Origin of the sequence: Ramlibacter sp. Leaf400, from assembly GCF_001424545.1 — a bacterium.
Taxonomy (GTDB): Bacteria; Pseudomonadota; Gammaproteobacteria; order Burkholderiales; family Burkholderiaceae_C; genus Ramlibacter.
The window spans coordinates 56,082-167,423 of record NZ_LMQL01000012.1 but is presented as its reverse complement, the minus strand read 5'-3'; the positions used below and the strand labels follow the sequence as shown (position 1 = coordinate 167,423).

Genomic DNA, 111,342 nt, shown 5'->3' with positions numbered 1-111,342 from the left:
CGGGTGAGCTCTTCCGCCGTGTAGAACTCCAGTCGCGCCACGATGCCGAAGCGGTCGCGCAGCGGGTTGGTGAGCATGCCGGCGCGGGTGGTCGCGCCCACCAGGGTGAAGGGCTGCAGGTCCAGCTTGATCGAGCGGGCGGCCGGGCCCTCGCCGATCATGATGTCGATCTGGTAGTCCTCCAGCGCCGGGTACAGGATCTCCTCGACCACCGGCGACAGGCGATGGATCTCGTCGATGAAGAGCACGTCGTTCTTCTCGAGGTTGGTCAGCAGCGCCGCCAGGTCCTTGGGCTTTTCCAGCACCGGGCCGGAGGTCTGGCGCAGGTTGACGCCCAGTTCGTGCGCGATGATGTGCGACAGCGTGGTCTTGCCCAGGCCCGGCGGGCCGAACAGCAGCACGTGGTCGAGCGCCTCGCCGCGCTTCCTGGCCGCGCCGATGAAGATCTCCAGCTGCTCGCGCGTCTTGGCCTGGCCGACGTACTCGGCCAGCAGCTTGGGGCGCAGGGCCCGCTCGATCGCCTCCTCGTTGGGCGACGCGGGCGCGGCGGACACCACGCGCTGCGGGGGCGGCAGGCCGAAGTCGTCGGTCTTGATCGTCATCGGCCGGTCACCGCGCCAGGGCCTTGAGCGCCAGCTTGATGCCTTCGCTCACACCCACGTCCTGCGGCAGCGCCTTGAGCGAGGCCTGCGCTTCCTTGTCGCTGTAGCCCAGGGCGACCAGCGCCTGCAGGATGTCGGCCTGTGAATCGCTGGCGGGGGCACCGCCGGCGGGAGTGCCCAGGTCGGCGCCGACCTTGCCCTTGAGTTCGAGCAGCAGGCGCTCAGCGGTCTTCTTGCCGATGCCCGGCACCTTGACCAGGCGGCTGGCGTCCTGCGCCGTGACGGCCTGCGCGATGTCGGCCACGCTCATGCCACTGAGCACCGACAAGGCGGTGCGCGGACCCACGCCCGAGATGCGGATCAGCTGGCGGAAGGCCTCGCGCTCGGAGGCGCTGCCGAACCCGAACAGGACCTGCGCGTCCTCGCGCACCACGAAGTGCGTGAGCAGCGACACCGGCTCGCCCACGCCCGGCAGGTTGTAGAAGGTGCTCATCGGAACGTCGACCTCGTAGCCGACGCCGTGGCAGTCCACCAGCACCTGCGGCGGGTTCTTGTCGGCCAGCGTTCCGTTCAATCTGCCTATCATTCCGGTCCCGGCCCTCGCGGGCCCTCCTTGAGCTCCACGGATTATCAGCTTGATCCTGCGCCACGCCTTCTCCCCGCCCAGCAACACCCGCCTGGCCCACCTGTGCGGCCCCACCGACGAACACCTGCGCACCATCGAGACCGCCCTGCAGGTGAAGATCGCCCGGCGGCAGGAACACTTCAAGGTGGAGGGATCCAAGGCCAAGACGCAGCGCGCGATGGAGGTGCTGCAGGCGCTCTACGAGATCGCGCAGCGTCCCATCTCGCCCGAGAAGGTGCAGCTGATGGTGGCCGGCGACCAGGCCATGGATGAGGACGAGGAAGGCGCGCCGGTGCTGCACACGCGGCGCAGCGACCTGAAGGCGCGCACGCCCAACCAGAGCGTGTACCTGGACAACATCGCGCACCACGACATCACCTTCGGCATCGGCCCGGCCGGCACCGGCAAGACCTACCTGGCGGTGGCCTGCGCGGTCGACGCCCTGGAGCGCAGCGGCGTGCAGCGCATCGTGCTGACCCGCCCCGCGGTGGAGGCCGGCGAGAAGCTGGGCTTCCTGCCGGGCGACCTGACGCAGAAGGTCGACCCGTACCTGCGGCCGCTGTACGACGCGCTGTACGACCTGATGGGGTTCGATCGCGTCACCAAGGCCTTCGAGCGCAACGCGCTGGAGATCGCGCCGCTGGCCTTCATGCGCGGGCGCACGCTGAACAACGCCTTCGTGATCCTGGACGAGGCGCAGAACACCACGCCCGAGCAGATGAAGATGTTCCTCACCCGCATCGGCTTCGGCAGCAAGTGCGTGGTGACGGGCGACGTGAGCCAGATCGATCTGCCCAAGGGCTCGCTGTCCGGCCTGGTGGAGGCCGAGCGCATCCTCAGGCGGGTCAAGGGCATCGCCCACTCGCGGTTCACCAGCGCCGACGTGGTGCGGCACCCGCTGGTGGCGCGCATCGTGGATGCGTACGACGCCGCCGGCAAGCGCGATGCGGCCCGCTGAGCTGCAGCTGGACCTGCAGTTCGGCGACTTCGCCCGGCGCGCCGAGCACCGCGCCCTGCTGCCGTCCGCCAAGGTGCGGCGCTGGATGGCGATGGCGCTGCGGGCGCCGGCCGAGATCACGGTGCGCATCGTCGGCGAGGACGAGGGGCGCGCGCTCAACCGCGAGTACCGCGGCAAGGACTACGCCACCAACGTGCTCACCTTCGACTACACGCGCGAACCGGTGGTCAGCGCCGACCTGGTGCTGTGCGCGCCGGTGGTCGAGCGCGAGGCGCGTGAGCAGGGCAAGCCGCTGGCCGACCACTACGCCCACCTGCTGGTGCACGGCACGCTGCACGCGCAGGGGTACGACCACGAGACGGATGAGCGGGAGGCGCTGGAGATGGAGGCGCTGGAGGTGCTGCTGATGGGGGCGCTGGGTTTTCCCAACCCCTATTGAATCCGCAGGGGGATGGTCACCGGGCCGTCGTTGACCAGGTGGACCTTCATGTCGGCGCCGAACTCGCCGGTCTGCACCACGGGATGTTCCGCTCGCGCACGCGCCACGAAATAGTCATAGAGCCGCCGCCCTTCCTCGGGCGGCGCCGCATTGCCGAAGCCCGGCCGGTTGCCGCCCGAGGTGTCCGCCGCCAGCGTGAACTGGCTGACCACCAGCAAGCCGCCCCCGATGTCCTGCACGCTGCGGTTCATCTTGCCCTGCTCGTCGGCAAAGATGCGCAGCTTCAGCACCTTGGCCAGCAGCCTGTCGGCCTGCCCCTCGGCATCGCCCCTCTCGGCGCACACCAGCAGCAGCAGGCCGGCACCGATCTCGCCGAGGGTCCGGCCGTCCACCACCACCCTCGCCTCGCTCACGCGTTGCACCAGTCCGATCAAATCAGGTCCTCCTCGTCCTCGAAATGCGCTTCCACGTCGCTGGGCAGCAGCTGGATGGTGGCGCGCAGGCCCGGGACGGCGCTCATCAGCGCCTGTTCGACCGATGCGCGCACGGCCGCCGCCCGCCGCAGCGTCCAGTGCGCCGGCATGTGCATGTGCAGGTCGACGAAGCGCCGGCTGCCCGAGCGGCGCGTGGTGATGTGGTCGAAGCGGATGGTCGGGTGCTCGAATTCCTTGAGCACCTTCTCGATCTCCAGCAGCACGCCGCGCTCCACGCGCTTGTCCATCAGGCCCTGGGACGATCGCCACACCAGCCGGCCGCCCTCTCGCAGGATGTTCAGCGCCACCGCCACGGCGATGGCCGGGTCCAGCCACAGCCAGCCGGTCAGAGCGACCAGGCCCACGCCGATCACCACGCCGGCGGACGTCCAGACATCCGTGAGCAGGTGGCGCGCATCGCCCTCGAGCGCCATCGACCGGTGCCGTGCCGCCGACTTCAGCATCGCCCACGCCAGGGCACCGATCACGGCCGAGCTCAAAACGGACAGCGCCAGGCCGATGCCGAGCTGGTCGAGCGGCTGCGGGTCGAAGAAGCGCGGGATCGCCGCCCACAGGATGGCCACCGAGGCCACCATGATCGCCAGCCCCTCGAACGCGGACGAGAAGTACTCCGCCTTGTGGTGGCCGTACGGGTGCTCGGCGTCGGCCGGTTGCTGCGCCACGCGCACCATCAGCAGCGCGAAGGCGGCGCTGGCCAGGTTGACCAGGGACTCCATCGCGTCCGACAGCAGGCCCACCGAGCCGGTGAACCACCAGGCCAGCGTCTTGAGCGCGATGGTGAGCACCGCGACCACCACCGAGACGCGCAGCCACGTCTGCGGCGGAATGGCGCTGGCGCGATCGGCAAGGCTCATGCGTGCGATTGTCCTGCAGGGCGCGTGCCAGAATCGTCGGCGATGAAGCTGGATACGAGTCGGTGGTTGGGGCGGATCGTTGCGGGCCTGCTGGCGGCGACGGCGGTCGTGCCGGCGCTGGCCCAGGTCGCTCCGACGGCGGCCGAGGCCGCGCGCTACACCGGCCTGCACGCTGCGGCGCACCGGGGCGATACCGACGCCATCCGCAAGCTCGCCGCCGGCGGCGCGGATCTCCAGGCGCGGGACGCGCACGGCCGCACGGCGCTGCACGTGGCCACCTTCGCCAGGCAGCGCGAGGCGATCCGCGCGCTCGCCCAGGCCGGCGCCGACCTGAACGGGGTGGAGAACGACCGCTACGACGCGGTCACGATCGCCTCGGTGGCCGACGACGAGGACACGCTGCGCCTGCTGCTCTCGCTCGGCGCCACCGCCAGGCAGGTGACCAGCCGCTACGACGGCACGGCCCTGATCGCCGCCGCCCACCTCGGCCACGACGGCGTGGTGCGGCAGCTGATCCAGGCCGGCGCTCCGCTGGACCATGTGAACAACCTGCACTGGACGGCGGTGATCGAGTCCATCGTCCTGGGCGACGGCGGGCCGCGCCACCAGGCCACGCTCCGGGCCCTGATCGACGCGCGCGCCAACCTGCAGCTGGCGGACCGGCAGGGCCAGACGCCGCTGCAACTGGCGCGCTCTCGCGGCTATGCCTCGATGGTGAAGATGCTGGAGGCGGCCGGCGCGCGCTGACGCGTCAGGCCAGCGTCACCCGCGCGAACTTGCGCTTGCCGACCTGCACCACGTAGGTGCCGGCGGCCAGCTTCAGGCCCTTGTCGCTGATGGTCGCCGCATCGATGCGAACGCCGCCGCCGTCGACCAGGCGGTTGGCTTCGCTGGTCGAAGGCGCCAGGCCCGCCTGCTTGAGCAGCAGGGCGATGCCCAGCGGCGCGCCGGACAAGGCCACCTCCGGGATGTCGTCGGGGATGCCGCCCTTGCTGCGGTTGACGAAGTCCTGCTCGGCGCCGTCGGCCGCGGCCGCGTCGTGGAAGCGGGCGGTAATTTCCTTGGCCAGCATCACCTTGGCGTCGCGCGGGTTGCGGCCCTGCCGGACTTCGTTCTGCAGCGCGGCGATCTCCGCCTCGGACCGGAAGCTCAGCAGCGTGAACCAGCGCCACATCAGCGTGTCGGAAATCGACATCACCTTGGCGAACATGGTGTTGGCGTCTTCGGTGATGCCGATGTAGTTGTTCTTGCTCTTGCTCATCTTCTCGACGCCGTCGAGGCCCTCGAGCAGGGGCATGGTCAGGATGCACTGCGGCTCCTGCCCGTATTCCTGCTGCAGGTGGCGGCCCATCAGCAGGTTGAACTTCTGGTCGGTGCCGCCGAGCTCCAGGTCGCTCTTCAGCGCCACGGAGTCGTAGCCCTGCATCAGCGGGTAGAGGAACTCGTGGATCGAGATGGAGTTGCCGGCCTTGAAGCGGTCGTGGAAGTCGTTGCGCTCCATCATCCGCGCCACCGTGTACCTGGCGGCCAGCTCGATCATCCCGCGCGCGCCCAACGGGTCGCTCCACTCGCTGTTGTAGCGAAGCTCGGTGCGCGACGGGTCCAGGATCTTGTAGGCCTGGGCACGGTAGGTCTCGGCGTTCGCCTGGATCTGCTCGCGCGTGAGCGGCGGGCGGGTGGTGTTGCGGCCGGACGGGTCGCCGATCATCGAAGTGAAGTCACCGATGAGGAAGATGACCGTGTGGCCCAGATCCTGCAACTGGCGCATCTTGTTGAGCACGACGGTGTGACCTACGTGGATGTCCGGCGCGGTCGGGTCAAGGCCCAACTTGATACGGAGTGGCACGCCCGTGGCTTCGGCGCGCGCAAGCTTGCGCTGCCATTCCTCACGCGGGATGAGCTCATCGCAACCCCGCAGCGACACCGCCATGGCTTCCTGCACGCGTTCGGTGACGGGGTGGGTATTTGTTACAAGCTGTTGATTCATCTAGGTTTTTTACTAATCCGACCGGATGTCACCGTTCTATACTGGCGCCCCGATCGAGTGGCCGGCTGATTCTAAAGAGACGCCCGCAAGAGGCATCGCGGCCATCGACGAGGGGGGCAACACTGCCGGCGTCGCCGGCACGCTCAGCCAAGAGGATCTGAGGTTGAAAAGAAACGCTTTGACGATCGCGGCAGACCGGGCGCTGTCCATCGCGGCCGGTGTGCTGGAGCACCACCCGCGCAAATTGACCGCCCTTCTGGCCGCCCTGCTCCTGGGCGGCGGCGGTGGCGCTTTCGCCGTCGCTTCCTTCGGCCCTGACGCCTCCGCACTGCCGGTGCGCGAAGTGCTGGAAGCGGTGGAGCCCGCCGCGGCGATCACCGAACAGGCCGAGGCGCTCGACGCCCATGTCTTCAACCTGTACCGCTCCGACGTGGTGCGGCCCACCGACACGGTGGAATCGCTGCTGGCCCGCCTGGGCGTCAGCGATGCAGCGGCGGCCGCCTACCTGCGGCAGGACGCCGCGGTGCGCACCCAGCTGCTCGGACGTCCCGGCCGCGCCGTGCGCGCCGAAGCCACCGCCGAACATGGCCTGGCCGGGCTGACCGCCCGCTGGGTGTCCGACGATTCGGGCAACTTCAAGCGCCTGGTGGTGCAACGCGGCGCCGACGGCCGCTTCGCCACCCGCATGGAGACCGCCCCGCTGGCCGCCGCCGTGCGCCTGGGCAGCGGCACCATCCGCTCTTCCCTGTTCGCGGCGGTCGACGAATCGCACATCCCGGACGAGATCGCCATCCAGGTGGCCGACATCTTCTCGGCCGACATCGATTTCCATCGCGGCCTGCGCAAGGGCGACCGCTTCAGCGTGGTCTACGAAGCGCTGGAGGCCGACGGCGAGCCGCTGCGCACCGGGCGAGTGCTGTCGGTCGAGTTCGTCAACAACGGCAAGACCCTGCACGCCGTCTGGTTCCAGGAGCCGGGCGCCAAGGGCGGCTACTACTCGCTGGACGGCAAGAGCCTGACCAGCTCCTACCTGGCTTCGCCGATGGAGTTCTCGCGCGTCACCAGCGGGTTCGCGATGCGGTTCCATCCCATCCTGCAGCGCTGGCGCGCGCACCTGGGCGTGGACTACGGCGCGCCCAGCGGCACGCCGGTGCGCACCGTCGGGGACGGTTCGGTCGAATTCGCCGGCTGGCAGAACGGCTTCGGCAACGTCGTCATGGTCAAGCACAACGCCAACGACCTGACCGTCTACGCCCACCTGAGCCGCATCGACGTGCGGCCGCACCAGAACGTCTCGCAGGGCCAGCGCATCGGCGCGGTCGGTGCGACGGGCTGGGCCACAGGCCCGCACCTGCACTTCGAGTTCCGCTCCAACGGCGTGCACCAGGACCCGGTCCAGGTCGCCAAGCGCCACCAGGGCGTGACGCTGACGGCCGCCGCCCGCCCGAACTTCGAGCGCCTGGCGCGTTCGATGCGCGCGCAGCTCACGGCCGCGTCGTCCACCGTCGCCAGCGCCGAGTAGGCCCCCGCGGGGCCCTGCCGTGTCCGAGATCTACATCGGCCTGATGTCGGGCACCTCGCTCGACGGGGTCGATGGCGTGCTGGCGGACTTCTCGGGCGGGCTGCGCGCGCTGGCGCATGCGAGCGCGCCGTTCGATCCCGGGCTCAAGGCGGAACTGCTGGCGCTCAATCGATCGGGCGCCGACGAGATCCACCGCGGGGAGCTGGCGGCCAATGCGCTGATGAAGGTCTATGCCGCCGTCGTGGCCGAGCTGCTCTCGGCCAGCGGCGTGGCTGCAGGCAGCGTTCGCGCGATCGGCGCCCACGGCCAGACCGTTCGCCATCGGCCGCAGGAGTTCGACGGCACCGGCTACACCGTGCAGCTGTGCCAGCCGGCCCTGCTGGCCGAACTCACCGGCATCGACGTGGTCGCGGACTTCCGCACGCGTGACGTCGCGGCCGGCGGCCAGGGGGCGCCGCTCGCACCGTTCTTCCACCGCGCCCTCTTCGGCCGCGCGGGCGAGGCGATCGGCGTGCTCAACATCGGCGGCATCTCCAACCTCACGCTGCTGCGGGCCGACGGCACGATGCTCGGCTTCGACTGCGGCCCCGGCAACGGCCTGATGGACGGCTGGATCCAGCGCCATCGGGGCCAGCCTTACGACGCGGAGGGCGCCTGGGCGGCCGGCGCGACCCCGCACGCAGGCTTGCTGCAGGCGCTGCTGGCCGAGCCCTTCTTCGCCAAGGCGCCGCCCAAGAGCACGGGCCGTGACCTGTTCAACGAAGCCTGGCTGCAGCAGCGGCTGGCCGGGTTCCCGACCCTCTCGCCTCAGCAGGTGCAGGCCACGCTGGCCGAGCTGACGGCGAGCGCCTGCAGCGCCGATGTGCTCCGGCACGAAGCACGGCTGGGCCGGCTGATCGTCTGCGGTGGCGGCGCGCTCAACATGCACCTGATGGGTCGGCTGCAGGCCCAACTGCCGGCAACGCAGGTGGTGTCCAGCGCCGATGCCGGCCTGCCGCCGCTGCAGGTCGAGGCCACGGCCTTCGCCTGGCTGGCCCGCAAGACCGTGCTGCGCGAGAAGCTGGAGCTCCAAAGCACCACGGGCGCCCGAGGCGCCCGTGTGCTGGGGGGAATCTGGCCCGCCTGAGCGTCAGACGCTGAAGCTGGAACCGCAGCCGCACGTGGTGCTGGCGTTCGGGTTCTTGATGACGAACTGGGCGCCCTGCAGGTCTTCCTTGTAGTCGATCTCGGCACCGACGAGGTACTGGTAGCTCATCGCGTCGATCAGCAGGGACACGCCGTTCTTGCTCATCACCGTGTCGTCGTCGTTGGCGATCTCGTCGAACGTGAAGCCGTACTGGAAGCCCGAGCAGCCTCCACCCTGCACGAACACGCGCAGCTTGAGGTCGGGGTTGCCTTCCTCGGCGATGAGGTCGGCCACCTTGGCCGCGGCGCTGTCGGTGAAGACCAGCGGGGCGGGCATTTCAGTCTGGACGGTTTCGGCTACTGCGCTCATGGATGTTCCTCGGAAGAGCGAATGGTAGGGCAATTCGCTCGGGAATTCAGGCTACTGGTTGTTTGCCGCCAGCTTCAGTAAGGGCTTTTCCTCACTGATGACCAGGGGTTTCAACTGACCGGAGATGACGGCGCCCTGGTGCATCTCCAGGGCCCGGTAGGACACATCTCCTTCGATATGCGCCTTGGGCTGCAGTTCCAGCAGTTCGGTGGCGAAGATCGGGCCGCGCACGGTCCCGTTGACGATAACGTGGTCGGCGTGGATCTCGCCCTGCACCACGGCCGCCTCGGAGATCACCAGCATGCTGGGCTCCTCGGTCATGGCGCGGATGTCGCCCACCACCTCGCCGTCGATCCGCAGGCCTTCGGTGAACTTCAGGTTGCCTTCCACACGGCTGCCGTGCGCGATCAGGCTCTTGATGGGGGGCTGGGCCTTCTTGCCGAACATGGTGGACTCCTCGGACTGTCGTTGTTGTGTTTCAGGCGCCGCCGAGCTTGATGCTCTGCACGGCCCGGGTGGCGGAACCTTCCACCACCTTGGCGGACACGTTTTTTACCACGGCCTGCTCAGGCAGGTTGGCCATGCCTTCCAGACGGCGGTATTGGCGGAACCGAAGGTCGTGGGGGCTGTCCGGCAGGTCCATGGTCCAGGGCTTGCCGTCGAGCAAACCGGCGACGGTGAGGTGCAGGCGCCCCCGGAATTCCGGTGCGTGCTTGGCCGGCTGGATGACCAGCACCTGCCAGCGCAGCTGGCCGCCCAGCACCTCGGCCTGCAGGCCCCGGATGGCCAGCGTCTCGGCACCGCTGGCGGGCATGAGCTTTTCGAAGAAGCCGAGGTCGTCGCGCAGCGCGCGGTTCTCGGCCTCGAGCATGCGCATGTGGGCCGCGAGCCGCTCCTGGGTGGAGCGCTCGGCCGTCATCATGCTTCCGGATGTGTTGACCAGCGACTGGGCCTTGTCGCGCTCGATGCGCAGCCTGGCCACCTCTTCGCGCAGCTCGGCCAGTTCCTGGTGGACGCCGCCGATGTCCAGGCCCGCGAGGTCCTTGCCCTTCTCGAAGGCCCACAGCGAGATGGCGGCGCAGAAGCCCAGCCCGACGGCGGCGCCGGCCCAGCGCAGGGGCCAGGGCATGGCACTTCGCACAGCGACCTGGGGGGCACTGATCGTCAGCCGGCGGCGCAACAACTTCCAACGCATGAGCTAGGAACAAGGATGCCCTGAAACGACAAAGCCGCAACAAGCGAACTTGTGCGGCTTTGTAACGGGTGGCAGGCGCTTAGCGCTTGCTGAACTGCTTGCGGCGGCGAGCGGAGTGCAGGCCGACCTTCTTGCGTTCCACTTCGCGGGCGTCGCGCGTCACGAAGCCGGCGGCCGACAGTTGCGGCTTGAGGGCCGCGTCGTAGTCGATCAGCGCGCGGGTGATGCCGTGGCGCACCGCGCCGGCCTGGCCGGACTCACCGCCGCCATGCACGTTGACCTGGATGTCGAACGTCTCGGCGTGGTTGGTCAGCATCAGGGGCTGGCGGGCGATCATGATCGAGGTCTGGCGGCCGAAGAACTGTGCGATGTCCTTGCCGTTGACCGTGATCTTGCCGCTGCCCTTCTTGAGGAAGACACGGGCCACGCTGCTCTTGCGGCGGCCGGTGCCGTTGTTCCATTCACCAATCATCTAGGGCTCCTCAGATTTCCAGCGGCTGGGGTTGCTGGGCGGTGTGCGGATGCTCGGTGCCGCCGTAGACCTTCAGCTTCTTGATCATGGCGTAGCCCAGGGGCCCCTTGGGCAGCATGCCCTTGACGGCCTTCTCGAGCGCGCGGCCAGGATGCCTGGACTGCATGTCGCGGAAGTTGGTGGAATAGATGCCGCCCGGGAAGCCCGAGTGGCGGTAGTACATCTTGTCCAGTTCCTTGGAACCGGTGACGCGCAGCTTGCTGGCGTTGATGACGACGATGTAGTCGCCCGTGTCGACGTGAGGCGTGTAGATGGCCTTGTGCTTGCCGCGCAAACGGAGGGCTGCTTCGCTGGCAACCCGACCGAGCACCTTGTCGGTGGCGTCAATCACAAACCACTCGTGCTTCACGTCAGCGGGTTTGGCGCTGAACGTTTTCATGGATAGCTTTCGAGGATGGTTCGAGGGCCCTTTTCCACGGTCGGTGTTCCTCTGCCGGGAACCTCTTAGGTGGTGTACTGGAGGGGGCGAGTTGCCTGCCCCGTCGCACCCGGACGGATCCGCGCGCGACTTCCAATTTCCGTCGCGGGGCCACTGTGCGCTGCGGAAAGCCTGAGATTCTACGATAAATCAAGGACTTACCGCAAGGCTGGGTGGGCCGGGGGTACGATTGCGGGCATGTTCAGTTACCGCCATGCCTTCCATGCCGGCAACCACGCCGACGTGTTCAAGCACGTGGCGCTGGTCGCGATCCTGCGGCACCTGACGCAGAAGGAAACGGCCCTGTGGGTGATCGACACCCACGCCGGCGCCGGCCTGTACCGCCTGGACGGCGACCACGCCGGCACCTCGGGCGAGGCCGGCCACGGCATCTTCAAGCTCGCCGAGACGCTGGGCACGCACGACACCATCGACGGCCAGCCGCTGGCGCCGGCCATCGCCGACTACCTGGAGCACGTGCGCGCCTTCAACCGCAAGGGCGAGATGCGCGTCTACCCCGGCTCGCCCTTCCTCGCCCAGCGGCTGCTGCGCACCGAGACCCGCGACAAGCTCAAGCTGTTCGAGCTGCACCCCAGCGACAGCAAGGCGCTGGCCGGCCACGTGGCCCAGCTGGACGCCGGCCGCCAGGTCACCATGGACCGGGCCGACGGTTTCGAGGCGCTCAAGGCGCTCTTGCCGCCGCCGTCGCGCCGCGCTCTGGTGCTGATGGACCCGAGCTACGAGATCAAGAGCGACTACGGCAAGGTGGTTGCGGCGCTCAAGGACAGCCTGCACCGCTTTGCCACCGGCACCTATGCCGTCTGGTACCCGATCATCCCGCGGCCCGAGGCGCACGACCTGCCGCGCCGCCTCAAGACGCTGGCCAACCAGGCGCACAAGCCCTGGCTGAACGCCAGCCTGGCCATCGGCCAGGACGACCAGCCGCCCACGCCGGGCGAGGTGCACCGGCCGGGGCTGCTGGCCAGCGGCCTGTTCGTGATCAACCCGCCGCACACGCTCAAGCCCGCGCTGCAGGAAGCGCTGCCGCAACTTCTGCATGTCCTGGGCCGTGGGCGCGGCAAGGGTCAGGTGCTGGAAGCGGGCGGCTGAAAGCGCCACCCTGCCGGCGGGATCACCCGCCGGAGTCGACCACCGTGAGCGAGACCGCCTTGGTCCCGCGGCTGAGCAGGCCGATGGCGCGGGCCGCGGCGTGGCTCAGGTCGATGATGCGCCCGGCCGCATAAGGCCCCCGGTCGTTGATGCGCACCGTGACCTCGCGTCCGTTCACCAGGCTGCGCACCTTCACCCGCGTGCCGAAAGGCAGCGTGGGATGCGCGGCCGTCAGCGCGTTCATGTCGAAGCGCTCGCCGTTGGCGGTGCGGCGACCGTGGAACGGCAGGCCGTACCAGGACGCGATGCCGCGTTGCAGCGGCTGCGTTTCTCCCGACGGCGTGGCCGCTTCCGTCGCCGGCTCCTGCAGCAGCTCCTGGTCCGAATCGTCCGGCGCCTGCGGCAGCGGGATCGCGCAGCCCGAGAGCGAAGCGCCGACCAGCACCGCGGCCGCGAGCTGGTGCGACAGGCGCATCACAACCCGAGACGCCGGGCGATCTCGAGCGTCGCGGCGGCCTGGTTCATCGTGTAGAAGTGCAGGCCCGGCACGCCCTCGGCCCGTAGGCGCTCGCACAGCCCGGTGACCACGTCCAGGCCGAACGCCTTGATCGACTCGGTGTCGTCGCCGAAGCCCTGCAGCCGCAGCCGGATCCAGCGCGGGATCTCCGCGCCGCAGGCATCGGAGAACCGCAGCAGCTGGGTGGAGCTGGTGATCGGCATGATGCCCGGCACCACCGGCACCTGGACCCCACGCCCGCGCAGTTCATCCACGTAGCGCAGGTAGGCGTCGGCGTTGAAGAAGTACTGCGTGATGCCCGAGTCCGCGCCCGCCTCCACCTTGGCGATGAAGGCGGCCAGGTCCGAATCCGCCGACCTGGACTGCGGATGCACCTCGGGATAGGCCGCCACCTCCAGCTGGAACTGCCGCCCCGTCTCGCTGCGGATGAAGGCCACCAGGTCGCTCGCGTAGCGGAACTCGCCGCCCAGGCCGTAGCCGCTGGGCAGGTCGCCGCGCAGCGCGACGATGCGCTGAACGCCCGCGGCCGCGTAAGCCGCCAGCCGCTCGCGGATGGTCTCGTGCGACTGGCCGATGCACGACAGGTGCGGGGCCGCCGGGCAGCCCTCGGCCATGATCTCCTTGACCGCGGCCAGCGTGCCTTCCTGCGTCGAGCCGCCGGCGCCGAAGGTGACCGAGCAGAACTCGGGCTTCAGCGCATACAGCTTCTGCCGGGCGGCACGCAGCTTGACCGCGCCCTCCTCGGTCTTGGGCGGGAAGAACTCCAGGCTGATCGGAAGCTTGTCTTTTTTCATGCTCCCCTCCTTGCATGTACGAAGAATTCGCGGTTGCCGTCGCCGCCGGCGATCGGGCTGTCGAACCAGCCCGCCACCGACAGCCCGCAGGCCGCGCAGGCGTCGCGGACGCGCCGCTCCACCTGATCAAATAGCGCCGCATCGCGCACGATGCCACCCTTGCCCAGCTGGCCCGGCTGCAGCTCGAACTGCGGCTTGGCCAACATGAGCAACTGACCGACCGGCGCCAGCAACGGCACCAGGGCCGGCAGCACCAGCGTCGACGAGATGAACGACAGGTCGCCCACGATGAGGTCGAATCCCGTCTCGACGCCGGCCTGTCTCAGCGAGGCCGCATCCAGTTCACGGGCATTCACCTTCTCGAGGCACACCACCCGCGGATCGGACCGCAGCCGCTCGTGCAGCTGGCCGTGGCCGACGTCGACGCCGACCACCTGCGCCGCGCCGCGCTGCAGCAGGCAGTCGGTGAAGCCGCCGGTGGACTGGCCCACGTCGAGGCAACGCCACCCACGCGGGTCCAGGCCCGCCGCCTGCAACGCGCCTGCCAGCTTGAGCCCGCCGCGCGAGACGTAGCGCGCCTCGGCGTCGTCGAGCAGTTCCAGCTCGGCCGCCTGGGGCACTTCGTCGCCGTTCTTGGCCACGTCATGCCAGCCCCGCGCGTCGCGCCAGCGCAAGCCGGACGCGATCAGCCGCTGGGCCTGAGAGCGCGAAGCGGCGAGGCCGCGTTCGACGAGAAGCTGGTCTGCGCGCATGGCGTCGGTCCAACCACGGAAACCGTCATTCCCGCGCAGGCGGGAATCCAGGGCCTCCAGATGCGGAAGCTCTGGGTCCCCGCCTTCGCGGGGACGACGAATCCTCAATAGCGGTACGTGTCGGCCTTGTACGGACCGGCCTTGTCCACGCCGATGTACGCAGCCTGCGAGTCGGACAGCTCGGTGAGCTGCGCGCCCAGCTTGGACAGCTGCAGCCGCGCCACCTTCTCGTCCAGGTGCTTGGGCAGCACGTAGACCTTGCCCGTCTCGTAGGCCTTGGGCTTGGTGAACAGCTCGATCTGCGCCAGCGTCTGGTTGGCGAACGACGAGGACATCACGTAGCTCGGGTGGCCGGTGCCGCAGCCCAGGTTCACCAGGCGGCCCTTGGCCAGCAGGATGATCCGCTTGCCGTCCTCGAAGATCACGTGGTCGACCTGGGGCTTGATCTCTTCCCACTTGCACTTCTTCTCGATCGACGCGACGTCGATCTCGTTGTCGAAGTGGCCGATGTTGCAGACGATGGCCTGGTTCTTCATCTTCGCCATGTGGGCGTAAGTGATGACGTCCTTGTTGCCGGTGGCCGTCACGAAGATGTCGGCCTTGTCGGCGGCGTAGTCCATCGTGACCACGCGGTAGCCTTCCATCGCGGCCTGCAGGGCGTTGATCGGGTCGATCTCGGTCACCCACACCTGGGCCGACAGCGCGCGCAGCGCCTGCGCGCTGCCCTTGCCCACGTCGCCGTAGCCGCACACCAGGGCCACCTTGCCGGCCACCATCACGTCGGTGGCGCGCTTGATGCCGTCCACCAGCGATTCGCGGCAGCCGTACAGGTTGTCGAACTTGCTCTTGGTGACCGAGTCGTTGACGTTGATCGCGCGGAACTTCAGCAGGCCCTTGTTGGCCATGTCCTGCAGGCGGTGCACGCCGGTGGTGGTTTCCTCGGTGACGCCGATGATTTCCCTGGCCTTGCGGCTGTACCAGGTCGGGTCTTCCTTGAGCTTCTTGCGGATGGACGCGTACAGCACGCGCTCTTCCTCGCTGGAGTGCGTGTCGATCAGCGACAGGTCCTGCTCGCAGCGCTGGCCCAGGTGCATCAGCAGCGTGGCATCGCCGCCGTCGTCCAGGATCATGTTGGGGCCTTCGTTCTCGCCCTTGGCGGCGAACTCGAAGATGCGGTGCGTGTAGTCCCAGTAATCTTCCAGCGACTCGCCCTTGATGGCGAACACCGGCGTGCCGGCGGCGGCGATGGCCGCTGCGGCGTGGTCCTGGGTGGAGAAGATGTTGCACGAGGCCCAGCGCACCTGCGCGCCCAGCGCCTGCAGCGTCTCGATGAGCACCGCGGTCTGGATGGTCATGTGCAGCGAACCGGTGATGCGCGCGCCCTTGAGCGGCTGGCTCTTGGCGAACTCGTCGCGGATTGCCATCAGGCCGGGCATCTCGGTCTCGGCGATCCTGATTTCCTTGCGGCCCCAGTCGGCCAGCGACAGGTCGGCGATGGCGCAATCGTGCGCCGGGGTGGGCTTGAGAACGGCGTTCATGGAAGGCTCCAAAAGCTGTGTTTCGGGTCAACCACTGGCCTCTAGGGACTCACCTCACAGGACAGTGGGTGAGCGTCGTTGCTGTAGGTTCCGAGCCTCACACCGCATGGGTGCTGCAACGCTCCTCGGATGGCCACGATTATAAGGGCGGCCCCCCATGCCCCCACGGCCGCGCCGGCCTGCGGTACAAACCTCCATGTCCTCTGCTTCCCCCTTCTCGTCGCCCATCGAACCCATGCTGGCGAAGATCGCCGACGAGCTTCCCACCGGCGAGGGCTACCTGTTCGAGCCCAAGTGGGACGGCTTCCGTGCCCTGGTCTTCCGCAGTGCCGAAGGCGTGCTGATCCAGAGCCGCGACCTCAAGCCGCTCAACCGCTATTTCCCCGAACTCGAGAAGGTGTTGGCGGAACAGTTGCCCCGCGGCTGCATCCTCGACGGCGAGATCGTGGTGGTCGGCACCGCCGGGCTGGACTTCGATGCGCTGCAGCAGCGCATCCACCCGGCCGCCTCGCGCATCGGCAGGCTGGCCAAGGAGACGCCGGCGGCCTTCGTGGCCTTCGACCTGATCGCGGCGGGCGGCAAGCCGATCGGCGAGCTGCCCCAGCAGGAGCGGCGCGCGCGCCTGGAGCGGCTGCTCGGCCAGGCCAAGGCGCCGCTGTACCTCACGCCCGTCACCGCCGACCGCGCGCAGGCGCAGGACTGGCTGGAACGCTTCGAGGGCGCGGGCCTGGACGGCGTGATCGCCAAGCCGGCGAAAGCGCCCTACCAGCCCGGCAAGCGCGCGATGCTCAAGATCAAGCACGCGCGCACCGCCGACTGCGTGGTGGCGGGCTTCCGCTGGTACAAGGACACGAAGGAAGCCGTCGGTTCCCTGCTGCTGGGCCTGTACGACGACGCCGGCGCGCTGCAGCACGTGGGCATCACTTCCTCCTTCACCATGGACAAGCGGCGGCAACTGCTGGAGGAACTGGCGCCGCTGCGCGAGAACGCGCTGGCCGACCACCCCTGGCGCGACTGGGCCCAGGCCAGCGTGGGCGACGCCGACCGCATGCCCGGCGCCAGGTCGCGCTGGAGCGGCGGCAAGGACCTGAGCTGGGAGCCGCTGCGGCCCGAGCGCGTCTGCGAGGTGAAGTACGACCACTTGCAGGGCCGGCGCTTCCGCCACGCCACCACCTTCCTGCGCTGGCGGGACGACAAGCCGCCGCAGGACTGCCGCTACGACCAGCTCGAGGTCACCTCGCCGTTCGAGTTGGCCCAGGTGTTCCAGGCCGCGTAAGGCACCCGCGATGAAGACCGTCGCCAGCCTGTTCAAGGCCTACGACATCCGCGGCAGCGTGCCGGTGCCGCTGGACGAATCGCTGGCGCTCACCCTGGGGCGGGTCTTCGGCACGGCGGCGCGCGCGCAGGGCGAACGGGTGGTGGCGGTGGGGCGCGACGGCCGTCTCAGCGGTCCGGACCTGTCGGCCGCCCTCATCCGCGGCCTGGCGCAGGCCGGCGTCGACGTCATCGACCTGGGCATGGTCACCACGCCGATGCTGTACTTCGCCACCGCCACGCTGGCCGGCAGCGGCATCCAGGTGACGGCCAGCCACAACCCGCGCGACGACAACGGCTTCAAGCTGGTGCTGGCCGGCCGCGGCCTGCACGAGCAGGACCTGCAGCAGCTGCGCCAGGCGATCGAGGCCGACGAGTGGACCCAGGCCGACGCGACCGGCCATGTGCACCCGGTCGACGTCACGGACGACTACGTCCGGCGCATCGCCGGCGACGTGCGCCTGGCCCGGCCGCTGAAGGTGGCGCTCGATTGCGGCAGCGGCGTGGCCGGTGCCTCCTCGCCGCAGGTGCTGCGCGCCCTGGGCTGCGAGGTCGTCGAGCTCTACACCGAGGTGGACGGCGAATTCCCGCACCACCATCCCGACCCGGCCAAGCCGGAGAACCTGCGCGACCTGATCGCCGCCGTGCGCGAGACCGGCGCCGACCTCGGCCTCGCGCTCGACGGCGACGGCGACCGGCTCGGCGTGGTCACGCCCGGCGGCCAGATCATCTGGCCGGATCGCCAGATGATCCTGTTCGCGCGCGACGTGCTGTCGCGCCAGCCCGGCGCGACCATCGTCTTCGACGTCAAGTCCACGCAGCGCCTGCCCGAGGCCATCGCCGCGGCGGGCGGCCGGCCGGTCATGGACCGCAGCGGCTACGCCCGGCTGAAGGCCCGCATGCTGGCGCTGGGCGCGCCGCTGGCCGGCGAGATGAGCGGCCACGTGTTCTTCCAGGAGCGCTGGTACGGCTTCGACGACGCCACCTACACCGCCGCCAGGCTGCTGGAGATCCTGTCGCGGCATGCGGACCCGGGCGCGGTGCTCGAGGCGCTGCCCACCAGCTTCGCGACACCGGAGCTGCACGTGCCCTGCGCCGAAGGCGAAGCGCACCGCGTCGCAACCGAGCTGGCGGCGCGGGTCGCCGCTGCGCCGCCCCAGGGCACGCAGGTCTGCACCCTCGACGGCCTGCGGCTGGATTGGCCCGACGGCTTCGGCCTGGTGCGGGCCTCCAACACCGTGCCGGTGCTCACCCTGCGCTTCGAAGGCCACACGCCCGAGGCGCTGCGCCGCATCGAAGGCGAGATGATGGCGCTGCTGCGACGGGTCAAGCCGGACGCTGCGGTGGCGGCCGGGGAGCATTGACCACGCGCTGCGAGCGCTCGCGCAGGAACCCTGCGTCGGCCCTCATTTCGGCTTGGCCTTGCGCGTCGACGACGGCGCCCGCGGCGGTTCGCCCGCCTGCTTGCGGTAGTGCGGCGGCCAGGGCGCATCGCCCTGCCCCTCGCTCTCCTGCCGGGCCGAGAGTTCCAGCAGCGCGTCCAGCGAGCCCACGGCTTCGTCGATGCCCGCGTGCGGATCGCCGATCTCCTCCAGCCGGGCCGGCACGGTCTTGAGCGTGAAGTCGGCCGGGTCGCAGGCCCGCAGCTCGTCCCAGGTCACCGGCGTGGACACGCGCGCGTCGGGCCGCGGCCGCACCGAATAGGCCGAGGCCACGGTGCGGTCCTTGGCGTTCTGGTTGTAGTCCACGAAGACGCCGTGCCGCTGCTCCTTCCACCACGCGCTGGTGGCCAGCGCCGGGACTCGGCGCTCGACCTCGCGCGCCAGCGCCAATGCGGCGCGGCGCACGGGATCGAAGCCCCAGCGGGGCTCGATGCGCACCAGCACGTGCACGCCGCGCGAACCCGAGGTCTTGGGCCAGCCGACGAGCCCGTGCTCCTGCAGCACGTCGCGCGCGACCTCGGCCACCTCGCGGATCTGCGGCCACTCGACGCCCGGCACCGGGTCGAGGTCCACGCGCAGTTCGTCGGGATGCTCCAGGTCGCCGGCGCGCACCGGATGCGGGTGCAGCTCCAGGCACCCCAGGTTGGCCATCCACGCCAACGTGGCCGCCTCGCGCGGCACCACCTCCTCGGCGGTGCGGCCGGAGGGAAAGTGGATCGTGCTCACCTCGACCCACTCGGGCCGGTTGGCCGGCGCGCGCTTCTGGAAGAAGGATTCGCCGCCCACGCCGTCCGGGTAGCGCTTGAGCACGCAGGGCCGTCCCCCGGCGCCGCGCAGCGCGCCCTCGGCGACGGCCACGTAGTAGGTCACCAGGTCCAGCTTGGTGAGCCGGGCCTCGGGGAACAGCAGCTTGTCCGGGTTGCTGACCGCGACCTCGCGGCCGCCGACGGGGAGCACGGTGCTGCGGGATGCGGGCGCCATCGGGCCAGACTACCCCGTTGGGCGACAATACGGGCCTGGCTGAAACGCTTTGCAGCTCATCGGCCTCGCATCGAAAGTCCCAACTCCCCGTGTCCGCCTCGCCCTTTGCCGCCGAAACCCGGCGCCGCCGAACCTTCGCCATCATTTCCCACCCCGACGCGGGCAAGACCACGCTGACGGAAAAGCTGCTGCTGTTCTCCGGCGCGATCCAGATCGCGGGCGCCGTGAAGGGCCGCAAGGCGTCGCGACACGCCACCAGCGACTGGATGGAGATCGAGAAGCAGCGCGGCATCTCGGTCGCCTCCTCGGTGATGCAGATGCTGTACCGCGACCACGTGATCAACCTGCTGGACACGCCGGGCCACAAGGACTTCTCGGAAGACACCTACCGGGTGCTCACCGCCGTCGATTCGGCGCTGATGGTGATCGACGCGGCCAACGGCGTGGAGGCGCAGACCCGGCGGCTGATCGAGGTCTGCCGCCAGCGCAACACGCCCATCATCACCTTCGTCAACAAGATGGACCGCGAGGTGCGCGAGCCCCTGGACATCCTGGACGAGGTCGAGCGCGAACTCGGAATGCCCTGCGTGCCCATGACCTGGCCGGTCGGCAAGGGCAAGAGCTTCGGCGGCATCATGAACCTGCGCACCCAGGCCATGACGGTGTTCGAGTCGGGCAGCGAGCGCCGCCCGCAGGACTTCGAGACCATCCCGCTGTCGGACGCCGACACGCTGCGCGGCCGCTTCGGCGGCGAGTACGAAGCGGCCGCCGAGAGCATGGAACTGGCCGCGGGCGCGTCGCCCGAGTGGGACCACCAGGCCTTCCTCCAGGCCAGGCAGACGCCGGTGTTCTTCGGCTCGGGCGTCAACAACTTCGGCGTGATGGAAGTGCTGGAGGCGCTGGTGGACATCGCGCCGCCGCCGCAGGCCCGCAAGAGTTCGCTGATCGTCAACCGGCAGCCGGTCGAGAAGGTGGTGGAGCCGGACGAGCCCTCGTTCGCCGGCGTGGTGTTCAAGGTGCAGGCCAACATGGACGCCAACCACCGCGACCGCATCGCCTTCGTGCGCATGGCCTCGGGCCGGTACACGCCGGGCATGAAGCTCAAGGTGCAGCGCACCGCCAAGGAGCTGCGGCCGACCTCGGTGGTCACCTTCCTGTCGCAGCGGCGCGAGGCGGTGGACGAGGCCTATGCCGGCGACATCATCGGCTTCACCACGCACGGCGGCGTGCAGCTGGGCGACACCATCACCGACGGCGCCAACCTGCAGTTCACCGGCCTGCCCTTCTTCGCGCCCGAGCTGTTCATGACGGTGCTGCTGAGGAACCCGCTGCGCACCAAGCAGCTGCAGCAGGGCCTGGCCCAGCTGGGCGAGGAAGGCGCGATCCAGGTGTTCCGGCCCCAGGCGGGCGGCGCGATGCTGCTGGGCGCGGTCGGCCAGCTGCAGTTCGACGTGGTGCAGCACCGCCTGAAGACCGAGTACGACGCCGACATCAGGCTGGAAGGCTGCCAGTACACCGGCGCCCGCTGGATCAGCGCCGAGACGCCGGCCGAGCTGCGCGCCTTCACCGACGCCTACCCGCAGCGGATGGCGCTGGATGCCGCGGACGCCCTGGCATTTCTTTGCACTTCGCCGTACGACGTGCGGCTGGCCCAGGAACGATTCCCCAAGATCCGCTTCCACCTGTTGCGGGAACACGCCGGGCTCGCGCTCCAGCACTGATCGCCGCTCAAGCCCAGCAATAATCGGCCGCTCCATCGTGGAGTCGAGCCGTGTTACATGTCGCCGCGCTGCGCCGGGCAGCAGCCCTCCTGACCGCCGCGTCGTTGACGCTCCTGCTGGCCGCCTGCGGCGGCGGCGGGGGTGGCACCACCGGTGACACCGCCACCGCCCTGGTCTCCAGCGGCCTCTTCCCCGAATCGTCCACGCTCGCCGGCCAGTGCACGGTGGACGGCCAGCAGCGCTGGCTGCGCAGCTACATGCACGAGGCCTACCTCTGGGCCAACGAGATCCAGGAGGCCGACACGCAGCAGCACGGCTCGCTGCCCGGCTACTTCGACGCGCTGCTGGTGCGCACGCCCGACGCCACCGGCCGGCCCCGCGACCGCTTCAGCATGACGATGAGCAGCGCCGCCGCCGACGTGATGCAGAACGTGTCGGACGCGGCGGCCGCGGCGGCGATGGCCTCGTCGGCCAACCCCGTGCCGCTGGTGCGCACGGTGCGCAGCGGCAACGGCCGCAAGGTCGGCTACGTGCTGTTCAACGAGCACAGCCGCGGCGCGCAGGATGCGCTGATCACCGCCTTCACCAGCCTGCGCAACAGCGCCATCCAGGACCTGGTGCTGGACCTGCGCTACAACGCCGGCGGCTTCATCTACGTCGCGCAGACGGCTGCGGCCATGGTGGCCGGCCCGGCCGTCGACGGCCAGCTGTTCGAGAGCGTGCGCTTCAACGACCGTCGCTCCTCGGAGAGCGCGACCGAGACCTTCCTCTTCAGCACGCGGGTGCAGCGCGAAGAGTCCACGTACGCCCTGGGCCATCCCCTGCCCCAGCTGTCGCTGCCGCGGCTGTACGTGCTGACGTCGCAGCTGACCTGCTCGGCCAGCGAGTCCATCGTCAACAGCCTGCGCGGCGTCGGCGTGCAGGTGATCCTGGTGGGCGACCGCACCTGCGGCAAGCCCTACGGCTTCTACCGCAAGGACAATTGCGGCCAGGCGTACTTCCCGATCGAGTTCCAGGTCTACAACGCCGCCGGCTTCGGCGACTACCAGGACGGTTTCCCGGTGCAGTGCCGCGTGGCCGAGAACCCGCGCACCTCGCTGGGCAGCACCAGCGAGCCTCTGCTGGCCGCGGCGCTGAACCACATCGACACCGGCAACTGCCCCACCGGCACGGCGACGGCCTTCGCCGCCTCGGTGCTGCAACAATCCGGGGGCGCGTCCCTGCTCGACCGGCCGGAGGCCCCTCCGGCGGATTCCCCGATGTACCAGCCCGGCTGGAACGGGCGCCGCCTGCAACCTTGACCCAGCACATCCCGCCCCTTCGCTCCTGGCCCGAGGACGCCCGCCGCGGCGTCCTCGGCGTTTTCACCGACATCGACGACACGCTCACGACCGAGGGCGCGATCACGGCCGACGCCCTGGCCGCGCTCGGCGCGCTCAAGTCCGCGGGCCTGCACGTGATCCCCATCACCGGCCGTCCCGTGGGCTGGAGCGAGCCATTCGCGCAGGCCTGGCCGGTGGACGCCATCGTCGCGGAGAACGGGGCGGTGGCGCTGGTGCGCGTGGCCGGCGGCCGGCTGCGCAAGCTGTACCAGCAGCCCTCGGCCGAGCGCGCGGAGAACTTCGCTCGCATGCAGCGCGTGCTGGCGCGCATCGAGCGTGAGGTGCCCGGCGCCCGTCGCGCGCAGGACAGCGCGGGGCGTGAAACCGACATCGCGATCGACCACAGCGAGTTCACCCAGCTGCCGCAGGAGCGCATCGACGAGGTCGTGGCGCTGATGCGCAGCGAAGGGATGAATGCGACCGTCAGCTCGATCCACATCAACGGCTGGTATGGGGCGCACCACAAGCTGTCGGGGGCGCGCTGGATCGCGCGGACGCTGCTGGACCTGGACCTGGATGCGCAGATCGGGCGCTGGGTCTATGTGGGCGACTCGACGAACGACGTGCTGATGTTCGAGCACTTTCCGCACAGCGTGGGGGTGGCGAACATCCGGCGGTTCGCGGGGCAGCTGTCGCATGAGCCGGCGTATGTGACGGAGGGAGAGCGGGGGGCGGGGTTTTCGGAGGTGGCGCGGGCGGTGTTGTCGTTGCGCTGAGGCTGCTTTCTGCTCATTGCTGTCCGTGGCCTGCGGCAGGGGTCCCCGGCGGGGCCCAGGGAGTCTCGCACTGCGCTCTCCACCGCCAGCGCCCCCACCCCAACCCTCCCCGGAGGGTGAGGGAGGAATAGCCGCTGCTCGTTGTCCGCGTGCCTCGGTCCGGGCCCCTTGTCTTTCCCCTCCCCCTCCGGGGGAGGGCAGGGTGGGGGCGCTCCGAGGACGAAGCAAGCAGCGCGGTCCGGGTTCGATCGTGTCCGCACCTGCACACCGTTCCCACGCGGCAGGCACCGCCTGCCGCGCACCCCGAAGCGCCCAGCAAGCCCCTACCTCACTGCGTCCTCCGCCGACAATGCTCTCGGCAGGCCTGCGCAAACGCCTCCAGCGTCCTCGCGTAGAACGCATTGGAGTCATGCCGCCACTCCGGATGCCACTGCACCCCGAACGCGAAGGCCGAAGCGTGCGTGACCCGCACTCCTTCGATCAAACCATCGGGCGCATGGGCCTCCGCCACCAGCCCTTCGCCCAGCCGCCGGATGCCCTGCCCATGCAGCGAATTCACCTGCGCCCGAGTGCCCCCCGCCCACTGCGCGAAAGCGCTGCCGGGCGCCAGCAGCACCTCGTGGCGCTCGGCGAACTGCTCCTCCAGGCTGTCGGATTCCGGCTCGCGGTGGTCCATCAGCCCCTGCTCGGCGTGCACCCGCTGGTACAGCGTGCCACCGAGCGCGACGTTCATCTCCTGCAGGCCGCGGCAGACGCCGAACAGCGGGGTGCCGTCGGCCAGCGCGGCACGCACCAGGGCCATGGTGAGCGCATCGCGGCGCGGATCCAGCAGGTCGGTGTCGAGCGCGAGGGCACCGAAGTGCGTGGCCTCGACGTTGGAAGGCGAACCGGTGAGCAACACGCCATCCACCAGCGGCAGCAGGTTGCCGACATCGCCCGCCCCGGCCATCGGGAACAGCACCGGCTGCAGCCCGAGCTCGCAAACGGCCGCGGCATAGCGGTCCGCCAGAACGGTGTAGCCGCCGGGGTCGGACAGGTCGAGGTGGCGATGGCAGGCCGGCAGCCAGACGAGCGGCTTGTGCGCGGGCATGGGCGGATTGTCGCTCCGCCCCCCGCTGCCCGGCCGCAGCGGGGCCGCGTTCGGGCGTCAGACGACGCTGATGATCCCCGGCCCGCCACCGGCTCGCGGCCAGAACTCAGTTGGGCTTGGCCAGGCCCAGCTTCTCCACCAGGGCCTTCTCGATCGCGAAGGTGTCCTGCGCGAACTTGGTGTACTGCGTGGAGCTCATGTACATGGGCAGCATGTCGTAGCGTGCCAGCGCCTGGGTGTAGCTCGGGTCTTCCATCGCCTTCTTGAAGGCGTCGTGCAACTTCGCCACCACCTCGGGCGGCGTGCCGCGCGGCGCACCCAGGCCGAAGGGCGAGTTCTGCACGATGTCCAGGCCCAGTTCCTTGAGCGTGGGCGCATCGGCGAACTTCTCCAGCCGCTTCTCGCCCCAGGTGTTGAGCACGCGCAGCTTGCCCGACTGCACCAGCGGGGCGAAGCCGGTCGAGTCGGCCGCCGCCATGACATGGCCCCCGACGATGGCCTGGGCAAGGTCGGCGCTGCCCTTGTACGGAACGTGGTTGAGCTGGATGCCCAGCTTCTGCGCGATCAGCTCGGTGGTCAGGTGCGGGCTGGTCAGCGTGCCGGTCGAGCCGTAGCTCAGCTTGCCCGGGTTGGCCTTGGCATAGGTGACGAAGTCGTTCCAGTTCTTGATGGGGCTGTCGGTCGGCACCACGATGCCGAAGGCATAACCGGTCACGTTGATGACGTAGGCGATGTCCTTGACCGGGTCCCAGGTGATCTTGGTGGTGTAGGGCAGGCGGAACACGCCCAGCGGGATCTGGGCCAGCAGGTAGCCGTCGGCCGGCGAGGTCTGCAGCTGCTGGGCGGGCAGCGTGCCGCCGGCCCCGGGCTTGTTCTCCACGACGATGGGCTGGCCCAGCAGCTTGCCGGCGTTGTCGGCCAGCTGGCGCATCGTGATGTCGGTCGGGCCGCCGGCCGGGAAGGCGACCAGCAGGCGGATCGGCTTGCTCGGGAAGCCGCCCGCGCCTTGGGCGAAGGCAGGCAGCGCGGGCGTGGCCGCCGCCGCGGCGGCGAATTGGATGAGTTGTCGGCGGCGCATCGGGTCTCCTTGGATCGAATCGCAAAGCGGTCGATTTGAAGCCAACCGGCGAAGCGCCGCATCGGGATTCACCCCCTGCGTGTCGCCAACGCGTCGGGAACAGAACACAGAGGCACGGAGGCACAGAGAAAAGAGGAGGAGGAAGAAGAAATTTTCCTGAGAACCTCTGTGTTCCTCTGTGCCTCCGTGCCTCTGTGTTCTGTTTCTCGCGACCTCAGCCGGCCTGCGCGAAGCCCTGCAGCACGTTGACTGCATTGACGCCGACCTCGGCGACCGCATACCCGCCTTCGAAGACGAACAGCGTGGGCAGGCCAGCCGCGGCCAGCGCCTCGCCCATGCGCAGGTAGTCGTCGCTGCGCAGCGCGAAGCCGGAGATCGGGTCGGCCTCGAAGGTGTCCAGGCCGAGCGAGACCACCAGGGCCTGCGCGCCGAAGCCGGTGATGGCCTGCAGCGCCTGGCCCAGCGCCTCCCGCCAGCGCGGCCAGCCGGTGCCGCGCGGCAGCGGAAGGTTGAGGTTGAAGCCTGCGCCCGCACCCGCGCCGCGCTCGTCGGCGTAGCCCAGGTAGTACGGGTACTCGGTGTGCGGATCGCCGTGCACGCTGGCGAAGAACACGTCGGGCCGCTCGTAGAAGATGGCCTGAGTGCCGTTGCCGTGGTGGTAGTCGACGTCCAGGATGGCCACGCGGGCCAGGCCGCCGTCGCGCAGCGCCTGGGCGGCGAGGGCCGCGTTGTTGAGGAAGCAGTAGCCGCCGAAGAAGTCGGCGCCCGCGTGGTGGCCGGGCGGGCGCGTCAGCGCGAACGCGGCGCGATCGCCCTGCAGCAGGCGCTGCGCGCCGGCGACCGCGCAGGCCGCGCCCTGGCGCGCCGCGGTCCAGGTGCCGGCGGTGATCGGCGAGCCGGCATCGAAGGAGAACAGGCCCATGCGGGCCGGGAAGCTGGCCGGCAGCACGTCGCTGCGGAAGGTGCGGATCGGCCAGTACGAGGGCAGCGCGTCGCGCTGCGCGTTCTTCGGGTCGAGCGCCACCCATTCGTCCCAGGCGGTGGAGAGGAACTGGAGGTAGCGCGGCGCATGCACGCGCTCGAGCGTCGCGAGCGCAATGTCGGGCGCCTGGGCGAGCGCGCCCAGGTTCCGCCGCTGCAGTTCCTCGAGCACGAAGTCCGCGCGCGCCGGCACCTCGAAGCATGGCACCAGCTCGCCGCGGAACATCTCGTGCCGGCCGTGGTGGAGGGCGTGGTGCTGGTTGAAGAAGACGTGCATAGGGGAATTCTCGTCATTCCGGCGCACCCCTCGGTCGAGCCCGCGCACTTTCCGGCATTTCGCCGCGCCCGCGGCGGGCGCTATTTCACGATGCGCTGGACTTGTTCGGGCGACAGCTGGAACGGCTTGGCGCCCCAGAACAGGATGTTGAGGTCGTCGCCGTAACCCTGGCCGAACCCTTTCCAGAATTGCCGGACCTGGATGCCGTCTTCCACGGCGAAGACCTTGCCCTTGTGCTGGAAAACGATGCCGATGTACGAGAAGACCAGGCGTGCTACCGGCACCTGGAGCGGGCCGACCTCCAGGTCCCATTCGTAACCCGGTCGGTAGTGATTGACGCGCATGTGCAGAACGTCGATCTCTTCGCCCCGGTTGTGCGCCCAGGCCGTCTCGATCGCTGCCCGGACCCTTTCCGGCGTGAGCACTTCGTCCTTGTAGGGCCACTTCTGTCCTTTGGCGAAGCTTTCAGGCAGCACCGCCGCGGCGGTGCGGTTGGCATCCGCCTTCGCGGCGAGTTCCTCGATGCGGGCCGGCAGCCGGGCGGCATCGGCCTTGGACATCTTCATCCTGAGCGTGCCGACGGCCGAGCGTTCGACGATGGGCGTGACCACGAACTCGAGTTCGCCGGTGGCGGCGAGCAAGGCCTTGCCCAGCGTCCGGATCAGGTCGGGGTTGCGCCCGTTCTCCGGCAGGACCGAGACACACAGGTAGGCGGAGTCGCCCGGGAGAGCCTGCAGGCCGAACTGATAGCGCTGATCGCCCGCTTCGACGAAGAGCATATTGCCCGTCGCCACGTCCTTGATGGCCTTGTCGAGGAACACGTGGGCGTAGATGCAGTCCCTGGCCGGGTTCAGCGTCTGCGGCCACTCGCCGGTCAGCGGCAGCGCATTGCTGTCGGAGAACCTGATCTGCCCCATGTACTCCTCGTGCAGCGGGCCGGCAGACATTGCCGCCCAACGCGGATCGAACTCGCGCGCGATTGCCGTTCGCGCGTCGATGAATGCCTGGGACTCGATCGGGATCTTCCGCGACAGCCAGCGCAGCAGGTTCTTCAGGTGGCGCAGCCTGTCGAAGGCCCAGCTCCGGGACGAGGCTTCGCTGCTCTTGAACAACTGCAGGCTGTTCTGGATGGCGTCCTGGATGGCTTTGGCCGTTTGTTCCTCGAAAGCCCTGGCGAACGCCTGCGGGAGCTTCGCCAGCAGTTCGTACGTCTTTGCGTTCAAACCATGCTCGTCCTGCGGCGGCCAGCGCTTTTGCGCGCCGAGCGTGGCGCTGACTTCGGCGTAATCGAAGTCCTCGAGCTTCGCCATCATCCTCTCGACTTGCGTATCGTCCAGCGACATGCCGCTGGAGCCCGTCATGCTTTCCAGAACGTCCCGGTACTTCGCCCCGAGCTCCCTCAGGTAGAGCGTGTATTCCGTGTCGTCGAACCTGGGGTGCCGGCCTGCCTTCGGCGCCTCGAACAGCGGCTCCTTCGCGTCTGGATTCCGGGCCTTGTCGATGTCCCCCGCTTTCCCGGCGATGAATGTGTCCAGGTCCTTCAGCTCCCTGGCCGAGAGGCCGTGGTCGGTGAGTGCCGTCTTGTACTGCGTCACGCCGGCCGCTTGGAGTCCGGCGACAAACTCCCGGTAGCGGCGGTAGGCCAGCATGCGCGCTTCGATCTCCTGGAACTGCCGGTCCCGGTGTGTGAACCGCGTGCTCCAGTCGACCGTGCTCAACTCGTTCAGGCTGGCTGCGAGGCGGTCGGCCTCTTCGCCGAAGATCGATTGCATCAGTTCCGGCGAGACGATCTTCCAGATCCACCGGCCGCCGCCGTCCGGTTTCTGGAACTTCCCGGCTGCGGCAACGAGCGGCGGAAACTGCTTCACGATGTCCCAGAACGCGTTGTCCATCGTCCAGCGCTGGTAGTCGTTCGGCGTTTCCCAGAAGCGCTGGAAGCCGCCGAGCTCGTGGTTGCTTTTCAAGTGATCGGCGAGGCTCGCGAGTTCCGCGGAGTATTCCTCCCGGGTCAGCTGCTTGTTGGCCATGTGCTGCGTCCCCTCTACTCGACGAAGACCCACCGGCCGTCTTCGAAATTGAACCTGCCGCGCAGCCGCGGCATGCCGGGATGCTGGGCGACGGACCGGAATGCAGCGAGCGTGGCCGCCTGCCGGTCGGACTCCGTCGCGAAACCACTCCCGCCGCCCGGGACGTCATGGGTCTGGAACGCATTGCCCAGGGGGATGTAGATGCCGGTCCGGCGCCGGATGACGCCGCTCAGCTGGTGGAGCAGCGCCCGCAGGGTGCTGCCGACCGCCGTCTGGGTGAAGCGACGGGCAGGACTGTCGGGAAAGCTGCCGCTTGCTTCGACGATACGGCCGGATCCTGGACACTTGAAATGGACCGTCAAGCCGCCCGGCTTCTGTTCGGTGCCATCGATCAACGAGCGGATGTCGCTGAAATTCGCGAAAGGCATGCATCTCTCCTGGAGGGGGCCGCGCCGGCAGGCCCACCATGACGGGATGGATCGCAAACTCCTGCGGCCGCTCCGGGATACGACGTCATGGCGTGGCGCCTGCATGCGCCGAGGCGGGTCAATCTATCGCCGGGACCGGTGTTTCCACACTGTCTTTCGGCTGCTCCGGTGGGCCGGGACCACGAGCTCGCCGAGCATGCCGGGCAGCGAGCGCAGCGCATCCGCTTCGGCTAAACCCGCTCCAGCACCGGCTGCAGCGCCCGCCCCGTGTGCGTCATCAAGCGCACCACCTCCTCCGGTGGCGCCGCGGCCACGACGCGGCCGCCTTCACCGCCGCCCTCGGGGCCGAGGTCGATGATCCAGTCGGCCTCGGCGATCACGTCGAGGTCGTGCTCGATCACCACCACGCTGTGCCCGCCGTCCACCAGCCGGTGCAGCACGCGGATCAGCTTCTCCACGTCGGCCATGTGCAGGCCCACGGTCGGCTCGTCCAGCACATACAGCGTGTGTGGCGGCTTCTGCCCGCGCCGGGTGACGTCGTCGCGCACCTTGGACAGCTCGGTCACCAGCTTGATGCGCTGCGCCTCGCCACCGGACAAGGTGGGCGAAGGCTGGCCCAGCGTGAGGTAGCCCAGGCCCACGTCCTTGAGCAGCTGCAGCGGATGGCTGATGTTGGGCATGGAGGCGAAGAACTCCACCGCCTCGTCCACCTCCATCTGCAGCACGTCGCCGATGCTCTTGCCGCGCCAGGTGACGGCCAGCGTCTCGGGGTTGAATCGGGCACCGTGGCAGGACTCGCACGGCACCTTCACGTCGGGCAGGAAGCTCATCGCGATGGTGCGCACGCCCTGGCCTTCGCAGGTCGGGCAGCGGCCCTCGCCAGTGTTGAAGGAGAAGCGCCCCGGGCCGTAGCCGCGCGCCTTGGCCTCCAGCGTGTCGGCGAACAGCCGGCGGATGGTGTCCCAGAAGCCTATGTAGGTGGCCGGGCACGAGCGCGGCGTCTTGCCGATCGGCGTCTGGTCGACTTCGAGCACGCGGTCGATGGCCTGGTAGCCGTCGAGCGCGGTGCAGCCGCTCCACACCGCGTGCCTGCCGCGGTCGTCGGCATCGCGGCCGGCCTTGGTGCTGCGCTGCTGCACCGCCGCCTGAACGTTGTGCAGCATCACGTCGCGCGCCAGCGTCGACTTGCCCGAGCCGGACACGCCGGTCACGGCGACCAGGCGCTTGAGGGGGATGTCGACGTCGACCTTCTGCAGGTTGTGGAGGTCGGCGCCGCGCAGTCGCAGTTGCCCGTTGGGCTGCGGAGCGCCCCCACCCCCGCCCTCCCCCGGAGGGGGAGGGAGTGAAACGCGCGCCGCGGCCTTGCTCCCCTTCGCTCCGGCGGTCTTGCTCCCTCCCCCTCCGGGGGAGGGTTGGGGTGGGGGCGCTCCCCCGTCAACCCCCCGCCGCGGCTTCACCGGATGCCGCATCGCATGCAGCAGGTACCGCCCCGTCAGCGACTCCTCGTTCGCCGTCACATCCGCCGCCGTCCCCTGTGCGATGACCCGACCCCCGCGCTTTCCCGCGCTCGGCCCGATGTCGATGATGTGGTCGGCGCGGCGGATCGTGTCCTCGTCGTGCTCCACCACCACCAGCGTGTTGCCCTTGCCGCCCAGCTTGTGCAGCGCGTTCAGCAGGATCTGGTTGTCGCGCGCATGCAGTCCGATCGTGGGCTCGTCCAGCACGTAGCAGACGCCCTGCAGGTTGGAGCCCAGCTGCGCCGCCAGGCGGATGCGCTGCGCCTCGCCGCCCGAGAGCGTGGGCGCGCCGCGGTCCAGCGTGAGGTAGCCGAGGCCCACCTCCTCCAGGAACTCCAGGCGGCTGCGGATTTCCGGGATCAGGTCGCGCGCGATGCCCTGTTCGCGATCGCTCAGCACGCCCTGGACCTGCAGGCCCTCGACCCAGCGGCGCACGTCCACCACCGACAGCGCGGCGATCTCGTCGATGCCCACCTTGTCGAAGCGCACCGCGCGCGCCTGCGCGTTCAGCCGCGCACCGCGGCAGTGGGGGCAGGCCTCCTCGGTCAGGTCCTCGACCTCCGGCTCGGCGAAAGTCTGCTCGCGGCCCTTGTTGTCTTCCGCCTGCACCGTGTCGTCGAACACCTTGCGCTGCTCGCGCGTGAGCCTGACGCCGGTGCCCACGCACTCGGGGCACCAGCCGTGCTTGCTGTTGTAGGAGAACAGGCGCGGGTCCAGCTCCGCGTAGCTGGTGCTGCACACCGGGCAGGCGCGCCGGGTGGAGAACACCTCCACCTTGCCGATGTCGTGGTGCCTGCCCACGCCCAGTTCCATCGCTTCGCGCAGGCCGGTGAGCGGCGCCAGCACGTGCAGCACGCCCTTGCCGTGCTCCAGCGCCTCGGCCAGCTTCTCGCGCAGCAGCGCCTCGTTGGCGGGCGTGATGTCCAGGTCGCACACCGGCAGCTCGATGGTGTGTTCCTTGAAGCGGTCGATGCGCGGAAAGCCCGTGGTGGGCAGGAAGTTGCCGTCCACGCGCAGGTGCGAGTACTTGCGGTTGCGCGCCCAGTCGGCCAGCTCGGTGTAGACGCCCTTGCGGTTCACCACCAGCGGCGCCAGGAGGCCGATGTGCTGGCCGCGGTAGCGCTTCATCAGCTGCGCCGCGATGCTGTCGGGGTTCTGGGGGCGCACCTCGGCGCCGTCGTTCACGCAGTGCTGCACGCCCAGCTTGACGTACAGCAGGCGCAGGAAGTGCCAGACCTCGGTGGTGGTGCCCACGGTGGACTTGCGTCCGCCGCGCGAGAGCCGCTGCTCGATGGCCACCGTCGGCGGGATGCCGTAGACCGCGTCGACCTCGGGCCGGCCGGCCGGCTGCACGATGCTGCGCGCATAGGCGTTGAGCGATTCCAGGTAGCGGCGCTGGCCCTCGTTGAACAGGATGTCGAAGGCCAGCGTGGACTTGCCCGATCCCGACACGCCGGTGATCACGCTGAAGCGGTTGTGCGGGATGTCGACGGAGAGGTTCTTGAGGTTGTGCTCGTGGGCGTTGACGATCTGGATCGCGCCCACCCCCTTCGACGCAGGCCTGGGCTGGGGCCGCGACAGCGAGGGCAGCGCCTCGGACACCAGGCCCACCGTCCCGTCGTACTCCCGCAGGGCCTTGGCCGTGTGCGACGTCGGATGCTGCTTCACCTCCTCCGGCGGCCCTTCGGCCACCAGCAGCCCGCCGGCATCGCCGCCTTCGGGGCCCAGGTCGATCAGCCAGTCGGCCGCGCGGATCACGTCCAGGTTGTGCTCGATCACCACCAGCGAATGCCCCGCCTCCAGCAGCTTGCGCAGCGCGCGCATCAGCTTGGCGATGTCGTCGAAGTGCAGGCCGGTGGTCGGCTCGTCGAACATGAACAGCGTGCCCCGGGTGGCCAGGCCCTGGCGCGATGCGCTCGAGGTCTTGGCCGCGGCCGCCAGGAAGCCGGCGAGCTTGAGGCGCTGCGACTCGCCGCCGGACAGCGTGGGCACGGGCTGGCCGAGCTTCACGTACTCCAGGCCCACGTCGACGATGGGCTGCAGCGCGCGGATCACCTCGCGGTCGCTGGCGAACAGCGCGGCCGCCTCGCTCACGGTGAGCTCCAGCACGTCGGCCACGTTGAGCACGCGCGGCCTGACCGCGCCGATCGCCTGCCGCTCGATGGTCACCTCCAGGATCTCGGGCCGGTAGCGCTTGCCGTCGCAGTCGGGGCAGCGCAGGTACACGTCGGAGAGGAACTGCATCTCCACGTGCTCGAAGCCCGAGCCGCCGCAGGTGGGGCAGCGGCCGTCGCCGCTGTTGAAGCTGAACTTGGCGCCGGTGTAGCCGCGCTGGCGCGACAGGCCGCTGGCCGCGAAGATCTCGCGCACCGCGTCCCAGGCCCCGACGTAGCTCACCGGATTGGAGCGTGCGGTCTTGCCGATGGGCGACTGGTCGACGAACACCACGTCGCCCAGGTGGTCGGCGCCCAGCAGGCGCTCGTGGTGGCCCGGCGTCTCGGTCGCGCGGCCGAAGTGGCGCAGCAGCGCGGGCGCCAGGATGTCCTGCACCAGCGTGGACTTGCCCGAGCCCGACACGCCGGTCACGCACACCAGCCGCTGCAGCGGGAACTCCACCGACAGGTTCTGGAGGTTGTGCTCGCAGGCGCCTTCCATGACCAGGCGCGGCGTGGCCGGCGTCACGGCGCGCTTGAAGCCCATGCCCACCGTCTTGCGGCCGCCCAGGTAGGCGCCGGTCAGCGTGTCGGCGTGGCGCAGTTCGTCGGGGGTGCCGTCGAACACGATGCTGCCGCCGCGCTCGCCCGGGCCCGGGCCCATGTCGATCATGCGGTCGGCCGCGACCATCACGGCCGGGTCGTGTTCCACCACCACCAGCGTGTTGCCGGCGTCGCGTAGCCGCTTCATCGCCTCGGTGATGCGGTGCATGTCGCGCGGGTGCAGGCCGATGCTGGGCTCGTCCAGCACGAACAGCGTGTTGACCAGCGAGGTCCCCAGCGCGGTCGTGAGGTTGATGCGCTGCACCTCGCCCCCGGAGAGCGTGCGGCTCTGGCGGTCCAGCGTCAGGTAGCCGATGCCGACGTCGACGAGGTAGCGCAGGCGGGTGTTGATCTCTTCGTAGAGGAGCTTGAGGGCCTGGGTCTCCCCCGCCTTTGCTCCCTCCCCCGCCGGGGCGGGGTTGGGGTGGGGGCCCGCGCCAGGCGCAAGGCGGGCGAAGAACTTCTTCAACCGATCGATCGGCATCAGCATCAGGTCGTGCAGCGACAGCCCCGGCAACGCCTCCAGCTGCTCGCGCGACCACTCCACGCCCACCGGCATGAAGCGCTTCGAGGGCTCCAGCACCGCGTCGGCGTCGTCCTTGCCGCCCAGGCGCCACAAAAGGCTCTCCAGCCGCAGGCGCGCGCCGCCGCAGGTCTCGCACGGCGTGTAGCTGCGGTACTTCGACAAGAGCACGCGGATGTGCATCTTGTACGCCTTGCTCTCCAGGTAGGCGAAGAAGCGCTTCACGCCATACCACTGCTTGTTCCAGTTGCCTTCCCGGTAGCTGGGCGTGCCGTCGATCACCCACTGCTTCTGTTCGGCCGTCAGCTTGTACCAGGGCGTGTCGCGCGGGATGCCGGCCGATTCGGCATGGCGCATCAGGTCGTCCTGGCACTCCTGCCAGGCGGGCGTCTGCATCGGCTTGATGGCGCCGGCGCGCAGCGTGAGCTTGTCGTTGGGGATCACCAGGCCCCAGTCGACCCCGATCACCCGGCCGAAGCCGCGGCAGACCTCGCACGCGCCCACCGGCGAGTTGAACGAGAACATCGAGGGAATGGGGTCGGCGTAGCGGATGTCGCTGTCGGGGCAGTGCAGGCCGGTGGAGAACTTCCACACGTCGTGCCCGTCCTCCGCGGTGGCCGCGTACACCGACAGCCTGCCGGCGCCGCGCTTCAACGCCACCTCGATCGCCTCGATCGCGCGCACCTTCTCCACGCCCTGCAGGCGGAAGCGGTCGGCGACGACATCGAGCACCTTGCGCGGCCCGGTGGGCGTGGCCACCTCGCGCTCGGCCTGCACGCGGGTGAAGCCGCTGGCCGCCAGCCATTGCTCCACTTCCTCGGCCGTGGTGCTGGCCGGCAGTTCCACCGGGAAGGTGACGACCAGGCGCGGGTCGCCTTCCTTCGTGCGCGCCATCAGCTCGGCGTAGATGGTCTCCGGCGAGTCGTGCCGCACGCGGCGCGCGCTCTTGCGGTCGAACAGCTCGGCAGCCCGCGCGAACAGCAGCTTGAGGTGGTCGTTCAGCTCCGTCATCGTGCCCACGGTGGAGCGCGACGACCGCACCGGGTTGGTCTGGTCGATGGCGATGGCCGGCGGCACGCCTTCCACGCGGTCGACCGCCGGCTTGTCCATGCGGTCCAGGAACTGGCGCGCATAGGCCGAGAAGGTCTCGACGTAGCGCCGCTGCCCCTCGGCGTAGAGCGTGTCGAAGACCAGGCTGGACTTGCCCGAGCCGCTGGGGCCGGTGACGACCGTCAGCTCACCCGTGCGCAGGTCGAGGTCGAGGTTCTTGAGGTTGTGCTGCCTGGCGCCGCGGATGCGGATCTGTCCCTGGGTCATACGGCCGTTCTTTTCATTGGAGGCCGAAGATTCTAGGGACTCGCCCCTGCCGCCGGAGGCGCAGGGGCATTGCCTTCCAGCGGGCGCCGGGGGCCCGCGCGCCGTGCGCTATTTCACGGGCGCGGACGCGGGCGTGCCCGCCGGTGCGGGGGCCTGCACGTTGCTGTCGCTTCCGTGCTTCTCGCCGCCCATGTCGATGTGTTCACCGCCCTTGCTGATGACGAAAAGCGCGATGGCGGCGAAGGCCACGAAGGCCAGTGCGATCTTCCACATGGTCAGTCTCCTTGAAGGCTTTCGACAGAAGGCCCGCGCGGGCAGGCCTTCCAGCGACGGCCCTGCCGTCAGTCCTGGGCGTAGATGTCCACGTCCTTCGTTTCGCGCACGAAGAGTACGCCGATCACGAAGGTCGCGGCCGCGATCACGATCGGGTACCACAGGCCGTTGTACATGTTGCCCGTGGCCGCCACGATGGCGAAGGCGGTGGTGGGCAGCAGGCCACCGAACCAGCCGTTGCCGATGTGGTAGGGCAAGCTCATCGACGTGTAGCGGATGCGCGTGGGGAACAGCTCCACCAGCATGGCCGCGATCGGGCCGTACACCATGGTCACCAGCAGCACCAGGTAGGTCAGCAGCACCACCACCATGAACTTGTCCACCTTGGCCGGGTCGGCCTTGGTCGGGTAGCCGGCGGCCTTGAGCGTGTCGGCCACGTCCTTCTTGAAGGCGGCCATGGCCTTGGTGCTGTTCTCGTCGAACTTGGCGTTGGCCACCGTGGCCACGGGCGCGACGATGACCTTCTCGCCGATCTTCACGCTGGCCGGCTGGCCGGACGTGCCCGCCACGTTCTCGTAGCTCACCGAGCTTTGCGCCAGGTAGCGCTTGGCGATGTCGCAGGAGCTGCGGAAGTCGATCTCGCGGGCGATGGGGCTGCCCTGGAACGAGCAGTCCTTGGGATCGGCGCTCACCACCACCTGGGTCCTGGCCTGCGCGGCGGCGAGGTCGGGGTTGGCGGCCTTGGTCAGCGCGCCGAACACCGGGAAGTAGGTGAGCGCGGCCAGCAGGCAGCCGGCCATGATGATGGGCTTGCGGCCGATGCGGTCGGACAGCGCGCCGAAGATGACGAAGAACGGCGTGCCGATCAGCAGGGCCACGGCCACCAGGATGTTGGCGGTGGCGTTGTCCACCTTGAGCGCCTGCGTCAGGAAGAACAGCGCGTAGAACTGGCCCGAGTACCACACCACCGCCTGGCCGGCCGTCAGGCCCACCAGCGCCAGGATGACGATCTTCAGGTTCTTCCACTCGCCGAAGGACTCGGCCAGCGGCGCCTTGGAGGTCTTGCCCTCGGCCTTCATCTTCTGGAAGGCCGGCGACTCGTTCATGGCCAGCCGGATCCACACCGAGATCGCGAGCAGGATGATCGAGAGGATGAAGGGGACGCGCCAGCCCCAGTCCGCGAACGCCTGCTCGCCCACCATCGTGCGCGTGCCCAGGATCACCATCAGCGACAGGAACAGGCCCAGCGTCGCGGTCGTCTGGATCCAGGCCGTGTACGCGCCGCGCTTGCCGTGCGGCGCATGCTCGGCCACGTAGGTGGCGGCGCCGCCGTACTCGCCGCCCAGCGCCAGGCCCTGCAGCAGCCGCAGCGCGATCAGGATCACCGGCGCGGCCACGCCGATGCTGGCGTAGGTGGGCAGGATGCCGACGATGAAGGTCGACATGCCCATGATCAGGATGGTGACCAGGAAGGTGTACTTGCGCCCGATCATGTCGCCCAGGCGGCCGAAGAAGATGGCGCCGAACGGCCGCACCAGGAAGCCCGCCGCAAAGGCCAGCAGCGCGAAGATGAAGGCCGAGGTCGGGTCGAGCCCCGCGAAGAACTGGCGCGCGATGATCGCGGCCAGCGAGCCGTAGAGGTAGAAGTCGTACCACTCGAACACGGTGCCGAGCGAGGAGGCGAAGATCACCTTCTTCTCTTCCTTCGTCATCGGCCGCGGAAGGGTTCCGGCGGTGGCGGTTGCGGATGCCATGGCTTGTCTCCAGGGTTCGTGCCCGGGATCGGGCAGGTGCGAGATTCTTGGAGACCGCTCTGACCTGGCGCTTGCGCCAAACCAACGGACGCTTTCGCGAAACCAACGCAGGCTTGCGTGGAACTGAATGGGGGCTGACGGATTAAGGTGAAACCCGGAGGGTGGGTTTCATGATGCGGTGAACGAGCGAGACGGTCGGTTAAGGCGTCGCGCGCGTAGCGGAAGGAACGCGGTTGCTCGCGCCTTCCACGCCATAGCTGCGCAGCAGCACATTGCCCGCTTCGCTCCAGCCATCTGCCTGCCGATTGCCGTTGGCGTCGTAGCTGAAGGTGGTGCCCATGCCGGCGTTGCCGAAGGCCGTGATGCGACCCACGGCGTCGTACCCGACGGTGAAGGTGGTCATGCCCCAGGCGATGCTGCCGCTGTTCGGGTCCGTGTCCCCGGGCCGGCCCAGGCCTTGGCTGATGGCGGTGATACGCCCTGCCGCATCCCAGGTGTAGCCGGCGATCTCGCTGGCCGTCGTCCGGCCTGCCGTGTCGTAGCTGCGCTGGGCCTGCACCGGGGTGCCGAAGGCCCAGGTCCACCCCGTGGGCTGGCCCGCCGCGTTCCAGGTGATGCCGGTCACCAGCGGCGCGCCGTTCCAGNGCTGGGCCTGCACCGGGGTGCCGAAGGCCCAGGTCCACCCCGTGGGCTGGCCCGCCGCGTTCCAGGTGATGCCGGTCACCAGCGGCGCGCCGTTCCAGCACAGCCCGGTGCATGCAATCGAAACGTAGAGATCACCGGATGCTGATTCCCATCATGTCAGCCCGACGAAACCAGACTTCGGCCAGTTTTCGATCACGGCCCACACCTATGCCGTGATAGAGGCAGCGTCCGACCTCGGCCAAGGCAGCGTCATCGCCATTGAGCGCAGCAGCGACAAAATGCCGATATGCCGCTTTCTCGTTCTTCCGAGTCCCCTGGCCCGTCTCGTGACTGACAGCAAGGTCAAAGTGGGCAGGAGCGATGTCCGCTTCTGCGGCAAGCTTGAGTAACCTCACCGCTGCACGCACATCTTTAGAGCAGACCGTATTGCCCGTCAGCAGCCACGTTGCGAGCGCGTAAGTTGCGCGTCGATCTCCCGCGACGTGCGCTGTTTCCAGCAGGCCTTTGGCTTGCGCCAAATCGGGCTTCTTCCGGGTCGCGAGCCTCAACGCCTGCTCGTAGAGTTTGTTTTCTGAGTTCTCTCTGCTTTTCATAGATGGCTGCATCACGGTCATTGGCAAGCTTCCGGCGCCACCGTCGGTTCGGGCATAACCAGCGGGCATAGAGGACATATAAGCGGCAGGAATCCAGGAACGATTGGCCAAGGTCCCTTGTAGCCTGGAGGGCGTTTGCTCGGAGGACGACGCCTTTGGTCGCCCTTTTCGCCGCCAGCATCTCGTTTGCGACGAGCTTCTGCTTCTTGATGCTTTTGCTCTGTGCTAGGCCGAGCTTTTTTTGTGTGCTCCGCCTGCAATCCCTCAGGGTCGATCCAGTTCAGGGGATTGTTATCGACATAGCGGTACTGATTCCATCCACCAGCCAATCCAATCGGGTCAGGCTGGGTATATCCGCCGCCGCTCGGGTCATAACTCCTGAAGTAGTTGTAGTGCAGTCCCGACTCCGCATCCGCGTACTGCCCCGGATAGCGTAAGTTGTACGTGATCGGCGGGATGTTGGTCGTCCCCGCACCTTCGCCGTCGCGAGCAAACCGATTGGCCGCTAGCGTCGGCCCTTCATCCCCAAAGGCGCTATACGCCCACTGCCACACCGCCTGCCCCTGCTCATTGGTCAGCCGCCTCGGCGTGTTCAGGTGATCCGCGTGCACGGCGAACTTGCTGCCATTCACGATCACCGCAATCGGCATCGGTCCATTCGGCGTCGGCAACCAGATGTGCTGCGTAGCGCCCGTGCTGCTCGGCCCGCCCATCCCTTGCTCAGCCAGCAGTGATCCGTCTTCACCATAGACGAACGCCCAGCCAAGCTGCTCGCCCACCTGCGTCTGCGGCGCCCACAGCCGCCCGAAGAACGCCAGGAACTGATCCCACAGGCTTTGCTCGCCCTGCTCCTGCAACGGCGGGTACGCCGGCTCCGTCTTGAAGACCCGCTGCCCGAGTGCGTTGTGCGCGTATCGGGTCACCGGGGCGTTCTCGCCCGTGGCCGGCGCGCTGGAGATCAGCCGGCCTTCCGCGTCGTACGCGTAGCGACGGCGCCCGTCGAAGGTGAGCGCGCCGTTGGCGTCATAGGTGTGGCTGAAGGAAACCGTGGCCGTTCCTCCGGGGCCGCTGGCCGCATGCGTAGCGCCCAGTACGCGGTTGCTGGCCGACTCCAGGGCATAGCTGCGCAGCAGCACATTGCCCGCTTCGCTCCAGCCATCCGCCTGCCGATTGCCGTTGGCGTCGTAGCTGAAGGTGGTGCCCATGCCGGCGTTGCCGAAGGCCGTGATGCGGCCCACGGCGTCGTACCCGGCGGTGAAGGTGGTCGTGCCCCAGGCGATGCTGCCCCTGTTCGGGTCCGTGTCCCCGGGCCGGCCCAGGCCTTGGCTGATGGCGGTGATGCGCCCTGCCGCATCCCAGGTGTAGCCGGCGATCTCGCTGGCCGTCGTCCGGCCTGCCGTGTCGTAGCTGCGCTGGGCCTGCACCGGGGTGCCGAAGGCCCAGGTCCACCCCGTGGGCTGGCCCGCCGCGTTCCAGGTGATGCCGGTCACCAGCGGCGCGCCGTTCCAGCNTCATCGCCGGCCAAGGAGCGATATGGCCGTCGTCCGGCCTGCCGTGTCGTAGCTGCGCTGGGCCTGCACCGGGGTGCCGAAGGCCCAGGTCCACCCCGTGGGCTGGCCCGCCGCGTTCCAGGTGATGCCGGTCACCAGCGGCGCGCCGTTCCAGTCCAGCCCGGTGAGCTGGCCGGCGGCGTTGTACAGGTGCTTGAGCTGTCCGCCGCCGGGGTAGACCAGCGTGTCCGGCAGGCCCTGCGCGTTGTATGTGTAGCCCACCGCCTGGGTGCTGCCGTTGGCCAGGCTCTGCACCTTCCGGGTGACTCGGCCGCGCAGGTCATGCTGCCAGCGCGTGGTGCCGCTGGCATCCTGGGCTTCGCTCAGGTGGCCCTTGCTGGCATTGGGCGCCCCAGGCGCGTTGTAGTCCGCTCCCGGCAGGTCGTGGCGCAGGACCGTGGTGCGCCCGTCGGCGAAGGCCAGCTGGGTCGGGCGCCCCAGCAGGTCGCGGCTGATGGTGGTGGCCTGCCCCAGGGCATCGGTGACCTGGCTGGGCCGGCCCGCCGCGTCGAACTGGGTGGTGCGGGTACCGATGTCCGCGCTGGCCTCCTGCGAGGCATCGCCGAAGGCGTTGCGGGCATAGCTCGTCGCCACGCCCTTGAAGCCGGTGGCCGTGGTGACGGCGTCGCGCGCGTCATAGGCCAGCGTGGCGACGGCGTTGGCTGCGTCGGTGATGGCGGTCAGGCGCTTCAGGCCATCCAGGCCGTAGCGGGTAGCCTGGCTGAGCGAGTTGATTTCGCTGGTGACTTGCCCATTGGCATCGTGGCCGTACGTGGTCGTCTGGTTCGTGCCCAGCGTCTCGGCCACGACCTGGTTGCCGCCGTTGAGGGTGCGGGCCAATTGCCAGATGACGGCGCCGCCGCTGTCCCGCAGCTGCTCGCTGGTGCGGTTGCCCAGGGCATCGAGCCCGTAGGTCGCGTCGCCGCCGCGGTTGTCCTGCCAGCCCACCAGCCGGTGGGCAGCGTCGTAGCGGTAGGTGACCTGGTGGCCGCTGGGGAAGGCGGCCGTGGCCAGCTGGCCCGAAGGCGTATAGGCCAGGGTGGTCGTCGCGCCGTCGCGCACGAGGGTCAGCACCCGGCCGCGGCCATCGTAGGTGTACGAGGTGACCTGCCCCGTGGGGGCGGTCTCGACCAGAACCCGCCCGCCCGCGTCGCGGGTCCAGGTGGTGACGTGGCCCAGGGGGTTGGTCGCCTGGACGACGTTGCCGGTGCTGTCGTGGGCGTAGGTGGTGACGTCACCGGCGGGCCCCGTCTCGGTGGCCACCAGTCCGGAGGCCGTGTAGGTCCAGGACCAGGTGCGGCTCGAGCCGGTGGCGGTGTCGCTGAGCTGCCGGCTCAGGAGCCGGCCGGCCGTGTCGTAGCTGTTGGTGGTGGTCCGGGTGCCGAGCGTCTCCGTCAGCGGCAGGCGCAAGGTCGGGTGCCAGGTGTACTGCGTGGTGCGCGCTTCGGCCCGGCCCGACGCCTCGGTGACGGCAGTCGGCAGGCGCCGCGTCACGTCCCAGGTGAACATGCGCGTGATGCCCAGGAAATCGGACTGGCTGGCCAGCAGGCTTTGGCCATCGAACACCTGGGTGGCGATGTCGTTGCCGTCCGCCGCCGGTGCGTTGGCGGCCGTCGTGGCCAGGCCGATGGCCGCGCCGCTGAGCGGCTGGTACTGGTAGGTGCGCGTGAACCCCAGGGCGTCGGTGACGGTGGTGGCGTCGCTGGCGTAGAGCACCGTGCTGCGCTCCACCGCACCGGCCAGCTCGCTCTGGACCGCCCGGCCCTGGTCGTCGTACGCCACGTTCGCCCAGCGCTGGCCGGATTCGTCGATGACGCCGGTGATGGCATCGGGCCAGCGGGCGTCCTCATGGACGTAGCCGATGGACTTGCCGTCCGGGTAGGTGACCGAGGCGAGACGGCCTTCGGCGTCGTAGGCATAGCTGACCGTCGCGCCGGCCAGGGTGGCGGTGGCCAGGCGGTTCTGCGCGTCGTGGGTGAAGGTGAGCTTGCGACCGAAGTGGTTGGTCACCTGCTTGAGCAGGCCGTTGGTGTAGGCGTAGGTGGAGGTCCAGCCTTCGCGCGAGCGGATCGAGAGGACGCGGCCGTGCACGGGGTGGAACGTCCAGACGCTGTCGTCCGCGGCTTTCCTGTAGGTGTAGCGATCGAAAGTTTCCTGCAGCTCGTCCTGGCTGCCCACGGCACTCCACGTGCCGGTGCCGGGCACCTTGGCGAAGTTGCTCACCTGCCCGTCGCCGAACTGGATGGTGCTCGCCGTGCCATCGCCGGAAGGGACGATGCGGTGCGCATGGGCGTGGGCCCACGCGTTGCCCACGGCGGCAAGGGGTGCGTGATTCCAGCGACTGGCGTAGTGGCGGGTCAAGGTCAGCGGATGCACGCCGTGGTCTTCCAGGTCCATCTGGCGGAAAACCTTGGCGCCCGACGTGAGGGCAATGGGGCGGGTGGTGAATTTCCCGACCTCGCAGGTCTGGGCCGGGATCACGGGTTCGGCGGGGGGTGAAGCCGCTGCACAGTCCCCCGCCCGGGTCCCGTAGTCCCAGTAGTAGAACTGGTTCACATAGACGGCGTTCTGCTGCCTGAAATAGCAGACGAGGTGGCTGTCCTCGATCAGCACGAGAGGCAGGAACTGGGCCGCGTAGAAACTACCCCCCGCCTCGATCGCGGCCGTGACGCCGCGCATTGCCCTGCGGCATGCCTCCGCCTTGCTGTCGACGAAAGGCTCCTGGTAGAAGATGCTGAAGTGCGAGCGCGTGGCGTACTTGGTGCATGCCACCGCGTGCACGCTTCCCGCCCCTAGGCCCAGAAGTACGGCGGCGGTCCAGGACCGCACTGCAAATGTGATTCGGCGCACGCCATCCCCCCGTGGAGAAAAGCGCGCAGTTTCTCCGCACGGATGAGGTTGCGGCAATCCTGTCAGGTTTGACAGGGGGGTGCGGTGGGCCCTACCCCCGGGCGCGGCGCACAGCCGTCATCGCCGGCGCGGCGGCGGCGTTCCAGGCGTGCTGGAACCACTCGTCCCCCTGCAGGTACCCCCGCAGCATCGGCAGCGCATCGAACCCCCAGAACAGCTTGTCGTCCACCGCGAAGGTCGGCACGCCGAACAGGCCGGCGGCGATGGCGTCCTCGGTCGCCTGCTTGAGCGCGCCCTTCACTTCATCGGACGCGGGGTCGCGCTTCGGCGCGAGCTGCTGGCGCAAGGCTTCGAGCCGCGCCGGGTCGGCCGCATCGGCGCCACCGCGCCAGACGTGCCGGAACAGCGCCTCGCACACGTACCGGTTGGGGCCGCAGGCCAGCGCCAGGCGCAGCAGGCCGAGCGGATTGAAGGGATGCGCCGACGGCATCTGCATCGGGATGCCGTGCGCCTGGGCCTGCCACAGCACCTGGCGGTAGGTCCACTCGCGCTTGCCGGGGATCTCGGCCGGACCCAGCTGTCCGTGGTGCTTGAGCAGGCCGGCGAACAGCACCGGGCGGTACTCGACCTCGTAGCCCAGGTCCTGCAGCGCGTGCGGCAGGTGCTCGAAGGCGAGGTAGGCGTAGGGCGAGATGAAATCCAGCCAGAAGGTGATGCGCTTCACAGGGGCTCCTCGCCGGCGCGGACGGCCAGGCGTTGCCAGACCGTTCGCTTGCCGGTGTCGTCCAGGCCGCCCCAGGCGGCGATCTCGTCCAGCGTGCGCAGGCAGCCTTCGCACAGGCCGGTGGCCTCGCTCACGCGGCACACGGCGTTGCAGGGCGAAGGCACGGGCTCGCCCGCGGGCAGTGCCGACAGCTCCCGCAGCTGCTGCCGGACACGGGTGCGGGCGGGCATCACTCGCGCGGCTCCTGCACCACGTCCGCCACCGGCGCGCCGGTCAGGCGCTCCAGGTCCTGCGGCCGCAGCTTGAACACGCCGTGCGGATGCCCGGCCGCGGCCCACACCTCGTCGAAGCGGAACAGCTCGCGGTCGATCAGCGTCACCGGCGGATGGGCGTGGCCGACCGGCGAGACGCCGCCGATGGAGTAGCCGGTCTTCGTCTTCACGAACTCGGCGTCGGCGCGGCCGGTCTTGCCGACCAGGGCGTCCACCTTCTTCTCGTCCACGCGCCGGTCGCCCGAGGCCACCACGAGCACGGCGGCACCGTCGGACTTGCGGCGGAAGATGATGCTCTTGGCGATCTGGCCCACGGCGATGCCCAGCGCATCGGCGGCCTGCTGCGCGGTGCGCGCGGCGTCGTCCAGCATCACCGGCGGATGCGGGTGGCCGTGCTCCTGCAGCACGCGCGCGACGCGCTGCACGCCTTCGGGGAGGGATGTCAGTTCAGCTCCACACATATCGAGAGTTTCCGTCATTCCCGCGGAGGCGGGAATCCAGTGCGCCCTGCAGGCGGCACGGGAGGCGCGCTGCGCTGGGTCCCCGCCTTCGCGGGGACGACGGCGTTCACCCCGCCCGCTTGTTCAGGATGGCCGTCGACGCGCGCGAGTTCGGCTTGCGCTGCAGGAAGTCGCTGATGTACTTGCCCGCGTCGATCAGCTTGTCCAGGTCGATGCCCGTCTCGATGTCCATGCCGTGCAGCATGTAGACCACGTCCTCGGTGGCCACGTTGCCGGTGGCGCCCTTGGCGTAGGGGCAGCCGCCCAGCCCGGCCGAGGAGGTGTCGTAGTTCCAGATGCCCATCTCCAGGCAGGCCAGCGTGTTGCCCAGCGCCTGGCCGTAGGTGTCGTGGAAGTGGCCGGACACGTTGTCGATGTCGTAGTGCTTCAGCGCCGCTTCCATCGCGGCCTGCACCTTGCGCGGCGTGCCCACGCCGATGGTGTCGGCCACGCCGACGTGCTGCACGCCGATGTCCTTCATCAGCCGCGCGACCAGTTCCACCCGCTCGGGCTTGACGTCGCCCTCGTAGGGGCAGCCGACGGTGGTGGAGATGGCGCCGCGCACGTGGATGCCGCGGGCCCGCGCCGCTGCCACCACCGGCGCGAAGCGCTCGATGCTCTCGGCGATGGAGCAGTTGATGTTCTTCTGGCTGAAGGCCTCGCTGGCCGCGCCGAACACCACGATCTCGTCGGGCTTGCTGTCGACCGCCGCCTCGAAGCCCTTCATGTTGGGCGTGAGCACCGAGTAGCGCACGTCGGGCCGGCGCTGGATGCCGGCCATCACCTCGGCGGCATCGGCCATCTGCGGCACCCACTTGGGCGACACGAAGCTGGTGACCTCGATCTCCTTGACGCCAGCGTCCTGCAGCCGGTGCACCAGCCCGATCTTCACTTCGGCGGGCACGTGGCCCTTCTCGTTCTGCAGGCCGTCGCGCGGGCCCACGTCGACGATCTTCACCCGGGATGGCAGCTTCATGGCATGTCTCCTGTGTTCGCTTCAGTATCCCCGCACCGGATCGACCACGCCGGCGACGGGTTCTCCCCGGCCCAGGGCCCGGATCTTGCCGGCGATCTGCGCGATGCTTTCCTCGCGCAGCGTGCGCGCCGAGTTGTGCGGCGTGAGCGTGATCCTGGGGTGCCGCAGGAAGGGGTGGTCCGGCGGCGGCGGTTCCTCGCGCAGCACGTCCAGGGTGGCGCCGGCCAGGTGGCCCTCGTCCAGCAGGGCCAGCAGGTCCGGCTCGACCAGGTGCGCGCCGCGCGCGACGTTGATGAGGTAGCCGCCGGGCATCAGCCGGCCGAGCGAGCGCCGGTCCAGGATGCCCTCGGTGTCCGGCGTCAGCGGCAGCAGGCACACCAGCACGCGGGAGGCCGACAGGAAATCGTCGAACTGCCCGCGCCCCGCGAAGCAGCGCACGCCTTCCAGCGGTCGCGGCGTGCGGCTCCAGCCGTTGACGGGAAACTCGAACTGGCGCACCGCCTGCGCCACGCGCGCGCCCAGCACGCCCAGACCCATGAGGCCCACAGGGTAATCGCCGCGCGCCCGCGGCCGGCGGTAGCCCCAGCGGCCCTGCTTGGCCTCGTGCTCGAAGATGTCGAACTCGCGGACGTGGCGGATCAGCGCATGGCACACGTACTCGGCCATCTGCACCGACATGCCGGCGTCGTCCAGCCGCACCACGCGCAGGCCGGCCGGCAGGTTCAGCTTCATCAGTGCGTCCACGCCGGCGCCGATGTTGAAGAGCGCCTTCAGGCCGGGCTGCTCGTCCAGCAGCTGCTGGGGCGGATGCCAGACCACCGCGTAATCGGCCGGCGGCGCGCCGGGGCTCCACTCGGCCACCTCGGCCTCGGGCAGGGCCGACCGCAGCGCGTCGATCCAGGGCGCAGGCTTGGTGGCTTGGGAGTGGAAGTAGATGCGCATTTAGGTCGTCTTGGAACAGAACACAGAGGCACAGAGGCACAGAGGCACAGAGGAAATGCGGAGATTTTCCTTTTTTCCTTTTTCCTCCTCTTGCCTCTGTGCCTCTGTGCCTCTGTGTTGAGTTCTGCCTCTATGTGAGTTCTGCCTCTATGTGAGTTCTCACCCCTTCAACTTCAGCAGCTCCGCCCCTTCCGCCACCTGGTCGCCCGGTGCGTAGAGCACCTCGGCCACCGTGCCGTCGGCAGGCGCCGCGATGGTGTGTTCCATCTTCATCGCTTCCATCACCGCCAGCGCCTGTCCCTTCTTGACCGAATCGCCAGCCTTGACCGCGAACGAGACCACCTTGCCCGGCATGGGCGCGGTGAGGCGGCCGCCTTCGACGGCGCCCTCGCCCGCATGGGCGAGCAGGTCGACCGCGACGATCTGCGTCGCGCCCTGCGGGGTGAAAACGTGGTCGGTCTCGCCCAGCGCATGCACGTGCGTGCGCACGCGGCGGCCGGCGAACTGCACCTCCAGCGCGTCGCCGTCGCGGCGCCAGTCCAGCGGGCCGCTCGCGCCATCGACGGTGAACTGCAGGCCGCCGCCGTGCTGGTAGGTCAGCTCGGCCTCCTGGTGGCGGCCGCCGAACTCGAAGGCGAAGCGGCGGGTGGCGGCGCCGTGCGAACGGAAGCCGTCGCGCCGGCTGAAGGGATCGGCGCCTTCCAGCGCCTGTTCGCGCTCCAGCGCGTGCGCCACGGCCGCGGCAGCGGCGGTCGGCAGGCCGACCGGTTCCTGGTTGAACAGCACGGCCTGCTCGCGCGGGATCAGCGCCGTGTCCAGGTCGGCCTGCGAGAACGAGCGGCTGCGCACCACGTAGCGCAGGAACTGCACGTTGGTCGCCAGGCCCACGATGCGGGTGGCGGCCAGCGCCTCGTCGAGCCGGGCCAGCGCCTGCTCGCGCGTGTCGCCGTGCACGATGAGCTTGGCGATCATGGAGTCGTAGAAGGGCGTGATCTCGTCGCCCTCGCGCACGCCGTCGTCCACGCGCACCCGCGCGGTCACGAATTCCGAGCACCTGGGCTTGCGGTACACGCGCAGCCGGCCGGTGGCGGGCAGGAAGTTGTTGTCGGGGTTTTCGGCGCAGATGCGCGCCTCGATCGCATGGCCGCGGATGCGCAGCTCGTCCTGCCGCAGCGGCAGCGGCTCGCCGGCCGCCACGCGCAGCTGCCACTCCACCAGGTCCAGGCCGGTGATGGCTTCGGTGACCGGGTGCTCGACCTGCAGGCGGGTGTTCATCTCCATGAAGAAGAAATTCATCTCGCCGCCACCCCGCTGCTCGACGATGAACTCCACGGTGCCGGCACCGACGTAGTTCACCGCGCGCGCGGCGGCCACGGCGGCCTCGCCCATCTGCTGGCGCATCTGCGGCGTCATGCCGGGCGCGGGCGCTTCCTCCAGCACCTTCTGGTGGCGCCGCTGCACCGAGCAGTCGCGCTCGAACAGGTAGACGTAGTTGCCCTGCGTGTCGCCGAACACCTGGATCTCGATGTGCCGCGGCCGCTGCACGTACTTCTCGATCAGCACCGCGTCGTCGCCGAAGCTGTTGCGGGCCTCGCGCTGGCAGGAAGCCAGGGCCGCCTCGAAGTCCTCGGGCTTGTCCACCGCGCGCATGCCCTTGCCGCCGCCGCCGGCGCTGGCCTTGATCAGCACCGGGTAGCCGATCCGGTCGGCCTGCTGCTTGAGGAACGCGGGGTCCTGGTCGGCGCCGTGGTAGCCGGGCACCAGCGGCACCCGGGCCTGTTCCATCAGCCGCTTGGACTCGGCCTTCAGGCCCATGGCCTGGATGGCGGAAGCAGGCGGGCCGATGAAGACCAGCCCGGCCTCGGCGCAGGCGCGCGCGAAGTCCTCGTTCTCGCTCAGGAAGCCGTAGCCGGGGTGGATGGCCTGCGCGCCCGTCGCGCGCGCGGCTTCGATGATGCGTTCCCAGCGCAGGTAGCTCTCCTTGGGCGAGCTGCCGCCGATGGGCACGGACTCGTCGCAGGCGGCCACGTGCTTGGCCAGGGCGTCGGCCTCCGAGTAGACGGCCACGGTGCGGATGCCCATGCGGTGGGCAGTGGCCGCCACCCGGCAGGCGATTTCGCCGCGATTGGCGATCAGGATCTTGTTGAACATGTCTTCAGCGCTCCCGGAGCATTCGGCGCCCCGCAAAAAAATCCTGCACCTCGCGGATCACCCGCTTGAGGAACTTCACCAGCACCACCAGCAGCACCAGGGCCACGACGACGCTGACGACCAGCACCGCGGTGAAGATCGCCGGGTGGGTGGCGGACAGCCACAAGAGGAAGACGACCAGCCCGTCCTCGAACAGCGACACGGCCACGTTGGAGAACGGCTCGGGCGAGGTGTTGACCGCCGCGCGCGTGGTCATCTTGGTGGCGTGGCTGGTGGCCGCCAGGCTGCCGCCCACCAGCGCCGCGATCCACGTCATGGCCGTGCCGTCGGCGCCCAGCGCGCCCGCTGCCAGCGCCGCGCCCGCCGGGATGCGCACCAGCGTGTGGACCGCATCCCACATCGAATCGACGTACGGGATCTTGTCGGCGAAGAACTCGACGAACAGCATGAACCCGCTCGCCCCCAGCACGCCGGGGTGCTGCAGCACCTGCAGGCCGGCGGGCAGTTCGACCCAGCCCATGTAGCCGGCCAGGCCGGTGAGGAACAGCGTGGCGTACAGCCGGAAGCCGCTGGCGAAGCCGAGCGCGGCGGCCAGGGCCAGGAACTGAGGGGGATCGATGAGGGCGGGGATGTTGTCCATGTCGGGGCTCCTGCCTTACACACTCCCCCTCCGGGGCAGGGCTGGGGTGGGGGCACGCCCGCGGCCAGGGCGGGCACCGGAGCACCCCCATCCCGGCCTTCCCCCAGAGGGGGAAGGAGCAAAACCAAGTCCCTGCTTCACGCGCCTCCCTGCGGCAACAGCCAGTTCGGCTTGCGCTTCTCCAGGAACGACTTCACGCCCTCGCGGCCTTCGTCGCTGGCGCGGATGTCGGCGATGCCCTCGATCGTGCGGCGCACCAGGCCGGCGCTGATGGAGTGGCCGGCGACGTCGTGCACCAGCTGCTTGCAGGCCTTGACCGCTTCCGGCCCGGCGTTCACCAGCGCCTGCACGATCTCGGTCATCTTGGCGTCCAGTTGCGCGGCGGGCACCACCTCGTGCACGTAGCCGATGCGGTGCGCCTCGACCGCGGAGAAGCGCTCGGCCGTGAGGAACCAGCGGTGCGCCGCGCGCGCGCCCATCGCGCGGATGACGTACGGGCTGATGGTCGCCGGAATCAGCCCCAGCCTCACCTCGCTCAGGCAGAACTGCACCGTGTCGACGGCCACCGCCACGTCGCACGCGGCCACCAGGCCCATGCCGCCCGCGTACGTGTCGCCATGCACGCGCGCCACCGTGGGCTGGGGCAGCTTGTAGAGCACCTCCAGCATGCGGGCCAGGCCGGTCGCGTCCTCGAGGTTCTCCTCGCGCGTGTAGTCGGCCATGCGCTTCATCCAGTTGAGGTCGGCGCCCGCGCAGAAGGCCGGGCCGTTGCCGGCCAGGACCACGCAGCGCACCTCGGGCCGCTTGCCGAGTTCGAGCAATACCGCCGTCAGCTCGGTGATGACCTCGTCGTTGAACGCGTTGCGCACGTCGGGGCGGTTCAGCGTGACGGTCGTCACGCCGCCGGCGGTGTTCAGGAGCAGGTGTTTCATCGTTCGGGTTCTCCGCTTGGGCTGCAGGCGCACGTTACCGCGCGGCCCACGGTTCAGTAGCGCTTGGCCACTTCCTCCAGCATCACCTCGGTGGCGCCGCCACCGATGGCCAGCACGCGGGCGTCGCGCCACAGCCTCTCGATGGCCGTTTCGCGGATGTAGCCCATGCCGCCGTGGAACTGCTGGCAGGTCTGCACGACCTCGTTGACGAGTTCGCCGGTGAGCGCCTTGAGCATGGACACCTCCTGCACGATCTCGTGCCCCTGCGTGACGCGCCAGGCGCAGTGGTACATGAACTGCCGGGCCGCGCGGGTCCTGGCGTCCATCATCGACAGCCGCTGGCGGATCGTCTGCTGGTCCCACAGCGGGCCGCCGAAGGCCTGGCGCTGGCGCACGAAGTCCAGCGTGAGCTCCAGCGCGCGCGTGCAGTGGCCCACCGCCATCGCCGCCAATGCGATGCGCTCGGTCTGGAAGTTCTTCATCACCGAGTAGAAGCCCTTGCCCTCCTCGCCCAGCAGGTGCGCGGCGGGGACGCGCACGTTGTCCAGAACGAGTTCGGCGGTGTCGCTGGACAGCCAGCCGGTCTTCTTCAGCGCGCGGCCGACCGAGAAGCCCGGCGTGCCCTTCTCGACGATGAACATCGAGACCTCGCGCTTGCCCGGACCGGTCTTGGCGGCGATGAAGTAGAGGTCGGCGTGCACGCCGTTGGTGATGAACATCTTGGTGCCGTTGAGCACCCAGTGGTCGCCGTCGCGCCTGGCGGTCGTGCGGATGCCGGCCACGTCGGAACCCGCGCCCGGCTCGGTGATGCCCACCGCCGTGATCGTCTCGCCCGCGATCACCTTGCGCAGGTACCTGTCCTTCTGCGCCGGCGAGCCGGCGTGGTGCAGGTGGGGGCTGGCCATGTCGGTGTGGACCAGCACGGTGATGATGAAGCCGGCGTAGGTCGACTGCGACAGGGCCTCGGCGAACACCAGGTTGGTGAGCGCGTCGGCCTCGGCGCCGCCCCACTCGCTTTCGTACATCAGGCCGAACAGGCCGGCCTGTCCCATGCGGCGCAGCACCTCGCGCGGCACGAAGCCCTGCTCCTCCCACCTGTCGGCCTGCGGCTCGACCTCGCGGGCGATGAAGCGCGCGACCTGGTCGCGCAGGGTCTGGTGTTCGGGGGTGTCGTAGATGGTGGTCAGCATCGCTTGTCTCCAGATCGTCGTCCCCGCGGAGGCGGGGACCCAGGGCTTCCAGAAGGCGGATGCCCTGGATTCCCGCCTCCGCGGGAATGACGGCCTTGGGTTTCCTACATCCGGAACACCCCGAACTTCGGTTCGCCGATCGGCGCGTTCAGCGTGGCCGACAGGCCCAGCGCCAGCACGCGGCGGGTGTCGGCCGGGTCGATCACGCCGTCGTCCCACAGCCGCGCGCTCGAGTAGTACGGGTGCGACTGGTGCGCGAACTGGTCCAGCAGCGGCTGCTTGAACGCGGCCTCTTCCTCGGCCGACCAGCTGCCGCCCTTGCCTTCGATGCCGTCGCGCTTGACGGTGGCCAGCACGCTGGCGGCCTGCTCGCCACCCATCACCGAGATCCGGGCGTTGGGCCACATCCAGAGGAAGCGCGGCGAGTACGCGCGGCCGCACATGCCGTAGTTGCCCGCGCCGAAGCTGCCGCCGATGATGATGGTGAACTTGGGCACGCTGGCCGTGGCCACCGCCGTCACCATCTTGGCGCCATGGCGCGCGATGCCCTCGGTCTCGTACTTGCGGCCCACCATGAAGCCGCTGATGTTCTGCAGGAAGATGAGCGGCACCTTGCGCTGGCAGCACAGCTCGATGAAGTGCGCGCCCTTCTGCGCCGACTCGCTGTACAGGATGCCGTTGTTGCCGATGATGCCCACCGGCATGCCCTCGATGTGGGCGAAGCCGCACACCAGGGTGGTGGTGGAGCCGCCGGGCGTGCCGCCCCAGCGCGCCTTGAACTCGTGGAACTCGGAGCCGTCGACGATGCGCGCGATGACCTCGCGCACGTCGTAGGGCTTGCGCACCTCGGTCGGGATGACGCCGTACAGCTCGCGCGGGTCGTACCTGGGCGGGCGCGGCTCGCGCAGTTCCACCGGCGGCACCTTGGTGCGGTTGAGGCTGGCCACGGCCTGGCGCGCCAGCGCCAGCGCGTGCATGTCGTTCTGCGCCAGGTGGTCGGCCACGCCCGAAAGGCGCGTGTGCACGTCGCCGCCGCCCAGGTCCTCGGCGCTCACCACCTCGCCGGTGGCGGCCTTCACCAGCGGCGGGCCGCCCAGGAAGATGGTGCCCTGGTTCTTCACGATGATGGTCTCGTCGCTCATCGCCGGAACGTAGGCGCCGCCCGCCGTGCAAGAGCCCATCACCACCGCGATCTGCGCGATGCCCTGGGCCGACATGTTGGCCTGGTTGTAGAAGATGCGGCCGAAGTGGTCGCGGTCGGGGAACACGTCGTCCTGGTTGGGCAGGTTGGCGCCGCCGGAGTCCACCAGGTAGATGCAGGGCAGGCGGTTCTGCAGCGCCACTTCCTGCGCCCGCAGGTGCTTCTTCACCGTCATCGGGTAGTAGGTGCCGCCCTTCACCGTGGCGTCGTTGCACACGATCATCACGTCGCGCCCGCTCACCCGGCCGATGCCGGCGATGACGCCGGCGCAGGGCGCGGCACCGTGGTACATGCCGTGCGCGGCCAGCGGCGACAGCTCCAGGAAAGGCGTGCCCGGGTCCAGCAGCATCTGCACGCGGTCGCGCGGCAGCAGCTTGCCGCGCGCCGTGTGCTTGGCACGCGCCGCCTCGCCGCCGCCGGCCGCCGCCTTGGCGACCTGGGCCTGGAGGTCGGCGACCAGGCCACGCATCACTTCGGCGTTGGCCTGGAACTCCGCGGAGCGGGGATTGAGTTGGCTTTCCAGAATGGGCATGTCTCGTCTTCCTTGTTCCCGCCGGGGTCGCGCGCGGACAGCACGCAGGGGCTGCGCCGAGGGTAACGCCAGCCCGCGCAGCGTACGGCAGGACGGGGCGGCGCGGCCTGCCCGCCAGGTTGCAAATCCTGCCAGCCGCCCACACACTGCCGGGATGCCGAAGAGTTCCACGCCCCGCTCACCCGCAGCCGCCACGCCGATGGCCTTCGCCCGAGCCATCGTGGGCGCCTACCGGGCGCGCGGGATGGCGCCCGACACGGTCCTGCAGCTGGCACAGATCACGCCAGCACAACTGGCCCAGGCCGGCGGTCGGATCACGGCCCGGCAGATGGAGGCGCTGTCGGCGGCGGCGATGCAGGAGCTCGACGACGAGGGCCTGGGCGCCTTCGGCCGGCGGCTGCCCTGGGGCAGCTACGGGATGCTGGCGCGCGCGTCGCTGGGCGCGCCCGACCTGGGCGTGGCATTGATGCGCTGGTGCCGGCACCACGGCCTGCTGACCGACGACGTCCGGCTGTCGCTCACCACTTCCGGCGCCAGCGCCTCCATCACGGTGGAGGAACTGCGCCCCCTGCCGGCCGATGTCCGCGAGCTGTGCCTGGCCTTCGTGCTGCGCAACATCCACGGGCTGGCGTGCTGGTACGCGGACTCGCGAATCCCGCTGCAGGCCGCGCTGTTCCCCTTCGCCGCCCCCGCTCATGCGGACGCCTACGCCCACATGTTCCCGGCCGGCACGCTGGCGTTCGGCGGATCGCCGCATGCGGCGCTGCGCTTCGACGCGCAGTACCTGAAGCTGCCCCTGCGCCGCGACGAGAAAGCGCTGACCCAGATGCTGCGCCAGCGGGCCCTCAGCCTCACCGTCCTGCAGTACCGGCGCGACCGGCTGCTGGTGCCGCAGGTGCGCCAGGCGCTGGCCGCCCACCCCGATCGCACGCACAGCGCGGAAGCGCTCGCGCGGCTGCTGAACGTCTCGGCCCGCACCCTGCACCGCCAGCTGAAGGAGGAAGGGGCCAGCCTGCAGCAGCTCAAGGACGAGGTGCGGCTCGAACGCGCGCGCGACCTGCTCCTGCGCACCGGCAAGCCGCTCAAGCAGGTCGCGGCGGCGGTGGGCTTTCGCAACGAGAAGAGCTTCGCGCGGGCGTTCAAGGCGCGGGTGGGCGCCACGCCCGGAGAATTCCGCTCGCAGGGCTGAAAACACGCGGCGTCGCCGCAACGGTCGCGTTGCTCGCCGGCCTCGGCACCGCAGTGTTGTGCAACCGGACATGACTCGTTCGGGCCAGTGCGCAACCGTTGTTACGCGTGCGCACACCTGGGTTGTTTTCCCACTCCGACGATCAGTTCTCGAACGCACAAAAGGGAGCTGTATGCAGGGAGAAAGTGGAGAAGGTCGCTCCACCGCCGGGGTGCGCGCGGCTGGCACGGCCGTGCTGATGCTGGCGTTGCTGGCCGCGTGCGGCGGCGGTGGTGGCGGTGGGGGGAGCGCGGGCAGTGGCGGCGCCGGCGGGGCCGGCGCCGCCTCTAGCCTGGGTGCGAGCGATGCCTTGTCGGGCGGCAGCGTGACCGGCCCATCCGGCGGCGTGAGCGCGCCGCTTGCGGCGCAGCTGCAGCCGGGCGACTTCACGATCAACACGACCACGGCCGGCGACCAGGGCCGCGCGGCCGTGGCGTCCCTGCCCGGCGGCGGCTTCGTCGCGGTGTGGTCCACGTCGACCGGCGGCGCCAGCGACGTGCGCCTGCAACGCTTCGGTGCGGACGGCCAGGCGATGGGCGCGGAGCAGGTGGTTGCCGCGGCCGGCAGTTCGGCCGGCGTCACCGCGATGGCGGACGGCGGCTTCCTGGTCAGCTGGTCGGCCAGCCCGTTCATGTACGAGGCCAACGGCCATGCGCAGCGCTTCGATGCGCATGGCGCGCCGGTGGGCGGGCCGGTGCAGCTAGTGGCCACTTTCTTCAAGTACGTCTCGCGGCCCCTGGGCCTGCCCGACGGCAGCTACGTGCTGGCCGCGGACACGACCATGAGCCGCTTCGGCCCCGAACACGGCGTGGTGACGCGCTACGCCGCCGACGGCACCGTGATGGGCACGCCGGTGCGCCTGGCCAGCCAGCTCACGCCGCAGACCGGCGCGTTCGATCCCAACTGGGCCGGCGGAACGAGCGCCGCGCGCTGGCCCGACGGCCGCTTCGCCGTCGCGTGGATCGCTTCGGGCACCGGCGTCGCGCAGGTGCGGCTCACTCGCTTCGATGCGCAGGCCAGCGAGGTCGCCACCGAGTCCGTGGCGAGCGGCACGGTGCTGCAGCATCCGGCCGTGGCGGTGCTCGCGGGCGGCGGCTTCGCGCTGTCGTGGGTGTCGGGCGCGCACGACGCGACCAAGACGCTGTGGCTGGAAGCTTTCGGCGCCGACGGCGTTTCGCTCGGCCGGCAGGCGGTCGCTTCCGACCTGCAGGCGGCGGCCGTGATGCCGCGCCTGGCGGCGCTGGACACCGGCGGCTTCGTGCTCGGCTGGAAGTCGGTGAACTACGACGCGACGGCCATGAACCGCACGGTGAGCGTGCAGCGATTCGCCGCGGGCGGGCAGGCGAGCGGTGGCGCCGAGGCGATCTCCGCGGTCAGCGCGCCACTGGACGCGGTGACGTTCGACGTCGACAGCCTGGACGTGCTGGGTGGCACCGGAGGCTCCTTCCTGGTCGTGCACGGCGCCTACGCGGCGGCCACGGGCTGGGACGTGCGAGCGAGCACGCGCCGCTGAAGCGGTGCGCGGCCGCCGGGGCCCTGGCGGCCGCTCAGGAGGGTTGGAGGTTAGCGAGCGGGCGGGCGACGCCTGCGGGCCGTGGACCGCTCTGCAGGTAGCCACCGGCCCACTCCGCCGGCCAGCACGCCATGAAGGCAGTGAACCACCAGCGGCGGCTGCCCACGGCGTGGTGCGCCTGGACCAGCAGGCCCATCGCTCGGGTGCGCCGGCCGGCCGCCAGCGCGTCGCGCGCCAGGCTCAGGCGGAACTGCGCGATCAGCGCGAGCGCACTGCGGCGGCGCGCGGCGTCGAAGCCGGGCGCGGTCACCCGTTGGCGCATGCGATCGACCCAGGGTGGCAGCCCCCGCGCATCGTCGCGGCGCGTCAGGCTGCCGTGTACGTGCGTGCGGTAGCCCACCAGGGGCACGGTGGCCAGCGCGATCGGCGTTCGCTCGGAGAGGCGGAACCACAGCTCCAGGTCCTCGCCGAAGCTCTCGCCGGGGCGAAAGCACGGCTGCATTTCGCGCAGCAACGATCGGCGTACGGCGACCGAGCCGGTGAACAGCGAGGCGCCCCGCATCCAGCGGGCCGCGAGGTCGTCGATGCGCTCCACGGGGGCCGGGCCTGCGGGCAGCTCCCAGCACACTGGCGGGACGCCGCCTTCGTCGCGGAACTCGACATAGCGGGTCGCGACGCAGTGGACTTCCGGGTGCAGCTGCTGAAGTGCTTCCAGTGCGGCGAGGAAGCGCGGGTGCTGCCAGTCGTCCGCGTCCAGGAACACCACCCACTCGCCACGTGCCTGCTCGATCGCCGTGTTGCGCGCGACCGAGACGCCGGCGTTGGCCTGGCGCAGTAGGCGCACGCGCGGGTCGCGAAAGGACTCGACGATGTCCGCGCCGCCGTCGGTGGAGCCGTCGTCCACCACCACGACCTCGAAGTCGGCGAACGTCTGCGCCATGACCGACTGCAGCGCGCCGCGGATGTAGGCGGCCTTGTTGTAGAGGGGGATCAGGACCGAGAAGCGCGGGCTTGGTCCGCGGGGAAGCGGTGCGGCAGCCGAGCCGGCCGGGGCTGGCGGCCGATCGGGATCGGCGGGGTCGGCGAGTTCGTTGGCGATGCTGCTGCTGTCGAATCCCATGCAGGCCATTGTGTTCAACGGCCGAGCAGCAGGGCATGGCCCGGCGGGGTCAAACGGCCCTGGGCACGTCCTACGCGCGAACGGGCATTGGGCTCGCGCGCGTTGGCGGCAGATGCCCGAAATGAAAAGCGCCGGCAAAAGCCGGCGCTTCGGTCAGTGAGGCGCGCCGGCGCGGGGCCGGCGGCGGGGGTCAGGCGCCGGCTTCGGCCGGCACCGAGGTGCGGATGGTGCGGGGCTGCTGCTGGACGCTGCCCGCGCCCTGGCCGCCCACGCGCAGGTTGTTGCCCTCGACAAAAACGCGGGTGCCCGGCGCCACCGACTCGTTGCGGCGGATGGTGCGGACGCTGCCGTCTTCCATGCGCACCTGGACGTCGTAGGCGACGGTGGCACGCACGTGCTTCTCGGCCTCGTGGCCGGCCAGGCCGCCGCCGACGGCGCCGACCACGGTCATGGCCTTCTTGCCGTTGCCGCCGCCCACCTGGTTGCCCAGCAGGCCGCCGACCACGGCGCCGCCGATGGCGCCCAGGCCGGTGCCCTGGCCCTTCTCTTTCACTTCCGACACGGCCTGCACGGTGCCGCAGCTGGTGCAGATGGCCGCGCGGGTGGTCTCGATGGGCGTGACGCTGCGCGAAGGCGCGGGCGCCTGCGCAACCTGCGGCGCCGGTTCGGCCTGCTGGTGGGCCGAGCCGGTGGCCTGCTGCACCACCGGGCGGGCCGGGGCGGGCGCGGGCTTGGCGACGACGCGGGCCGGGGCCGGCTTGGCGGCCGGCGCCTCGGCAGCGGCTTGTTGGGCCGGCTGGAACTGGGCCTGGGCGGGCTGCGGCTGGGCCTGCATCTGGGCGCCGGCCACCTGGGTGGGCGCCGTCTGGGCGGACACCGCCACCGGAGCGGGCTTCTCGTCGACCGAGCGCATCACCAGCGCGCCGGCCAGGCCGGCGGTGGCCAGGGCGAGCGTGCCGATGACGACCCACATCGCGCGCGGCACGGCGGCAAGGCCCGACGGTGCAGGCTGCGTGGAACCGGGGGATTGCGAAGACAGGACAGCAGACATGGAAGGACTCGCTTGTTGGTTGCTGGTACGGTTTATAACGGTCGAGCTCTTCCAGGGACGACTACCTCCCTGTTGCACTTGTTTCGGTTCGTGTCCCCTCTGCCGCGGCGAAGCCTTAGCATGGCAATGCGCCCGCCCTGCATTCCGGCCGGATGGGCCCGACGAAGCGAGCCATGGCAGTACCCCCTCGACGCACTTCCTGTTGCATGACGTTGCGGCCCGTTCACGTCAACTTGACGTGCCGCACACGCCCCGCGCCCTCCTGCAGAGGTACGAAGTGAAGCGGCCGACGATCCCCGCGGACCTGCTGCCCGCCGCGCCGGGCGGCAACCTCTTCGCCGACGCGGGCCTGATGGCCACCGCCATCGCCCAGGCCAGCGACGACGCGATCTTCGCCAAGGACCTGGACTGCCGCTACCAGTTCGCCAACCCGGCCACGCTGGCCGCCCTGGGCCGCACGGCGGACCAGGTGATGGGCCGCACCGACGCCGAATTCCTGGACGACCCGGCGCTGGCGCGCAGGCTGATGCGCAATGACCGCACGGTGATCGCCACCGGCCAGGTCGTCGAATCCGAGCAGGCCCTGCCCCAGCCGGACGGCAGCACGCGCCACTGGTGGTCGCGCAAGATGCCGCTGCGAGACGCCGCCGGCCAGGTGGTGGGCGTGCTGGGCATCTCGCGCGACATCACCGAGCGCCGGCGCGCCGAGGCGCGCATCGAGGCCGACCACCTCAAGCTGGAGATGGGCATCAAGGCCGCCGGCCTGGTGATGGCGGAGATCGACTACCGCACCAACCTCAACCACATCTCGGCCGAACTGGCGCGCCTGCTGGAGCTGGGCGAGAGCGAGATGACGGTCCCGCGCCAGGCCATCTTCGACCGCATCCATCCGGAGGACCGCGAGCGCTACCTGAAGGCCATCGGCGAGGTGCTGCAGCCCACCAGCAGCGGCCACCTGGCGATCGACGTGCGGGCCCTGCTGCCCAGCGGCACGGTGCGCTGGATGCACATCCGGCTGCAGATCGTTTTCGAGAACGTGGACGGCAAGCTGCAGCCGGTGCGCGGCATCTGCGCGGCCCGCGACGTGACGGCGGCCATGGTCGCCGAGCGCCAGCTGCGCAACGCGCAGCGCCTGACCGAATCGGTGATCGAGGGCGCGGGCGCGCTGGTCTGCGCCAAGGACCTGAAGGGCCGCTACATCCTGTCCAACGAGTCCTGGCGGGTGCAGCACGGCATCGACCGCGAGGGCTCGATCGGCGTGACCGACACGCAGCTGTTCGGGGCCGAGACGGCCGCCACCCTGCGCGCCAACGACGCGCTGGTGCTGGAGCGTGGCAGCCACGTGGTGGTGCAGGAAAAGCTGCTGGTCGGCGGCCGCCACATCACCTACCGCTCCAGCAAGTTCCCGCTCTACGACGAGAGCGGCAGGATCTACGCGGTGTGCGGCGTCTCCACCGACATCACCGACGTGGTGGAGGCCGATCGCCGCAAGGACGCCTTCATCGCCACGCTGGCGCACGAGTTGCGCAACCCGCTGGCGCCGATCCGCAACGGCCTGGAGATCCTGCGCCGGCTGGAGGACATGCCGCCGGCGGCGCGGCGCACGCGCGACATGATGGAGCGCCAGCTGGTGCACCTGGTGCGGCTGGTGGACGACCTGCTGGACGTCTCGCGCATCTCGCGCGACAAGCTGGACCTGCGGCTGGAGCCGATCACGCTCGATCAGGTGGTGGCCCACGCGCTGGAGGCCAGCCAGCCCGGCGTGGACGCGGCCGGCCACTCGCTGGAGGTGCGCATGCCGGCCGGCCCGGTGCCGCTGCGGGGCGACCTCACCCGGCTGGCGCAGGTGATCAGCAACCTGGTCAACAACGCCGCCAAGTACACGCCGCGCGGCGGCCGCATCGTGCTGGCGGGACGCGTGGAAGACGGCCACCTGCTGCTGGAGGTGACCGACAACGGCTCCGGCATCTCGGCCGGGATGCTGCCGCAGGTGTTCGACCTGTTCGCCCAGGGCGAGGACACGATGAGCAACGCGCAGGGTGGCCTGGGCATCGGGCTGTGGCTGGTGAAGAAGCTGGTCGAGATGCACCACGGCAGCGTGCAGGCGAGCAGCGATGGCCCCGGGCGGGGCAGCACGTTCAGCGTGCGGTTGCCGCTGCCGCTGCCGCAGCCGAAGCCGCAGCCGCCCCGATAACCGTCATTCCCGCGAAGGCGGGAATCCAGAGCTCCCGCTTTTCTGCACCGAGGGAAGCCCTGGATCCCCGCCTCCGCGGGGATGACGACTGATTCGCCTCCGCGGCGATGACGGTCAATCGTTCAGCGCGCGTACTTCTCGCGCAGCTTCAGCTTCCAGAACTTTCCGGTAGACGTCCGCGGCACCGCGTCGATCCACTCGTAGCGGTCGGGCAGCTGCCATTTGGCGAAGCCCTTGCCCAGCAGGTGTGCGTCGAGGTCCTGCGCGGCCAGCGACTGGCCCGGCTTCTTCACCACGCACGCGAGGGGCCGCTCGCCCCACTTCGCATCGGGGATGGCGATGACGGCGGCCTCGGCCACGGCGGGGTGGCCCATGACGGCGTTCTCCAGGTCGACCGAGCTGATCCATTCGCCGCCGGACTTGATCAGGTCCTTGGTGCGGTCGGTGATGCGCACGAAGCCCAGCGGGTCGACCGACGCCACGTCGCCGGTGCGCAGCCAGCCGTCGCCGGTGAACTTCCCGGCCTCGACCGGCACCGCGTGGTAGCTGCCGGTGATGAAGGGTCCCCGCACCTGGATCTCGCCCACGCTGCGGCCGTCCCAGGGCTGGTCGGCGCCGTCCTCGCCGCGCACCCGCAGGTCCACCAGCGGCACCGGCACGCCGGCCAGCGCCGCGCGCCGGTAGCGCTCGTCGTCGTCGGCATCGCGCAGTTCCGCCCGCGGGTAGGAGATGGTGCAGACCGGCGAGGTCTCGGTCATGCCCCAGCCCTGCAGGATCCAGATGCCGTGCCGGTCGAACGCACGGATCAGTGCTTCCGGCACGGCCGCTCCGCCCACCAGCGAACGCATGCCGCGCGGCAAGGTCCAGCGCCCATGGTTGGGCGAGCCTTCCGCCAGGGAGGCCTCGTAGGCCTGGATCAGGCCCATCCAGATCGTGGGCACGCCCAGCGACAGCGTGGGCGGTTCCTGCCGGATGAGGTCGAGCAGGTCGTCGGGGTGCAGGTGCGGCCCCGGGAAGACCATCTTCACGCCCATCATCACCGCGCCGTAGGGCATGCCCCAGCTGTTGGCGTGGAACATGGGCGTGACCGGCAGCACGACGTCGGTGCCGCGCAGGCCCCAGAAGTCGCCCAGGCTCGCCACCAGCGTGTGCAGCACGGTGGAGCGGTGCGAATAGGCCACGCCCTTGGGCCGCCCCGTGGTGCCCGACGTGTAGCACATCGCCACCGGGTCGTCCTCGTCGTGCGGGGCGTACTCGAAGCCGTCCGGATCGGCATCGGCGAGCAGCGCCTCGTAGTCGTCCAGGCCGTCCGGCACCGTCTGGCCGGAGAACGGGAACACGAACACGCGCTCGAAGCTGTGCAGCTGCGCGAACTGCCGGTAGAGCGGCAGCAGCACGTCGTCCACGACCAGGAAACGGTCCTGCGCATGGCCGGCGATCCAGCCGATCTCGTCGGCCGACAGCCGCAGGTTGAGCGTGTGCATCACGCCGCCCGCCGCCGGGATGCCGAAGTAGCACTCCAGGTGGGCATGGTGGTTCCAGCACAGCGTGGCCACGCGCTCGCCCTTCTTGAGGCCCAGCCGCTGCAGCGCGCTCGCCAGGGCCCGCGTGCGGCGGTGGAACTCGCCGTAGGTGTGCCGGCGCAGCGACTTGTCGGGCAGGCGCGAGACGATCTCGTTGCCGGCGAACAGCCGGCCGGCGCGCTCCAGCAGGTGGTTGAGCGAGAGCGGGACGTCCATCATCGTGGTCTGCATGCGCTGGCCTCCGGGGTTGGCGGCCACTGTAAGTCGCGCGCCTGCGCAACGGCAACCGGGGTGTCCCCGGCGGGCGGGTTGCCAGCCGCGGCCGACGTTCGCCGGCCCCTCACGCCGACAGGGCCGTCCGATCGGGAGGACCATGGTGGCGTCGTCACGAAGGAGTGCCCATGGGGAAATCCGCCGCCCAGACCTCGCCGCGCACCCACCGCGTCCAGCGCGCCGCCGGGCCGCGCGCCCGCCGCCCGGAGACTGCCACCCCCGCCGGCGTCGAACGCGAGATCAAGCTGGGCGTGGCGCCGGACGCCTGGCCCGAACTTCGCCGCGCGGTCGAGGGCGGCGAGACGCGCGAGCAGCCGCTGCGGGCGGTCTATTTCGACACCGCGGAGGGCGCGCTCGACAAGGCCCGGATCGCGCTGCGGGTGCGGCTGGAGGACGACGGCTGGGTGCAGACGCTCAAGGCGGCGGGCGACGGGCCGCTGCATCGCATCGAGGAGAACGTACCCCTCACCGGCCCCGATGACGACACCCCGCCCCTGCCCGGCCACGACGACGAGGCCTACCCCGCCCCGGACCTGGGCCGGCACGCCGCGCACGAGCCCCTGCTGCGCAAGGCGCTGGGCCTGGACGCGGACGACCCGTTCCCGCCGCTGCAGCCCGCCTTCGAAGTGCGCGTGCGCCGCCTGGCGCGCGAGGTGTCGCTGGGCGGCTCGCTGATGGAGATCGCGCTGGACGACGGCGAGCTGCGGGCCGCGGGCCGCACCCAGCCGATCCGCGAACTCGAGATCGAGCTGCTGCAGGGCCGCATGGAAGACCTGCTGCAGCTGGCGCGCCGCTGGTGCGCGGCCCACGACCTGTGGCTGCACCCCGCCAGCAAGGCCGCGCGCGGCGCCCGGCTGGCGCGCGGCGAGCCCTACGGCCCCGCCTCCAAGGCCACGCCCCCCGCGCCCACCCGGGCCAACCACCTGGGCGAGATGACGGCGGCCGTGCTGGGCTCCTGCCTGGCGCAGGTGATGGCCAATGCGGGCGAGATCGCGGCCGGCAGCCAGGCCGACGAGCACGTGCACCAGCTGCGCGTGGGCCTGCGCCGGTTGCGCACGGCGCTGCGCGAGCTGCCGCCGCTGGCCGGCGACGCCGACCGCTACGAAGCGCTGCTGGCCGGCGTGTTCCGCGCGCTCGGCGCTCGCCGCGACCGAACCCACGTGCTGCGCAGCATCCAGCCGCTGGTGGAGGCGGCCGGCGGGCCGGCCGTGCGCGTGCCGCCCGACTTCACCGACGCCGGCCGCCCGCCGGGCGACGTGGTGCGCGATCCCGCATTCCAGGACACGCTGCTGGCGCTGCTGGCCCGGGCCGAGCGCGTGCGGGTCGAAGCCGACGGCAAGGTGCGCAGGACCGTGCGGCCGCTGCTGGCGCGGCTGTACCGGCAGGTGGTGCGCGCCGGCCGCGATTACGACCACCTGGCGCACGCCGACCGCCACAAGGCGCGCAAGCGGCTCAAGCGGCTGCGCTACCTGGGCGAGTTTGCGGGCCCGGCCTTCCCGCAGCGCAGGCTGCGCGCCTTCCTCGAGGACGTGGAGCCGGTGCAGGACGCGCTCGGCCGCTACAACGACCTGGTGATGGCGCGCGGCCTCTACGAGCAGCTGGCGGGCACGGACCCCGGCGCCCGCTTCGCCGTCGGCTGGCTGGCGCGGCGCGAGAGCGTGGAGGCCAAGGCCTGCCGCAAGCAGCTGCGCAAGCTGGGCGACGCGCAGCCCTTCTGGAAGGATTGAGCGCCCTCTCCGTCATTCCCGCGGAGGCGGGAATCCAGGGGGCGGAACAGAACACAGAGGCACAGAGGCACAGAGAACATCAGAGCTATCTGTATGAGTTCCTCCTCTTTCCCTCTGTGCCTCTGTGCCTCCGTGTCCTGTTCTCAATGCAAGCTCCCCGCGTCCGCGGGATGACGGGAACGTCAGTTCGCCTGGGCCGACGCCGCCGGGTCCGGCACCGGGTGGACCGAGCCGTCGCCATGCTCGCCGCCGCCCAGCACGCCCAGGCCCCAGTCGGCGGCCCAGGCCTTGAACACCTCGACGCCGCGCACGCTGTGGCCGTGCGCGTCCAGCCGCGGCGAGTACACGGCCAGTCCCATGCGGCCCGGCACGACCGCCATCACGCCGCCGCTCACGCCGCTCTTGGCGGGCAGGCCCACGTGGTAGGCCCAGGTGCCCGAGGTGTCGTACATGCCGCAGGTGAACATCAGCGTGAGCACGTCGCGCACGTGGCGCCGCTGAATCGCGCACCGTCCGGTGACGGGCTGCACGCCGCCGTTGGCCAGCGTGGCGGCCATCAAGGCCAGCTCGCGGGTGTCGAGCATCACGGCGCACTGCCAGGCGTAGAGCCGGATCGCGCCATCGATGTCGTCGCCGATCACCTCGAAGTGGCGCAGCAGGTGGGCGATGGCGCGGTTGCGGTGCGCACCCTCCAGCTCGCGGCCCTTCACCGCGTCGTGCACCAGCGCCGCGCGGCCCAGGTACTCGCCGAACATGCCCATCATCCGCTGCTGCGACTCCCGGGGCGCCGCGTGGTGCAGCAGGGCCGAGATCGCGATGGCGCCCGAATTGATCATCGGGTTGTACGGCAGGTGGTCCTCTTCCAGCTCGGTGAGCGAGTTGAACGCTTCGCCGGTGGGCTCCACCGCCACCTTGCGGTGCACCGCCTCGCGGCCCAGCTGGTCCAAGGCCATGCCGTAGAGGAAAGGCTTGGAGATCGACTGCAGCGAGAAGGGATGGCGGTCGTCGCCCGCGGACCACACCTGTCCGTCAGTGGTCGCCACGGCGATCGCGAAGGTGTCGGGGCCGGTGCGGTCCATGCCGGGGAGGGACGACTGCACCTTGCCCTCGCGCAGTTCGCGGAAGCGCTCGAGCAGGTCGCGCAAGTAGGGAGCGGGGTCCTGGGGTGCGTTCATGGGGACGAGGCTAGGCGGACGCCGGCGCGCCCCATGTAGGCGGGCCGCCGCAGGCCGCGTCGGGGCCTGGCTCATCGGTCGCGCTGCAATTGGTTACGACGGCGCCTCGCGAGAGCCCCGCAGGCCTAGGATGGGCTGCACATGAACCACCGCATCCTCCTCGCCGGATGGCTGGCCGCAGCCTCGCTCGCGGCCCAGGCGCAGTCGTACGAACGGCTGGCGCCCAGCCGGCCGAGCACGCCGAGCACCGCGTCGACCGGCGTCGAGCTCGGCCCGGACGGCGTTGCGCGCAGCGCGCAGCCAGTGCCCGCGGCGCCGGCGCGGGGGCCCGGCATGCTGGGAGCCGGTGCCTTCAACAGCACCACCGGCCTGGAGAACGCCGTGAACAGCGGCACCCCGCCGGCGTGGGACCGCAAGTCCGCCGGGCGCAAGGTTTGCCCGCCGGGGATGGAGAACCGCAACAACATCTGCGCGGCTCCACTGGGCTCCCTGATCTCCCCCTGAACCTCGCGCGTCCTGCGCAGCGCGACTTCTTTCGCGCCCGCGTGGCGTGCCCGCCGTGACGACCGCCGGCAGTGTCCGGATCCGCGTCGACTCACCCGCCAACTCATCCGCCAGCCGCTACAGTTTTGTCCAGCGGCTGGCCTGCGCACTGGCGCCACGGAGCCGCCCCCAGCAGTTCCATGTCGACCGCCGCCCGGCCCACCCCTTCAGGCCTCCTTCCCCACGACGCCGCCGTCGCTTCCCCGCTCGCCCAGCGCAGCACGCGCGCCCTCGCCCGCCAGGCCTTGCCCTGGCTGCGCGGCTTCGGCCGGCCGATCGGCAAGGTGGTCGCGCTGGCCCTGATCCTGGCCGTGGTGGGCGCGGCGGCGCCGCTGGCGGTGATGGGCCTGGTCGATGCGCTGGGCCGCTACGCCGCGTCGGCGCCGATCGGCGGGCTGCGCACCATCCTGCTGGCGCTGGGCGCGGTGGCGCTGACCGAGCTGGCCCAGGTCTACCTCTCGCGACTGCTGGAAACACGCAGCTGGCGGGTGCGGCTGGACCTGGACTTCGCCCTGCGCGGACGGGTCACCGCCCGCCTGCACGAGCTGCCGCTGGCCTGGCACCAGCAGCACACCGTCGGGGCCACCGTGAACCGGGTGAACGCCTCGCTCAACGGCTTCGTCAACGCGGTCGCGGAACTCGCCTTCAAGGCGCTCCCCGCCGCCTGCTTCCTGGGCCTGGCGCTCGCCGCGCTTCTCAACCTGGACTGGCGCCTGGCGCTGGCGGTGTGCGTGTTCGCGCCCCTGCCCGCCCTGGTCGGCATGCGCGCCGTGCCCGAGCAGACCCAGCGCGACCGCGCCCTGGTGGCGCACTGGTCGGCCATCTTCGGCCGCTGGACCGAGGTGCTCGGCGGCATCCGCACGGTCAAGGGCTTCGCCATGGAGCAGGCCGAGGAGCGCCGCTTCCTCGACGCCGTCGACGCGGGCAATGCGCTGCAGAAGCGCGGCGCCGGGCGCGACGCGCAGACCGCGGCGCTGCAGGGCCTGTCGGCCGCGGGCGCCCGCCTCTCGGTGGCCGCCATCGGCGTGTGGCTGGTGCTGCAGGGCCACGGCACGGTGGGCACGCTGGTGGCCGCGCTGCAGTACGTCAGCAGCCTGTTCGGCCCCATCCAGAGCCTGACGAACGTGTATGCCACGGTGCGCCGCGGGCGGGTCTCGATGGAGGGCGTGTGCGAGATCCTCGAGGCGCCCGATCCGCTGGCGGACGTGCCCGATGCCCGCGACCTGGTCGTGGCGCGCGGCGCGGTGACGTTCGACCGGGTCTCGTTCGACTACGGCGACGGCCGCCCGGTGCTGCGCGACATCACGCTGTCGATCGCGCCGGGCGAGACGGTGGCGCTGGTCGGCCCCAGCGGCTGCGGCAAGAGCACGCTGGTGTCGCTGCTCGAACGTCTGCACGCGCCCACCCAGGGCCGCATCCTGGTCGACGGCGTCGACGTGCGCGAGTGCACCCTGCGCTCGCTGCGCACGCAGGTCGGCACCGTGATGCAGGACGTGCACCTGTTCCACGACACCATGCTGGCCAACATCACCTACGGCAGCCCCGGCGCCACGCGCGAGCAGGCCGAGGCGGCCGCGCGCGCCGCCAACGCGCACGAGTTCATCGAGCGCCTGCCCCACGGCTACGACACCCTGGTCGGCGAACGCGGCGCGGGCCTGTCCGGCGGCCAGAAGCAGCGCATCGCCATCGCCCGCGCCCTGCTCAAGGATCCGCCCATCCTGGTGCTGGACGAGGCCACCAGCGCGCTGGACAACGAGAGCGAGGCGCTGGTGCAGGCGGCCCTGCAGCGCCTGACGCGCGGCCGCACCACGCTGGTGGTCGCGCACCGGCTGTCCACCGTGATCGATGCCGACCGCATCGTCGTGATGCGGGCCGGGCAGGTCGAGGCGGTGGGCACGCATGCGCAGCTGCTGGCGCAGGGCGGCTACTACGCGCGCCTGTTCATGCGCCATGCGCGCGGACACGGCGACACGCAGGAGACGGCCGGCGGCCCGCGCGGCACCTGGTCGCACGGCGTGCGCCGGCGCGGGCTGCGCCGCTAGACGCGCCGGCGCTAGAGGTCGCTCGCGGCGTCGACCACCGCGGCCAGCGAGGCCAGTTCTTCCCGGTGCTTCTGCGCCAGCCGGCGCAGGCAGCGGCGGCCGGCGACGGTGAGGTGCACCTCCACCAGCCGGCCGTCGCGCGCGCTGGCGCGCCGCTCGACCAGGCCGGACTGCTCGCAGCGCGTCACCAGCGCCACCACGCCATGCGGCTGGGCCTGCAGCCGATCGGCCAGCTCGCCGATGCTGGCCCAGTCGCGGCCGGCAAACCCCTGGGTGTGCAGCAGCAGCTGGTAATGCAGCATGGTGACGCCCTCCTCGCGGCAGGCGTCCTCGCTGAACCGCAGGAAGCGGCGCAGCTGCCAGCGGAAGCTGGACAACCGCTCGTAATGCTCCTTCTCCGGGACCTCTGGCTCCCGTGGCGTGCCCTTCGTTGCCTGCTTCCCCATGGCCGGAATCTACACCGGGTAACGGATGCGGCGCGCCGGGAACCGACGGCCCGGATTTACATCACAGAATGATCCATTCATGTCACGCCATGATGTAATCGCGCGCAGACCACCTGAACAAGGAGACAAGCAAATGCAGTGGCGCATCCGCAACCAGAAAGACTTCGCCGCCGGCCTCATCTACATCCTGATGGGCGCCGGCTTCAGCATCGGCGCGCTGTCCTACCGGCTGGGCGACCCGGCGCGGATGGGCCCGGGCTTCTTCCCGTTCTGGATCGGCGTCCTGCTGGCGCTGGTCGGCCTCGTCACGGCGGGCACCAGCCTCAGGCGCACGGCGCCGGTCGATCCGCTCAAGCGGCCGGAACTCGGCGCCATGGCCTGGGTGCTGGGCGGCGTCGTCCTGTTCGGCCTGCTGCTGCAGCCGCTGGGCCTGGTGCTGGCGCTGGTGGCGCTGGTCCTGGTGTCCAGCCGGGCCAGCCACGAGTTCACCTGGCGCGGCGCGCTGGTCAGCACCCTCGTGCTGGTCGCGTTCAGCATCGGCGTGTTCGTCTACGGCATCCAGCTGCAGATCGGCCTGTGGCCGGCGTGGCTGGACTGAGGAGGGGCCGCACATGGAACTGTTCTCCCACCTCGCCCTCGGTTTCGAGACGGCGCTGAGCCTGCAGAACCTGACCTATGCGTTCATCGGCTGCCTGCTGGGCACGCTGATCGGCGTGCTGCCGGGCCTGGGCCCGTCCACCACCATCGCCATGCTGCTGCCGATCACCTACACCCTGCCCCCGGTGTCGGCGCTGATCATGCTGTCGGGCATCTACTACGGCGCGCAGTACGGCGGCTCCACCACCGCCATCCTGGTCAACCTGCCGGGCGAATCGTCCTCGGTGGTCACCGCCATCGACGGCTACCAGATGGCACGCAAGGGCCGCGCCGGCGCGGCGCTGGCCACCGCCGGCATCAGCTCCTTCCTGGCCGGCTGCGTGGCCACCCTGGTGCTGGCCGCCTTCGCCGTGCCGATGTCGGAGCTGGCGTTCAAGTTCGGGCCGGCCGAGTACTTCTCGCTGATGGTGCTGGGCCTGGTGGGCGCGGTGGTGCTGGCGTCGGGCTCGCTGGTCAAGGCGATCGGCATGATCCTGCTGGGGCTGGTGCTGGGCCTGGTCGGCACCGACGTCAACTCCGGCGTGGCGCGCTACTCGTTCGACATCCCGGAGCTGACCGACGGCATCAACTTCGTGGCCCTGGCCATGGGCATCTTCGGCTTCGCCGAGATCATCGCCAACGTGGAGCAGCGCGAGCACCGAGAGACCTTCACCAACCACGTCACCAAGCTGTTCCCCACGAAGGAAGACTTCCGCCGCCTGTTGCCGGCGGCCGCGCGCGGCACCGCGCTGGGCACCGTCCTGGGCATGCTGCCCGGCGGCGGCGCAACTCTGTCGGCCTTCGCCTCCTACACGCTGGAAAAGAAGCTCTCCAGGCACAGCGCCGAATTCGGCAAAGGCGCGATCGAAGGCGTGGCCGGCCCCGAGGCGGCCAACAACGCCGGCGCGCAGACCTCGTTCGTGCCGCTGCTCACTCTGGGCATCCCGTCCAACGTGGTGATGGCGCTGATGGTCGGCGCGATGACCATCCACAACATCCAGCCCGGCCCGCAGGTGATGACCAGCAACCCCGATCTGTTCTGGGGCCTGATCGCCAGCATGTGGCTGGGCAACGCCATGCTGATCATCCTGAACCTGCCGCTGATCGGCCTGTGGGTGAAGCTGCTGAAGGTGCCCTACCGCTTCCTCTACCCGGCCATCCTGGTGTTCTGCTGCATCGGGGTCTATTCGATCAACAACAACACCTTCGACGTGTTCATCACCGCGGGCTTCGGCGTGGCCGGCTACGTGTTCGCCCGCTGCGGCATGGAACCCGCGCCCCTGCTGCTGGGCTTCGTGCTCGGGCCGATGATGGAAGAGAACCTGCGCCGCGCCCTGCTGCTGTCGCGCGGCGAGTTCTCCACCCTGGTCACGCGACCGCTCTCCGCCAGCCTGCTGGTGGCCACGGCGCTGCTGCTGCTGATCGTGGCGCTGCCGGCGATCCGCAAGACGCGCGAGGCGGCGTTCCAGGAGGCCTAGGAGCTCCTCGGCCGGAACCGCCGAGCTACAGCTGCTCACAGTCCTCACCGGCGCGGGTTTGCGCCAACCCGCGCCCGGTCTACCCTCGTGGCTCCTCCGTTGCACGAAAGGAGCCCGGCGATGGATACGGTGACGCATGGATTGCTGGCGCGGCTGCTGGCCAAGGCGGGCCAGTCCGACCCGACCGAACAGTTCCTGAAGGGCGCGGTGCCGCAGGTGCAGGCCGAGCCCGGGACGCTCGCCTGGTTCGCGCTGCGCTTCGGCCGCGACGACTACGGGATCTTCGATGCCTTCGGCGGCGACGCCGCGCGCCAGGCGCACCTGCAGGGCCCGGTCGCCCAGGCGCTGCAGGCGCAGGGCCCGCAGCTGCTGCAGCGCGACGCCGAGATCGCGCGGCTGGACATCCTGGCGAGCAAGCTGCCCGCCGTCCCGCCGGAGCGGCCGGTCACCTGCGCGGTGCTGCTCGCCTTCAAGGCCAAGGTCGGGCACGAGATGGACGTGGCGCAGTTCCTGCGCGAGGCGCGCCAGTACGTCGAGGAGGAACCCGGCACCACCGCCTGGTTCGCGCTGCGCTGGGTCGACAAGCCGCACTTCGGCATCTTCGACGTCTTCCCCGACCATTCGGCGCGCAATTCCCACCTCACCGGCCGCGTGCCGCGCGAGTTGACGAAGCACGCGCTGAAGCTGGTGGGCGGGATGCCCTCGATGAAGATGGCGGACGTGCTGGCCACGCACATGGCGCAGGGAGCGGTCGAAGCCGGCGTGGGCGCGGCCTGAACGACAGGCCGCCGGCTTGGCCGGCCGGCTACGCGTTCGGCGGCGGCACCAGCACCGCCACGCCGCCGCGAAACAGCGCCACGATGTCGTGCCGCCGCATGCGCCAGGCGCCGTCGGCCTCGCGCACGAAGGTGGCGTGGTTGTCGGCCACCAGGATGGGCGGCGCCGACGGCAGCACCGGCGCGCCGTCGGCGGCGTAGACCGTCAGCACGCCCTGCACCGCCACCTGGCCGGGCGCCTGGACCTTCGCGCGCAGGTTGGTGAGCACGTGCCGCACCAGCCGCTCGCCGCGCGAGGCTCGATAGCCGTAGTAGTGGCCCACGGCGGCGGGGCCTTCCATGCGGTGCCCGCACATGTCGTAGACGCAGTCCGCGGTGTAGAAGTCCGTCGCCTCGCGCGCGTCGTTGGCGTCCACGTCCCACCAGTAGTCGATCAGCCGCTCCTGCGCCGCGTGGCGAAGGCGGAAGTCCTCGTCGGCCGTCATCGGATCATCGCGCTCCAGCGCGCCGATTCCTTCTGCACGAACTGCAGCATCTCCTCGGGCGAGCTGCTCACCGGCTCGGCGGCCGCCGAGCGCAGCGCCTGCTGCACGTCGGGCGCGGCCAGCGCCGCGCGCAGCACCTGGTTGAGCTTGCGCACGATGGGGTCCGGCAGGCCCCTGGGGCCGACCATGCCGTACCAGAGCGTCAGGTCGAAGCCGGGATAGCCGGACTCCGCGAAGGTCGGGATGGCGGGCGCCGCCTCCACCCGCTTGGGCGAGGTGATGGCCAGCGCGCGCGCCCGGCCGCTCTGCAGCTGCGCACCCACGCCCTGCAGGCTCACCAGCGTGGCCTCGACGTTGCCGCCCACCAGGTCCTGCAGCGCGGGCGCCGTGCCCTTGTAGGGGATGTGGTTCAGCTGGATGCCCGCCTGCTTCGCGAAGATCTCCATGCCGTAGTGCGTGGCGCCGCCCTCGCCGTTGGAGGCGTAGGCGATGCCGCCCGGCGTGCGCCTGGCCTCCTCGACGAACTGCGCCAAGGTGTTGCCCTTGAACTTCGGTCCCACCGACAGCGTGACCGGCTGCGAGGCCAGCATCGAGATCTGGGTGAGCTGCGACACGGGGTCGGTGCCCTTGCCCTGCAGCAGCTTCACCGTGCCATCGGTGGAGGTCACCAGCAGCGTGTAGCCGTCCGGCGCCTGCCGCATCACGTGCTCGGACCCGATGCCCGCGCTGGCGCCGGGCCGGTTCTCCACCACCACCGGCTTGCCCAGGCTGGCCGCCATCTTCTCGGCCATCAGCCGGCCCAGCTTGTCGGTGAAGCCGCCGGCCGGCCAGGGCACGACCACCGTGATCGTGCGCTCGGGCCAGGCGTCGGCCGATTGCGCCAGGGCCGGCGCCGTCCACGCGCCGGCGCCCAGCGCCAGCGATGCAAGAAACAAGCTTGGTGCGAACCTCATGTCGGACCTCCTGGGGCCAAGTGGAATGGGATCAGAGATGGCGGATCTCGCGGTTGATCGCCGCGGCGGTCTTGAGCAGCGGCGGCACCAGCCGCGCGAGCACGTCCTCCAGCCGCCAGCGCGGCGAGGGCACGGCGATGTTGACGGCGCCCAGCGGCAGGCCCTGCGGGTCGCGCAGCGGCGCGGCCACCGAGACGTCGCCGACGAAGGCTTCCTGGTTGTTGAGGGCGTAGCCCTGCTCGCGCGCCTCGTCCAGCGCGGCCCGCAGGCCGGCCAGGTCGGTCACGGTCAGCGAGGTCATCGCGGTGCGGCGCGCGGCCTTGAGGCGGGCGGCCGCATCCGCCGGGTCCATGCACGAGAGGATGGCGCGGCCCGCGGCGGTGCAGAAGGCCGGCAGGCGCGATCCCACGTGCAGGTCCACGCTCACCGCGTGCAGGCTGGGGTAGCGCGCGACATACACGATCTCGTCGCCTTCCAGCTCCATCAGGTTCACCGTCTCGGCGGTGCGCCGGTTCAGCGCTTCCAGGTGCGGCTGGGCGCGCTCGCGCAACCGGTCGGTGGCCAGCACCGTGTGGCCGAACTCCAGCATGCGGCCCGACAGGCGGAACGCCTTGGTCGCCGGGTCCTGGCGCAGGTAGCCGAGCACCCTCAGCGTGTGCGTGATGCGCTGCACGCCGCTGCGGTCCAGGCCGGCGAGCTGAGCGAGTTCGGTCAGGCCCACGGCGCGGCCGGCGGTGTTGAGCGCCTCCAGCACCTGGAAGCACTTGGCCAGCGAGCCCATGAAGAGCGGGCTGTCGCCTTCCACCGTGGCGGCGCGGCGCGCGCGTGGGGACGTGCTGGCGGCAGCGGGCATGGGCGGTTTCAACGCGCCGTCGCCAGCGGCCCGTAGAGGTCGGGCCGGCGGTCGCGCCACCAGGGGAATTGCTTGCGGGCGGCCGTCACGACCTCCAGGTCGACCTGCGCCGTGAGCAGCTGCGGCTGCTGCGTGCCCGCCTCGGCGACGATCATCCCGCGCGGGTCCACCACCATGCTGCGCCCGAGGTGGTGGCGCGGGCCCTCGGTGCCGACCCGGTTGCAGGCCAGCACGAAGACGCCGTTCTCGTACGCGCGGGCGCGCAGCGGGATCTCCCAGATCGAGGTGCGCTGGGCCGGGTCGGCGTACGTGGAGAAAGCGATCGGCATCGCGATCAGCTCCGCGCCGGCGAGTGCCAGCGCGCGCGAGGCCTCCGGATACAGCCGGTCGTTGCAGATCTGCACGCCGATGCGCGTGCCCGCCACGGCGTACGTCTGCAGCGACGCGCCGGGCGCGAAGTAGAACTTCTCGAAGCTGCCGGTGCCGCCCGGGCCCTCGCTGGGGAAGTAGGCCGGGATGTGGGTCTTGCGGTAGCGGCCGGCCTCGCGACCGTCCTCGTCGTAGACGAACGCGCTGTTGAACCAGCCGTCATTGGCCCGCTCGGCGAAGGGCAGCACCAGCGCGATGCGGTGGCGCCTGGCCTTCTCGCGCAGCCCCGCCAGCACCTCGTGCTCGCCATCCATGAACCAGCGGTCGAAGTCCTCCACCAGCCGGTTGGCGAAGAAGGGCGTGAGGAACAGCTCGCCGAACGTGAGCAGCCGCACCTGCTGGCGGGCCGCCTCGTCCAGCATGGCGTGCGCCGCCTCGGTGATGGTGCGCAGGTCGCCGTCTTCCACGCTGCCGGTCTGGGCCGCCGCGAGGGTGAGGGTTCGGGCCATGGATCTCCCCGTCCGATGGTTATTGCATTCCGATACCGACATATTGCCTTTCGATACGCCGGCCGTCTACAGTGCAAACGCCATGCGAAGCCGCCGGCCGGCGGCCGCGTGCCTGGAGAACGCCCATGCAACGTCGAGACTTCCTGCTCACCAGCGCCGCGGGCCTGGTGCCCGGCGCCGCCTTCGCGCAGCAGGCGCCCTGGCCTTCGCGCCCGGTGCGCGTGCTGATCGGCTACCCGCCCGGCGGCAGCACCGACGTGGCCGGCCGCCTGCTCGCGGAGCAGCTCGGTCGCAAGCTGGGGCAGCAGGTGGTGGTGGAAAACCGCGCCGGTGCGGGTGGCACCGTGGCCGCGTCGACCGTGGTGCGCGCCGACCCCGACGGCTACACGCTGCTGCTGGCAGCCTCGCCCGAGGTCTCGATCGCACCCATCACCATGAAGTCCATGCCCTACGACCCGGTGCGCGACCTGCAGCCGATCACGGGCGTGGGCCAGGTGCCGTTCTTCCTGGTGGTGAATCCCTCGGTGCCGGCCAACACGCTGGCCGAGTTCATCGCCTACGCCCGGGCCAACCCGGGCAAGCTGAACTACTCCTCGTTCGGCAACAACACGTCCAACCACCTGGCGGGCGAGCTGTTCAAGTCGCTCACCGGCATCAGCAGCGTGCACGTGCCCTACAAGGGCAGCGGCCCGTCGATGACCGACCTGATCGGCGGCCAGGTGCAGTACAGCTTCGACACGCCGCCGGCGGTGCTGGAGCACGTGAAGGCCGGGAAGCTGCGCGCGCTGGCCGTCGCCACCCGCCAGCGCCTGGCCAGCACGCCGCAGGTGCCCACCTTCGCGGAAGCCGGCCTGCCGAACTTCTCGGGCGGCACCTGGTTCGGCCTGTTCGCGCCGGCGAAGACGCCGCGGCCGGTGGTCGATCGCATCAACGCCGAGGCGGTGGCGCTGCTGAACTCGCCCGAACTCGGCAAGACCTTCGGCGACCGCGGCATCGTGCCCGCGCCGCAGTCGCCCGAGGAGTACGCCCGCTTCGTGCAGGGCGAGGTGGCCAAGTGGAAGGACCTGGCGGGCAAGGTCGGCATCGTGGCCGAGTGACTGCCTCTTAGCATCGGATCCCATGAGAACCCTGTTGACCCATGCGACGCTGATCGATTGCGTCGACCCCAAGCCCCAGCCGGACTGCGCCGTGTTGCTGGAAGACGGCCGCATCAAGGAGATCTTTCCCGCCGGCAGCGCGCCGCCCGTAGGCGATGCCGAGGTGATCGACCTCAAGGGCGCGTACCTGATGCCCGGCCTGTGGGACGTGCACATCCACCCCGACTATTTCCAGTCGCTCGCGGACATGCCGCTGCCCGACCAGGTGACACTGTTCGGCCACCGGCTGCAGGCGGCCCTGCTGGAATCGGGCATCGTGGGCTTGCGCTGCGCCGGCGCCCACCACTACATGGACGTGGCCTGGAAGCGCGCTTTCGATTCGGGCCAGCACCTGGGCCCGCGGCTGTTCGCGGCCGGCCACTTCCTCACGACGACCGGCGGGCACTTCCTCACCTCGGGCCACGCGCTGGAGGTCGACGGTCCCTACGGCTGGGTGAAGGCGATCCGCGAGCAGATCAAGAACGGCGTCGACCACATCAAGATGAACCTCTCGGGCGGCATCATGGGCCCGGCCTGGGACCTGCACCGCCACTCCTTCCTGCTGGAGGAGGAGCTGAAGGCGGCATTCGACATCTGCAAGCTGCGCGAGTTCAAGGTGATGGCGCACGCCACCAACCCGCCTTCGGTGAAGGCGGCGATCCGCCTGGGCGCGCACAGCATCGAGCACGGCTACATCCTGGACGACGAGTGCATCGAGCTGTTCCTGGAGCACGGCACCTGGTACGTGCCCACGCTGTCCATCAGCCACCTCACGCCCACCCAGGCCACCAACGACTGGGAGCAGCGCTGGGTGAAGAACCGCAACCTGGCCCATTCGCTGTGCTGCCGCGCCGACGCGGCCGCGGACGTGCACCAGGCCGGCTTCCTCAAGGCGCTCAAGGCCGGCGTGAAGATGGCACTGGGCTCGGACATCCGCCCGCTCAAGGACGCGGCGCTGCTGGAGCTGGGCCTGTGGGTTCGCGACGGCGCCACGCCCTGGCAGGCGCTGGTGGCCGCCACCCGCAACGGCGCGGCAGTCTGCGGCGTGGGCGACGACCTCGGCACGGTGGAGGTGGGCAAGATCGCCGACCTGATCGTGGTGGGCGCCAACCCGCTGGAGGACATCAACAACGTGCGGCGCCTGCAGCTGGTGCTCAAGGACGGCCGCGTGGTGTCCGACAAGCGCCCGCAGGCGGCGCGCTGAGATGGCCACCGCTTCCCCGCGCGTGGCGGTGGTCGGCGCCGGCATCGTCGGCACCAGCATCGCCCTGGCGCTGCGCAAGCGCGGCGCCGACGTCACGCTGGTCGACCGCGACGAGCCCGGCCACGGCTGCAGCTACGGCAACTCCGGCGCGGTGAGCCCGGCCTCGGTCGCGCCGCTGGCCATGCCCGGCGTGCTGGCTTCGGTGCCCGGCATGCTGCTGGACGACGAGAGCCCGCTCTACCTGCCGCTGCGCTACCTGCCGCGCGCGCTGCCCTGGCTGCTGCGCTTCGTCGCTTCGGCGCGACCGGCGGCGGTGAAGGAGGCCGCGGCGAAGCTGGCCGCCATCCACGCCGGGGCGCTCGACGCGCACGAGGCGATGGCGCGCGAACTCGGCGTGCCCGAGCTGTTCCTGCGCCGCGGCCACCTGCACCTGTACCCCGACGCCGCGGCGCTGGTCAAGGACGCCACCGGCTGGCGCATGCGCCAGGAGTACGGCTTCCAGGTCGAGCGGCTGGACCGCGCCGGCATCGAGGCGCTGGAGCCGGGCGTGTCCCCGCGCTACCGGCTCGGCATGTACCTGGCGGACCACGCCACCATCCTCAACCCCTTCCGCTACGTGCAGGCGATGGCGCGCGCGTACGCGGCCGCGGGCGGGCGCATCGTGTGCGCGCAGGTCGATCGCCTGCAGCCCGAGGGCCACGGCTGGCGGCTGCACGCCCGGGGCGAGGCCGACGGCGAGCGCTTCGACCATGCCGTGGTGGCGGCCGGCGCCTGGTCGCGCGAGCTGCTGGCGCCGCTGGGCGTGCACCTGGCGCTGGAGAGCCAGCGCGGCTACCACCTGCAGTTCGAGGGCGGGCGCGACACCGTGTCGCGCACCGTGGTGCTGGCCGACCGCAAGGTCTTCGTCACGCCGATGGAGGATGGCCTGCGCGTGGGCGGCACGGTGGAGATCGCCGGCCTGGAGGCGCCACCCGACCCGCGCCGCGCCGCGGTGCTCGGCCGCATCGCGCGAGAGACCTTCCGCGGCCTGGACGACCTGCCGACGCGCACCTGGATGGGCCACCGCCCCTGCATGCCCGACTCGGTGCCGGTGGTCGGCGCCGCGCCGCGCGACCGCGGCCTGTGGCTCGCCACGGGGCACGGCCACCTGGGCCTGACCGATTCGCTCAACACCGCGCAGCGCATCGCCGACGCGTTGCTCGGGGCGGCCGCGCCCGTGCCAGCGGACGCCGCGCTGGCACGCGCCTGAAACGCATCCCTTCCCCACAGGAGCCTCGCCATGCCTTCGATCCTCACCCGCCGCGCGCTCGTCACCGCGCTGGGCCTGGCCCTCGCCGCCGGCGGTGCGCTCGCGCAGTCCTGGCCGGCCAAGCCGATCCGCCTGGTGATCCCCTTCCCGGCGGGCGGCTCCACCGACATCGTGGGCCGGCAGATCGCGGAGAAGCTGACCCAGTCGCTCGGCCAGCCGGTGGTGGTGGACAACCGCGCCGGCGCGGGCGGCACCACCGGCTCGGACCTGGTGGCCAAGGCGCCGGCCGACGGCTACACCTTCCTGATGGCCACCAGCAGCACGCATGCCATCGCGCCCAGCCTGTACGCCAAGCTGCCCTACGACCCGGTGCGCGACTTCTCGCCGGTGACGCTGCTGGGCACCGCGACCATCCTGATGGTGGTCAGGCGAAGAGCGTGTCGGAGTTCATCGCCCAGGCCAAGGCCCGGCCCGGCGAGTTCATGTTCGGCTCCACCGGCAACGGCAGCGTGTCGCACCTGACGGCCGAGTACTTCAAGTCGCTGGCCGGCGTGCAGATGCAGCACGTGCCCTACAAGGGCGACTCGCCGATGACGCTGGACCTGGTGGCCGGGCGGGTTCACGTCGCTTTCGGCACCGCGGTCGCCTTCCTGCCGCACGTGCAGTCGGGCAAGCTCAACGCGCTCGCGGTCACGGATGCCAAGCCGTCGCCGGTGGCGCCCAAACTGCCCACGGTGGCGTCGTCGGGCCTGCCGAACTTCGAGGCCCTGCAGTGGTTCGGCCTGCTGGCGCCGGCCGGCACGCCCAAGGAGATCGTGGCGCGCATGAACGGCGACGTGGCCAGGGCGCTGCAGCAGCCCGACGTTCAGGAGAAGCTGCAGGGCCTGGGCATGCAGATCGTGGGCGGCGGGCCGGAGGCCTTCGGCGGCTTCATGCGCGCGGAGTCGGTGAAGTGGGGCAAGATCGTTCGGGATTCGGGGGCGAAGGTGGACTGAGGCGCCGAAGCCCGTCGTAACCGTCATTCCCGCGGAGGCGGGAATCCAGTGCGTCCGCCTTCAGCGGACTGCCGGAAGCCCTGGGTTCCCGCCTTCGCGGGAATGACGCCTTGAGTTGATGCGAGGCCTTCCATGCAACGGTTCGACATCCAGAGCGCCGCGGACACGGCGCGAATCTCAACCGGCCCCTACGTGGCCTTCATGGCGCATGGCAGCGTCCACCAAGCGCTGGCCGACGCGGCGCGCCGATACGCCCAGCGCCGCGCCCTGACCTTCATCGTCGACGCCGACCCCGCGACGCCACCGCGCACCTGGACCTACGAGCAGCTCCTCGCCGACATCCACCGCACCGCGAACCTGTTCCGGCACCTGGCCGGCGACGAGCCGGTGCGCGTGGCGATGCTGCTGCCGGCGGTCCCCGAGGCCTACCTCGCGCTCTGGGGCGGCGAGGCGGTGGGCGTGGTCTGCCCGATCAACTTCATGCTCGATGCCACGCACATCGCCGAGCTGGTCCGTGCGGCCGAGTGCAACCTCCTCGTGGCGCTGGGACTGAACGAGGACCTGGACATCTGGTCGCGCGTTCCCGAGCTGCGTGCCGCCTGCCCCGGCCTGAAGCACGTGCTGGCGGTCGGCGGCGCGCCCGGCGAGGGCGGGTTCTCGGAAGCGATCGCGGCGATGCCGGCCGACGCTCCCTCGTCCGGTGAACAGACGAACCCGGACCGCCTCGCTGCCCTCTTCCACACCGGCGGCACCACCGGTGCGCCCAAGCTCGCGCAGCACACGCACCGCAACCAGCTGCACGCGGCCTGGGGCGCGGCGCAGATGTACGCGATGCGCGAGCAGGACGTGATCCTCAACGGCTTTCCGCTGTTCCACGTCGCCGGCGCCTTCGTCTATGGCCTCTCGGCGCTGCTCAGCGGCGCCGAGGTGGTGCTGCCCACGCGGCAGGGCCTGCGCAACCCGGCGTTCGCCAGGCAGTACTGGACCTTCGTGGAGCGGCACGGCGTCACGCTGCTGGCCGCCGTGCCGACCGTGATCGCGACCCTGCTGGGGCTGGAGCCGAGCCCCGCGGCGCTGCGCAGCGTTCGCATGCTGCTGACGGGCGGCTCACCGCTGCCGACGGAGCTGGCGGCCGCCTTCGAGCGCAAGTTCGGCCGGCCGGTGCGCAACATCCTGGGCATGACCGAGTGCGCCGGCGTGATCAGCATCGAGCCCTTCCTCGCGCCGCGGGTGCCGGGCTCCTGCGGGCTGCCGCTGCCGTTCACCCAGGTCAAGGCGATGGCGGCGGACGGGCGCGAATGCGGCGCCGGCGAGAGCGGCATCCTGCGCGTGCGCGGGCCCAACGTCGGCCCGGGCTACACGGATGCGCGGCGCAACGCAGGCACGTTCACCGACGACGGCTGGCTGATCACCGGCGACATCGGGCACCTCGACGAAGAAGGCCGGGTGTTCGTCACGGGCCGGGCCAAGGACGTGATCATCCGCGGCGCCCACAACATCGACCCGCAGGTTATCGAGGAGGCGCTGCTCCAGCATCCCGACGTGCTGATGGCTGCGGCCGTGGGCGAGCCGGACGAGTACGCGGGCGAGTTGCCGGTGGCCTTCGTGTCGCTGCGGCCGGGGGCTGCATTGACCCTGCAGGAGCTGTCCGCCTTCGCCAACGAGCGCATCCCCGAGCGGCCGGCCTGCCCCAAGCGCATCGACGTGCTGCCGGCCATTCCGATGACGGCGATCGGCAAGGTCTTCAAGCCGCGCCTGCGGATGCTGGCCTGCGAGCGCGTGCTGCGGGAGCGGCTGGAGCGCGCCGGGCTGGCGGACGCGGTGCGGGTGACGGTGGTGGATGCGGGCAGCGGGCTGCAGGCGCGGTTCGAGGGGGATGAGGGCGAGGCGAAAGAGCGGGTTGCGCAGCTGATGCAGCATTTCGCGATCGCCTGGCGGTTCGACGCGGGTCCGCCGCGGTGAAAGAAACTCCGTCATTCCCGCGAAGGCGGGAATCCAGGGCTTCCGCCTTCGCCGGCCTCGGGGGCGCGCTGCGCTGGGTCCCCGCCTACGCGGGGACGACGGCAGGCGCCTCAGCCCTTCGGCAGCGGCGCCAGCGTCTTCAGGTACAGGTGCAGCGCCCGCACGTCGGTGTCGCTCATGTTCTTCAGCGAACCGAACGGCATCACCTGCACAACGCTGCCGTCCGGCCGCTTGCCGGTGCGGAACATCTTCAGCATGGCGTCGGCATCGGGATAGAGCGGCATCGCCGAGCCGGGGCCCGGCGTCAGGTTGGCGGCTGCCGGCCAGTCGGGCGGGCCGCCCGGGATCTTGCCGCCGGCCAGCTTCTCGCCGTGGCAGCCCAGGCACATGTTGGCCACGTAGGCGCCGTGCTGCGCCGACACGGCCTCGGGGATCGGCTGCTGCGGCGGCAGGCCGTGGTCGATGCGGCTGGCCGCGTCGGGGATGGCGCCGAAACCGTACAGCACGCGCGCCGGCAGCGGCAGGCGGATCTCCGCGCCGGTGCCCTGCGCCGGCGGCAGGCTGCGGACGTAGGCCACCAGGGAGGCCAGGTCGTCGTCGGTGAACCGGTTGTAGTCCTCGCTGGGCATCACCATCAGCGGGCGGCCCGAGGGCGCCACGCCGTGCCGGATGGCCCGCACCCAGTCCTGAGGCTGGTAGGCGGCGACCACGCCGCCGGTGCCGCGGGTGATGTTGGGGCCCTTGATCTTCAGGTCGTCGCCCTTCTCCACGAAGGTGCGGCCCGCGCCGTCGGCGCCGTGGCAGTCGATGCAGCCGCGCGAGTTGTACAGGTATTTGCCACGCTCCAGCGCCGCGGCGTCGCTGCGGTACGCCACGGGTTGCACCTTCACGTCGACGGTGCGCGCCATGCGGCTGTCGGCCATCTGCAGGCCGGCGAAGACGGCGCCGCCGGCCAGCACGGCCAGGGCCGCGACGGCGATGCCGCCGCGTCGGATCCACTTGTTCATCGGGATTCCCTCCGGACGGTCGGGCTCGCGACGGCGGCTGAGGGCAAGCCTGGAGCCCGATTTTCGTCAAGGCCGAACGATAGAGACAAGGCCGGGCCAGCGCAATCCCGTCGAGCCGCCCTAGCCCCTAGCCCCTAGCCCCTCGCCCCTAGCCCCTCGCCGCCATGCGCGTCGGCGCGAACAGGCTGCGTCCCAGCCAACGCCACAGTTGCTGCCCCTGTCGCCCCGCGCCCTGCACGACCAGCGCACCGCTGCGGATCTCCTGCTCCGGGTCGCTGTCGCCGTTCCACACCTCGGTCAGCGCGCGGACCGTGGAGTCGCAGATCACGCTGACGTCGTGGCCGGGGTCGTCGCGGCACAGGTCGGCGGTGCGGTCCTGCACCACCAGCCACCACAGGCTCTCGGCCGCCGGCGCGTCGCGGAAGCGGAAGTGCACCACGGTGCGCCCACTGGCCGGGAACTCCTCCATGCGCGCGAAGCGGCGGATGTCCCACATCAGGAAGCCGGCATCGAGCTGCTCGCGCCGCAGCCGGCTGCCGATCCAGCGCGCGCCCCACTCCCCGATCCCCACCACGATGGGCCGCAGTTCCTCGCCCGCGGGCGTGAGGTGGTATTCCCAGCCGCTGTCGGCGCGGCGGCGCTCCACCACGCCGATCGCCTCCAGCTTGCGCAGCCGCTGCGTGAGGAGCGTGGCCGACATGCGGGGCACGCCGCGGTGGATGTCGTTGAAGCGGTGGCTGCCGCACAGCAGCTCGCGCACGACCAGGGGCGTCCACAGTTCGCCCAGCACCTCGGCGCCGCGGGCCACCGTGCAGAACTGCATGTAGTCGATCATGGGCGCAGTCTAGGCGCGGGGCAGCCCATCCGGAGACTCCAGATTCTGGACTTGAGGGCTTGCGGTCCGCGGCCTACCTTGGCGCCCAGCCGGTGCACGTCGCGCCGGTCGCCCTCAAGGAGTTGCCGCCATGTCCGAAACCCTTACCGCCCCGTCCGCCGCCGCCACCACCACGCCGGCCTTCGACCCCGACAAGTTCCGCCAGACCACCCGTGCGCAGTGGGAAGCCGCCGCGCCGGCCTGGGACCGCTGGTCGCCGCTCCTGGCCGAGTGGCTGGGCCACGCGACCGAAGCGATGCTGGACATGGCCCGCGTGGCGCCCGGATCGCGCGTGCTCGACATTGCAGCCGGCGCCGGCGAGCAGACGATCACCGCCGCCCGCCGCGCCGGCCCCCAGGGCCACGTGCTGGCCACCGACATCTCGCCGGCCATCCTGGGCCATGCCCGCGCCGCGGCGCAGCGGCAGGGTCTGTCCAACGTGGAGACGCGCGAGCTCGACGGCGAGCGGCACGACCTGCTGCCCGCGGCTTCGTTCGACGCGGCCATCTCGCGCGTCGGGCTGATCTACTTTCCGGACCAGCAGCGCGCCCTGGCCGGCATCCGGCACGCGCTGCGCCGCGGCGGACGCTTCGCGGCGGTGGTGTATTCCACGCCGGACCGCAACCCGTTCTTCGCGCTGCCGGTGGGCATCATCCGCCGCCGCGCGCAGCTGCCGCCGCCGCTGCCCGGCCAGCCGGGCCCGTTCTCGCTCGGGGGCGAAGGCGTGCTGGCCCGCACGCTGGAGCAGGCCGGGTTCCGTGACGTGGAGGTGCGCAAGGTCGACTCGCCGGTGCGCCTGCCCAGCGCCGCCGAATGCGTGCGCTTCGAGCGCGAATCGTTCGGCGCGCTGCACCAGATGATGGCTGGCCTGGGCGAAGCCGAAAAGGCGCAGACCTGGGAGGAGATCGAGCGGACGCTGGCGCAGTTCGAGCGGCCGCAAGGCGGCTTTGTCGGCCCTTGCGAGATGCTGGTCGGCGCCGGCACGGCCTGAGCCGCACCCCGAAGCGCCAGAGGCCGGTCAGCCGTTGGAAAGCACCAGCAGCGCGACCGCCTTGGCGCGCCCCACGCGCCGCAGGCGGTGCTGCAGGTAGCCGGGGAAGTGGATGCAGTCGCCCGCGGCCACCTGCACCGAGTGCGTGTGGAACACCACCTCCACCGTGCCCGAGAGGATGTAGAGCATCTCCTGGCCCGCATGGCGCGCCTCGGTCGCGCCGGGGTCCGGCCCGGGATAGACCATGAAGGCCTCGAACGAGCCCACGGCCTCGCTGTGCAGCAGCGGCACGAACTGGTGCTGCGCGCCGTCCTGCGGGCGGGCCGGTTCCGCCAGCTGCGCCGCGCGCGTGACCTTGATCTCGGACTTGTCCAGCGTCTCGCCCAGCAGGTGGCCGATGGAGACGCTCAGGGCCTTGGCCAGCTGCGCCAGAGTCGCGATCGAGGGCGTCTTGAGGTTGTTCTCGATGCGCGAGATGTGGGCCTTGTCCACTTCCACCGCGCGCGCCAGTTCGTCCACCGTCATGCCCTTCAGGCGCCGCAGCTGGCGCAGCCGGGCCCCCAGCAGCAGCGGGGGAGCGGCGGGTTCGGGGACGGCGGCTCGGGCGCGCGGCATGCGTTCTTTCTCGAGGGTGAAACCTGGCTCGGCCGCGATGCTGCCACAGCCAGAGCAAGGGGTCGACCAATAGGTCAACAAGTTGACTTTGTAGCCGTTCGGCGCTTAAAGTCAACTTGTTGACCGAAGGAGACACCCCCATGGATAGCACGACTGCCACGCGCGACCGCGTGGACCGCGAACTGGCGGAGAAGCTGGCGCCGGACCGCCGCTCGCCCAAGCAGAAATTCGTCCTGGCCTGCCGCATGCTGGGCGCCCACGGCCACTGGCACGGCGGCCTGGCCGGGCAGATCACGGCGCGCGGCGAACAGCCGGGCACCTACTGGACCCTGCGCTTCGGCATCGGCGCCGACGAGGCAACGCCGGCCGACCTGATCCTGGTCGACGACGACCTCCAGCCGCTGGACGGCCGCTCGCTGCCCAACCCGGCCGTGCGCTTCCACCTCTGGGTCTACAAGGTGCGGCCCGACGTGCAGAGCATCGTCCACACCCATCCGCCCGCGACGACGGCCCTGTCGATGACCGGCCAGCGCCTGGCCATCGCCCACATGGACTCGACGCCGTTCTTCGACAACTGCGGCTACCTGGACGACTGGCCCGGCCTGCCCATCGGCGACAACGAGGGCGAGATCATCGCGGGCGCGCTGGGGCAGAAGAAGGCGCTGCTGCTGGCGCACCACGGGCTGCTGACGGCCGGCGCCAGCATCGAGGAGGCCGCGGTGCTCGCGCTGTGGTTGGAGCAGGTGGCGCAGGCGCAGGTGCGCGCCGCCGCCATCGGTCCGATCCGCGAGGTGCGCCCCGAGCTGGCGCGCGAGGCAGGCGGCTTCCTGCTCAAGCCCCAGATCACCGGCCTGACCTTCCAGTACTTCGCCCGGCAGGTGCTGCGCGAGGCGCCGCGCTGCCTGGACGACGGCGCGCCCACCCCGCTGGCCTGACACCCACGAGACCCGAAGGAGACAACACATGAAAAGACGCCACCTCATTTCCACCGGCGCGGCCACCGCGGCCGCCGCCATCGCGGCGCCGGTCCGCGCCCAGGGCGGCCAGCCCACCATCCGCTGGCGCATGCCGTCGAGCTTTCCCAAGTCGCTGGACACGGTGTTCGGCGGCGCGCAGTCGATCGCCAGCACCGTGGCGGCGCTGACCGACGGCAAGTTCACGATCACCCCGCACGGCGCGGGCGAACTGGTGCCGCCGCTGGCCATCCTGGACGCGGTGCAGAACGCGACGGTGGAGTGCGGCCACACGGCGGGCTTCTACTACATCGGCAAGGAGCCGGCGCTGGTGTTCGACACCGGCGTGCCCTTCGGCATGAACCCGCGCCAGCACACCGCCTGGATGTACTACGGCGGCGGCATGGACCTGATGCGCGAGGTCTACGCCAAGTTCAACGTGGTGCAGATCCCCTGCGGCAACACCGGCGCGCAGATGGGCGGCTGGTTCCGCAAGGAGATCAAGACGCCGGCCGACTTCAAGGGGCTGCGCATCCGCGCCGCCGGCTTCCTGGGCCACGTCTACACCAAGCTCGGCGCGGTGCCGCAGCAGATCCCCGGCTCGGACATCTACCCGGCGCTGGAGAAGGGCACGCTGGACGCCGTGGAATGGGTGGGCCCCGCCGACGACGAGAAGCTGGGGCTGTCCAAGGTCGCGAAGTTCTACTACAGCCCTGGCGTGCTGGAGCGCGGCGCGTCGCTCTGCATGATCGTGTCCAAGCCCGCGTGGGAGGCACTGCCCGCTTCGTACAAGGCGGCGCTGGAGGCGGCGTGCTTCCGCTCCAACGCGGACATGCTGGCCAAGTACGACGCCACCAACGTGCCGGCGCTGCGGCGGCTGGTCGGCTCCGGCGCCAAGCTGGGCTCGTGGTCGCGGCCGATCATGGACGCCATGCGACGCGCCAACGACGAGGTGATGAAGGAGCAGTCGGCCGCCAACGAGACCTTCCGCAAGGTGCACGACCACTGGAGCAAGTTCCTGGCGGACCAGGTGCTGTGGTCGTCGGTCAACGACGGCGCGGCCGAGCAGTTCATGATCAGCGCCGCGCGCAAGCCCTGACGCAGGGCTAGGGCAGCAGTTCGGGCTGGCCGCCCAGCGGTGCGCGGGTCACCGCCTGCTGCTGAGCGACGGGCGGGCGCTCCGGATGGAGGAACTCCGGCCGAAGCTCCGGGATGCCGTGGGGATAGAAGCGCTCGGGGCCGAGCGGCGGCGGCACCCAGGCCACCGCCGGCGGCAGCGCCGGCGCGGGCGGCCGGCGTGCGATCGCGGGGGCGGAAGCGGGACGGCTGGCAGGGGCCTTCGCGGTCACGGGGGCCTTGGCGGCGCTTCGCGCTGCGACTGCCGGCTTCTTCGTTGCGGACTTGCTGGCGGCGACGGGCTGTGCCTTGCGGTTCGCCGCGAGCGAAGGCGACCTGCTCTTCTTCGCGGCCACGGCGGATGACGGCTTCGCGCGCTTGGAGGACCTGGCCTGCGCCTGCCGGTTCGGCTTGGCCGCGACGCCGGCCTGTGCCACCTTGGCCGGCTCGCGCGCCTGCGCCGCGGCCTCACCGGCGGCGGCCAGGCCGCACGCCACTGCCATCGTGCAGGCCGACTGCAGCGCCCACTTCACAGCTTTCATCGATTCGCCTCCCGCGCCATGGCGCTGGGGTGCATGTTCATTTTTCCCAGCCACGGCCCAGGTAGGACACCTGCGGCCGTTGCTGTCAGACCCGCGCAACGCGACCGGGCGTCACCGCTCCAGCGGAGGCAAATTCATCACCTGCGGCGGGCCGCCCATGGTGGCCGTCACCGGGGAACTCACCGCACCGTCGACCGCCACCCGAGCCCGAAGCGGCGCGTTGCTGTCGGTGCGGCGGGACGACACCGCCGTGCCCGCGCTCGATCCCGCGGACGTGCCCGTGCCGCCGGCCGCTCCCGTGCCCGTGCCGCCGCTGGGCGAAGCCGCGCCGGCGCCCGACATGTCGACACCGACGTTCGTCGCGGCCGGCGGGCTGACCGCGGCCGCCGAGACGCCGACCGCCGTGCCGGCGGTTCCGGCAGGAGCGCCAACCGCCGCTGCGGCGGGCCCCGCCGCAGCTGCAGCGCCAGCGGCGCCGGTCGAGGCGCCAGCGGCGCCGGTCGACCCGCCAGGGCCTGCCGCTGCCGCCGTGCCGGTCGAGGCCGTGCCTGCGGCCGCTGTGCCTGCGCCCGAGGCGCCCACGCCCGCGCTGCCCACGCCGCCAGCGGCACCACCCGTGCCGCCACTGCCGGCGCTGGAGCTGCCGCCACCGGAGCCGCCGCTGCCCGAGCCGCTCGACCCGCCGCCGGAGCCGCCAGATCCACCGCCCGCGCTCGCGCCGCCGGAACCACCGCCGGAGCCCGAGCCGCCGCCCCCTGCGCTCGCGCCGCCGGAGCCGCCACCGCCGCCGCCAGCACCTGCACCACCGCCGCCCGAGCCACCACCGGCACCGCCGCCAGAGCCACCGCCGGCCCCACCACCTGAACCGCCACCGCCTGAACCACCGCCTGAACCACCGCCTGAACCACCTCCGCCGGACCCACCACCGGAGCCTCCGCCGCCTCCGCCGGAGCCACCGCCACCTGAACCACCGCCGCCGCCGGAGCCACCTCCGCCGCCACCAGAGCCTCCACCACCAGAGCCGCCACCGCCGGAGCCGCCGCCACCAGAGCCGCCGCCGCCCCCGCCGCCACCTCCACCTCCGCCGCCTCCACCCCCGGCGCCCTTGGCATGCGCTTCCTCAGGCCACACCAGCCCCATGGTCCCGCTCACGCCAATCACGACCAGCGCCGCGCACAACTTTTCCATCCACCTGTTCATATCACACCTCTCGAACCCTTCATGTTCTTCTTTCCCATCCCGGCCGCTGTAAGACACCGACCGGCACGCGCGTCGGCCCGCGCCTGCGTTGACTTGCGCATCGATGCGCTCACCGCCGAGCCACCGGCTTGCACCGCGCGAAAGCGCTGGGCATAGTCCCGCGATGGCCCAGCACCCCCACGATCACGACGTGCACCACGACCACGACCACGGGCACGGCGAACTCGGCGAGACCGAGCTGCGCGTGCGCGCGCTGCAGTCGGTGCTCACCGAGAAGGGCTACATCGACCCGGCCGCGCTGGACGTCATCGTCGACACCTACCAGACCCGCATCGGCCCGCGCAACGGCGCGCGCGTGGTGGCCCGGGCCTGGGCCGATGCGGCTTTCCGCAAGGGGCTGCTCGAGGACGCCAGCGCCGCCATCGCTTCGCTGGGCTACACCGGCCGGCAGGGCGAGCACATGGTCGCCGTGGAGAACACCGAGCGGGTCCACAACATGGTCGTCTGCACGCTGTGCAGCTGCTACCCCTGGCCGGTGCTCGGCCTGCCGCCGGTCTGGTACAAGAGCGCGCCCTACCGCTCGCGCGCGGTGCGCGACCCGCGCGGGGTGCTGGCGGACTTCGGCGTCACGCTGCCGGCCGACACCGAGATCCGCGTGTGGGACTCCACCGCCGAAGTGCGCTACCTGGTCGTCCCCCGCCGGCCCGCCGGCACCGAGGGCCTGGACGAAGCGCAGCTCGCGGCCCTGGTGACGCGCGACTCGATGATCGGCACGGGCCTCGCGCGCCCGCCGTCGGGGGCTTCGCGATGACCGCCTACGCCACCCACGCCGACCTGGGCGGCCAGGCGGGCCACGGCCGCGTGGTGCCCGAGCCGGAAGACCTGCGTTTCCACGAGGACTGGGAGCGCTCGGCCCTGGCCCTGGTGCTGGCCATGGGCGCCACCGGCAGCTGGAACATCGACATGAGCCGCGCCGCGCGCGAGACGCTGCCCGACTACGAGCGGCTGTCGTACTACGGGATCTGGCTGGCGGCGCTGCGCAAGCTGATGCTGGAGCGCGGCCAGCTGTTCGAGGACGAGATCGCCGCCGGCCGCATGCTGCATCCGGCCGCCCCGGTGCGGCGCGTGCTCCAGGCGCGGGACGTGCCGTCCGTGCTGGCGCAGGGCTCGCCCACGCTGCGCGCCGAAGCCGCCGAGCCCGCGCGCTTCGCGGTCGGCCAGCGGGTGCGCATGCGCGCGCAGGCGGTGGCGCACCACACCCGGCTGCCCGGCTACGTGCGCGGCAAGCTGGGCACCGTCGAGCGCCTGCACGGGCCGCACGTCTTCGCCGATGCGCACGCGCAGGGCCTGGGCGAGCAGCCGCAGCCGCTCTACAACGTGGTCTTCGAAGGGCGCGAACTCTGGGGCGAGGCGGCCGCCGACGGCCTGCGGGTCTCGGTCGATGCCTGGCAGTCCTACCTGGAACCCGCATGATCGAACGGGACAAGCAGGCCCTACGACAAGGCGAAGCAGAGGCGATGAGCGCGCCCGGCCCCGTCCCGCCCGTGCCCGGCCTGCCCCGCGACGCCGACGGCCCGGTGTTCGACGCGCCCTGGCAGGCCCAGGCCTTCGCGATGGCGCTGGCGCTTCACGAGCGCGGCGTGTTCAGCTGGCCCGAGTGGGCCCAGGCGCTGGGCGAGCAGGTCCGCGACGCACCCGCGCAACCCGGCGAACCCGCCGGCGACGCCTACTACCGGCAATGGCTGGCCGCGCTGGAGCATCTGGCGGCCGACAAGCGCGCGGCCACGCCCCAGGAGCTGCAGCGCTACCGCCAGGCCTGGGACCACGCGGCCGGCCGCACGCCGCACGGCCAGGCCATCGAGCTGCAGCCCGAGGACTTTTCGCGCTAGCCGGGGGCGTGGCGGCGGCCCTGTCGATCGGCTCGTTGGCCTTGCTGGTCGGTTTGCGCCGACACGAAGACCCCCCGTTCGCCTCCTGGCCCAGCCGCGGGCCCCGACCTTAGGATGGGGCATGGCCCACGCCACCCTCCACCCTGCGCCCCTCGGTTTCACCGACGGGCAGCTGGAGGCGCTCAAGTGGATCGGCATGGCGTCCATGTTCACCGACCACATCGGCCGCCACCTGATGGGCATGCCGCACGAGAGCTGGGCCTTCATCGGCGGGCGGCTGGCCTTTCCGCTGTTCGCGCTGGTGCTGGCCGTGAACCTGGCGCGGGAAGGCGACCGCGCCGAGCGCGCCGCCCGCACCACGCTTCGGCTGTCGGCCTGGGGCGCGGTGGCGGTGCTGCCGTCGATCTGGGCGCGCGGCGATCCGATGATGCTCAACGTGCTGTTCACGCTGGCGCTGGGCGCCGCGGTCTGCTGGGCGGTCGAGAGCGACGCGCCGCCCTGGCAGCGCGCGCTGGCCTGCCTGGCGATCGCGGGCGCGAGCTGGTTCGTGGAGTTCGGCACCGCCGGCGTCTTCCTGGTGGCGGCGGGCTACCTGTGGTGCACGCAGCGCGGCGCCGGGCTGGCCGTGATGGTGCTGGTGCTGCTGGCGGCGACGGCCTGGCTGAACGCCATGTTCGGCGGCTGGGCCTCGTTCTTCAGCACGCTGGCCGCGGTGCCGGCGGCGGCGCTGGCGCGCCAGCTGCCGCTGAAGATGCCGAGGCTGCAGCTGCTGTTCTACCTCGTGTACCCGGTCCACCTGGCGGTGATCGGGTGGCTCAAGACTTTGTAGCCGCGCGAGCGGGAGCTACGGCTTCTCGATCAGCTTGGCCGTGCCCTTGCCGATGACCAGCCGGCGGACATCGACGGGGTCGGCATGCGGCCAGTCGGCCGTGGGCCGGCCCGTCTTCACCCAGGCCGTGATGTCGTCCGCGATCGCCTGCGGCGCACCCCACTGGGTGTTGTGGCCCAGGTCGCTCTCCTGCTGGCCGGACGTCGGCAGCGGCGTGCGGCCGTAGGTCTTGAAGACGTAGCGCGTCCTGCCCGCGGCCACGGCCGCGTCCAGCGCCGCCCGCACCTCGGCCTGGTCGTCGGCGCCGAAGAAGACATCCTGCGTCGCCCAGATCACCAGCGCCGGCACGCTGAGCTGCTTCAGGCGCTCGCGGTTGTCGAAGGTCATCATGCTGCGCAGCACGCCGATCCACGTGCCGAGTTTCGTGCCGGCGGTCTCGGGCACGACCTGGCGGACGAAGTCCGGCCGGGCGAGCAGCTCGACCGCCCAGTTCTGCTCGATCCAGGGCTCCACGTGCGCATCCGCATCGCGCGGCGTAAGGTCGTACGCATCCTGTGGCCAGCGGAATCCCGGCCGGCGCTCGAGCGCCTCCTTCCACTGGCCTTCGATCAGCGGCGCCAGGAAATGCTCGACCCCGGCGTTGCCGGCCGACCGGGCGAAAGTGCCGATGAGCACCACGCTGTCGATGCGGGCCCGGTGCACGAGCGCGAGCTCCTGGGCGACCGTGCTGCCGAAGGAATGGCCGACGATGTGGGCGGTCCGGATGCGCTTGAGGTCCATGAAGGCGATCACGTCGGCGGCCATTTCGGCCGGCGAGAAGCACCGTTGCGGCTCGCCGGCGAAGTCGGCCGCCGGCGGCATGGACGAGCGCCCTTGTCCGCGCAGGTCGAGGGCGTGCACGTGCAGGTCCGCGCCGGCGTCCTCCAGCGCCTCCAGGGTCGGGAAGAACGAGCGGCTGCTGTCGGTGTAGCCGTGCAGCAGGATCACGGCCTTGCCGCCGGGCTGCCCCGCCTCGACGTAGGCCATCTGGATGCCGGTGGACAGGACGGCGAAGCGCTTGGTGGGTTCGTAAGGCATGGTGGTGGACTCCGGGGACGGCCGCTGCGGGCCGGGCCTTGGCGGGCGCTGGGTGGATGAGCCCGCGCAGCTCGGCGGGACCGCGCACGGAGGGTGGCCTTCCATGCGAGGGCGGGATTCTGGCCGCGGGTCCCCGGGACCAGAAGTGACCGCAGGCTGGACCATCGGCTTCGTCCGACAGCGGGATGGTGGCGCTTCGCCACTTGCGCGCCGCCGCCGCGCGATAGCTTCACGGCATCCCACCACTCACCACCGCCGCCATGGAAGCCAGCAAACCCGACATCGTCCGGCGCTTCGACAATCCCAAGCCCCTGTTCCCCGGCGAACACTGGGTCGACCTCGCCGGCGGCCTGGCCGCCTGGCTGATCACCCGCAGCCATCCGTCGCTGGCGGTGCGCACGCTGGGCGTGTTCATCGGCGCCACGCTGGTGGCCCGCGCCGCGCACGGGCGGCGGACCATGAGCAACGTGATGCGCTGGACGCCGATCGGCGGCGGCATCAAGCGCGATCCGGCGGACGTGGTCTGAATCCGTCGTCCCCGCGGAGGCGGGGACCCAGGGCTTGCGTCTTCTCTCCGCTGTCGGACGGGGCCGGAAGCCCTGGATTCCCGCCTTCGCGGGAATGACGAAGTTGGAGGTGGCGGCCCTCGATCGCCCCGCTGCCTAGAATCCCCCGATGACCGTTGAAGAGCTGGCCCGGCTGGGCCAGCAGGTCCTCTGGGCCGCGTTCCTCATTTCGTTCGCCTTCGGCGCGCTGGTGCAGCGCACGGGCTTCTGCACCATGGGCGCGGTCAGCGACGTGGTGGCGATGGGCGACTGGACGCGCCTGCGGCAGTGGGCGCTGGCGTCCGCGACCGCGATACTGGGATTCGCCGCCTTCTCCGCCGCCGGCTGGGTGGTGGCGCCGCAGACGCTTTACGCGTCCACCCGCTGGCTGTGGCTCTCGGCGCTGGTCGGCGGCGCGATGTTCGGGTTCGGCATGGTGCTGGCCTCCGGCTGCGTGAGCAAGACGCTGGTGCGCGCGGGCGCGGGCAATCTCAAATCGGTCGTGGTCGTGGTCGTCACCGGCGTCACCGCCTTCGCCACGCTCAAGGGGATCACGGCGGTGCTGCGCGTGAACACCGTCGACCGCGTCGGCGTGGAGTTCGCCGGCAATGCGGACCTCGCGACCCTGCTCTCGCGCACGACCGGCCTTTCGCTTGGCGCCGCGGCACTGCTGGCGGGCGGCGCGATCGGCGGCGCGCTGCTGCTCTGGGCCCTGTCCTCGCGCGAGGCCCGGCGGCCGGTCAACCTGGCGGCCGGCCTGGGCGTGGGTCTGCTGGTGCTGGCCATGTGGTGGACCACCGGCCGGCTGGGCCACCTGGCCGAGCATCCGCAGACGCTGGAAGAAGTCTGGCTGGCCACCAACTCCACCCGCGCCGAGGGCCTGAGCTTCGTCGCGCCCACCGGCTACGCCCTGGACTGGCTGATGTTCTTCAGCGACACCAGCAAGCGCCTGACCGCCGGCATCGTCATCGTCGCGGGCGTGCTGTGCGGCTCCGCGGCAATGGCGCTCGCCAGCCGCAGCTTCCGCTGGGAAGGCTTCGGCGGCACCTCGGACCTGGGCCACCACCTCACCGGCGCCGTGCTGATGGGCGTAGGCGGCGTGACGGCGCTGGGCTGCAGCATCGGCCAGGGCGTGACGGGCGTGTCCACGCTGAGCCTCACCAGCTTCGTCGCGGCGGCCGCGATGGTCGCGGGCGCGGTGGCGGCGGTGAAGTACCAGGCCTGGCGCGTCGAGCGCGCATAGGAAAGCCCTGTCATCCCCGCCTGCGCGGTGATGACGATCGCTTTTGTCGCCCCGCTGCCCGTCATTCCCGCGCAGGCGGGAATCCAGAGCTCCCGCCTTCCGCCCCGGCAACGATTTCGCTTATATTGCCCGCAACCGATACATCTAGACCCATGCGCACCTTCTTCCGCCACCTGCTGGTCCTCCTGGCCTTCGCCTCCTTCGGCGCCTTCGCGCAGGACAAGGTGGTCTACCACTTCGACGATGCCGAGGCCCAGGCCACCAAGGGGCTGCGCAACATCCGCAACCACCTGGACGTGGCACCCGACACCAAGATCGTGGTCGTCACCCACGCCGCCGGCATCGACATGCTGATGGAAGGCGCGCGCGACAGGAAGAACCCCAACATCGACTACGCCTCCCTGGTCAGCGCGCTCAAGGCGCGCGGCGTGCGCTTCGAGGTCTGCGAGATCACCCTGCGCAACCGCAGCCTGGCCAAGGACAAGTTCATCATGGACGCCGAGTTCACCCCCTCGGGCGTGGTGCGCATCGGCCAGCTGCAGACGCGCGAGCAGTTCGCCTACATCAAGCCCTGAGCAGGCACCACCATGGCCACCGCCCGCGCGCGCAAGGACCCGGCCGTCGAGTCCGATGAAGTCTTCGAGATGGCGGCGGAGGTGTTCCGCGTCATGTCCTCGCCGATGCGGCTGAAGATCATCAGCAGCCTGTGCAACGGCGAGAAGAACGTCAGCGAACTGCTGTCCGAGATCGACACCACCCAGCCCAACATGTCGCAGCACCTGAACACGCTGTACCAGGCCGGCGTGCTGGGCAAGCGGCGCGAGGGCGTGCAGATCTACTACCGCATCGTCAACGACCGCGTGGTCACGCTGTGCCGCGCGGTCTGCACGCAGATCGCCATCGAAGCCGACGTGGCGCGCTGACCGTGCCGACCCTGCGTTCGTGCCGCGGCCGCGCCCTGCTGCTGTCGCTGGCGCTCGCTGCGGGCGCGTTGTCCGCGCAGCCGCAGGCGCCCGAGGTGGCGCCCCAGAAGGTCTCGGCTTCCGCCTGGTTCGTGCAGGGCGCCTCGGCGCTGGGCTCGCCGGCCAACCGCAACTTCATCTCCAACGCCGGCTTCGTGGTCACGCCGGCCGGCGTGGTGGTGGTCGACGCGCTGGGTTCGCCGGCACTGGCCCTGCAGCTGCTGGAAGAGATCCGCAAGGTGACGCCCCTGCCCGTGACGCATGTGGTGCTGACCCACTACCACGCGGACCACGTCTACGGCCTGCAGGCGTTCAAGGCCGCCGGTGCGAAGGTGCTGGCCCACCGCGGCGCGCGCGACTACCTGGCCTCCGACACGGCGCGGCTGCGGCTCGAGGCCTCGCGCGCCGAGCTGGCGCCCTGGATCGACGGCAGCACGCAGCTGGTCGCGCCGGACGAATGGCTGGACGGCCCGCGCGACCTCGTGGTGGGCGGCGTGACGCTGCGCCTCTTGCCGGTCGGCCCCGCGCACACGCCGGAGGACTTGCTGGTGTGGCTGCCGCACGAGAAGGTGCTGTTCGCCGGCGACCTGGTGTTCCGCGGCCGCATCCCCTTCGTCGGCCAGGCCGACAGCCGGCGCTGGGTGGCGGCGCTCGACCAGATCCTGGGCCTGGAAGCCGGCGTCGTCGTTCCCGGCCACGGCCCGCTGACGCGCGACGCGCGCGCCGACCTGCAGCTCACGCGCGACTACCTCGTGCACCTGCGCCGCGTGATGGGCCAGGCGGCGAAGAACCTGGAGCCGTGGGAAGAGGCGTACCGCGCGGCCGACTGGAGCCGGTTCGAGCACCTGCCGCTGTTCCAGGTGGCCAACCGGATGAACGCCTACAACACGTACCTGCTGATGGAGCAGGAGAAGGACTGAGGCGAGGGGCGAAGGGGCGAGGGGCGAGGGGCGAGGGACGAGGGGCGAGGGACTGCCCTGCGCGCTTCGCCGTCCAATCCCGTCATTCCCGCGGAGGCGGGAATCCAGTGCTTCCCTTCGCGGCGCCAGTAAGCGGACGCCCCTTCGCGGGAATGACGGTGCGGGGTCGGGGTGTCACGGGAGGGCACGCGCACGCCTAAGCAAAAACCCGAACTGGCCGCTGAACCCGCATCGAATATATTTGTGAATCCGAATATAGCGATTCACGCACCTCAACCAGATGAACACCGGCCGCGTCCTCAAGGCGCCCGAGAACTTCCTCGACGCCCAAGGCATCCGCCAGGCGGCGTCGGAGGCGCGCCAGGGCCGGCGCGACTTCCTGCGCGGCGCGTTCGCCGCGGCCGCTGCGGCAGGCACCGCCGGTGCGGCCCACGCGCAGGCCAAGGGCGACCCCAACATCCTCGAGCTACCGGAGCACAGCCGCGGCCTGGGCCAGCCCGTCGCCACCGACGGCTACGGCAAGCCGTCGAAGCACGAGGCCAACGTGCAGCGCCGCCAGAGCCCGGGGCTGACGCAGACGCGCCAGGCCTCGGTGTCGTTCGCGCCGCTGCAGTCGCTGTTCGGCATCGTCACGCCCAGCGGCCTGCACTTCGAGCGCCACCACCAGGGCTGGTGGGACATCGATCCCTCGAAGCACCGCTTCATGGTCAACGGCCTGGTGAAGACGCCCAAGGTCTTCACCATGGACGAGCTGATGCGCCTGCCCTCGGTGTCGCGCTTCCACTTCATCGAGTGCGGCGCCAACACCGGCATGGAGTGGGGCAACGTGGCCGTGCCCACCTGCCAGTACACGCACGGCATGCTGTCGTGCAGCGAGTTCACCGGCGTGCCGCTCATCACCCTGCTGGAGCTGGCGGGCGCCGACCTGGCCAAGGCCCGCTTCGTGCTTGCCGAAGGCGGCGACGGCTCTTCCATGACGCGCACCATCCCGATGGACCTGGTGCGCTCCGGCGAGGTGCTGGTGGCCTACGGCCAGAACGGCGAGATGCTGCGCCCGGAGAACGGCTACCCGCTGCGGCTGGTGGTGCCCGGCGTGCAGGGCGTCAGCTGGGTGAAGTACCTGCGCCGCATCGAGGTGGGCGACCAGCCCTGGGCCGCCAAGGACGAGGCCATCCACTACGTCGACCTGATGCCCGACGGCACGCACCGGCAGTACACGAGCATCCAGGAGTGCAAGAGCGTGATCACCACGCCCTCGGGTGGGCAGGTGCTGCTGGACAAGGGCTTCTACAGCATCACGGGCCTGGCCTGGTCGGGGCGCGGCAAGGTGCGGCAGGTCGACGTGTCGGTCGACGGCGGCCGCAACTGGCGCGTCGCGCGGCTGCAGGACCCGGTGATGAGCAAGTGCCTCACGCGCTTCTCGCTCGACTGGGTCTGGGACGGCAAGCCCGCTATCCTCCAGAGCCGTGCGCGCGACGAGACCGGCTACGTGCAGCCCGGCTATCCGCAGCTGCGCGCGGTGCGCGGCAGCCGCTCGATCTACCACAACAACGCGATCCAGTCCTGGCTGGTGGAGCAGAGCGGCGAGGTGAAGAATGTCCAGCTGGGCTAAGCCGCTGATCGTCGTGCTACTGGCGGCGGTCGCTTCCGCCGCCTCGGCCCAGGCCGGCAGGTTTTCCGGCATCGGCCGCGAGGCCACGCCCGCCGAGGTGCAGGCCTGGGACATCGACGTGCGGCCCGACTTCCAGGGCCTGCCGCCCGGCTCGGGCAGCGTCGCCCGCGGCCAGCAGGTGTGGGAGGACAAGTGCGCGTCCTGCCACGGCGTGTTCGGCGAATCCAACTCCGTGTTCAACCCGCTGGTGGGCGGCACGACGAAGGCCGACATCGAGAAGGGCCGCGTCGCCAACCTGCAGCGCACCGACTACCCCGGCCGCACCACCATGATGAAGCTGGCCACGGTGTCCACGCTGTGGGACTACATCCGCCGCGCCATGCCGTGGAACCAGCCCAAGTCGCTGACGGTGGAGGAGGTGTACGCCACCACCGCCTACATGCTGCACCTGGCCGACGTGGTGCCGGCCGACTTCACGCTGTCGGACCGCAACATCGCGCAGGTGCAGCAGCGGCTGCCCAATCGCCACGGCATGAGCAGCGCGCATGCACTGTGGCCCGGCAGGGAGCTCAAGGGCGCAGCCCGCCCGGACGTGGTCGGCAGCAGCTGCATGAAGGACTGCGCGGTCGAACCCAAGGTGGCCTCGCTGCTGCCGCCGCACGCGCGCGACTCGCACGGCGACCTCGCGCAGCAGAACCGCCTGGTGGGCGCGCAGCGGGGCGCCGACACGCGCGCGCCGGGCGCCGCCGCCGCCCCCGTCTCCACCGCGCCCGCGGCCCCGGCCGATGCCGGCGTGCAGGCCCTGCTGCAGAAGAACAACTGCACCGCCTGCCACGCCGCCGGCCAGCGCATCGTCGGCCCGAGCTGGGCCGAGGTCGGGCAACGCCACGCCGGCAAGGCCGATTACCTTGCAGGCAAAATCCGGGCTGGAAGCTCAGGCGTGTGGGGCAACGTCCCCATGCCGCCGCAGGCCCTGGACGAAGCCGCCGCCCGGCAGATCGCCGACTGGCTGGCCGGGGGCGCCCGATAGAACGTTCGTCGCCGGGGAATCCCCCATGCGCCAACGCCGAGCTTGTATTAGTCTGCACTGATTGATCCGGAGACCCGAATGAAGACCACCCGAAGGCAAACCCTCCAGCACGGCGCCGCGGTCGCCGGCCTGCTGGCCACCGCCGGCCTGCTCCCGCAGCGCGCGCATGCGTGGACCAACGCCGCGTTCGACGCCAAGAGCGTGCCCGACGCGCTCAAGGCCTACGGCGGCGGCGCGCCCACCGAGAGCAAGGACGTCACGCTCACCGCGCCGGACATCGCCGAGAACGGCGCCGTGGTGCCGATGGGCGTGGCCACCACGCTGCCCAACGTCAAGCACCTGCTGGTGCTGGTCGAGAAGAACCCCGCGCCGCTGGTCGCCAAGTTCGACGTCAGCGAAGCGGTCGATCCCAACTTCCTCACCCGCGCCAAGATGGGCCAGTCGTCCGACGTGTACGCCGTGGCCATCACCCGCGACGGCAAGGCGCTGTTCGCCAAGAAGGAAGTCAAGGTCACGCTCGGCGGCTGCGGCGGCTGATCACCGAAGAACACAAGGAGTACCGAACATGGCAGATCCGATGCGCATCCGCGCACAGGCCCAGGGCAGTGGCGCCGTCGTGCGCGTCCTCATGAGCCACGAGATGGAAACCGGTCAGCGCAAGGACCCGGCCGGCAAGGTCATCCCGGCCTGGCACATCACCGACGTCACGGCCACCCACAACGGCAAGCAGGTGCTGGCCGCCGAGTGGGGCCCCGGCGTGGCCAAGAACCCCTTCCTGCAGTTCACCGTCAAGGGCGCCAAGGCCGGCGACAAGATCGCCGTGACCTGGAAGGACAACAAGGGCGACACCCGCACCGACGAAGCCACCGTCAGCTGAAGCCCCGGCCGGCGAGGGCGCCGGCCCCTTCCCGCACGAACATCGAAGAGGAGACGACATGCAGATGAAGACGAGGACCCTCGCGGCCCTCGCCGTGGCCGGCCTCGCGGCAGGCCTGGCGTCGGCGCAGAGCCCCAAGTCGGCCACGCAGTCGATCGAGGAATACCGGGCCATGCTGGCCGACGGCAACCCCGCCGAGCTGTTCGAGGCCAAGGGCGAGTCGCTGTGGAAGCACAAGCGCGGCCCGAAGAACGCCTCGCTCGAGCAGTGCGACCTGGGCAAGGGGCCCGGCGTCGTCAAGGGCGCCTTCGTCGAGCTGCCGCGCTTCTTCGCCGACACCGGCAAGGTGCAGGACCTGGAATCGCGCCTGGTCACCTGCATGGAGCGCCTGCAGGGCCTGGACGCCGCCGAGATCGCCAAGACGCCTTTCGGCCGCGGCGAGATGGCGAACGTCACCGCACTCGCGACGTGGATCGCGGCGGAATCCAAGGGTCTGGCCTTCAACCTGCCGCAGTCGCATGCGCAGGAACGCGTGGCCTACGAAGCGGGCAAGCGCATCTTCTTCATGCGCGGCGGCACGCACGACTTCTCGTGCGCGTCCTGCCACGGCGAGGAAGGCAAGCGCATCCGCCTGCAGGACCTGCCCAACCTGACCAAGAACCCCGGCGACGGCGTCGGCTTCGCGGCCTGGCCGGCCTACCGCGTGTCCAACGGGCAGATGTGGAGCATGCAGCTGCGCCTGAACGACTGCTACCGGCAGCAGCGCTTCCCGTACCCCGAGTTCGGCAGCGACGCGCTCACCGCGCTCTCGACCTACCTGGGCGTCAACGCCAAGGGCGCCAAGTCGGCGGCGCCCACCATCAAGCGCTGAAGGAAGCGGCATGAGCATGAAGATCAACCGCAAGACCCTGGCGCTGGGCGCCGTTGTCGCCGCCCTGGCGGCCGTGGGCTGCGCCAGCCTCGCGCCGACGCCGTCCACCGCCGAGCTCGACAAGCTCGCGCAGGAGATGGTCAAGGCCAGCTTCCGCACCCAGGGCATCGCCAAGGTGGAACGCGTCACCGACATCGACGAGACGCTGCGCCTGTGCAACGCCGCCGACGTGGCCGGCAAGCCGCTGGACGCGGCCGTCGCCAAGCGCCTGGAGGAAGCCAACCTCAAGACCGTGAAGTGGCCCAGCGACGGCAAGTTCCTGGGCGACTGGAAGCAGGGCGAGCAGATCGCGCAGAGCGGCCGCGGCATGACCTGGACCGACCAGGCCAACGCGGTCAACGGCGGCAACTGCTACAACTGCCACCAGATCAGCAAGGAGGAGATCTCCTTCGGCACCATCGGCCCCAGCCTCTACCAGTACGGCAAGCTGCGCGGCGTGGCCGACCCCGACAGCGCGGCAGCCAAGCCCATCGTGGAATACACCTGGGGCAAGATCTGGAACGCCAAGGCCTACAACGCCTGCTCCAACATGCCGCGCGCCGGCCACATGGGCAACCTCACCGAGGCGCAGATCCGGCACGTGATGGCCCTGCTGCTGGACCCGCAGTCGCCGGTCAACAAGTGATCGTCCTCGCCTGACCGGGGCGGAGGTGCCCTCCTCCGCCCCTTTTTCTTTTCCGCCCAACCGATCCCTTCACGATGAACCTGAGCAAGCGCGAATTCCTGCAGGTGCTGGCCGCCGCCGGCGTGGCCGGCATGGGCCTGGGGCGCTGGGGCGAGGCCGACGCGGCCACCGCCGCCGACCGGCTGTACGACGTGCCGAAATTCGGCAACGTCTCCTTCCTGCACATCACCGACTGCCACGCGCAGCTGCAGCCGGTCTGGTTCCGCGAGCCCAGCGTCAACCTGGGCGTGGGCGCGATGACCGGCCGCATGCCGCACCTGGTGGGCGAGCACCTGCTGAAGGCGGCCAACCTGCCGGCGGGTTCGGCCGATTCGTATGCCTTCACCTGCCTGGACTTCGAGCAGGCGGCGCGCCGCTGGGGCAAGGTGGGCGGGTTCGCGCACCTGGCCACGCTGGTCAAGCGCATGAAGGCCAGCCGGCCCGGCGCGTTGCTGCTCGACGGCGGCGACACCTGGCAGGGCTCGGCCACCGCGCTGTGGACCCGGGGCCAGGACATGGTGGACGCGGCCAAGCTGCTGGGCGTGGACGTGATGACCGGCCACTGGGAGTTCACGCTGGGCATGCAGCGCGTGCAGGAGATCATCGAGAAGGACTTCGCCGGCAAGGTCGACTTCGTCGCGCAGAACGTCAAGACCGCCGACTTCGGCGATCCGGTGTTCAAGCCCTACGTGATGCGCAACATCAACGGCGTGCCCTGCGCCATCCTGGGCCAGGCCTTCCCGTACACCCCGATCGCCAACCCGCGTTACTTCGTCTCCGACTGGACCTTCGGCATCCAGGACGACCAGATGCAGAAGATGGTGGACGAGGCCCGCGCCAAGGGTGCGCAGGTGGTCGTGCTCCTGTCGCACAACGGCATGGACGTGGACCTCAAGATGGCCAGCCGCGTGCGCGGCATCGACGTCATCTTCGGCGGCCACACGCACGACGGCATGCCGGTCGCCACCGTGGTCTCCAACGCCGGCGGCAAGACGCTGGTGACCAACGCCGGCTCCAACGGGAAGTTCCTGGGCGTGATGGACTTCGACGTGCGCGGCGGCAAAGTGCAGGACTTCCGCTACCGGCTGCTGCCGGTGCTGTCCAACGCATTGCCGGCCGACCGCGAGATGCAGGCGCTGATCACCAAGGTGCGCGCGCCGTACGAAGGCAAGCTCGCGGAGAAGCTCGCCGTCACCGAAGGCACGCTGTACCGGCGCGGCAACTTCAACGGCACCGGCGACCAGCTGCTGCTGGACGCGCTGATGGACGTGCAGGGCGCGCAGATCGCCTTCTCGCCCGGCTTCCGCTGGGGCACGTCGCTGCTGCCCGGCGAGGCGATCACGCGCGAATGGCTGATGGACATGACGGCGACTACCTACTCGTATGCCACCGTCAGCCAGATGAGCGGCGAGATGATCAAGACCGTGCTGGAAGACGTCTGCGACAACCTGTTCAACCCCGACCCGTACTACCAGCAGGGCGGCGACATGGTGCGCGTGGGCGGCATGCAGTACACCTGCAACCCGCTCGCGCCCATGGGCCAGCGCATCCAGGACATGCGGCTGGACGGCAAGCCGATCGAGGCGGGCCGGCAGTACAAGGTGGCCGGCTGGGCCCCGGTGGCCGAGGATGCGAAGAATGCGCCGGGCGTGCGCCCGGTGTGGGAGGTGGTCGAGGAGTGGCTGCGCGCGAAAAGCGGCGTGGTGCAGGCGCGCAAGGCCAACCTGCCCAGGCTGGCGGGCGTGCTGCCCAATCCGGGCTACGTGGACGCGGGCTGAGAACCGTCATCCCCGCGAAGGCGGGACAGAACACAGAGGCACAGAGGCACAGAGGGAAGAGGATGCGTTCATCCCGAAAACTCTGCAGTCCTCCGTGCCTCTGTGCCTCTGTGTTCTGTTCTGCCCCCTGGATTTCCCCTTCGCGGAACTGACAGGCCCTAACCCCGCTCGCGCAGCCACTGCACGGCGTCCTCGGCGCCCATCCGCTGCGCCATCTCGCGGGCATTGAGGCCTTGCGCGTCACGGTGGGCCACGTCGGCGCCGCGCTCGGCGAGCAGCTGCATCACCTCCACGCGGTCGAACATCGCGGCCATCATCAGCGCGGTGCGGCCGTCCTCGCCGTGCGCGTCCACCCGCGCGCCGGCGTCCAGCAGCGCGCGCACCACTTCGGTCGATCCCTTGAACGCGGCGCCCGACAGCGGCGAGTGCCCGCGGTCGTTCGCCAGCTCGGCGTCGGCGCCGGCGCGCAGCAGCACCCGCACGACATCGGCATGGCCGTGGTAGCTGGCGAGCATCAGCAGGCTGTCGCCGCTCTCGTTGCGCAGGTCGGGCGGCAGGCCCCGGTCCAGCAACGGCTGCAGCAGGACCAGCTCACCGGTGCGCGCCCACTGGAACACCTGCCGCGCCATGCGCAGCGTGTCCTCGTCCAGCTCAGGCTTGGCGGTCGGCGTGTCCATCGGACTACGATAGTCCCGCCCCAACGCATCCGCATGACAGCCATGACCCTTTCTTCCGCCGCCGAACCGAAGTTGCATTTCTTTGCCGAACTCGCCGTGCAGGTCGGCACGCCGATCGAAGTCGGCCGCACGCCGCGCGGAACGCGCCGCATGATCCCCATCACCGGCGGCCAGGCCCGCGGCGATGGCTGGACGGCACGGGTGCTGCCCGGGGGTGCGGATTACCAACTCGTGGTGAGCGAAACGCTGGCCGAACTGCAGGCGCACTACGTGATGGAGACCGATGCGGGCGACCTGCTCTACGTGCGCAACCAGGCCATCCGCCAGGCCCCGGCCGAGGTGACGGCGAAGTTGATCCGCGGGGAGCCGGTGGATCCGGCGCTGGTGTACTTCCGCTGCATCCCTGCGCTGGAGTCGTCGTCCAGGACGTTGCAGTGGGTGAACGAGCGGCTGTTCGTGGGGTCGGGGGTGAGAAGGCCGCAGCAGGTGGAGATGAAGTTCTTCGTGCTGGACTAGATTCCGTCGTCCCCGCGGAGGCGGGGACCCAGAGCTTCCGGCAGTCCGCTGAAGGCGGACGCTCTGGATTCCCGCCTTCGCGGGAATGACGGAGACACTACTCAGCCTCGTCCGCGCACCGCCCCCGCACCGACTCGATCAGCGCCAGCACCTCCTGCGGCTGCTCGCATCGCACCATCAGCCCCAGGCACATCATCGCGAGGAAGCGCTCCGCATTCGCGGGCCCGGCCTCCCCCAGCGCCCGGCACAGCGCCGTGTAGGCCACGTCCAGTTCCTGCTCGGTCATGCCTGCACTCCCCGTTGCCTGAGTTCGGCGCGCGCCGCCTCCAGGTCCACGCGATCCCAGCGGCCGAACACGTAGCCGTCGGGCCGCACCACCACCAGCGCCTCGCGCCCCGGCCCCACGCCGTAACGTTGCCGCGCCTGGCCCAGCGCATCGGCGCCCTCGGGCAGGTGCACCAGCCCGAACCCCGGCACCTCCTCCACGCGCGCGGTCTCGCCCGCCTCACCGAACACCAGCCCGACGAACCCGCGGCCGAAGGACTGCGTCAGGTGGAAGTCGCCCTGCGGCCCGCGCAGCAGCGCCTCGGGCGCCGGACGCCCCGGGGCGGCCAGGTCCGAAGTCCAGCGTCCCTCCTCGGGCCCGTTCAGCGGCGAGCCGGTGTACGCGATCGGCGCCGACTGCCGCGGGTTGACCAGCGTCCGCACGCGCGGCTCGTCCAGCGACAGCCGCAGCACCGCGTCGCGCATCAGCGTGAACGCGAAGTCGGGCGGCGCCATGAACTCGGTGCTCTTGGCGCCGTAGGCCAGGTTCTCGTGCGTGGCATGCAGGCGCTCGGCGGTGTAGGTGTCCAGCAGGCCCACGTCGGCGCGGCCCTGCAGCACGGCCGCCAGCTTCCACGCCAGGTTGCCCGCGTCGTCCAGGCCGGAGTTGAGGCCGCGCACGCCGAAGATCGGCACCAGGTGCGCCGCATCGCCCGCGAACAGCACGCGCCCCTGGCGGTAGTCGGGCAGGGTCAGGCACTTGGCGTTGTACATGGACGACCACAGCATGCGCCACGGTTCGCGCTCGCCGATCATGTCCAGGTGGCTCTGGATGCGCGGCACGATGCTGGACGCCTCCAGCGCCGCCTGCGCGTCCTCGCCGTCGCGCAGCTGGTAGTCGATGCGCCAGACGTCGTCGGGCTGGCGGTGCATGAGCAGCGTGGAGCCGGGGTTGGACGGCGGGTCGAACCACGCCAGCCGCTCCACCGGCCGCTGCGTCTTCTGCTCGATGTCGGCGATGACGTAGCGTCCTTCGTACTGCGTGCCCTGCAGCGCCAGACCGAGCTGCTCGCGCACCGTGCTGCGGCCGCCGTCGCAGGCCAGCAGCCAGCCGGCCCGCACCGTGGCCTCGCCCGCCGGCCCGGAGATGCCGACTTCCACGCCCTCGCCGTCCTGCCGCACGGACGTCACGCGGTGGGACCACGCGACCTGGGCGCGCCGGCGGTCGAGCGCCTCGTCCACGAAGCGCTCCACGTAGAACTGCTGGATGTTGACCATGGGCGCGAAGCGCTGCGCCGGCTCGTGCGGCATCTGGAAGTGCAGCACCTCCTGGTCGCGCCAGTAGCTGCGCCCGCCGGTCCAGGGCAGCGACCTGGCCCGCATCGCCGCTTCCGCGCCGGCCCAGGCCAGGATCTCCAGCGAGCGCCGCGAGATGCAGATGGCGCGGCTGCCGGTGCAGAACGACGGATCGGCCTCGACCACCAGCGAGTCGACGCCGTACGAAGCCAGCAGCGCCGCGCAGGTCAGCCCGACGGGGCCGCCGCCGGCGATGAGCACCGGCACGCGTTGGGGGAGAACGAAGGCGTCCATGGCTACATCGCCCTCGAGATCACTTCCTTCATGATCTCGCTGGTGCCGCCGTAGATGCGCTGCACGCGCGCATCGGCGTACATGCGGGCGATCAGGGTCTCGCTCATGTAGCCGTAGCCGCCCCACAGCTGCAGCAGCTCGTCCAGCACGCGGCACTGCGTCTCCGACCCCCACAGCTTGGCCATCGACGCGGTGGCCGTGTCCAGGCGCCCGGCGACCAGCTGCTCGACGCAGCGGTCCATGAAGGCGCGGCCGGCGGCGATCTGCGTGGCCACCTCGGCCAGCTTGAAGCGCGTGTTCTGGAAGCTGGCCACCGGCTGGCCGAAAGCCTGCCGCTCGCGCACGTAGCCCAGCGTCGCTTCGTAGGCGCCCTCCATGCAGGCCTGCGCGACCACGCCGATGATGAGGCGCTCGTACGGCAGGTCGCTCATCAGCTGGTAGAAGCCCTGGCCTTCCTGACCGCCGAGCAGGTTCTCCTGCGGAACCTTGACGCCGTCGAAGAACAGCTCCGACGTGTCCTGCGCCTTCATGCCGATCTTGTCCAGCACGCGGCCGACCGCGTAGCCCGGGCAGTCGGCCGTCTCGACGACCAGGATCGACGTGCCCTTGGCGCCCTGGGCCGGATCGGTCTTGCACACCACCAGCACCACGCCGGCCAGGAAGCCGTTGGTGATGAAGGTCTTGCTGCCGCTGAGCACGTAGTGGCCGTCCTGTCGCTCGGCCCGCGTGCGCACGCCCTGCAGGTCGGAGCCGGCGCCGGGCTCGGTCATCGCGATGGCGCCCACCAGCTCGCCGCTCGCCAGCCGCGGCAGGTAACGCTGCTTCTGCGCCTGCGTCCCATGGTTGAGGAAGTAGTGCGCGACGATGGAGTGCACCGACGTGCCCATGCCCGACAGTCCGCGGCGCGCCATCTCCTCGTCGAACACCGCCTCGTGGCGGAAATCCCCGCCGCCACCACCGAAGTCCTGCGGGATGTCGGCGCACAGGAAGCCCAGCTCACCCGCGCGGCGCCACAACCCATGGCCGACGTGGCCGCGGTGCCGCGCCTCCTCGTCCTTCGGGGCCATCTCCTGCTCGATGAAGCGCGCCACCGAGGCGCGGTACGCCCGCAGGTCGGCGTCTTCCCAGGACCGTTCGAAGTGGATGGGCATGCTCGCTCCTTGCGGCGAATTGTCCCTGATGCACAACCGCGCCGCCCGCACTACGATGCCCGCCCCACCCTCGCGCAAGGAGTCCTCGCCATGGCCAAGATCCTGGTCCACCTCACCCACGGACCCGAGCAACCCACGCGTGCCGCGCTGGCCTTCTTCGTCGCCCGCGCGGCGATCGAGGAAGGCCACCAGGCCAGCCTGTTCCTGGCCGGCGACGCCGTGCAACTGCTGCGCGACGCGGTGCTGGACTCGCTCACGGGCCTGGGCACGGGGAACCTGCGCGAGCACTACGAGGCGCTGGTGGCCGGCGGCGCGCGCTTCTACGTCTCCGGGCTCTCGTCCAAGGCCCGCGGCCTGCCCGCGTCCGACCTGAGCGGCAAGCCGGCCGAGTTCGCCACGCCGCAGCAGCTGGTGCGGCTGTCACTGGAGCACGACCGGATGTTCACGTACTGAGACCGCCGCCCGCCACGAAGCGACGACCGGCAGCCGTCCTACAGGTCGCCACGGACGGTCGTCGCTAGCTTCGAAGGCAAGACAGCCTTCCGGAGACGACAAGTGATGGTTCGCCCCGCGGCCCGCGCGCCCTCCTCCTCGGCCTGGCCTGCGGCGGCTGGGCCGCTGCCGCCGTCCCGTGCGAATCCCTCACCGGCACCTCCCTGGAAGGCGCGCTCGTCACCGCGGCAGTGAGCGTGCCGGGCCCCGTTTACGTGGCCGCGGACGGCCGGGCCTACGACCGCGTCCCGCCCTTCTGCAAGGTGAGCGCCGTGGCCACGCCCACGCCCGACTCGCTCATCAACATCGAAGTCTGGTTGCCGACGCAGGCCGACTGGAACGGCCGCTTCGAAGGCATCGGCAACGGCGGCTACGCCGGCACCATCGCCGTCGGAGCGCCCGCCATGGTGGTCGGGCTGCGGCGCCTGTTCGCCGTGGCCACCACCGACATGGGCACGGCGCCCTCGGCCAACAACAACGGCGACCTGCTGGTGGGCCATCCGCAGAAATGGGAAGACTGGGGCCATCGCGCCACGCACGTGATGACCACGGTGTCCAAGCAGCTGATCGCTGCGCACTACGGCCGCGCGCCGGCCTTCTCGTACTTCAACGGCTGCTCCACGGGCGGCCAGCAGGCGCTGATGACCGCCCAGCGCCATCCCGGTGACTACGACGGCATCCTGGCCGGCGCGCCGGCGAACAACCGGACGCACGTCCACACCGGCCTGGTGTGGAACTTCCAGGCGCAGAAGGCCACGCTGGCCAGCACCTTCAACTCCGACCACGCACGGCTGATCACCGCGGCCGTGGCTCGGGCCTGCGCGGTGAAGAGCGGCGGGCTCGCGCAGGACACCTTCCTCACCGATCCCCGCACCTGCGACTGGGACCCGGGCGAGCTGCAGTGCACCTCGCCGCTGTCCACCAACTGCCTGTCGCCCGAGCAGGTGGCGGCCGCGCGCACGATCTACCAGGGCGCGACGAACCGCGCCACCGGTCGCCGCATCGCCTCCGCCTCCACGCGCGGCGCGGAGAGCGACAGCCTGTTCGGCTGGCAGTCGCAGGGTCGGGCCGAACCGCAGTTCGGTTCGCTCTTCAAGTGGGTGTTCGGCCTGGCCTGGCAGGCGACGACGTACGATTTCGACCAGCACATGGCTGCGGTCGATTCGCTGCTCGCGCCGATCCTGAACGCGAACAACCCGGACCTGGGCGCCTTCCGCGCGCGCGGCGGCAAGCTGATCGCCTACCACGGCACGGCGGACCCTTTGATCCCGGTGCAGGACCTCATCAACTACTACCACCGCGTGGCGCAGGCGCAGCCCGGCTCGCTGAAGGTGGGGCTGGACCGCACGCGCCAGTTCTTCCGCCTCTTCGTGGTGCCAGGCATGGCGCACTGCGCCGGCGGGGACGGGCCCAACGCGTTCGGCAACCTGTTCAGCGGCGCCGTGGTCGCGCCCGAGCCCCCCGCCGCCGATGTCAGCCACGACGCCATGGTGGCGCTGCAGAACTGGGTCGAAGGCGGCAGCGGGCCCGACGCGCTCACTGCCACCAAGTACGTGAACGACCAGCCGGCGCAGGGCATCCAGGCCCAGCGCCCGGTCTGCGCCTATCCTCAGTTCCCGAAGTACGTGGCCGGCGATCCCACCGCCGCTGCGAGCTTCACCTGCGCGGACAACGGCAACGCGGCCTCGGCGGTCCTCAATCCGGCACCGGCGCCCGAGTACCTTCGCTGAGTTCCGCCGCCGGCAGGAAGGTCGGCCCCTCGACGCGGGCGCCGGCGCCGATGCCGCGCTCGGCGAACCAGCCCTGCGGCACCTCCAGCACGTAGCGCACCTCGTGCTCGCAGGTGTGCGAGTCGAGCGAGTGCGGCTCCATGTCCTCGGTGTGCAGCACGGTGCCGTCCTCGTCGAGGAAGGCGATGGACAGGGCCACCGGCGTGTCCTTCATCCAGAAGCTCTGCACCTCGCACTCATCACACACGAAGAGCATGCCTTCGTTGTCGCCGAGCTCGGCGACGTGCATCAGGCCCAGGGCGCGCTGCTCGTCCGAGCGGGCGACGTAGGCGTCCAGTTCGTGGCCGTCGATCGTGAACTTGCAGCGGACGAGGTTCATGGTGTCATGGCAGGTGGAGGTGGGGTCCCCGGCATTCTGGGTTCGCCGCGGGCTGCTGGCTGAGCGGCCGCGCCGCGTCGCCGTGTAGGAGCCCGCTGCGGCGGCTCACTTGGGCCGGGGCCGCGAGAGGCGCGCGTCGGGCTGGCGCAGGCGGCCGGCACGCAGCTCCTTGACCGCCGTCACCACGGCGCGTGCCGCATTGCACACCTCGGTCTGCACCGCCTCGTCGGCATCCAGCGTGTCGTGGCTGCTGGCGTAGGGCTCGTAGTAGCCGATGAAGCGGTCCAGCCGCGCCTGCGATCCCGCGTCCACCAGGCCCATCCAGTCCAGCCAGTCGCTCAGCGCGCGCCGCACCGACTCGATGCCGGCCACGTCGCCGTGCACCACCACGCCGTAGGCCCGGCCGGCCAGGTGCTTGGGATAGTCCCAGCCCTGCAGCTCCAGCGCCTTGGCTTCGTCGGGCTTCTTGCCGTGCGTGCTGGTCGGGTCCGGGTTGCCGCCGTCCGCGCAGACCAGGCGGTCCATCATCAGCTTGAGCGGGCTGGCGGCCTGGTACCAGTACACGGGCGTCACCAGGAAAACGCCATGCGCGCTGACCCAGCGCTCGTAGATCTCGTTCATCCAGTCGCCGGTCTGGCGCTGCGCGTGGTTGGGGTAGCAGCTGCAGGGCCAGTGGCACAGGGGCATCGCGGTGGAGACGCAGCCCTTGCACGGGTGGATGTGGCGGTCGTAGTCGGAGGTGATCAGGCTCAGGTCCAGCACGTCGCATTCCATGCCGGCCTGTTCGACCACGCCGCGTGCCAGCTGCGTCAGCCGCCAGCTCTTGGACATCTCGCCGGGACAGGTGCCGTCGTTGCGGGAGGACCCGCACACCAGCAGCACGCGCGAAGGCGTCGCGGTCTCGCCCCATCGCTTCTGGGCTTCGATCAGGCGATCGCGCGCGGCGCGCCACTCGACGGAAAGCTCGTAGCCGGGGTCGGCGAAGCCGGGGCCGGCCGGCGCCGTGACCGGCGCCTTGCGGCCCTGCTGGTACGCGTCCCAGGCGATCGCCTCCAGGCGTTCGATGGCCGCGGACTCGGCCTGGTAGGCCGGGTCGTAGAACGCCTCCCGGAAACGTTCGCGGAACTGGTCGCGCGGCAGCATGGGCCCTGCCTGGCCTTTGCGTACGGTGGTCATGTGCGCAGCAGTTTAGGAACGATGCAGGGCGCGTGGGGGCCTCGCGCGTCGATGCACCCACGCCTGAGCCACGCCCCTTCCACCTCGACGCCATGGATGAGTAGGCCAGGGACTACAGACGAGCTGGCGACCGGCCGCGACAATCACCGTCGTGCTGCAGAGCCCCAAGGAGAATCGCGCGTGAGCATCCGCGTCCTGCTGGTCGAAGACGTCAAGGCCACCCACCAGCTGATCACCGAGCTGCTCGACTTCGTCGGCGGCTTCGAGCTGATCGGCACCTGCACCACCGAATCCGGCGCGCTGGTGTGGCTGCACGACCATCCGGGCGAAGCCGACCTGGTCATCCTGGACCTGATGCTGCGCGAAGGTTCGGGCTTCTCGGTGCTGGCCGGCGCCGCCCGCGGGCAGGCCGCCAAGGTGGTGGTGTTCAGCGACTTCGCGTCGCCCGCCGTGGTGCGCAAGTGCCGCGCCCAGGGCGCGCTGGACGCGATCTCCAAGTCCGACTACCGCCAGCTGCGCGTCTTCCTCGAGAAGCACCGCGGCGAACCCGCCGAGGCGGGCTGAGCGCCCGCCCCGCGCCGCGTCACTGCGGCTCGATCTTCGCGTCCTTGATCGCCTTGGCCCACTTGGCGGTTTCCGCCTTGGTGCGCTGGGCCAGCGCTTCCGGCGGTCCCGGCTCCGGCACGAAGCCGATCGGCGCGAATTTCTCCGTCACGTCCTTGCTCTGCGCCGCCGCATTCACGGCCTCGTTGAGCTTGCGCACGATCTCCGGCGGGGTGCCGGCCGGCGCGAACGCCGCGAAGTACGCGATCAGCTCGTAGTCCTTCAGGCCCAGCGCCTCGTTCACCGTCGGCAGGTTGGGCACCGCGGGCGAGCGCTTGGCCGAGGTGACGGCCAGGCCGCGCACCTTGCCGCCGTTGACCTGGGGCAGCATCACGGCGAAGTCGGCGGTGAACATCATCACCTGGCCGCCGATCAGGTCGGTCATCGCGGCGGGGCCGCTCTTGTACGGGATGTTGTTCAGCTGGACGCCGGCCATGCTGGCCAGCATCTCGGTGGACACCAGCTGCGACGTGCTGGCGCTGGCGAAGGTGACCTGGCCGGGCTTGGCCTTGGCGATGTCCACCAGCTCGCGCAGGGTGCGCGCGGGCACGTCGTTGTTCAC

105 protein-coding genes, 1 pseudogene and 1 riboswitch (2 of these 107 running past the window's edge) are annotated in these 111,342 nt (G+C 70.6%); of the genes and pseudogenes, 48 read left to right on the top strand and 58 right to left on the bottom strand.

What is annotated here, in order from left to right; all coding sequences use genetic code 11:
- Window positions 1-602, bottom strand: the 5' portion of a protein-coding gene (gene ruvB / locus ASG30_RS16560; RefSeq protein ID WP_055899208.1) for a Holliday junction branch migration DNA helicase RuvB. The gene continues 457 nt to the left of window position 1, outside the view; only the first 602 of its 1,059 coding nucleotides appear in the window; its start codon is at window positions 600-602; its stop codon lies beyond the left edge, outside the window.
- A 7-nt stretch (window positions 603-609) separates the two neighbouring features.
- Window positions 610-1,188 (bottom strand): Holliday junction branch migration protein RuvA, encoded by a 579-nt coding sequence (gene ruvA / locus ASG30_RS16555; RefSeq protein ID WP_055899204.1) that lies wholly within the window; start codon window positions 1,186-1,188, stop codon window positions 610-612.
- Window positions 1,189-1,237: 49 nt separating this feature from the next.
- On the opposite strand from ruvA, the gene ASG30_RS16550 reads away from it, so the two are divergent.
- Both ASG30_RS16550 and ybeY read left to right on the top strand, forming a co-directional pair.
- Window positions 1,238-2,185 carry a PhoH family protein gene (locus ASG30_RS16550; RefSeq protein ID WP_055899201.1) on the top strand — a complete coding sequence of 316 codons (948 nt, stop codon included), beginning with the start codon at window positions 1,238-1,240 and terminating at the stop codon, window positions 2,183-2,185.
- Window positions 2,172-2,624 (top strand): rRNA maturation RNase YbeY, encoded by a 453-nt coding sequence (ybeY, locus tag ASG30_RS16545; RefSeq protein ID WP_055899198.1) that lies wholly within the window; start codon window positions 2,172-2,174, stop codon window positions 2,622-2,624. Before ASG30_RS16550 ends, ybeY begins: the two co-directional genes overlap by 14 nt.
- Here the strand turns inward: ybeY and dtd are convergent.
- Together dtd and ASG30_RS16535 are read right to left on the bottom strand one after the other, a co-directional pair.
- Window positions 2,618-3,058 carry a D-aminoacyl-tRNA deacylase gene (gene dtd, locus ASG30_RS16540; protein ID WP_055899195.1) on the bottom strand — a complete coding sequence of 147 codons (441 nt, stop codon included), beginning with the start codon at window positions 3,056-3,058 and terminating at the stop codon, window positions 2,618-2,620. The genes ybeY and dtd overlap by 7 nt on opposite strands.
- Window positions 3,055-3,972 (bottom strand): cation diffusion facilitator family transporter, encoded by a 918-nt coding sequence (locus tag ASG30_RS16535; RefSeq protein ID WP_055899192.1) that lies wholly within the window; start codon window positions 3,970-3,972, stop codon window positions 3,055-3,057. The genes dtd and ASG30_RS16535 overlap by 4 nt, the downstream gene beginning before the upstream one ends.
- A 42-nt stretch (window positions 3,973-4,014) precedes the next feature.
- Between ASG30_RS16535 and ASG30_RS16530 the strand changes: the two genes are divergently transcribed.
- Complete coding sequence (locus ASG30_RS16530; RefSeq protein WP_055899189.1) at window positions 4,015-4,719, top strand: ankyrin repeat domain-containing protein; 705 nt, start codon at window positions 4,015-4,017, stop codon at window positions 4,717-4,719.
- Between the two features lie 4 nt (window positions 4,720-4,723).
- Here ASG30_RS16530 and tyrS read toward each other — a convergent pair whose 3' ends face one another.
- Window positions 4,724-5,959: a tyrosine--tRNA ligase gene (gene tyrS, locus ASG30_RS16525; protein WP_055899186.1), complete on the bottom strand. Its 1,236-nt coding sequence runs from the start codon at window positions 5,957-5,959 to the stop codon at window positions 4,724-4,726.
- 178 nt (window positions 5,960-6,137) lie between these two features.
- On the opposite strand from tyrS, the gene ASG30_RS16520 reads away from it, so the two are divergent.
- Both ASG30_RS16520 and ASG30_RS16515 read left to right on the top strand, forming a co-directional pair.
- Complete coding sequence (locus ASG30_RS16520) at window positions 6,138-7,481, top strand: M23 family metallopeptidase (RefSeq protein ID WP_055899183.1); 1,344 nt, start codon at window positions 6,138-6,140, stop codon at window positions 7,479-7,481.
- 19 nt (window positions 7,482-7,500) lie between these two features.
- The gene (locus ASG30_RS16515) at window positions 7,501-8,607 is read left to right on the top strand and encodes an anhydro-N-acetylmuramic acid kinase (RefSeq protein WP_082522156.1); all 1,107 of its coding nucleotides are present in this window, start codon (window positions 7,501-7,503) and stop codon (window positions 8,605-8,607) included.
- A gap of 3 nt (window positions 8,608-8,610) precedes the next feature.
- Here ASG30_RS16515 and erpA read toward each other — a convergent pair whose 3' ends face one another.
- From erpA to rplM, 5 genes are all read right to left on the bottom strand, one after another.
- Window positions 8,611-8,976, bottom strand: coding sequence for an iron-sulfur cluster insertion protein ErpA (gene erpA, locus ASG30_RS16510; protein ID WP_055899180.1), 366 nt, complete (start codon window positions 8,974-8,976; stop codon window positions 8,611-8,613).
- A gap of 51 nt (window positions 8,977-9,027) precedes the next feature.
- On the bottom strand, window positions 9,028-9,423 hold the full coding sequence (locus ASG30_RS16505; protein WP_055899177.1) for a bactofilin family protein: 396 nt from the start codon (window positions 9,421-9,423) through the stop codon (window positions 9,028-9,030).
- Between the two features lie 31 nt (window positions 9,424-9,454).
- Window positions 9,455-10,171 (bottom strand): DUF6776 family protein, encoded by a 717-nt coding sequence (locus ASG30_RS16500; RefSeq protein WP_055899174.1) that lies wholly within the window; start codon window positions 10,169-10,171, stop codon window positions 9,455-9,457.
- A gap of 79 nt (window positions 10,172-10,250) precedes the next feature.
- The gene (rpsI, locus tag ASG30_RS16495; protein ID WP_055899171.1) at window positions 10,251-10,643 is read right to left on the bottom strand and encodes a 30S ribosomal protein S9; all 393 of its coding nucleotides are present in this window, start codon (window positions 10,641-10,643) and stop codon (window positions 10,251-10,253) included.
- A 10-nt stretch (window positions 10,644-10,653) separates the two neighbouring features.
- Window positions 10,654-11,082 carry a 50S ribosomal protein L13 gene (gene rplM, locus ASG30_RS16490; protein ID WP_055899168.1) on the bottom strand — a complete coding sequence of 143 codons (429 nt, stop codon included), beginning with the start codon at window positions 11,080-11,082 and terminating at the stop codon, window positions 10,654-10,656.
- 237 nt (window positions 11,083-11,319) lie between these two features.
- On the opposite strand from rplM, the gene ASG30_RS16485 reads away from it, so the two are divergent.
- Window positions 11,320-12,231 (top strand): 23S rRNA (adenine(2030)-N(6))-methyltransferase RlmJ, encoded by a 912-nt coding sequence (locus tag ASG30_RS16485; RefSeq protein ID WP_055899165.1) that lies wholly within the window; start codon window positions 11,320-11,322, stop codon window positions 12,229-12,231.
- A gap of 22 nt (window positions 12,232-12,253) precedes the next feature.
- On the opposite strand, the gene ASG30_RS23225 is transcribed toward ASG30_RS16485, so the two are convergent.
- From ASG30_RS23225 to ahcY, 4 genes are all read right to left on the bottom strand, one after another.
- Window positions 12,254-12,706 carry a septal ring lytic transglycosylase RlpA family protein gene (locus tag ASG30_RS23225; protein ID WP_055899162.1) on the bottom strand — a complete coding sequence of 151 codons (453 nt, stop codon included), beginning with the start codon at window positions 12,704-12,706 and terminating at the stop codon, window positions 12,254-12,256.
- Window positions 12,706-13,542, bottom strand: coding sequence for a methylenetetrahydrofolate reductase [NAD(P)H] (gene metF / locus ASG30_RS16475; RefSeq protein ID WP_055899159.1), 837 nt, complete (start codon window positions 13,540-13,542; stop codon window positions 12,706-12,708). Before metF ends, ASG30_RS23225 begins: the two co-directional genes overlap by 1 nt.
- A complete protein-coding gene (locus ASG30_RS16470) occupies window positions 13,539-14,294 on the bottom strand; it encodes a TlyA family RNA methyltransferase (protein ID WP_055899156.1) in 756 nt (251 codons plus the stop codon). The genes metF and ASG30_RS16470 overlap by 4 nt, the downstream gene beginning before the upstream one ends.
- Before the next feature lie 104 nt (window positions 14,295-14,398).
- Window positions 14,399-15,832 (bottom strand): adenosylhomocysteinase, encoded by a 1,434-nt coding sequence (ahcY, locus tag ASG30_RS16465; protein WP_055899153.1) that lies wholly within the window; start codon window positions 15,830-15,832, stop codon window positions 14,399-14,401.
- Window positions 15,833-15,895: 63 nt separating this feature from the next.
- Window positions 15,896-15,965: riboswitch (S-adenosyl-L-homocysteine riboswitch) on the bottom strand.
- 63 nt (window positions 15,966-16,028) lie between these two features.
- Here ahcY and ASG30_RS16460 point away from each other — a divergent pair.
- Complete coding sequence (locus ASG30_RS16460; protein ID WP_055899150.1) at window positions 16,029-17,108, top strand: ATP-dependent DNA ligase; 1,080 nt, start codon at window positions 16,029-16,031, stop codon at window positions 17,106-17,108.
- A 10-nt stretch (window positions 17,109-17,118) separates the two neighbouring features.
- The gene (locus ASG30_RS16455) at window positions 17,119-18,510 is read left to right on the top strand and encodes a phosphomannomutase/phosphoglucomutase (RefSeq protein WP_055899147.1); all 1,392 of its coding nucleotides are present in this window, start codon (window positions 17,119-17,121) and stop codon (window positions 18,508-18,510) included.
- Between the two features lie 42 nt (window positions 18,511-18,552).
- Here the strand turns inward: ASG30_RS16455 and ligD are convergent, their stop codons facing one another.
- A complete protein-coding gene (ligD, locus tag ASG30_RS16450; RefSeq protein WP_055899145.1) occupies window positions 18,553-19,569 on the bottom strand; it encodes a non-homologous end-joining DNA ligase in 1,017 nt (338 codons plus the stop codon).
- A gap of 89 nt (window positions 19,570-19,658) precedes the next feature.
- Between ligD and ASG30_RS16445 the strand changes: the two genes are divergently transcribed.
- Genes ASG30_RS16445 through ASG30_RS16435 form a run of 3 tightly spaced genes read left to right on the top strand, consistent with a single transcriptional unit; the run spans window position 19,659 to window position 23,388 of the window.
- Entirely contained in the window at window positions 19,659-21,290 is a 1,632-nt protein-coding gene (locus ASG30_RS16445) for a peptide chain release factor 3 (protein ID WP_055899142.1), read from the top strand.
- A gap of 50 nt (window positions 21,291-21,340) precedes the next feature.
- On the top strand, window positions 21,341-22,591 hold the full coding sequence (locus ASG30_RS16440; RefSeq protein WP_156385587.1) for a S41 family peptidase: 1,251 nt from the start codon (window positions 21,341-21,343) through the stop codon (window positions 22,589-22,591).
- 8 nt (window positions 22,592-22,599) lie between these two features.
- A complete protein-coding gene (locus tag ASG30_RS16435) occupies window positions 22,600-23,388 on the top strand; it encodes an HAD-IIB family hydrolase (RefSeq protein WP_055900148.1) in 789 nt (262 codons plus the stop codon).
- A 328-nt stretch (window positions 23,389-23,716) separates the two neighbouring features.
- Here ASG30_RS16435 and ASG30_RS16430 read toward each other — a convergent pair whose 3' ends face one another.
- The 21 genes from ASG30_RS16430 to ASG30_RS16335 all read right to left on the bottom strand — a co-directional run bounded on the left by ASG30_RS16430 (window position 23,717) and on the right by ASG30_RS16335 (window position 53,107).
- Window positions 23,717-24,478, bottom strand: a complete 762-nt coding sequence (locus tag ASG30_RS16430; RefSeq protein ID WP_055899134.1) for a gamma-glutamyl-gamma-aminobutyrate hydrolase family protein — start codon at window positions 24,476-24,478, stop codon at window positions 23,717-23,719.
- Window positions 24,479-24,584: 106 nt separating this feature from the next.
- A complete protein-coding gene (locus ASG30_RS16425; RefSeq protein WP_055899131.1) occupies window positions 24,585-25,556 on the bottom strand; it encodes a tripartite tricarboxylate transporter substrate binding protein in 972 nt (323 codons plus the stop codon).
- 214 nt (window positions 25,557-25,770) lie between these two features.
- Complete coding sequence (locus ASG30_RS16420) at window positions 25,771-26,814, bottom strand: histone deacetylase family protein (RefSeq protein WP_055899128.1); 1,044 nt, start codon at window positions 26,812-26,814, stop codon at window positions 25,771-25,773.
- An 80-nt stretch (window positions 26,815-26,894) separates the two neighbouring features.
- Entirely contained in the window at window positions 26,895-28,841 is a 1,947-nt protein-coding gene (locus tag ASG30_RS16415) for a hypothetical protein (RefSeq protein ID WP_055899126.1), read from the bottom strand.
- A gap of 14 nt (window positions 28,842-28,855) precedes the next feature.
- Complete coding sequence (locus ASG30_RS16410; protein ID WP_055899123.1) at window positions 28,856-29,269, bottom strand: hypothetical protein; 414 nt, start codon at window positions 29,267-29,269, stop codon at window positions 28,856-28,858.
- Window positions 29,270-29,499: 230 nt separating this feature from the next.
- Window positions 29,500-35,382, bottom strand: coding sequence for an excinuclease ABC subunit UvrA (gene uvrA / locus ASG30_RS16405; protein ID WP_055899120.1), 5,883 nt, complete (start codon window positions 35,380-35,382; stop codon window positions 29,500-29,502).
- A gap of 108 nt (window positions 35,383-35,490) precedes the next feature.
- Entirely contained in the window at window positions 35,491-35,655 is a 165-nt protein-coding gene (locus ASG30_RS22890; protein WP_200947313.1) for a hypothetical protein, read from the bottom strand.
- A 68-nt stretch (window positions 35,656-35,723) separates the two neighbouring features.
- Complete coding sequence (locus ASG30_RS16400; protein WP_055899118.1) at window positions 35,724-37,409, bottom strand: MFS transporter; 1,686 nt, start codon at window positions 37,407-37,409, stop codon at window positions 35,724-35,726.
- Window positions 37,410-38,185: 776 nt separating this feature from the next.
- Window positions 38,186-38,668, bottom strand: coding sequence for a tetratricopeptide repeat protein (locus tag ASG30_RS22225; protein ID WP_162243748.1), 483 nt, complete (start codon window positions 38,666-38,668; stop codon window positions 38,186-38,188).
- Window positions 38,665-39,297 (bottom strand): RHS repeat domain-containing protein, encoded by a 633-nt coding sequence (locus tag ASG30_RS23220; protein ID WP_442965695.1) that lies wholly within the window; start codon window positions 39,295-39,297, stop codon window positions 38,665-38,667. The genes ASG30_RS22225 and ASG30_RS23220 overlap by 4 nt, the downstream gene beginning before the upstream one ends.
- Before the next feature lie 861 nt (window positions 39,298-40,158).
- Window positions 40,159-42,978 carry a DUF6531 domain-containing protein gene (locus ASG30_RS16385; RefSeq protein WP_055899109.1) on the bottom strand — a complete coding sequence of 940 codons (2,820 nt, stop codon included), beginning with the start codon at window positions 42,976-42,978 and terminating at the stop codon, window positions 40,159-40,161.
- A 160-nt stretch (window positions 42,979-43,138) separates the two neighbouring features.
- Window positions 43,139-43,771 (bottom strand): 2-hydroxychromene-2-carboxylate isomerase, encoded by a 633-nt coding sequence (locus ASG30_RS16380; RefSeq protein ID WP_055899106.1) that lies wholly within the window; start codon window positions 43,769-43,771, stop codon window positions 43,139-43,141.
- Window positions 43,768-44,001, bottom strand: a complete 234-nt coding sequence (locus ASG30_RS16375) for a DUF1289 domain-containing protein (protein WP_082522154.1) — start codon at window positions 43,999-44,001, stop codon at window positions 43,768-43,770. The genes ASG30_RS16380 and ASG30_RS16375 overlap by 4 nt, the downstream gene beginning before the upstream one ends.
- Entirely contained in the window at window positions 44,001-44,504 is a 504-nt protein-coding gene (locus ASG30_RS16370) for a YbaK/EbsC family protein (RefSeq protein ID WP_055899103.1), read from the bottom strand. The genes ASG30_RS16375 and ASG30_RS16370 overlap by 1 nt, the downstream gene beginning before the upstream one ends.
- Window positions 44,505-44,610: 106 nt before the next feature.
- Entirely contained in the window at window positions 44,611-45,519 is a 909-nt protein-coding gene (locus ASG30_RS16365) for a hydroxymethylglutaryl-CoA lyase (RefSeq protein WP_055899101.1), read from the bottom strand.
- Between the two features lie 21 nt (window positions 45,520-45,540).
- The gene (locus tag ASG30_RS16360; protein WP_055899098.1) at window positions 45,541-46,461 is read right to left on the bottom strand and encodes a 2-hydroxyacid dehydrogenase; all 921 of its coding nucleotides are present in this window, start codon (window positions 46,459-46,461) and stop codon (window positions 45,541-45,543) included.
- A 159-nt stretch (window positions 46,462-46,620) separates the two neighbouring features.
- Window positions 46,621-48,612, bottom strand: a complete 1,992-nt coding sequence (locus ASG30_RS16355; RefSeq protein ID WP_055899095.1) for an acetyl-CoA carboxylase biotin carboxylase subunit — start codon at window positions 48,610-48,612, stop codon at window positions 46,621-46,623.
- A gap of 4 nt (window positions 48,613-48,616) precedes the next feature.
- Window positions 48,617-49,252, bottom strand: coding sequence for a DUF4126 domain-containing protein (locus ASG30_RS16350; RefSeq protein WP_055899092.1), 636 nt, complete (start codon window positions 49,250-49,252; stop codon window positions 48,617-48,619).
- A gap of 137 nt (window positions 49,253-49,389) precedes the next feature.
- Complete coding sequence (locus ASG30_RS16345; protein WP_055899089.1) at window positions 49,390-50,184, bottom strand: enoyl-CoA hydratase/isomerase family protein; 795 nt, start codon at window positions 50,182-50,184, stop codon at window positions 49,390-49,392.
- A gap of 53 nt (window positions 50,185-50,237) precedes the next feature.
- Window positions 50,238-51,374 carry an acyl-CoA dehydrogenase family protein gene (locus ASG30_RS16340; RefSeq protein WP_055899086.1) on the bottom strand — a complete coding sequence of 379 codons (1,137 nt, stop codon included), beginning with the start codon at window positions 51,372-51,374 and terminating at the stop codon, window positions 50,238-50,240.
- Between the two features lie 104 nt (window positions 51,375-51,478).
- A complete protein-coding gene (locus tag ASG30_RS16335) occupies window positions 51,479-53,107 on the bottom strand; it encodes a carboxyl transferase domain-containing protein (RefSeq protein WP_055899083.1) in 1,629 nt (542 codons plus the stop codon).
- Between the two features lie 154 nt (window positions 53,108-53,261).
- On the opposite strand from ASG30_RS16335, the gene ASG30_RS16330 reads away from it, so the two are divergent.
- Window positions 53,262-54,296, top strand: a complete 1,035-nt coding sequence (locus ASG30_RS16330) for an AraC family transcriptional regulator (RefSeq protein WP_055899080.1) — start codon at window positions 53,262-53,264, stop codon at window positions 54,294-54,296.
- Between the two features lie 172 nt (window positions 54,297-54,468).
- Entirely contained in the window at window positions 54,469-55,848 is a 1,380-nt protein-coding gene (locus ASG30_RS16325; protein WP_156385585.1) for a hypothetical protein, read from the top strand.
- A gap of 34 nt (window positions 55,849-55,882) precedes the next feature.
- Here the strand turns inward: ASG30_RS16325 and ASG30_RS16320 are convergent, their stop codons facing one another.
- Window positions 55,883-56,968 carry a glycosyltransferase family 2 protein gene (locus ASG30_RS16320; RefSeq protein ID WP_156385584.1) on the bottom strand — a complete coding sequence of 362 codons (1,086 nt, stop codon included), beginning with the start codon at window positions 56,966-56,968 and terminating at the stop codon, window positions 55,883-55,885.
- Between the two features lie 190 nt (window positions 56,969-57,158).
- Window positions 57,159-58,019: a glycine zipper 2TM domain-containing protein gene (locus ASG30_RS16315; RefSeq protein ID WP_082522187.1), complete on the bottom strand. Its 861-nt coding sequence runs from the start codon at window positions 58,017-58,019 to the stop codon at window positions 57,159-57,161.
- Between the two features lie 238 nt (window positions 58,020-58,257).
- Between ASG30_RS16315 and ASG30_RS16310 the strand changes: the two genes are divergently transcribed.
- On the top strand, window positions 58,258-60,213 hold the full coding sequence (locus ASG30_RS16310; protein WP_055899062.1) for a PAS domain-containing protein: 1,956 nt from the start codon (window positions 58,258-58,260) through the stop codon (window positions 60,211-60,213).
- A 122-nt stretch (window positions 60,214-60,335) separates the two neighbouring features.
- On the opposite strand, the gene ASG30_RS16305 is transcribed toward ASG30_RS16310, so the two are convergent.
- On the bottom strand, window positions 60,336-61,967 hold the full coding sequence (locus tag ASG30_RS16305; RefSeq protein WP_055899053.1) for a long-chain fatty acid--CoA ligase: 1,632 nt from the start codon (window positions 61,965-61,967) through the stop codon (window positions 60,336-60,338).
- 170 nt (window positions 61,968-62,137) lie between these two features.
- Here ASG30_RS16305 and ASG30_RS16300 point away from each other — a divergent pair, with 170 nt between their 5' ends.
- The gene (locus ASG30_RS16300; protein WP_055899050.1) at window positions 62,138-63,736 is read left to right on the top strand and encodes a CYTH and CHAD domain-containing protein; all 1,599 of its coding nucleotides are present in this window, start codon (window positions 62,138-62,140) and stop codon (window positions 63,734-63,736) included.
- Window positions 63,737-63,918: 182 nt separating this feature from the next.
- On the opposite strand, the gene glsA is transcribed toward ASG30_RS16300, so the two are convergent.
- Window positions 63,919-64,911, bottom strand: a complete 993-nt coding sequence (gene glsA, locus ASG30_RS16295) for a glutaminase A (RefSeq protein ID WP_082522152.1) — start codon at window positions 64,909-64,911, stop codon at window positions 63,919-63,921.
- Between the two features lie 141 nt (window positions 64,912-65,052).
- Here glsA and ASG30_RS16290 point away from each other — a divergent pair, with 141 nt between their 5' ends.
- Window positions 65,053-65,415: a hypothetical protein gene (locus ASG30_RS16290; RefSeq protein WP_055899047.1), complete on the top strand. Its 363-nt coding sequence runs from the start codon at window positions 65,053-65,055 to the stop codon at window positions 65,413-65,415.
- A 179-nt stretch (window positions 65,416-65,594) separates the two neighbouring features.
- Window positions 65,595-67,496 carry an ABC transporter ATP-binding protein gene (locus ASG30_RS16285; protein WP_082522151.1) on the top strand — a complete coding sequence of 634 codons (1,902 nt, stop codon included), beginning with the start codon at window positions 65,595-65,597 and terminating at the stop codon, window positions 67,494-67,496.
- A gap of 11 nt (window positions 67,497-67,507) precedes the next feature.
- On the opposite strand, the gene ASG30_RS16280 is transcribed toward ASG30_RS16285, so the two are convergent.
- Window positions 67,508-67,942, bottom strand: coding sequence for a MarR family winged helix-turn-helix transcriptional regulator (locus tag ASG30_RS16280; protein ID WP_055899044.1), 435 nt, complete (start codon window positions 67,940-67,942; stop codon window positions 67,508-67,510).
- 133 nt (window positions 67,943-68,075) lie between these two features.
- Here ASG30_RS16280 and ASG30_RS16275 point away from each other — a divergent pair, with 133 nt between their 5' ends.
- From ASG30_RS16275 to ASG30_RS23215, 3 genes are all read left to right on the top strand, one after another.
- Window positions 68,076-68,540 (top strand): tripartite tricarboxylate transporter TctB family protein, encoded by a 465-nt coding sequence (locus ASG30_RS16275; protein ID WP_055899041.1) that lies wholly within the window; start codon window positions 68,076-68,078, stop codon window positions 68,538-68,540.
- A gap of 13 nt (window positions 68,541-68,553) precedes the next feature.
- Window positions 68,554-70,056 (top strand): tripartite tricarboxylate transporter permease, encoded by a 1,503-nt coding sequence (locus tag ASG30_RS16270; protein ID WP_055899038.1) that lies wholly within the window; start codon window positions 68,554-68,556, stop codon window positions 70,054-70,056.
- 120 nt (window positions 70,057-70,176) lie between these two features.
- Entirely contained in the window at window positions 70,177-70,833 is a 657-nt protein-coding gene (locus tag ASG30_RS23215) for a putative quinol monooxygenase (RefSeq protein ID WP_055899036.1), read from the top strand.
- Between the two features lie 28 nt (window positions 70,834-70,861).
- Here ASG30_RS23215 and ASG30_RS16260 read toward each other — a convergent pair whose 3' ends face one another.
- From ASG30_RS16260 to ASG30_RS16245, 4 genes are read right to left on the bottom strand one after another with little or no spacing between them, the layout of a single operon-like run.
- Window positions 70,862-71,317, bottom strand: a complete 456-nt coding sequence (locus ASG30_RS16260) for a nuclear transport factor 2 family protein (RefSeq protein ID WP_055899033.1) — start codon at window positions 71,315-71,317, stop codon at window positions 70,862-70,864.
- Entirely contained in the window at window positions 71,314-72,270 is a 957-nt protein-coding gene (locus ASG30_RS16255) for a Bug family tripartite tricarboxylate transporter substrate binding protein (protein ID WP_055899030.1), read from the bottom strand. Before ASG30_RS16255 ends, ASG30_RS16260 begins: the two co-directional genes overlap by 4 nt.
- 31 nt (window positions 72,271-72,301) lie before the next feature.
- Entirely contained in the window at window positions 72,302-73,123 is an 822-nt protein-coding gene (locus tag ASG30_RS16250; protein WP_055899026.1) for an IclR family transcriptional regulator, read from the bottom strand.
- 8 nt (window positions 73,124-73,131) lie between these two features.
- Window positions 73,132-74,001 (bottom strand): carbon-nitrogen hydrolase family protein, encoded by an 870-nt coding sequence (locus ASG30_RS16245; RefSeq protein ID WP_055899022.1) that lies wholly within the window; start codon window positions 73,999-74,001, stop codon window positions 73,132-73,134.
- 125 nt (window positions 74,002-74,126) lie between these two features.
- Between ASG30_RS16245 and ASG30_RS16240 the strand changes: the two genes are divergently transcribed.
- From ASG30_RS16240 to ASG30_RS16220, 5 genes and pseudogenes are all read left to right on the top strand, one after another.
- A complete protein-coding gene (locus ASG30_RS16240; RefSeq protein WP_055899019.1) occupies window positions 74,127-75,098 on the top strand; it encodes a Bug family tripartite tricarboxylate transporter substrate binding protein in 972 nt (323 codons plus the stop codon).
- Between the two features lie 22 nt (window positions 75,099-75,120).
- The gene (locus tag ASG30_RS16235) at window positions 75,121-76,341 is read left to right on the top strand and encodes an amidohydrolase family protein (protein WP_082522149.1); all 1,221 of its coding nucleotides are present in this window, start codon (window positions 75,121-75,123) and stop codon (window positions 76,339-76,341) included.
- A gap of 1 nt (window position 76,342) precedes the next feature.
- On the top strand, window positions 76,343-77,590 hold the full coding sequence (locus tag ASG30_RS16230; protein WP_055899013.1) for an NAD(P)/FAD-dependent oxidoreductase: 1,248 nt from the start codon (window positions 76,343-76,345) through the stop codon (window positions 77,588-77,590).
- Between the two features lie 30 nt (window positions 77,591-77,620).
- A pseudogene (locus ASG30_RS16225) lies at window positions 77,621-78,585 on the top strand (Bug family tripartite tricarboxylate transporter substrate binding protein).
- Window positions 78,586-78,717: 132 nt separating this feature from the next.
- On the top strand, window positions 78,718-80,547 hold the full coding sequence (locus tag ASG30_RS16220) for an acyl-CoA synthetase (RefSeq protein ID WP_055899010.1): 1,830 nt from the start codon (window positions 78,718-78,720) through the stop codon (window positions 80,545-80,547).
- 110 nt (window positions 80,548-80,657) lie between these two features.
- Here ASG30_RS16220 and ASG30_RS16215 read toward each other — a convergent pair whose 3' ends face one another.
- Entirely contained in the window at window positions 80,658-81,554 is an 897-nt protein-coding gene (locus ASG30_RS16215; protein WP_055899007.1) for a c-type cytochrome, read from the bottom strand.
- Window positions 81,555-81,702: 148 nt separating this feature from the next.
- Window positions 81,703-82,389, bottom strand: a complete 687-nt coding sequence (locus tag ASG30_RS16210; protein ID WP_082522148.1) for a winged helix-turn-helix transcriptional regulator — start codon at window positions 82,387-82,389, stop codon at window positions 81,703-81,705.
- 130 nt (window positions 82,390-82,519) lie between these two features.
- Here ASG30_RS16210 and ASG30_RS16205 point away from each other — a divergent pair, with 130 nt between their 5' ends.
- Window positions 82,520-83,419, top strand: a complete 900-nt coding sequence (locus tag ASG30_RS16205; RefSeq protein ID WP_055899005.1) for a class I SAM-dependent methyltransferase — start codon at window positions 82,520-82,522, stop codon at window positions 83,417-83,419.
- A gap of 27 nt (window positions 83,420-83,446) precedes the next feature.
- On the opposite strand, the gene ASG30_RS16200 is transcribed toward ASG30_RS16205, so the two are convergent.
- Window positions 83,447-84,034 carry a helix-turn-helix domain-containing protein gene (locus ASG30_RS16200; RefSeq protein ID WP_055899001.1) on the bottom strand — a complete coding sequence of 196 codons (588 nt, stop codon included), beginning with the start codon at window positions 84,032-84,034 and terminating at the stop codon, window positions 83,447-83,449.
- Between the two features lie 140 nt (window positions 84,035-84,174).
- Here ASG30_RS16200 and ASG30_RS16195 point away from each other — a divergent pair, with 140 nt between their 5' ends.
- Both ASG30_RS16195 and ASG30_RS16190 read left to right on the top strand, forming a co-directional pair.
- On the top strand, window positions 84,175-84,969 hold the full coding sequence (locus ASG30_RS16195) for an aldolase (protein ID WP_055898999.1): 795 nt from the start codon (window positions 84,175-84,177) through the stop codon (window positions 84,967-84,969).
- 28 nt (window positions 84,970-84,997) lie between these two features.
- Window positions 84,998-86,086, top strand: a complete 1,089-nt coding sequence (locus tag ASG30_RS16190; RefSeq protein ID WP_055898996.1) for a TRAP transporter substrate-binding protein — start codon at window positions 84,998-85,000, stop codon at window positions 86,084-86,086.
- A 7-nt stretch (window positions 86,087-86,093) separates the two neighbouring features.
- On the opposite strand, the gene ASG30_RS16185 is transcribed toward ASG30_RS16190, so the two are convergent.
- A complete protein-coding gene (locus ASG30_RS16185) occupies window positions 86,094-86,645 on the bottom strand; it encodes a hypothetical protein (protein WP_156385583.1) in 552 nt (183 codons plus the stop codon).
- A gap of 111 nt (window positions 86,646-86,756) precedes the next feature.
- Window positions 86,757-86,987, bottom strand: coding sequence for a hypothetical protein (locus ASG30_RS22640; protein WP_055898990.1), 231 nt, complete (start codon window positions 86,985-86,987; stop codon window positions 86,757-86,759).
- 1,021 nt (window positions 86,988-88,008) lie between these two features.
- On the opposite strand from ASG30_RS22640, the gene nthA reads away from it, so the two are divergent.
- The 4 genes from nthA (at window position 88,009) to ASG30_RS16160 (ending at window position 90,563) form a co-directional block, all read left to right on the top strand.
- Window positions 88,009-88,656, top strand: coding sequence for a nitrile hydratase subunit alpha (gene nthA / locus ASG30_RS16175; protein WP_055898987.1), 648 nt, complete (start codon window positions 88,009-88,011; stop codon window positions 88,654-88,656).
- Entirely contained in the window at window positions 88,653-89,318 is a 666-nt protein-coding gene (nthB, locus tag ASG30_RS16170) for a nitrile hydratase subunit beta (RefSeq protein ID WP_055898984.1), read from the top strand. Before nthA ends, nthB begins: the two co-directional genes overlap by 4 nt.
- 44 nt (window positions 89,319-89,362) lie before the next feature.
- Window positions 89,363-89,734 carry a nitrile hydratase accessory protein gene (locus ASG30_RS16165; protein WP_055898981.1) on the top strand — a complete coding sequence of 124 codons (372 nt, stop codon included), beginning with the start codon at window positions 89,363-89,365 and terminating at the stop codon, window positions 89,732-89,734.
- Window positions 89,735-89,855: 121 nt separating this feature from the next.
- A complete protein-coding gene (locus ASG30_RS16160) occupies window positions 89,856-90,563 on the top strand; it encodes a TraX family protein (RefSeq protein WP_055898977.1) in 708 nt (235 codons plus the stop codon).
- Between the two features lie 15 nt (window positions 90,564-90,578).
- Here ASG30_RS16160 and ASG30_RS16155 read toward each other — a convergent pair whose 3' ends face one another.
- Window positions 90,579-91,640 (bottom strand): alpha/beta fold hydrolase, encoded by a 1,062-nt coding sequence (locus ASG30_RS16155; protein WP_055898974.1) that lies wholly within the window; start codon window positions 91,638-91,640, stop codon window positions 90,579-90,581.
- Between the two features lie 260 nt (window positions 91,641-91,900).
- On the opposite strand from ASG30_RS16155, the gene ASG30_RS16150 reads away from it, so the two are divergent.
- The 12 genes from ASG30_RS16150 to soxB all read left to right on the top strand — a co-directional run bounded on the left by ASG30_RS16150 (window position 91,901) and on the right by soxB (window position 102,202).
- Window positions 91,901-92,167, top strand: a complete 267-nt coding sequence (locus ASG30_RS16150; RefSeq protein WP_055898971.1) for a hypothetical protein — start codon at window positions 91,901-91,903, stop codon at window positions 92,165-92,167.
- Window positions 92,168-92,315: 148 nt separating this feature from the next.
- Complete coding sequence (locus tag ASG30_RS16145) at window positions 92,316-93,428, top strand: YeeE/YedE family protein (RefSeq protein ID WP_055898968.1); 1,113 nt, start codon at window positions 92,316-92,318, stop codon at window positions 93,426-93,428.
- 152 nt (window positions 93,429-93,580) lie between these two features.
- Entirely contained in the window at window positions 93,581-94,003 is a 423-nt protein-coding gene (locus ASG30_RS16140; RefSeq protein WP_055898965.1) for a DsrE family protein, read from the top strand.
- A gap of 12 nt (window positions 94,004-94,015) precedes the next feature.
- Entirely contained in the window at window positions 94,016-94,351 is a 336-nt protein-coding gene (locus ASG30_RS16135) for an ArsR/SmtB family transcription factor (protein WP_055898961.1), read from the top strand.
- A 35-nt stretch (window positions 94,352-94,386) separates the two neighbouring features.
- Window positions 94,387-95,310 carry an MBL fold metallo-hydrolase gene (locus tag ASG30_RS16130; protein ID WP_055900139.1) on the top strand — a complete coding sequence of 308 codons (924 nt, stop codon included), beginning with the start codon at window positions 94,387-94,389 and terminating at the stop codon, window positions 95,308-95,310.
- Window positions 95,311-95,590: 280 nt separating this feature from the next.
- Window positions 95,591-96,922, top strand: coding sequence for a sulfite dehydrogenase (gene soxC / locus ASG30_RS16125; RefSeq protein ID WP_055898958.1), 1,332 nt, complete (start codon window positions 95,591-95,593; stop codon window positions 96,920-96,922).
- The gene (locus ASG30_RS16120; protein ID WP_055898955.1) at window positions 96,906-97,952 is read left to right on the top strand and encodes a c-type cytochrome; all 1,047 of its coding nucleotides are present in this window, start codon (window positions 96,906-96,908) and stop codon (window positions 97,950-97,952) included. The genes soxC and ASG30_RS16120 overlap by 17 nt, the downstream gene beginning before the upstream one ends.
- Window positions 97,953-98,030: 78 nt before the next feature.
- Window positions 98,031-98,489: a thiosulfate oxidation carrier protein SoxY gene (gene soxY / locus ASG30_RS16115; RefSeq protein ID WP_055898952.1), complete on the top strand. Its 459-nt coding sequence runs from the start codon at window positions 98,031-98,033 to the stop codon at window positions 98,487-98,489.
- A 28-nt stretch (window positions 98,490-98,517) separates the two neighbouring features.
- Window positions 98,518-98,829 carry a thiosulfate oxidation carrier complex protein SoxZ gene (soxZ, locus tag ASG30_RS16110; protein WP_200947312.1) on the top strand — a complete coding sequence of 104 codons (312 nt, stop codon included), beginning with the start codon at window positions 98,518-98,520 and terminating at the stop codon, window positions 98,827-98,829.
- Between the two features lie 64 nt (window positions 98,830-98,893).
- Complete coding sequence (gene soxA, locus ASG30_RS16105) at window positions 98,894-99,700, top strand: sulfur oxidation c-type cytochrome SoxA (RefSeq protein WP_055900133.1); 807 nt, start codon at window positions 98,894-98,896, stop codon at window positions 99,698-99,700.
- A 10-nt stretch (window positions 99,701-99,710) separates the two neighbouring features.
- The gene (gene soxX, locus ASG30_RS16100) at window positions 99,711-100,385 is read left to right on the top strand and encodes a sulfur oxidation c-type cytochrome SoxX (RefSeq protein WP_156385582.1); all 675 of its coding nucleotides are present in this window, start codon (window positions 99,711-99,713) and stop codon (window positions 100,383-100,385) included.
- Window positions 100,386-100,459: 74 nt separating this feature from the next.
- Window positions 100,460-102,202 (top strand): thiosulfohydrolase SoxB, encoded by a 1,743-nt coding sequence (gene soxB / locus ASG30_RS16095; RefSeq protein WP_055898948.1) that lies wholly within the window; start codon window positions 100,460-100,462, stop codon window positions 102,200-102,202.
- A gap of 158 nt (window positions 102,203-102,360) precedes the next feature.
- On the opposite strand, the gene ASG30_RS16090 is transcribed toward soxB, so the two are convergent.
- Entirely contained in the window at window positions 102,361-102,879 is a 519-nt protein-coding gene (locus ASG30_RS16090) for an ankyrin repeat domain-containing protein (protein ID WP_055898945.1), read from the bottom strand.
- Between the two features lie 33 nt (window positions 102,880-102,912).
- Between ASG30_RS16090 and ASG30_RS16085 the strand changes: the two genes are divergently transcribed.
- A complete protein-coding gene (locus ASG30_RS16085) occupies window positions 102,913-103,395 on the top strand; it encodes a DUF3237 domain-containing protein (RefSeq protein ID WP_055898942.1) in 483 nt (160 codons plus the stop codon).
- A gap of 97 nt (window positions 103,396-103,492) precedes the next feature.
- Here ASG30_RS16085 and ASG30_RS16080 read toward each other — a convergent pair whose 3' ends face one another.
- From ASG30_RS16080 to ASG30_RS16070, 3 genes are read right to left on the bottom strand one after another with little or no spacing between them, the layout of a single operon-like run.
- Entirely contained in the window at window positions 103,493-103,681 is a 189-nt protein-coding gene (locus tag ASG30_RS16080; protein ID WP_055898938.1) for a hypothetical protein, read from the bottom strand.
- A complete protein-coding gene (locus tag ASG30_RS16075; RefSeq protein WP_055898935.1) occupies window positions 103,678-105,249 on the bottom strand; it encodes an FAD-dependent monooxygenase in 1,572 nt (523 codons plus the stop codon). The genes ASG30_RS16080 and ASG30_RS16075 overlap by 4 nt, the downstream gene beginning before the upstream one ends.
- A gap of 2 nt (window positions 105,250-105,251) precedes the next feature.
- Window positions 105,252-106,400: an acyl-CoA dehydrogenase family protein gene (locus ASG30_RS16070; protein WP_055898932.1), complete on the bottom strand. Its 1,149-nt coding sequence runs from the start codon at window positions 106,398-106,400 to the stop codon at window positions 105,252-105,254.
- A 90-nt stretch (window positions 106,401-106,490) separates the two neighbouring features.
- Here ASG30_RS16070 and ASG30_RS16065 point away from each other — a divergent pair, with 90 nt between their 5' ends.
- Both ASG30_RS16065 and ASG30_RS16060 read left to right on the top strand, forming a co-directional pair.
- The gene (locus tag ASG30_RS16065) at window positions 106,491-106,853 is read left to right on the top strand and encodes a DsrE family protein (RefSeq protein ID WP_055898928.1); all 363 of its coding nucleotides are present in this window, start codon (window positions 106,491-106,493) and stop codon (window positions 106,851-106,853) included.
- Window positions 106,854-107,089: 236 nt separating this feature from the next.
- Window positions 107,090-108,622: a tannase/feruloyl esterase family alpha/beta hydrolase gene (locus ASG30_RS16060; RefSeq protein WP_162243745.1), complete on the top strand. Its 1,533-nt coding sequence runs from the start codon at window positions 107,090-107,092 to the stop codon at window positions 108,620-108,622.
- On the opposite strand, the gene ASG30_RS16055 is transcribed toward ASG30_RS16060, so the two are convergent.
- Both ASG30_RS16055 and ASG30_RS16050 read right to left on the bottom strand, forming a co-directional pair.
- The gene (locus ASG30_RS16055) at window positions 108,588-109,001 is read right to left on the bottom strand and encodes a DUF192 domain-containing protein (RefSeq protein ID WP_055898924.1); all 414 of its coding nucleotides are present in this window, start codon (window positions 108,999-109,001) and stop codon (window positions 108,588-108,590) included. The two genes, ASG30_RS16060 and ASG30_RS16055, sit on opposite strands and share 35 nt — an antisense overlap.
- A 105-nt stretch (window positions 109,002-109,106) precedes the next feature.
- A complete protein-coding gene (locus ASG30_RS16050; RefSeq protein WP_055898922.1) occupies window positions 109,107-110,177 on the bottom strand; it encodes a flavodoxin family protein in 1,071 nt (356 codons plus the stop codon).
- A 180-nt stretch (window positions 110,178-110,357) separates the two neighbouring features.
- On the opposite strand from ASG30_RS16050, the gene ASG30_RS16045 reads away from it, so the two are divergent.
- On the top strand, window positions 110,358-110,741 hold the full coding sequence (locus tag ASG30_RS16045) for a response regulator (protein ID WP_055898919.1): 384 nt from the start codon (window positions 110,358-110,360) through the stop codon (window positions 110,739-110,741).
- A 19-nt stretch (window positions 110,742-110,760) separates the two neighbouring features.
- Here ASG30_RS16045 and ASG30_RS16040 read toward each other — a convergent pair whose 3' ends face one another.
- Window positions 110,761-111,342 carry the 3' portion of a Bug family tripartite tricarboxylate transporter substrate binding protein gene (locus tag ASG30_RS16040; protein WP_055898916.1) on the bottom strand. The gene runs 396 nt beyond the window's last position, so 582 of the gene's 978 nt are visible here — the last part of the coding sequence; the start codon falls outside the window, past its right edge — the gene reads right to left on this strand; the stop codon is at window positions 110,761-110,763.

Bases quoted from the DNA above. Each gene is read 5' to 3' on its own strand.
- ruvA (WP_055899204.1), bottom strand. From the start codon at position 1,188: ATGATAGGCAGATTGAACGGAACGCTGGCCGACAAGAACCCGCCGCAG.
- ybeY (WP_055899198.1), top strand. From the start codon at position 2,172: ATGCGGCCCGCTGAGCTGCAGCTGGACCTGCAGTTCGGCGACTTCGCC.
- ASG30_RS16535 (WP_055899192.1), bottom strand. From the start codon at position 3,972: ATGAGCCTTGCCGATCGCGCCAGCGCCATTCCGCCGCAGACGTGGCTG.
- ASG30_RS16530 (WP_055899189.1), top strand. From the start codon at position 4,015: ATGAAGCTGGATACGAGTCGGTGGTTGGGGCGGATCGTTGCGGGCCTG.
- tyrS (WP_055899186.1), bottom strand. From the start codon at position 5,959: ATGAATCAACAGCTTGTAACAAATACCCACCCCGTCACCGAACGCGTG.
- erpA (WP_055899180.1), bottom strand. From the start codon at position 8,976: ATGAGCGCAGTAGCCGAAACCGTCCAGACTGAAATGCCCGCCCCGCTG.
- ASG30_RS16505 (WP_055899177.1), bottom strand. From the start codon at position 9,423: ATGTTCGGCAAGAAGGCCCAGCCCCCCATCAAGAGCCTGATCGCGCAC.
- ASG30_RS16500 (WP_055899174.1), bottom strand. From the start codon at position 10,171: ATGCGTTGGAAGTTGTTGCGCCGCCGGCTGACGATCAGTGCCCCCCAG.
- rpsI (WP_055899171.1), bottom strand. From the start codon at position 10,643: ATGATTGGTGAATGGAACAACGGCACCGGCCGCCGCAAGAGCAGCGTG.
- rplM (WP_055899168.1), bottom strand. From the start codon at position 11,082: ATGAAAACGTTCAGCGCCAAACCCGCTGACGTGAAGCACGAGTGGTTT.
- ASG30_RS16485 (WP_055899165.1), top strand. From the start codon at position 11,320: ATGTTCAGTTACCGCCATGCCTTCCATGCCGGCAACCACGCCGACGTG.
- ASG30_RS23225 (WP_055899162.1), bottom strand. From the start codon at position 12,706: ATGCGCCTGTCGCACCAGCTCGCGGCCGCGGTGCTGGTCGGCGCTTCG.
- metF (WP_055899159.1), bottom strand. From the start codon at position 13,542: ATGAAAAAAGACAAGCTTCCGATCAGCCTGGAGTTCTTCCCGCCCAAG.
- ASG30_RS16470 (WP_055899156.1), bottom strand. From the start codon at position 14,294: ATGCGCGCAGACCAGCTTCTCGTCGAACGCGGCCTCGCCGCTTCGCGC.
- ahcY (WP_055899153.1), bottom strand. From the start codon at position 15,832: ATGAACGCCGTTCTCAAGCCCACCCCGGCGCACGATTGCGCCATCGCC.
- ASG30_RS16460 (WP_055899150.1), top strand. From the start codon at position 16,029: ATGTCCTCTGCTTCCCCCTTCTCGTCGCCCATCGAACCCATGCTGGCG.
- ASG30_RS16455 (WP_055899147.1), top strand. From the start codon at position 17,119: ATGAAGACCGTCGCCAGCCTGTTCAAGGCCTACGACATCCGCGGCAGC.
- ligD (WP_055899145.1), bottom strand. From the start codon at position 19,569: ATGGCGCCCGCATCCCGCAGCACCGTGCTCCCCGTCGGCGGCCGCGAG.
- ASG30_RS16430 (WP_055899134.1), bottom strand. From the start codon at position 24,478: ATGCCCGCGCACAAGCCGCTCGTCTGGCTGCCGGCCTGCCATCGCCAC.
- ASG30_RS16425 (WP_055899131.1), bottom strand. From the start codon at position 25,556: ATGCGCCGCCGACAACTCATCCAATTCGCCGCCGCGGCGGCGGCCACG.
- ASG30_RS16420 (WP_055899128.1), bottom strand. From the start codon at position 26,814: ATGCACGTCTTCTTCAACCAGCACCACGCCCTCCACCACGGCCGGCAC.
- ASG30_RS16415 (WP_055899126.1), bottom strand. From the start codon at position 28,841: ATGGCCAACAAGCAGCTGACCCGGGAGGAATACTCCGCGGAACTCGCG.
- ASG30_RS16410 (WP_055899123.1), bottom strand. From the start codon at position 29,269: ATGCCTTTCGCGAATTTCAGCGACATCCGCTCGTTGATCGATGGCACC.
- uvrA (WP_055899120.1), bottom strand. From the start codon at position 35,382: ATGACCCAGGGACAGATCCGCATCCGCGGCGCCAGGCAGCACAACCTC.
- ASG30_RS22890 (WP_200947313.1), bottom strand. From the start codon at position 35,655: ATGTGGAAGATCGCACTGGCCTTCGTGGCCTTCGCCGCCATCGCGCTT.
- ASG30_RS16400 (WP_055899118.1), bottom strand. From the start codon at position 37,409: ATGGCATCCGCAACCGCCACCGCCGGAACCCTTCCGCGGCCGATGACG.
- ASG30_RS22225 (WP_162243748.1), bottom strand. From the start codon at position 38,668: ATGACCGTGATGCAGCCATCTATGAAAAGCAGAGAGAACTCAGAAAAC.
- ASG30_RS23220 (WP_442965695.1), bottom strand. From the start codon at position 39,297: ATGCCGATTGCGGTGATCGTGAATGGCAGCAAGTTCGCCGTGCACGCG.
- ASG30_RS16375 (WP_082522154.1), bottom strand. From the start codon at position 44,001: ATGCCCGCCCGCACCCGTGTCCGGCAGCAGCTGCGGGAGCTGTCGGCA.
- ASG30_RS16370 (WP_055899103.1), bottom strand. From the start codon at position 44,504: ATGTGTGGAGCTGAACTGACATCCCTCCCCGAAGGCGTGCAGCGCGTC.
- ASG30_RS16365 (WP_055899101.1), bottom strand. From the start codon at position 45,519: ATGAAGCTGCCATCCCGGGTGAAGATCGTCGACGTGGGCCCGCGCGAC.
- ASG30_RS16360 (WP_055899098.1), bottom strand. From the start codon at position 46,461: ATGCGCATCTACTTCCACTCCCAAGCCACCAAGCCTGCGCCCTGGATC.
- ASG30_RS16355 (WP_055899095.1), bottom strand. From the start codon at position 48,612: ATGTTCAACAAGATCCTGATCGCCAATCGCGGCGAAATCGCCTGCCGG.
- ASG30_RS16350 (WP_055899092.1), bottom strand. From the start codon at position 49,252: ATGGACAACATCCCCGCCCTCATCGATCCCCCTCAGTTCCTGGCCCTG.
- ASG30_RS16345 (WP_055899089.1), bottom strand. From the start codon at position 50,184: ATGAAACACCTGCTCCTGAACACCGCCGGCGGCGTGACGACCGTCACG.
- ASG30_RS16340 (WP_055899086.1), bottom strand. From the start codon at position 51,374: ATGCTGACCACCATCTACGACACCCCCGAACACCAGACCCTGCGCGAC.
- ASG30_RS16335 (WP_055899083.1), bottom strand. From the start codon at position 53,107: ATGCCCATTCTGGAAAGCCAACTCAATCCCCGCTCCGCGGAGTTCCAG.
- ASG30_RS16330 (WP_055899080.1), top strand. From the start codon at position 53,262: ATGCCGAAGAGTTCCACGCCCCGCTCACCCGCAGCCGCCACGCCGATG.
- ASG30_RS16325 (WP_156385585.1), top strand. From the start codon at position 54,469: ATGCAGGGAGAAAGTGGAGAAGGTCGCTCCACCGCCGGGGTGCGCGCG.
- ASG30_RS16320 (WP_156385584.1), bottom strand. From the start codon at position 56,968: ATGGGATTCGACAGCAGCAGCATCGCCAACGAACTCGCCGACCCCGCC.
- ASG30_RS16315 (WP_082522187.1), bottom strand. From the start codon at position 58,019: ATGTCTGCTGTCCTGTCTTCGCAATCCCCCGGTTCCACGCAGCCTGCA.
- ASG30_RS16305 (WP_055899053.1), bottom strand. From the start codon at position 61,967: ATGCAGACCACGATGATGGACGTCCCGCTCTCGCTCAACCACCTGCTG.
- ASG30_RS16300 (WP_055899050.1), top strand. From the start codon at position 62,138: ATGGGGAAATCCGCCGCCCAGACCTCGCCGCGCACCCACCGCGTCCAG.
- glsA (WP_082522152.1), bottom strand. From the start codon at position 64,911: ATGAACGCACCCCAGGACCCCGCTCCCTACTTGCGCGACCTGCTCGAG.
- ASG30_RS16290 (WP_055899047.1), top strand. From the start codon at position 65,053: ATGAACCACCGCATCCTCCTCGCCGGATGGCTGGCCGCAGCCTCGCTC.
- ASG30_RS16285 (WP_082522151.1), top strand. From the start codon at position 65,595: ATGTCGACCGCCGCCCGGCCCACCCCTTCAGGCCTCCTTCCCCACGAC.
- ASG30_RS16280 (WP_055899044.1), bottom strand. From the start codon at position 67,942: ATGGGGAAGCAGGCAACGAAGGGCACGCCACGGGAGCCAGAGGTCCCG.
- ASG30_RS16275 (WP_055899041.1), top strand. From the start codon at position 68,076: ATGCAGTGGCGCATCCGCAACCAGAAAGACTTCGCCGCCGGCCTCATC.
- ASG30_RS16270 (WP_055899038.1), top strand. From the start codon at position 68,554: ATGGAACTGTTCTCCCACCTCGCCCTCGGTTTCGAGACGGCGCTGAGC.
- ASG30_RS23215 (WP_055899036.1), top strand. From the start codon at position 70,177: ATGGATACGGTGACGCATGGATTGCTGGCGCGGCTGCTGGCCAAGGCG.
- ASG30_RS16260 (WP_055899033.1), bottom strand. From the start codon at position 71,317: ATGACGGCCGACGAGGACTTCCGCCTTCGCCACGCGGCGCAGGAGCGG.
- ASG30_RS16255 (WP_055899030.1), bottom strand. From the start codon at position 72,270: ATGAGGTTCGCACCAAGCTTGTTTCTTGCATCGCTGGCGCTGGGCGCC.
- ASG30_RS16250 (WP_055899026.1), bottom strand. From the start codon at position 73,123: ATGCCCGCTGCCGCCAGCACGTCCCCACGCGCGCGCCGCGCCGCCACG.
- ASG30_RS16245 (WP_055899022.1), bottom strand. From the start codon at position 74,001: ATGGCCCGAACCCTCACCCTCGCGGCGGCCCAGACCGGCAGCGTGGAA.
- ASG30_RS16240 (WP_055899019.1), top strand. From the start codon at position 74,127: ATGCAACGTCGAGACTTCCTGCTCACCAGCGCCGCGGGCCTGGTGCCC.
- ASG30_RS16235 (WP_082522149.1), top strand. From the start codon at position 75,121: ATGAGAACCCTGTTGACCCATGCGACGCTGATCGATTGCGTCGACCCC.
- ASG30_RS16230 (WP_055899013.1), top strand. From the start codon at position 76,343: ATGGCCACCGCTTCCCCGCGCGTGGCGGTGGTCGGCGCCGGCATCGTC.
- ASG30_RS16220 (WP_055899010.1), top strand. From the start codon at position 78,718: ATGCAACGGTTCGACATCCAGAGCGCCGCGGACACGGCGCGAATCTCA.
- ASG30_RS16215 (WP_055899007.1), bottom strand. From the start codon at position 81,554: ATGAACAAGTGGATCCGACGCGGCGGCATCGCCGTCGCGGCCCTGGCC.
- ASG30_RS16210 (WP_082522148.1), bottom strand. From the start codon at position 82,389: ATGATCGACTACATGCAGTTCTGCACGGTGGCCCGCGGCGCCGAGGTG.
- ASG30_RS16205 (WP_055899005.1), top strand. From the start codon at position 82,520: ATGTCCGAAACCCTTACCGCCCCGTCCGCCGCCGCCACCACCACGCCG.
- ASG30_RS16200 (WP_055899001.1), bottom strand. From the start codon at position 84,034: ATGCCGCGCGCCCGAGCCGCCGTCCCCGAACCCGCCGCTCCCCCGCTG.
- ASG30_RS16195 (WP_055898999.1), top strand. From the start codon at position 84,175: ATGGATAGCACGACTGCCACGCGCGACCGCGTGGACCGCGAACTGGCG.
- ASG30_RS16190 (WP_055898996.1), top strand. From the start codon at position 84,998: ATGAAAAGACGCCACCTCATTTCCACCGGCGCGGCCACCGCGGCCGCC.
- ASG30_RS16185 (WP_156385583.1), bottom strand. From the start codon at position 86,645: ATGAAAGCTGTGAAGTGGGCGCTGCAGTCGGCCTGCACGATGGCAGTG.
- ASG30_RS22640 (WP_055898990.1), bottom strand. From the start codon at position 86,987: ATGTCGGGCGCCGGCGCGGCTTCGCCCAGCGGCGGCACGGGCACGGGA.
- nthA (WP_055898987.1), top strand. From the start codon at position 88,009: ATGGCCCAGCACCCCCACGATCACGACGTGCACCACGACCACGACCAC.
- nthB (WP_055898984.1), top strand. From the start codon at position 88,653: ATGACCGCCTACGCCACCCACGCCGACCTGGGCGGCCAGGCGGGCCAC.
- ASG30_RS16165 (WP_055898981.1), top strand. From the start codon at position 89,363: ATGAGCGCGCCCGGCCCCGTCCCGCCCGTGCCCGGCCTGCCCCGCGAC.
- ASG30_RS16160 (WP_055898977.1), top strand. From the start codon at position 89,856: ATGGCCCACGCCACCCTCCACCCTGCGCCCCTCGGTTTCACCGACGGG.
- ASG30_RS16155 (WP_055898974.1), bottom strand. From the start codon at position 91,640: ATGCCTTACGAACCCACCAAGCGCTTCGCCGTCCTGTCCACCGGCATC.
- ASG30_RS16150 (WP_055898971.1), top strand. From the start codon at position 91,901: ATGGAAGCCAGCAAACCCGACATCGTCCGGCGCTTCGACAATCCCAAG.
- ASG30_RS16145 (WP_055898968.1), top strand. From the start codon at position 92,316: ATGACCGTTGAAGAGCTGGCCCGGCTGGGCCAGCAGGTCCTCTGGGCC.
- ASG30_RS16140 (WP_055898965.1), top strand. From the start codon at position 93,581: ATGCGCACCTTCTTCCGCCACCTGCTGGTCCTCCTGGCCTTCGCCTCC.
- ASG30_RS16135 (WP_055898961.1), top strand. From the start codon at position 94,016: ATGGCCACCGCCCGCGCGCGCAAGGACCCGGCCGTCGAGTCCGATGAA.
- soxC (WP_055898958.1), top strand. From the start codon at position 95,591: ATGAACACCGGCCGCGTCCTCAAGGCGCCCGAGAACTTCCTCGACGCC.
- ASG30_RS16120 (WP_055898955.1), top strand. From the start codon at position 96,906: ATGTCCAGCTGGGCTAAGCCGCTGATCGTCGTGCTACTGGCGGCGGTC.
- soxY (WP_055898952.1), top strand. From the start codon at position 98,031: ATGAAGACCACCCGAAGGCAAACCCTCCAGCACGGCGCCGCGGTCGCC.
- soxZ (WP_200947312.1), top strand. From the start codon at position 98,518: ATGGCAGATCCGATGCGCATCCGCGCACAGGCCCAGGGCAGTGGCGCC.
- soxA (WP_055900133.1), top strand. From the start codon at position 98,894: ATGAAGACGAGGACCCTCGCGGCCCTCGCCGTGGCCGGCCTCGCGGCA.
- soxX (WP_156385582.1), top strand. From the start codon at position 99,711: ATGAGCATGAAGATCAACCGCAAGACCCTGGCGCTGGGCGCCGTTGTC.
- soxB (WP_055898948.1), top strand. From the start codon at position 100,460: ATGAACCTGAGCAAGCGCGAATTCCTGCAGGTGCTGGCCGCCGCCGGC.
- ASG30_RS16090 (WP_055898945.1), bottom strand. From the start codon at position 102,879: ATGGACACGCCGACCGCCAAGCCTGAGCTGGACGAGGACACGCTGCGC.
- ASG30_RS16085 (WP_055898942.1), top strand. From the start codon at position 102,913: ATGACAGCCATGACCCTTTCTTCCGCCGCCGAACCGAAGTTGCATTTC.
- ASG30_RS16080 (WP_055898938.1), bottom strand. From the start codon at position 103,681: ATGACCGAGCAGGAACTGGACGTGGCCTACACGGCGCTGTGCCGGGCG.
- ASG30_RS16075 (WP_055898935.1), bottom strand. From the start codon at position 105,249: ATGGACGCCTTCGTTCTCCCCCAACGCGTGCCGGTGCTCATCGCCGGC.
- ASG30_RS16070 (WP_055898932.1), bottom strand. From the start codon at position 106,400: ATGCCCATCCACTTCGAACGGTCCTGGGAAGACGCCGACCTGCGGGCG.
- ASG30_RS16065 (WP_055898928.1), top strand. From the start codon at position 106,491: ATGGCCAAGATCCTGGTCCACCTCACCCACGGACCCGAGCAACCCACG.
- ASG30_RS16055 (WP_055898924.1), bottom strand. From the start codon at position 109,001: ATGAACCTCGTCCGCTGCAAGTTCACGATCGACGGCCACGAACTGGAC.
- ASG30_RS16050 (WP_055898922.1), bottom strand. From the start codon at position 110,177: ATGACCACCGTACGCAAAGGCCAGGCAGGGCCCATGCTGCCGCGCGAC.